Raw genomic sequence first — 114,320 nt, forward strand, 5'->3', positions numbered from 1 at the left:
AGTCAGCTCTGGGGATTCGTCGGGGCCGGCGTTCTCGCGGCACTTCTCATGGAGGCCATCGGGATTCGCCGTATCCAGGGTCGCGACGTGGCCACCGGGGTGATCCTCGGGTTCGGTCTGGGCCTGACCTCGCTGCTGTTGTATCTGGCGACCACCAACGGTTCCGGCGCGGCACACGACGCCACGGTGTCGGTGCTGTTCGGATCGCTGTTCGTCATCGATCGGGCACTGGTGCCGGTCGTCGTCGCCCTCGGCCTCGTTGCACTCGCCCTGGTGGCGGCCATGTACCGGTGGCTGCAACTCGGCCTCGTCGACCATGACCTCGCCACCGCCGCCGGCGTGCGAGTTCGACTGTCCGGCTGCGCCTTCCTGATCGCCTTGGCCCTGGCGGTGGAGTTGTCGTCACTGACGATCGGCGTCATCCTGTCCACCGCGTTGCTCATCGGGCCACCGGCGACCGCGCTGCTGGTGACCCGACGGTTCTCCACCGCGATCCTGCTCTCGGTCGCGCTCGGCGTGATCACCACCTGGCTGGGCTGTCTGCTCTCCTACGAGAGTCACTATTGGGCTGGTACGCACGGCAATTGGCCGGTCAGCTTCTGCATCGTGACACTGGTGTTCCTCGCCTACCTCCTCGCGCGTGTGGTGTCGGCCGGCCGCCGACGCCACGTCCCCGTCGCACTACCGGTGCCGAGCTGATGTTCGAGCCGTTTCTGATCAATGCCTGGATCGCCGGCACCCTCGTCGGGATCATCGCGGGAGTGGTGGGGTTCTTCGTCGTCCTGCGCGGGGATTCCTTTCTGGCGCATGCCGTTCCGCACGGCGCCTTCGCCGGTGCCGCGGCCGCTGTCCTGGTGGGCGCCAACCCGCTGCTCGGTCTGGGCGTCGCCGCCACCGCCGGTGCGATGACGATCTCCGCGCTGGGGGCGCGCGCCCGACGTGATGTGGCGACGGCGCTGGGCCTCGTGCTCATGTTGGGGCTCGGTGAGTTCTTCCTCAGCCGCGGCGACCAGTACTCCTCGCAGGTGTACGCGCTGCTGTTCGGGCAGATTCTCGGAGTGTCGACGATCGCCATCGTCCCGATGGTGGTTCTCGGTGCGCTGTGCGTGCTGACGGTGGCCGTCGTGTACCGGCCGCTGCTGCTCGGCTCGGTGCTGCCCGACATGGCGGCCGGTCACGGCGTCGACACCCGGTACACCTCGATGGCCTTCGCGCTGGTCCTGGCATGTGCCACCACGATGAGCGTGCCGATCGTCGGGGCCCTACTGATGTTCGCCCTGCTCGTGGGTCCGGCGGCGACGGCCCGATGCTTCACCCGCAGCCCGGGTCGGTCGATCGCGGCCTCGGTGGTGCTGTCGGTCGGTGCGGTGTGGGCCGCCATCGCCCTGTCGGTGCAGACCGATTGGCCGATCGGGTTCTTCGTCACCGCGATCTGTGCCGCGATGTACATCGTCGGACGGGCCGCCTCCGTCGTCTCGGCACGACGCGTCGGACGGGCCGTGCGAAAACCGGATCGGCCTCTGCGGACATCGCGCAGGTACTCCACAGCCACCCCGTGACGGTCCTCACGCTGTGAATAAAGTCGTCTATACGTCCGCGCATCGGTGGTTCGCTATCGTCTAGCCCATCCATCAGGCCGACGAGGAGACGGTGAGTTCCGCACTGCAGAGGATCACGCGCACGACGGTGGGTTTGTCGACGCTGAACTTCTCGCTGGTGGCGGCGGTGACGCTGTTCGATCCGACGCGCGGGCCCGTCGGCGACCTCGGGCGTCCGTGGGTCATCGCGTGCATCGTCGCCGATGTCGTCGTGGCGGTGGTCTGGTTGGTCAGCGACGTGATGACGCGCGGCGTGGCCGCACGAGCCTTCGGGATCTGGGCGGACGTCGGGACCGCGTCGGTGCTGATCACCTTCGCCGACCCGGGTGAGGCGCTGGTGGGGTGTGTTCTGTTCGCCGTGACCGGAGCGTTTTTCACGTTCTATCTGCCGCGGACGTGGATGCGTGTCCACGTCACCTTCGTCCTGTGTTTCATCGTGCTGATGGCGGTGTTGTCGGTGCGCGACGGCATGAACTGGCCGACCGTCATCGCTCGCACCGACGTGGTGATCGCCGGTGTGCTCGGCCTGCCGATGACCATCCAGATCGTGTGGGCTTCCCAGCGGCGTCGTGCCCGGCTGTCGGAGGTCGACGCACTCACGCGCATTGCCAACCGCCGTGGCCTCGACCGATACGTCGAATCGGTTTCCCGGATGCAGCACGACGGTGTCCTGGCCGCGATGGTCATCGACGTCGACTACTTCAAGTCGGTCAACGACGAGCACGGCCACGACACCGGCGATCGGGTGCTGGTGGCTGTGGCACAGGCCCTCGTCGAGGCCGTCGGTGATGCCGGGACCGTCGCCCGCAACGGCGGTGAGGAGTTCGCGGTGTTCCTCGCCCTCGACGCCGCATACGAACTCGATGCGACGACAGCACTCATGCCGGTGCGCGTCACGGTTCCGGGGATCGCGCCGGTCGGCCTCAGTATCGGGGTGGCGTCCCTGTCGCTTCGGGCACCGCAGGAGATGGAAGCCTCGACCGCCTGGCGTCTTCTGGCCGCCGCGGACGAGGCGATGTATCGGGCGAAGGCGCGGGGTGGGGCGCGCATCGAGAGTGTGGATCTCGCGGCACCCCGCCCTGACGCCGGCTTCTCAGACGTTGTCAGTCGTCGCCGAGGACTCGCACGACGGTGCGTCCGGTGAGCTTGCCGCCCTTGATCTGCTCGAGCGCCGCGGGCAGCTCGTCGAGTCCGATCTCGCTGATGACGCGGTCGAGATGCGTTGGGCGCAAATCGCTTTCGATGCGCGACCAGATCGACCGGCGCAACTCCGCGCCGATGAGCACCGAGTCGATTCCGAGTAGTGCGACCCCGCGGAGGATGAACGGCATCACCGTGGTCGGCAGATCCGCACCGCCGGTGAGGCCGCTCGCGGCGACCGCACCACTGTGGTTCATGGTGCTCAGGACATACGCCAGGGTCTTGCCGCCGACGCAGTCGACCGCACCTGCCCACACCGACTTGCCGAGCGGCCGGATCTTCGTCTCGTCGTCCACGAGCCGTCCGATGACCTCGGTCGCCCCGAGTTCGCGCAACAGGGGTTCGGCGTCGGGTTTACCGCTCGATGCGGTGACGGTGAAGCCGGCCCCGGCGAGAAGATCGACGCTCACCGCGCCGACACCGCCGGAGGCGCCGGTGACGAGCACCGGTCCGTCGTCCGGGCGCACGCCGTGATCGAGCAGCGCGGCGACGCTCATCGCCGCGGTGAAGCCGGCGGTTCCGATGGCGGCGGCCTCGCGGGTGCTCAGTGATCGCAGCGCGACCACCTGTGTAGCGGGTACGCGCGCATAGTCGGCGTAGCCGCCGTTGGCCTCGGTGCCGATCGGTCCGCCGTGCGCGACGACCCGATCACCGGGGGCGAAATCGGGGTGATCGGAGGCCACGACCTCCCCGGCGACGTCGATCCCCGGAACGATCGGATACGTGCGGACCACCCCGCCGCGCGGGGTGACCGCGAGCGCGTCCTTGTAGTTGACGCCCGAGTAGTGCACGGCGATCGTCACCTCGCCGTCGGGAAGATCGTTCGCGGACAACGTGGTTCGGTCGAGGGAGATCTGTCCGTCGGCCTCGGTGGCCAGCAGGGCGGTGAAGTTCTCTGGCGTGCTCGTCATCGTGGTCCTCCGTTGGGCGTTGATGGTCGCTTCTCCAGTGATGGTAGGCACCGGTGCGCACGAGGGCAGGGCCGGTACTCGCGCACCGGCCCTGTCAATCGCTCCCGCTGCCGATTGTGTCCGGGTACGGTCCGTACTTGAGGTCACTCACCCGCGTCCTGGTCGTCCTCGCCGCGTTGGCCATGCTCGGGGCCGTGATACCCGCAGCAGCGCAGGCCACGCCGTCGTCGGGTGTCACGGCGGTGACCCTGGCCGAAGGTGACATACCCGCCGGCCTGCTGCCGTTCGTGCCGCGCGGGGTGCATGTGGCGGTCCGGGAGATCACCATCGCGCCCGGCGGAAGCACCGGCTGGCATTATCACGACGGGGAATTGATCGGGTTGGTGCGGGCCGGCACGCTGACCCATCCGGGCGCCGATTGCACACCCGTCGTCTACCACACCGGGGACATCATCAAAGAGCCTGCAGGACAAGCAAATACTCACGTGGGCCGAAACCTCGGCACCGGGCCGGTGGTGCTCGACGTGCTCTACCTGATCCCCCTGGGCAAGCCGTTGTTCGAGGATGCGCCCGCACCGGCATGCGACGCACCTCGCTGACCACCTCCCGGATGGCGCCCACATCACCGAAAGTGACTGTCACACCATGAGTCCGCGCACAACCATCATGATCACCGGTGCCAGCGACGGGATCGGGGCGGTCACCGCCCGAACCCTCGCGGCACCCGATGTCGACCTGATCCTCGTCGGACGCTCCGCCGACAAACTCGACGCCGTCACCGCCGACACCGGTGCGGTGGGATTCACCGCCGACTATGCGCAACTCGACAACGTCCGCCGGCTCGCCGAGAAGATCCGCGAGCACACCGACCACATCGACGTACTACTCAACAACGCCGGCGGTACCTTCGATCCCCGGCACGCCACGCCCGACGGGCACGAGCCCAACTTCCAGATCAACCATCTCGCACCGTTTCTGCTCACCCATCTGCTCCGAGATCGGCTGGCGGCGCCGGACGCCTGCCTGGTGGTCAACACCGCCAGCGTCGGCAACCTCGCCGGCCACGTCGACCTCTCCGATCTCGACTACCGACGCCGGCGCCCCATCGGCCTGCGTTGTTACGGCACCGCGAAGCTGATGAACATCCTGTTCACCCGTGGCATCGCGCAACGGTGGAGCGACGATGGGATCGTCTCCGCCGCAGTACATCCCGGTCCCGCGGCGACGAGTTTCGGTCGTGACTCGGCGTTCGTCGGACTCCTGTATCGCACACCGCTGCGCCACATCGGGACCATCACACCCGACAAGGGCGCGCAACCGCTGATCGAGTTGGCCCGCCGCGGCCCCGACCCGGACATCAACGGGGTGTATTTTCATCGACACAAAGCCAAGGGACCCGAGAACCGCCAAGCTCACGATCAAACACTGATCGACGGATTGTGGTCGGCGTCGGCACAATTGGTGGGGGTCGATCCCGGCTGAGCTCTACCACCATGAACCCGAACACTCCGAGGAGAACAGATGTCCCGTCCACCGCTTCCCGAGCCCGCCCGCGAACTGTTGGCCAAGGCCAACCCCGCGGTCATGGCGACCGTCCGATCCGACGGCGCGCCCGTGTCGGCGGCCACGTGGTACCTCCTCGACGGCGACCACGTGCTGCTCAACATGGACGACGAACGTGTCCGGCTGCGGCATCTGCGCAACGACCCGCGGGTCACGCTGACGGTCCTCGCCGAGGACAGCTGGTACACGCACGTGACGTTGATCGGTGAGGTCGTCGACTTCCGCGCCGACGACGGGTTCGCCGACATCGACCGCATCTCCCGGCACTACGGCGGCCAGCCGTACCCCGACCACGAGCGGCCCCGGACCACCGCGGTGATGGCTGTGCACCGGTGGTACGGCTGGGGCGCCATGCAGGACAACGACCAGGCGTCACCGACCACCGACTGACCGCGGGACCCCGAGGCGGGGGAGGACAGCAAGCTGGAACGTCGCATTCAGCGGCCCTTCAGCAACGCTTCGCACAATGAGTGGACAACCGCCGGTGACCTGTCGATCACGGTGAACGACCCGGCGGTGCCAGGAGTTGCCCGTGCCCACCCCACCACCCCTTGTCCATGCCCGCTGGATCACCACCGGGGTGTGCGCCGGAGCAGTCGTCGCGACCGGCGCCATCGCCGGCGGACTGGCCTTGAGCGGCGATTCGCACGCCGCGACCACCTCGACCGTCACCACCGCCCCGACCGGCACCACCGCCCCGACCACGTCGTCGTCACCCGACACCGGTGACAACGACGGATCGGGCTGGACGCCGACCGCTCCCGCGCAGACCACCGAGAGCGCCCCGCACGCCCACACGGGTGCGTCATGACCACCACCACCGCCGCCGGACCGGCGGTGTATGCGACATCGCTGCGCGCGATCGGCACCGACGTACGGGTGGTCGTGACCGAGCCGGCGGCGCTACCGCAGGCACGCGAGTTGCTCGTCGTCGCGCTCGCAGAGCTCGACCTGGCCGCCTCGCGGTTTCGTCCCGATTCCGAACTGTCTCGCACCAACCGTCTGGCAGCGACGGCGGCAGGCGGTGGGCGCGAACAACTGACGGTGACCGTGTCACCCGAACTGGCCGAACTCCTCACCGTCGCACTGCGCGTGGAGAACCTGACCGACGGCCTGGTGACCCCCGCGACCGGTGCTGCCCTGGTGGCCGCTGGATATGACGCCGACCTCGACGTGGTGCGGCGCAGAGAGCCCACGACGGAACCCGGCCGCCCCCAGCCCATTCCGACACCCCGCATCGGGCTCACCGGATGTCGGGTGACCCTGCCGGCAGGCACGATGCTCGACCTCGGGTCCAGCGCGAAGGCCCATGCCGCGCAACGGTGTGCGAATCGGATCGCCGAGTGTGTCGGTGGCGGCGTGCTGGTCGACCTCGGCGGCGACATCGGCTGTGCGGGAACACCTCCGCGTGACGGATGGCGGATCGGCGTGCGTGACTGGACCGGCCGCACCCGACAGACGGTGTGTGTCCATGACAATCAGGCCTTCGCCACCTCGTCCACCCGCGTGCGGACCTGGCGGCGTGGCCGAACGATCGTGCACCACATCATCGATCCCCGCACCGGCACACCGGCGCGAACCCCGTGGGCGCAGGTCACCTGTATGGCCGCCGACACCGTCCTCGCCAACGCTGCCTCGACGGCAGCGGTGATCGTCGCCGACGATGCACCGGAGTGGTTGACGCGCAGGAGAATACCGGCACTTCTCGTCGACCACGACGGTCACGGGTATCGGGTCGCCGGATGGCCGCCGGAGACCTCGACCGGTGAGGCGATCTGATGGACAGCACCTGGTTGTGGTACTTCTCGCGAGCCGCCGGGGTGATCACCCTGCTGATGTTCACCGGAGTGCTCGTACTCGGCGTACTCACCGCGGGTGACGGCATCCGGTCGGCGCGCACGACGACGGTCGTGACCGCGGTGCATCGTGCACTTGCGATGGTGGCCATCGTGTTCCTCGGGGTGCACGTGCTCACCGCGGTCCTCGACACCTACGTGCATGTCGGCTGGTGGGCCACACTGGTGCCGCTGGCATCGGGTTATCAGCGGATGGAGGTGGCGTTCGGAACCGTCGCCGCCGACCTCGCACTCGCCGTGATCGTGAGTTCGGTTCTGCGGTACCGAATTCCCGAACGGTGGTGGCGTTCCATCCACTGGGCCACCTACGCGGTGGCGGTGTGCGCACTCACCCACGGACTCCTGATGGCGGCCTCCGATACCCCGGTGCTCACCGGGATCACCATCGGCGCCACGGTGCTCGCCGCGCTGGCCGTGGTGTGGCGCCTGTTGAAACCCGCGCTGACAGCGCACAGCCGACCGTCTCGATCGGCGATTCCGATGCGGGAGTGGACATGACCGATCTCATCGACCTGGTGACCCGCGCAGGGCTCGGCGGTCGCGGCGGCGCGGGATTCTCGACAGCGATCAAACTGCGTGCCGCACAGGAGCACAACGCGATGGTGGTGATCAATGCCTGTGACGGGGAGCCGGGGGCGGCCAAGGATGGCGCCGTGATCGCGCGACATCTCGACGAGGTGCGCGCGGCCGCGCACCGCATTGCCGAGGACAACACGTTGATCGCCGCCCACCGAGGATCGGACACACTCGCCCGGCTGCAGGCCGCCGGAGCGAGGTGGCTTGAGGTGCCGAATCGCTATGTGGCGTCCGAGGAATCGTCGTTGGCATCGCTCGCTGCCGGCGGCCCCGCGCAGCCCCTGATGCGATTCTCGCCGATCACCTCCGGCGCCCGCGACGCCGCCGGCCGTCCGATCGCCCCCACCGTGGTGTTCAACGCCGAAACGGTCTGGCGCATCGAGCAGATCGCGCGGCGTGGACCGGAGTGGTTCCGGTCGTACGGTACCGACGACGAACCGGGGCCTCGGCTGGTCACCGTCGGCGGCGTGGTCCGTCGCCCGGGTGTGTACGAGACGGCGGCCGGGGTGAGCCTCGCCCACCTCCTCGATCTGGCGGGCGGGCTGACGGGCCCTTCGGAGTTCCTGTGGCTCAACGGAGTCGGCGGTGGCCTGCTGCCGACTCGCGCGGCGCAGGCGGTGCGATGGTCACGTGCGGGTCTGCGTCCGCACGGTCTGGGAGTCGGTTCGGCGATCGTCCATGCGGTTCCCGCCCACACGAACATCTGGGAGCTGGTGACCGGTGTGGTGGAACGGGCGATCGGCGACTCCGCGGGACAATGCGGCCCCTGCGTGTTCGGTCTGCCCGCATTGGCCGAGGTCGTGCACCGGGTGATCGAGGGGCGTGCAACCGTCGCGGACCGCCGACTGCTCGCCCGGCGACTGTCGTTGCTGCACGGGCGTGGGGCGTGCCGTCATCCCGACGGTGTGGCCGGGTTCGTCGAATCCGCGTTGCGAGTGGCCGGTCACCGTCTACCCGCGCCCGCCGCGTTCTCGACCCCCACCGATGGCGAGGTCGCGTGATGTCGATCCGTGATCGTCTCGCCGGAGTCGCCGCTCCCGATACCGATGCCCGGCTCGCCGTGGACCGGATCGCCTGCGAGGGGCGCGGGATCTGTTCGGAGCTGCTGGCGCCGGCCTTCACCTCGGATGAGTGGGGATATCCCATCGTGCACGACGAGCACGTCGACGCCGACCTTGGTGCGACCGCGATCCGGCTGTGTCCGGTGCGGGCGTTGCGCTGGCGGTGAACCGCGGGGTGCTCAGTCCACCCATACCGACCGGGCGCCGGCGTCGCCCACCAGGACTACCATCACGAGCGTGCCGACGGCGACGACGAGCGTCGCCGCGGCCAGGATGACCGTCGTCATCCGGATGACCCGAGTCGACGGCCGCCACGGCACACGGGACAGGATGCGTTCGTCATGCGCCGCCCACCACAGCACGGTGAGCGCGAACAGTGTTGCCACCCAGGCGATCATCTGATCGCCGAGCTCGGCATGGCGGAGGAGGTCGGGGTTGGCGGCGACGTGTTTCTGCAAGGCCTCGCCTGCCGAGGTGGTCAATGGTGTGACGACGACGGCGATCGTGGCGACGAGTAGCGGCACGATACCGAGACGGCGTCGAGCGCTCGGCCAGGCAGCACTGGCGCCGGCGAGCAATGCGGCGAGCGGAATCGCCACGACCGCGAGGTGAACGAACAGGGGATGCGCAGGGATGCCGTTGATCGTGTCCATGGGCCAGAAGTGTTGCGCTCCTACGCTGAAGGATCGCTGAAAAGCCGACACCCACACCCGGTTTCGGTGATCCGGTGAATCCGTCCGGGCGTGACCGGCCCGTCAGGCTGAGGCGGGGGCGGACGCGTGGTCCGGCGAGGCGCCGGGGGTGGTGGGAGAACGGTGTTGCCTGACCAGGTAGACACTGGTGCTCAACACAGTCCAGACCGCGAGCACCACGAAGGGTGCCGCGTGCTGGTGATGGGGAAAGTAGATGGCGGTGTGCAAGGCACTGACCGTCGAACCCGGCGGAAGCCACCCACCGATGCTCGCCAGGATGCGCGGCAGCAGCGGCCACGCCACCGAACCGCCCGACGACGGGTTGCCGAGCAGGATCATCACCGCCCACGTCGGCAGGATTGCCCACCGGCCCATCAGCGAACTGAACATCGTGCAGATCATGCCGCACGTGAACATGGTGAACGCCACGATGAACCAGGCCTCGAAGAACGGCAGATCGAGCGTGGCCACCACCCGGTCGACGGTGAAGGTCACCAACAGCCCGCCCAGAAGTGAGTAGGCGCCCGTGAATCCGATACGCTCCCACGGTTTCAGCGCGGCCGCGTGTACACCGAGCTGGATGGCGCCGACGAACCCGACGACGACCGCCGCGATCGTCATGTAGAAGACCGTCAGGCCATGCGGGTCGCCGTCCTGCAACGGATGCAGGTCCCGAACCGTGACCGTGTAGCCGGCGCGCTGTGCGGCGGGCGGAAGGGTATCGGTCAGCAATGATGCCACTGCCTGACCCGACGCGTTCGAGATGTCAAGGGTCATCGCCTGATTCGGCGCCGAGATCTCCACGATCGCGAACACCCGTTGCTCGGCCAGCTGGTCGACGCCGCTCGCCCGGTCGGCGACGGAGGTGATGTCGAGCGAGCTGCCGATCGCGGCCTCGAGATCCCTCTCGAGCATTCGTGACTGTGCGCTGGGAAGGTTGTCGACGACGGCGATCGGGATGCTCTCCGGCCGGGGATTGGCCGTCGCGTACGTGTAGGAACCGACGAACAGGGCCACCGCCACACTGCACAGCAGGGTGACCACGGTCGCCGGGAGGAAGCGCGACCCGCGGAAACGACGCCACTTCTCAGCGGTCTGCTCCAGGGTGCGCACCGTCCCAGCGTAGGGGAGCCGGTGGTGTTGCCGCGCGAGTCAGACCAACCGGACACCAGTACGCACCTCAGGCCGAGGCCGCCACCGTCTCCAGTGTTCGGATCACGCGCTCGGTGTCGTGCCGATCGCCGACGGTGATCCGAAGACCGTGTGGCCGATACGGTGTGACCGAAATGCCGCATGTAATGAGGACATCGCCGAGAGCGATGCCCTCGGCGCCGGGCAGGAACAGGAAGTTGGCGTGACTGGGCCATATGTGGGCGCCCGCCGCTCGCAATCTGTCGGCAAGGTATGTGCGTTCGATCCGCATCCGCCGCACCCGTTCGGACAATTCGTCCGAGCAGTCCAGGGTCAGTGGAACCGCGAGTTCGGCGAGCGATCCGACGGCGAAAGGCACTTCGTGAGAGCGGAGTTCGTCGATCAATGGAATCTGACCCACCCCGTACCCGACGCGCAACCCGGCAAGCCCATGTGCCTTACTGAACGTTCGTACCGCCACGACACGCCGGTGAGCCGCGAGCATGCTCTCGAGATCCGGTGCGGTGTCCGCGAATTCGAGGTAGGCCTGATCGATGATCACGGTCACGTCGTCGGGTAGCGCGGCACAGAAGCCGAACAACTCGGTGGAGTCGAGTACCGCGCCGGTCGGGTTGTGCGGTGAACACACCGCGACCGCGACGGTGTCGGGGCCGACCCGCTCGTACAGTTTCTGCAGGTCCGGACGTCCCCGCACATCGAGAGGCAGGCCGCGAAAGCGTAGCCCGAGACTGCCGGTGAGGATCGGGTAGCCGCCGAACGTGGGTACCGGCGTCAGCAATTCGGGCACCGATACGCCGCGTCGAGCACCGTGGCGCACGGCGCAGTGCAGCGCGGCGGCGAGCACGCCGGTGGCCCCCGGCCCCACCGTCACCGCGTCGTCGTCGACGCCGAGATGTCCGGCGATGGTGTGCCGCGTCCGATGCGGCAGAAACTCGGGATAGCGGTTGAGTGAGGGCACCGCATCGGTCAAGACGCGCGCCAGGCTCGGTAGCGGGCCGTATGCGGACTCGTTGAGATCGAGCGGTACCCGTTGCGGTGCAACAGGTCTCTGCGGTGATATCCGCAGGGGCGGATCGGGTGCCGAGTGCAGGTGGCGGGTCACCGTCTGCCGGCCCAGCGGACGGCGGTGGCCGCGGCGAAGTCGCCGGCGTGGGCGAATGCCGACATCATCACCACGTCGCCAGGCCGGATACGCCCGTCGTCGATCGCGGTGTCGAGGGTCGCGGGAACACCGACGGCGAACAGGTTGCCGCACTCGTCGAAGGTGTCGGGGTGACGCTCTTCGGGGAGTTCGAGTGCTTCGCGCCAGTTGCGCAAGAAGATCCGGTTGGGCTGATTGGTGATGAACCAGTCCAGCGCCGACGGAGCGATGCCGATCGCATCGGCCACCTCGATCGCCACCTCGGGAACCATGCGGTTACCGCGCGCGAGCACCTTGGTGATGCGTGACTCGGTGAAACCGATGTGGATCTCTCCGGGCCCGGCCTCCCAGTATTTCCGAGGCGGAGACGACACCGACGCCATGTCCGCCGAGTACTCACCGAAGGAGTGGGCGGCCGACCCGAGAACCGGCGACCCGTCGTCGCCGAGAGTCAACAGTGCTGCGGCCGAACCGTCGCCGGGGATGGCGGCCTGGGCTTTGCCGCGTACCTGCTCCTGGGTGAAGATCTGCGCCGCACTGTTCTGTGCGAGCGCGATCAACGCCGTTCCACCACCCTCGGCGCGAAGCAACGAACCGGCGATGTCGATCATGTGCATGAACGCCGCACACCCCGCGTTGTGGACGTCGAGGACGGTACGGGGCCGCAATCCCAGCCGATGCGCGAGCTCGCCACCACAACCGCGCACCGGGACCTCGGGCAGCTGACTGTGGGTGAGGACGATGCTGACGTCGTCGAGGTACTCGGCCCCATGGCGATCGGTGAGAATGCCTGCCGCCGAGACCATCATGTCCGCCGAGGTCTCTCCGTCGGCGGCGTGATGGCGAAAGGCGGGCGCCGCGAACATCACGTTGTCGGCAAGGTCGTCGTCGGCGGCATACCGGGCGAAATAGTCGGCCGGGACCCGGTTGTCGGGGAGATAGGCTGCCAGATCACGCAGGACCACCGGTGGGCGGGTCGTATCGGGCATGGTCGAGGCGGTCATGACGTCATCCATTCCGGGGTGAGGGGCAGGTTGTTGTGATGGCGGAACTCGGCGATCGCCCTGAGATTGTCGAGCTCGAGTTGGTGTCCGGCAGAGAACATCTCCCAGAAGTCACCGACCCACACCGGACGATCGGGCGGCGCGGTGTCGGGGTAGGGATTCTCGTCGTAGAAGGGGTGCCGGCAGTTGTTCCAGAGCACCACCGAACCGGGGCGGTTCAACACCACCTGCGCATCGACGACTCGCATCAGGTAGATCATCCAGAGGTGATCACCTTGATCCCATGCGCAGTGATAGTCGACGGTCATCGCGTTCGGGTCGGCGATGGTGCGGGTGTAGATGTCGGTGTTGTCGCCGAGGCGGTCCTGGGCGACCCACAGGCCGGGCTCGTCGGTTTCGGTGAATCCGCGCAGACTGTAGGTCCACTCTTCCAGTGAGCGGGTGTCGGCGAGCCACTCGTAGAGTTCGCGGGGTGGCGCGTCCACGAATCCCTGTACCGGACAGAAGTCCCCGTAGATCTTGTCGTGCGGGTACACCGAGCGGAGCATGTCGACGATGATCGGGGTCGCCACCGTGCGGGGGTGGGTCTCGACGCGGATGAGCCCGTCGATGTCGGCGATGCGGTCCCCGAGATCGGCGAGCGGGGCGGGCTGACTGGTCATGCAGAGTCCTCTCGGGGAAGGAAGGGGGCAAACGGTGCGATCTCATCGCTGTGGCATTCGACGACGAGACAATTGGGTCCGGGCTCGGCGAACAATGCCGCACAGGCCAGGCCGGTGTCGGTGGCATCGCGGGGATGGCTGACGGTCACCCCCGCGAACATTGCCGCCAGGGCGCCGGCGATATCCGACGAGCGAAACCTGTTGACACTGGCTGTCTCCGGGAAGTAGAGACTCTCCCGGGTCACGCACATGCCGTGGGCGTTGTTGTTGAGGACGATCAGGGTGACCGGGGCGTCATACTCCACGGCGGTGTGAAACTCCATGCCGTGCATGAAGAACGCACCGTCGCCGGCGATCACCACGCTTCGTCGAGACGGATCGTCGATGGCGGCCCCGATCCCCGCTGCGATCGCGTATCCCATGCCGCCCATGCCGAGGGCGACGGTGAAGCGTCCGGAGCGCCGAGGGGTCAGATGGTGCACCGCAGCCGCTCCCACGTTGCCCGCATCGGCGAAGACGCGTGCATCGTGGGGTAGCTGTGCCGCTATCGCCGCCATGAGAGCCGGCAGCGTCGGCAAGGACGAGTGTGCGACGGGCGGCGTCACCAGGTGATCGATACTGATCTGCGATGTCCCGGGAGCCGGGCTCGACGTCGATTTGTGGGTCGCCAGCTGACGCGAGAGATGCTCGAGCGCGGTGTCGATCGAGGTAACGGCGATGGTCTTGCTCGGGAGGCGAGGGCCGTGTACGCCAATGTGATACAGCTCGGTGGTCTCCAGGAGGTCGTCGAGTCCTGCCCGATCGGTGACCGTCATCCGGGTACCCAGCGCCAGGCACACGTCCGCATCGGCGAGAGCGCGTCGCGCCGAGGGGTGGCCCATCACTCCGGTCACCCCGGCGTGTCCGGCGGGGTCGGCGATCGCATCGGCACCGCCGGGGGCTGCGACGATCGCCGCTCCGAGCATGCTCGCGATCGTGGTGACGCGGCCGCCCGCCTCTGCGCGTGAGACGTCGTCGCCGACCCAGACACAGATCCGGGCGCCGCTCGCGGAGCGCTCGGCGAGCACGACGGCCAGTGCGTCGAGCGATGCCACCACATCCTCGGAGCGGTCCTGTGGGGTGATGGGGCCATGGTCGTTGATGGGGTGACGGCCGTTGCAGGGCTGCGCGGCAACATCTTTCGGTACGATCAACGCTGCGGGAAGGCCTCGCTGTAGTGCGATGGACGCGCCACGGAGTGCGGCGTCGAGATCAGAGACCGACCGCACTCGACCCGTGTAACCGGTGACGCCTTCGAGGACGGTGACGAGATCGATCGTGTCGGGTGGGTCGAGCATGTCCTGGAAGGCGCCGCGCGCGGTCAGTGTTGTCGGCGGCGCACCGATCACCGCGAGTACTGGTACTCGGCTGTCATAGGACTCTGCCAGCGCGGCAACCACATTCAGTGCACCGCCGCCGGAGGTGGTGACCACCATGCCCGGAGCGCCGGTCATCCTGGCAACTCCATCGGCCATGGCGCCCGCCGCGAACTCGTGCTTGGCGATCACCATCGGCATGCCCATCGTCTGGCCGGCGGCATAGAGATCCTCGATGTTGGCGCCGTGCACCCCGAAGGCGGTGTGAATTCCGAGCGCTCGCGCCACCTCGAGAATGCGGTGGGCAGTGGTGTGCGCGGCAAGCATGACGTCCACTCTTCGCCGGGCAACCTGAAGGCTTGCTGAATTCGGACGCTGGTCGGTGCGGGTGGCGTCGAATAGACTGTGCCTCAGTGTCGCGCCGGACGCGGTCCTACCGCACCATCACGATGTCCCCGCTTTCGGCCGACGCGGAACGGACGCCACCGTGGGTAGATCCCTCAGCTCGTTACTCCCCATCGCCCGATGGGGAGTGCGGGCCCAGTCAGCGCTGATCGCGGCCGTCGTCGTCGCGGTGGCTCTCGGAGTCGGGGGCATCGTGACGTTGTTCATGCTCCATCAGGCGAACACCGACGCGATGTATCGATCCACAGCGCGGCAGGCCTACCAGATAGCCACCGCCATCAGCCATGGTGGACCGGCGGCCGTCGACTCCGACGATCTCGCGCCCGGCGCGGGCGTCGATGTGATGCAGGTACTCGACTCGCAGGGGCACGTCGTCACCGCCTCTCCCGGAGCGCCCTCGGGGGCGGTCCGACTCGCCGGATACCAGCCGGCGGACTCTGCGGTGCCGGCCGACGATTCGCCGGTGTACGCCGATGATGTCTACATCCCCGGATTCCGCGGCGAGTACTGCGCGACCGCGGTGAGCACGTCGTATGCGGGGCGACGCTACACGGTGGTCGCACTGGATCGCGCGACCGGCATTCGCAGCAGCGAGTGGACGATGGCCGCGATCATGGCGATCGAGTTGCCGCTCGTCGTTGCATTGGGCGCCGCAGCGGTCTACTTCCTCGTCGGGCGATCGTTGCGACCGGTGTCGCGGATCGCCCGGCGAGTCGACGAAATCAGCGCAACCCGTCTCGGACAACGGGTTCCGGTGCCCGACGCGCACGATGAGATCAGGTCGTTGGCGCTGACGATGAACGGGATGCTCAGCCGGCTGGAATCCAACCACGACGCACAGCTCCGCTTTGTCGGCGACGCCTCCCACGAACTGCGCAGCCCCCTGACCACTGTCGTGGGACTGCTCGATCTCGCCGACGACACGCGCAGTGCGATCGATGTGCAGACGGTCCGGGCGGTGCTGCTGCCCGAGGCGAGGCGGATGCAACACATCGTCGACGATCTGCTCCTGCTCGCCCGCGCTGACGAGAGCGGCTTGGCAGTGATTCGGACCGACATCGACCTCGACGACATCATCGGAGCGGAGATCACCAGGCTTCGATCCTCGAATCTGGTTGCGGTGCACCCGGACATGACACCGATACGGATGGTCGGTGACCGTGACATGATCACTCGCGCCGTCCGGAATCTCACCGATAATGCGGTGCGATACGCTCGCTCTACGGTGACCCTGTCGCTCACCGCCGACTCCGGTGAGGCGATGATCGTCGTCGGTGATGACGGCCCAGGAGTGCCCGCCTCCGAGCGCGAGCGGATCTTCAACCGATTCGCTCGCGTCGATGCCGACCGGCGCCACGGGTCGGGTGCCGGGCTGGGGCTGGCCATCGTGCGCGAGATCGCCAATGCTCACGGCGGCCGGGTCACGGTGCACGACGGTCCCGCCGGTGGCGCCGAATTCGTTCTGCGACTGCCATTGCCGGAAACACCGGCGTCGGGGGATTACGATATCGCCGACTCAGTCCGGCCTCAGCCGGTACCCGGCACCCCGGACGGTCTCGATCGACAGGAGTCCGAACGGCTGGTCGATCCGTCGTCGTAGGTAGCCGATATAGACCTCGACGATGTTGTCGTCGCCGGTGTAGTTCTCATCCCACACCGACTGCAGGATGGATTGCTTGGAGATGACTTCGCCCTTGTGCCGCATCAGGTGTTCGAGGACGGAATATTCGCGGGGGGTCAGGCTGATGATCTGCCCGGATCGCGTCACCACCCGCTGTGCCGGATCGAGACTCAGTGTGCCGGCGGTGAGCACGGCCGGGCGTTCCCGACCGCCACGCCGCACCACCGCGCGCAACCGGGCTTTGAGGACCACCACCGAGAACGGCTTGACCAGGTAGTCGTCGGCTCCGTAGTCGAGCGCTTCTGCCTGATCGTATTCGCCGTCCTTGGCCGAGAGCATCACCACCGGCGTCCACACCTCGCGGCGACGTAGCTCCCGGACCACCTCGAACCCGTTGAGCCCGGGAAGGATGATGTCGAGGACGATCGCGTCGAACTCCTCAGCGCTCGCCACGGCGAGGGCCTCGATCCCATCGGCGCGCACCGTGACGTTCCATCCGCTGGTGGCCAGTACCCGCCGGACCGTCTCGGCGACGTTTGCGTCATCGTCGACGACCAGCACGCGCACGTAGCCTCCACTCGGATGTTCTGGTCCCCGACCTGACCGACTCTACCTTCGACCGCCGGTGGGGCCGGTGCGCGAGGACCCGCGGCCCGTTCAGGCTTCTGCGACCCTCCAGGAGCGGAGCAGGTGGCGGCCGACATCGGCGTCGAAGAGGATTGCCGCGCGGAAACCGGTGAGCACCTCCACCGATTGCCCGGGCTCACTGCGCAACAGCGGAATCGCCATGTCGTGGAGTGCTATCTGTTCGTGTACCGCGTCGGCTTCGACGTGCTCATCGAAGAACGCGGTTGCCGCCGCGCCGAGTCCCAGGCGGCGCAAACCCTCGGCGTAGCGCTTGTTGGGCAACGACGAGGTGCACTCCAAGGCGAGGAGGTGCCCGACGATGGCACCCCTGAGCCGACGCCGCGAGGCGAACAACGTCAGGGAGTTGATCCAGGCCAGCGTGACCGCAGGGAGGGCGTTGAGGTACGCCGCGTACTCGGTGTCGAGTCCGAGCGCCGCCATGGACCGGGCGAAGAGTGCGGAGTGCATGCGCTCTATCCGCCCGCCGCCGTACTCGTCGTTCTGGATCTCCACCAAACCAGCTTTGGCCTGCCCGGTCAGGCGGGGGATGGCGGTGGTGTGCGGGTCGGCTTCGCGTAGATGATAGAGGGATCGGTGCCTCAAGAAGTCCCGGTACTGTTCGACGGTTCCGTGGCTGCGCAGATGGGCCGACAGCGGGGGTGAGTCCAGCTCGGACAGGTCCTGGCTGATCTTTGACGCGAGATCGTCTGCACTGCAATGCATCACCGGACCAACGCGCTCACGGATCGCCCGCTCCAGCGCGTCGCCGAGGCGGTGACGGACGGCGGCCACATCAGGATGCTCATTCCACCTGTCGGACACACCGACGACGCCGCGCCCGTCGAGCTCGGCAAGTACGAACCAGGTGCGCTGCGCGTCGAGGTCGGCCAGTAGGTCTGTGCCCGTGGGCAGGTCGTCGAGAGCTGTGTCGATGGAGGGCATCCACGAGCGCCGGGCGGGTGGGTCCCGGCGGAGCATCACGGCGACGGTCTCACCCAGTGCGCCAAGAGGTTCGAGCATCGGGCATCCCGAGGCTGGTGCCGGGCCTGACATCAGCTGCCTCCGTCGCGCACAATGGATGAATGGCCAACCTGAAGTCCGGTTCTCATCACGTCGATCGCCGCAACCCGGCCCGTATCACGGTCACCCCGGCCGGACCGCTGGTGGTGCGCGGCGACGTGGAGATCGTTGATACCGAAGGTAACCCGATTCCACGACGGCGCGCGACGGTGGCGTTGTGTCGTTGTGGCCGTTCGGGAATCCAACCGTACTGCGACGGCAGTCACGCGATCGGCCGCTCGCCGATCCGCGGCGAATGAGCCGGTGCCGCCGGTCACGATGCGCTTACTGCCTCGACGGTGGCTGTCAGAATGGCCTCGAGGCAGCGTGTACCGAGTGTGTCGGCTGCGCCCGTCACCAGAACACGCAGCTCGCCCGACGGCATGACCGCACCGTCGACCTGTAGGAGCCACCGGGTGTTCTCGGGTGGGAACACATGGATCGTTCCGATGCCGTCGGGGTGTGGTGGCGAGAGGTCCCAGCCGATGAGGACGGGGACAGGAAAGAGACGATCCGGGTCGACCGGGCGCCCGACGAGGGAGAGCACCTCCTCCATCGGGATCACGGCAGCATCGCGACACCGTCGGGTCTCTGCGGCGACGCTGTCCGGAGACCGGTCGGTGGCGAGCGGGACGATGGCCGTCACGACAAAATCGTCGACCACATCGGCATCGTCGAGGGTGCGTCGCGATACCGGGGTGGCGCTCAGGGTTCGGCGATCGCCGGTCACCTCGGCGAGTGCCGTGGCGACCGCCGCGTGGAAGGCCTCGAAGGCGGTGACCGAATTCTGCGCTGCTCGCCGGGTGAACGCAGCGGTCACCGCAGCCGGGATGGTCGCGGAGAACCGGATAGCGGCTGTGACGGCCACATCGGTGGGTGTGATGCCGCCCAGTGTCCAGGCTGACCCTTGCACGCCGGTCAGCAGATCACGCCAGAAGCGCTCCTGCTCATCGTCGAGAGCGCTCGCAGTGGTGACAGTGGTTGGCGGCGCCACTGATCGAACCAACGAAGTGGTGCTCGGCGCGAAGTCGCCCGGGGCGCCGGACACCCGCCGAGCCGCATCACCGGCGAGTAGGTGCAGCGACCGGCCATCGACGGCGATGTGATGGAGGACGGCAACCACGGCGACGATTCGCCCGGCCGGATCGGTCACTGCGGTCACCGCGATCGGAGCCTGCGCTCGCACGTCGAGTCCAGCGGTGGTGTCCTCCACGATGCGCTGCAGACCGTCGCGGTCCACGCCGTCGACGGTGGCCACACGTACCACCCTGGTCGTGGGCCACGAGCGGTGGACGTGTCGAACCGGCCCGGTCGCTGTGTCGGGGTGGGTCGAGCGCAGTGCGGGATGTGAGGCGGTGAGTTCGGTGATCAGTCGAACTACGTCGGCCTCCGACCGCAGTGACGTCCCCTGGGGGACGATCCACGCGAATCGGATCAACTGAGCGCACGGGTCGTCGGGATCGCGAATGACACTGCGCTGGGCAGCGCTCAGCGCGATCACGGAGTCGGCATCGGGTTCGGGCCGGGTCGGGCCGTCACCGGCGCATTGGACGGCGAGGTGAGATCGGGCGTCGGCTGCGAGGGACGCCGAGGGATCGCTCATGCGGGTGGCCACCTGGGCGAGCGTGTCGGCGAGGAGTAGATCATTGGCGGTGATCTCGGGGTGACCGGCCGCTCGCAGCAGCGCCGCGGCGGTCATCACGGCGAGGGAATCGCCGCCCTGATCGAGGAAGCCAGCATCGGGATCTGCCGACTCTACTCCGAGTGCCGCCGAGACCGCGGAGATCAGAATGCTCTCTCGGGCATCGAGTGCCGATCTGCCGCGTCGGGTGGGCAGGGGAATGGCCGCCAACGCCGCGCTGTCGAGTTTGTCGTTTGTGGTGTGCGGTAGCTCGGCGATGTCGACGAACAACGAGGGCACCATGTACGTCGGCAACACCGCACCGGCTGCGCGTCGGAGCTCGGCGACGTCCACCGAGGTTCTTCCATCGGCGGCAACGACATAGGTGACCAACGCTGGCCGCCCGGACGGCAGTGTTCGCAGTTGCGTGGCACAACGCGCAACGGTGTCGTGTCTGCCGATGACCGCATCGATCTCACCGAGTTCGATGCGCAACCCCCGAAGTTTCACCTGACCGTCACGCCGGCCCCGGAGCTGGATCTCGCCTTCGGCGGTCCACGTGGCGATATCTCCGGTGCAGTACATGACGTCGTCGTCGGAGATGGTGCTTGGCCGGAATACGGTCGCGGTGAGATCGGGTGCATCGAGATAGCCGTGCGCCACCTGCGGTCCGGAACAATGCAGTATTCCCCACGCGTCCGGCGGCTGGGGGCGTCCGAGTCGGTCGAGTACGGCCTCGGTCACTCCGGTCATCGGTGGACCGACGGTCACCGCGGATTGCGGTAGCAGGGGAGTGGAAAAGTTGATGCTGCATCGGGTTTCGGTGGGTCCGTATGCGTTTCGTAGTGGCACCAGAGGACCCCACCGGTCGACGAGATGCGCTGGTACAGGCTCGCCGCCGAGAACCACCTGATCGAGTTGGTCGGCGAGCGCCGGGTCCAATGTGTCGAGTACCGATGGGGTGACGATGATGTGGGTGACGCGGTACCGGCGAATCAATCGCGTCATCGCGTCCCCGCCCCGAACCCCCGTCGGTGCGACGACGAGGGCCGCGCCGGTTGCCGCCGCCGACAGTACTTCCACCAGCCCGGTGTCGAAGGTGGGTGCCGAAGCGTGGAGCATCCGCGAGTTGCGCTCCAACGCATACGAATTCCTGATCTCGGCAATCAGTGCCGGGAGTCCGCGGTGTGGCATGTCGACGCCCTTGGGTATCCCGGTCGAACCCGAGGTGAACAAGATGTATGCGCGGTGGTCGGGCCCGCGATCGAGGCCGGGAAGTCTTTCAGGACAGCCCGATTCGGTGCCGTCGGCCGTCTCTGCGGCGGACAGGTCCAGCCATCGCACGTCGTTGTCGGTGGACTCCGAGGAGTCGCCGACGACGCCAGGAGCACCGATGACCGCCGATACTCCTGCGCGGGTGATGATGTCGTTGGTTCTGGCGTCGGGGGAGAATGCATCGCCCACCGGCACCCACACGGCGCCGGCGCGGATCACCGACCAGAACGCGATCACCGACGACACCGAACGCTCGAGGCACACCGCAATCCGATCGCCCGGTGCGACGCCGGCATCGAGGAGTAGGCGCGCACCGCGGTCGGCCGCGGCACGCAGGTCCGACCAACTCAGGACGCTCGGCTCGGCGTCGTGTTGTGGTCCGATCAGTGCCGGCGCGTCCGGATCGGACCGGCACACCTCGTCGAGAAGGGCTGCGGTGGGCGTGAATTCCGGCGCGGGTGGCCCTGATCGATGGCGAAACCGTTCCCATTCGTCGCCGATGAAGATCGCCTCCGGTGCCATCGGAATCCGGGTGTCGAGTTCGTCGAGGAATGAGCCGAGAAACCCGTCGAAGCGAGCGGCCAGGGCGGACAGTCGCCTGGTATCGAACGCCGCCGCCGGCGCCTCCCAGGTGAGCGCGCGCAAGCCGTCGGTGGCGTCGGGATGAAGTGTCATCGCCACGTCACTGACCGGGCCGGTCCGCATCACCTCCACCGTCCACGAGAGCCCCGTCCCCGCCGGTGGCGCGAAAGCCGGCAGGATGTTTGCCACGGCGCCGAAGTCGGTGAGGTCCTCGCGGCGTCGCAGGATGTCCTCGCGGTGGTGCAATTGATGACGCAGTGTCCCCGCGATTGTCGTGGTCATGCAGGTACGGGCGTCGATTGCGGTGCGGTCGCCGATGCCCGGCAGAGTCAGAGGCACAACGGTCGACAACGGTGCCAGAGCACGTCGTCGCACGACGGTGGTGCGTGCGGCAACCGGCAACGACAAGCCGACGTCGGGTGTGTCGAGCAGTCGGGCGCACAGGCACGCGAAGGCGGCCAGGATCTCCGGTGTTTCGGGCGACCGCGGTACGCCGAGCCGGCGTGTCACCCGAACCACCTCGGAGGTCGGTCCGGTTGGTGTGGGACACAGCAGACTGGGACTGTGGTTCTCGAGGGTCTCCGCGAAATATGTCTCGTCGGCCACGAAACGCGGCGAGTTGCGGTATCGGTGATCGATTGCGGTGAGCTCGTCGGTCGTGGGTACCGATAGGTCGCCCGGCGCCGCCGATCCGGCGTACACCTCGCCGAGGTGGCGCATGACACGTAGTGCACCGGCTCCGTCGGTCAGGACGTGGTGCACACGCATGACCCACCGGTGCCGATCGGATGCCAGGACGTGCAGCCGACTGGCCCACAACGGCGAGGTGAGGTCGCGGGCATCGGCGCAATCGACGAAATGCTCGGCACGTCTTCGGCTTTCGTCGTCGGGGTGCGGATGATCGCGGAGGTCCTCGACCACCATCGAAGGCACAGATGCTCCCATGGGTCGCAGGGGATCGATGCACGAAGGGTCGGCCGGTGACAGATGTGCCGGTATGTGGACGTCGGCCCAGCCGACGTGGGTGAGAACGGAGTCGACAGTAGAGCGCAGACGATGCAAGTCCAGCGGTCCGTCGAGGTCGATGCCGAATGCGATGACATGGGAGGTGTTCGGCCGCAACAGCTGTGCGAGCCACAGCGCCCGCCGGGTGGTGGTCATTGTCCACGCTCCCATTCGCGAGCCGCTTTCGCTGATTCGTACAGATGTCCTCCCGGTGGTCGCACTACGTCGCCGACAGGCTATGGCTGGGGAGTTGAAAGAGACCTGAAAGTGCAGGACAGGACCGGTCCAAGGGGTCAGATGCCCAGTGCGCGAGCGAACACCGGCCAGGACTGGTGCAACTGATCCTGCCAATAGCCCCAGGAATGCGTGCCCGTGCCGGGAAAACGGACGTGCGCGGGGATCTTGAGTTCAGCGAGCCGGCGGACGAGTGTTGCGGTGCATGCGCGTGATGCGGCTTCGTCGAGTCCGCCGACCGCGATCTGGTCGGCCAGGGCGCCGACGTTGCCGGCGATCCGGCGATCGGCCGGTGTGTCGTGGGGTCCGGGCAGTCCCGAGGCAGCGCTGATCCACAGCGCAGGTGTGTACCTGGCCAGCTTGTTGGCGTTGATCACGGGGTCTTGCGCAGCCCATTCCGGGTCCCCGGGTGGTCCGTACATGTTGGATGCGTCGGCCCCACCGGGCAGGAAGGCTACGGAGCGTGCGATCGCGTTACCGGCTGGTGACGCGGTATCGGCGCAGCCCGAGTACGAACCGACCGCCCGATACAGCCCCGGGTGATTCTCGGCGAGTCGGATGACCGCGGTGCCCGACATGGAGATTCCCGCGATCGCGCGGGCCCGTGCGGCTCCGGTCCGACCGCCGTGTCTCGTTTCGAACATCCTCGGCAACTCGGAGGTTAGGAAGGTCTCCCACCGCAGTGGGCGATCACTTGTCACTCCGAATCGAAAGTTCGCGGCCGGGTCAACGTGCCGCCAATCGGCGTAGTAGCTCGCCGCTCCCCCGATCGGCGTCACCGTCCAGACGTTCTTACCCGCGAAGAAGGCATTCGCGTCGGTGGCATGAGTCCAGTCATCGCCTTGCTCGCCACCGGTCGAACCGTTGAGCAGGTAGACCACCGGTGCCGCGGGGTTGCCGTCGGCCGGCGACTGGACGAGTAGCGGAACCTGGGTGGCCATGGACCCCGACCACACCGAGACCACGGAGTTCCTCGGCGATGTGGCGGTTTCGCGGAACGGCTGGCCCGCCGTGGCCCGCGCGTAGCGCACACCGGTGAGCGTGTCGGCCGTCGCGTCGCCTGCGACCGTCAACGCGCAGGCGCCGAGGGCGCCGATCATGACGACGATAGTGGCTACGAGGGTGGATCTGAGGGCAGCGTAAGACATTACGGGCTCCATTGCGGTTGGCGACTGAGCCGGAGGGGCAACCGAGGTGGACCGGTTGCCGGGCTGGTGGACGGAGTCCGGCTGCCGCGAGTTCTGCCATAGTAAGCACATGTGTCGGTCGACGGTGTCGACCGGGACCCGACTCGGCGGGAGAAGGCGATGGCGCGGCGCTGGAGGGGACACCTGCTCGTCGCCGTCTCGATCCTGGCCTGTGTCCAATTCGTGATCGTCGTCGACGAGACCACGGTGGGGCTGGTGGCGCCGGTGATCGCGCGTGATCTGTCCCTGGGGTCCTCGGCCCGTCAGGTTCTCATCACGCCGTTCGCCTGCGCGTTCGTGTGCGGGCTCCCGGTGGCCGGACTCCTGCTGCGCCGGGTGGTCCCCGGGCGGACACTCGCGCCGACCGTGATGCTGTTCGCTGTGAGCGCGGTGGCCGGTGGATGTGCGGTCACGACGGCGCAACTCGTCGTGACTCGTGCAGTGCAGGGTTTCTCGGCCGCGATGGTGACCACCGGGGTGTTGGCCGCGTTGCACGCGGCAACCCGCGCGGACCCTCGCCGCATGCGGGCGTTTGCCGGGTTCTCACTGCTGTCGGGCTCGGGGGCGCTCGCGGCCCTGCTCGTGGTGGGGCCGATCGCCGACGTGTCGTGGCGCGGGTGTTTCTGGGGGATTGGCGCCGCGGCGGCGGTCTGCGCCCTGTGGTGGGTGCTCTTGGCGCGCACCGGGGCATCAACTCCGGGAGACGTCGGTGATCAGGTGCCGCGGGCGGGTATCGATCTGACAACGATGGTGGCGATGAGTGCTGTCGTGGCCACTAACGCGCTGCTTACGGCTGCGGTGATCACCGCGAGTTTCACGCTGCAGGCCGATCGGGGATGGTCGACGGCGATGACGGGTATGGGCTTCTTGCCGCTCAATGCCGCCGCCGCGATCGGCACGGTGATGGTGGCGCGGTCCTCTGATCGTGCCCGCGGCGGAGTGCCCGCCGTTGGCGCGATGGCACTGGCCATCGGCGGGGTGGTGATCACCTGGTGGGCCTGCGTACTCGGTTCCACGCAGTGGTTGTTGCTCGCAACCATTCCGCTCGGTCTGGGTGTCGGTGTGGTCTTCCCGCTGATGAATTCACGAAGCATGGATACGGCCGGGACGTTGTCGATGGGCCGCGCGGCGCAACTCGGAGCGGCTGCGCAGGTCGGCCTCGCGGTGGGAGCCCTGGTGGCATCAGCCCAGTGGTCGTTTGGACCAGCCGGATTGGCATCGATCGCTGCCGTCGCCGTGATCGTCGACACCGCTCTGCGCGGATAGTTCCTTCTCCGCCGAGGCGCTGCGGTCTGCTCCGCCGTCCGCCACGTGATCCTGATGGATTGCTGCACAACAAATTTTGGATACGGCTGGCCACCACGTGGGGTTGTCGATCGCCCTCCAGTGATTCCTCAGCGATACCCGGGCACGGTGGCGGCATGAGTGCTCACGTGCGGATGGTGGTGGCTCTGGGCCTGATGGCCGCGACTGCGACCGGTGGTGCCCGGAATGCGGCATTCGCTGCTGCCACGCTCGTGACCGCTGCCGTCGCTGCGTCACGACGCTATCTGGGCGCGTATTGGCTTACCGATGTCCTGGCCTCGGTCGCTATCGCCCTGGCGTCAGTCCTTGTCGTGCCGATGGTGGTTGACCCGGTCATCGCTTGGTTGGGCTTGTATCAGCCTATGTGGCTACAGCCGATGGCGGACGCTGAGGGCACGGAGGTGGCGGAGCAGGCGGCGGCTCGCTGAATTCCCACATCTTGTCCGCCTACACCACAACGACATCGGCAAACCGGCCCGTCTTGCGCGCTGCGAACGACTCCACGAGACTCATTCGGCACTCAGGCACTCCGCAGTGCCTCGCGGACGTGTTCTTCTTCGGTACTGCTGATCCGGGACATCGCGTATTTGAGCATCGGCGGTGCCATCACGGACGTGACGATGGCGATCAGCACGATCACCGTGTAGACGCCGGCCGAGAACACCCCGATGCGCAATCCGGTCATCGCGATGACGATCTCCACGGCACCTCGGGTGTTCAGTCCCGATCCCAATGCCACAGATTCCCAACGGGTTTGCCGCACCAGGCGGGCGCCGATGTAGGCGCCGGCGAACTTGGACGTGACGGCGAGTATCAGGAGTGCCGCCGCGGTGAGAGCGACCGTCGGGTCGCCCAGTAGGCGCAGGTCCACCCGCAGACCGGCGGTCGCGAGGAAGATCGGTGCGAGCACCGTCATCGTGACCAGGCGCAGCGGCTCGATGAGGGCGGGTCGGCGCGGACCGATCACCACGCCGGCGAGGAAGGCGCCCAGGATCGCCTCGAGGTTCAATGCCTGGGTGACGGCGGCGCATGCGACGACGAGGGTGGCGCAGATCGGGACGAGATATCCCGTTGCCGCCTCGGTGTTCTCAAGTTTGTCCAGCAGCGGCCGGATGAGGGGTTTGAGGACGAATACCGCAACCCCGATCGCGCCGACGGTCGCGATGAGTGCTGCCGCGACGTTGCCGCTGCGCAGCCCGACGGTCGCCATCGATGACGTCACCGACAGCAGGACCCAGGCGAGGGCGTCGTTGGTGCTGCCGACGACCAGGATCAACTGGCCGATGTTGCGGTGCAACAGCCCCATCTCGGTGAGAATCTTCGCGATCCCCGGGATGGCGCTGACCGACAACGCCGTCCCGAGCAGCAACGCCAGCACCGTCGGGGAGACGTCGTCGGTGCGCATACTCGCGGGGATGAGGAATCCGGCCCCGATGCCCGCGCCGAGTGGAACGACGAACGCGAACACCCCCACAGAGGTCACCACGCTGGTGCGGCGCCGCACGAACGCGAGGTCGAGTTCGGCGCCGGCCAAACCGACGAGCAGGATGACGCCGAGTTGACCGATGGCGTCGATCAGGTTCAGGCGGGCAGCATCGGTGGGAAAGAGAGTGTGCTGCAGCCACGGCCATGCCTGTCCGAGGATCGACGGGCCCAGGATGACGCCGGCGAGGATCTCGCCGACCACCGCGGGCAAGCCGATGCGCCGGGCGAGCCAACCCAGCGCGATCGCCGAGCCCAGCAGCACGGCGAGGGCGAGCAGCATCGTCATCAATGCGCCGGAGTCGATAAACGGCACCGGGGGTGCTGCGGCCTCGATCACGACCATGCCTTCCCTCAGAATTAGCTAAGGCTACCCTGTGTAGGAAGGTCGGAGGAACACGGGTGGGGACGATCTACTTCCGGTTGTGGGCCACCGCCGCGCGGATCAGTTCGACGAACGCGTCGGCGTCGAGTTGATCGTTCTCCTTGATGTCGACGGCCCGGCGGGTGCCGGCGGTCAGGCTTGCGTTGAAGACCTGTCCCGGGTCGGGCAGCGAAGCCCCCTGCGCAAAGGTGACCTTGATCTTGTCCTTGTAGGTCTCCAGGGTGCAGACCAGTCCGTCGAGCGAGAATGTCGGTACGCCATCGGGATTGGAGGGCTTGCGCCACTTGATCTCTTCGCCGATGTCGGGGTCGGCCTGCAGGATCAGGGTGCGCACCTCGTCGGCGCGGGCTGCTCGCCAGTCGGTCGTCATGAGGAAACAGTAACCAGCCCGTCAATGCTTGGTCCGCCGAGACCCGCCGTGCCAGTCCTCTTGTTCGCCGACGGCGTCGACGTCGACACCGAAACTCTTGAGCTGTGGCTTTTCTCGGAGGCTGCGCTTGAGCTCGGCGAAGCCCGGGAATCGAGCGAGGCCGACCACGTGATCCCACAACTCGAGGGCGTCGGCGTCGTCGGGCAGGCGGCTGATGACCGGACCGAAAAAGGCGACACCCGTGGGCGGTTCGACATGGATGATCGGCGTGCCGACGTCGCGTCCGGTCAATGCGAGGGCCTCGTCGGTCTCGGCCTGGATCTCGGCATCGAGTGAGGTGTCGTCGAGGGCCGCGACATAGTGTGCGGGAAGCCCGAGTTCGGTCAGGACGGGCCGCAGGAAGTCCTCGGTGCCCCGTACATCGCGGCCCTCGATGAGGTAGGTGCCGGTGTGCTCGTCGAAGATTCGTCTACCGAAGGCTTGATACAGCGGATTCATCAGCTCGCGCCCGTGTTCACGTCGGACGCTCGCGCACACGCGGAGCAGGCGCAGACCGGCGGTGTGCCCGGCCTCGTACTCCGGCGGGAAGTGGGCCGCATAGTCGATGTGCGCGTTGAGTTGGCGTAGAGAGATGAACCGCCAGTCCACCGAATAGCTCCGTTGCGCTTGCACTTGTCGCACCCAGTTACCGGTCATCCAGGCGAACGGGCACACGGGGTCGAAATAGAAGTGGAGGTCGGCGTCGGACATGTGCTCCATTGTCCATGGCCTGCATGTATCGTGGCGGGATCACCCCAAAATGTGGCGATCTCGCCACTGTCGTCGTGACCTGGTGATGACCGAGCATTGAGGACATGACCCCGACCTCCGCGACCGATGATCCGATGACCGATTTCACTGCTCGCCGCCTCGATCTCGACGGCGACGAACTGACGGTGTGGACCTCGGGCAGGGGCCCTGCGGTGGTGTTGATGCCGGAGATGCCGGGCATCAGCCCCGACGTGCTGCGGTTCGGTCGGTGGATACGCGACGCCGGACTGACCGTCTTCCTGCCGTCGTTGTTCGGGGTGGACGGAGCGTACCCGCGGACCGAGACGGGCACGGCGATCATGAAGCGGGCGTGCGTGAGCCGGGAGTTCCGTGCCTTCGCCGGTGGCGGTACGAGTCCGATCGCGACGACGCTGCGCGCGCTCGCGCGGGTGGCACATGCCGAATGCGGTGGGCCGGGTATAGGCGCTGTCGGGCTGTGTTTCACCGGCAACTTCGCCCTCACGATGATGCTCGACGAGTCGGTCGTCGCTGCCGTCGTCAATCACCCGTCACTGCCGCTCGACGACCCGGGTGGTCTCGAATTGTCCGAGGCCGACGGCCACGCCCTGCGTCGCCGGCTCGACGCCGACGACCTGCGGGTGATCGGGTATCGGTTCGACACCGATCGGTGGTGTACCGCAGCACGATTCGCCGCCTATACCGAGCTGCTCGGCGACCGCTTCGATGGGCGCGTGCTGCCGGGGTCGTCGGCGAATCCGAGTCCGCCGCCGTTCTTCGCCGACGTCGTCGGCACGCCGCACAGCGTGGTGACCGCCCACCTCGTCGACGAGGCCGGTCATCCGACGATCCGGGCGCGAGACGAGATCGTGGCACACCTGACCGCGGCCCTGGTCGGAGTCTCCGAAACCGTTGAGGGGGAACATGGTTGACGTGACGCGTGTCGGCATCCTCGCCTACCCGGGATGTTTTGCCTCGGAGATCTTCGGTATCACCGACGTGCTCACCATGGGTGGCCACGTCGCCCGGGCACACCATCATGAGCCGTCGCTGGTGACCTCGATCGTCTCGCCACGCAGGCGCGTGGTTGCCTCCGGTGACGTTCCGCTGCATGTGTCCCCAGCCCGCGACGACCTCGACGTGGTGGTGATCCCCGGATTCGAATTCGTTCCCGGGGAGAATGTTTCGGGCAGACTCGCCGATCTGGCGCCGGAGATCGAGATGATCGGCCGGTACGTCCGCGATGGCCGACCCGTTGTCTCGGTCTGTGTCGGCGCATTCCTCCTCGGGGCGGCCGGCGTACTCGATGGCCGCACGGTCACCACGGCGTGGTTGTTCGCGGATGCTCTGCAACAAGCCTTTCCGCGCTCGGTCGTCGATGCGGAAAGACTTGTCGTCACCGACGGCGGGGTCACCACGACCGCTGCGTTCAGTGCCATGTACGACTTCGTCATCGATCTCATTCAGAGTCGCCACGGCGTCGACGTGGCGCGGCGCACCGCGCGGATCGCGCTGCTCGATGACGCCCGCAGCAGCCAGACGCCCTACGTCGACACCGCGCTGTTGCCGCCCGCCGGGGCGTCGTTCGCCGCGCAGGTTCAACGCCACCTCGAGCGTCACCTCACCGAGCCCTACAGCCTCAAAGACCTTGCGGCGCAACTTTCGGTGAGTACCAGAACGCTGCTCCGGAACTACAAGCGCGAGACCGGCGAGTCGCCGCTGACTCACCTTCAGCGGGCCCGCACCCGGCGTGCGCAGCACCTTCTGGCGACCACGGACCGCACCCTCGGCGAGATCCACCGTGCCGTCGGCTACCAGGATGGCGGCGCGTTCTCGGACCTGTTCGCACGATACGCCGGCATGAGGCCGCGGGAGTATCGGGAGAAGTTCGGACGGGCGTAGAGATCCGTAGAGCGGTGTCGACACGTCCGCCACCGACGTCGGTGCCTACGATGGGGCGATGCATGCAGCCGAATCGGGGGCGCGGTAGTGCTCGCACAACTCAGTGACGCCCAGACCGTCGGACTGTCGCTGGCCATCCTTGGCGCGGTGCTCGTCGTCGGGTGGATCGTGCGCATGAAGGTCGGATTCCTGCACACCTTGTTCATCCCGGCGAGCGTGGTGTCGGGATTTCTGGTGTTGATCCTCGGGCCTCAGGTGCTCGGCCGGCTCACCGACAGCCACGGGTTGTTCCCCTCGGACGTCATCGAGGTCTGGCGGGTGATCCCCGGACTGATGATCAACGTGGTCTTCGCGGCCATCATGCTCGGCAAGACGCTGCCCAGCCCGCGGGCCCTGTGGGACGCCGCGGCACCGCACGCGTTGTTCGGTGCGTTCCTGTCGTTCGGACAGTTCGCTCTCGGCGGTCTCGCGGTGCTCCTGGTCCTCACTCCCATCTTCGGACTACCCGCCGAAGCTGGTTCGCTGCTGGAGATGTCGTTTGCCGGCGGTCACGGCACCATCGCGGGCATGGGTCAGGTCTTCGACGATGAAGGCGCTCCCGAACTCGTCGACATCGGGCTCGGCCTGGCGACGATCAGCATGGTGACCGGTGTGGTCGTCGGATCGATGCTGGTGCGCTGGGCGGTTCGTCATCCGCGAATACCGCTGCGCCGCAGCGAGCCCCTCCGGTCCGACGAGAACTACGACGTCGACGACATCCACGTGGTCCCGGCGGATGCCAAGCCCGCCAACGACACCGGTCTGCACCCCACCACCCTCGCCTTCGCCCTGATCGGGGTAACGATCCTGGTGTCGGTCGGAATCCTGTGGGGAGCGCGCGCCATCGTCTCCGCACTCGGCTCCGACATTCTCGACAAGATGCCGTTGTTCCCGGTGGCGGTCATCGGTGGGTTCATCGTGCAATGGGTGGTGACGAGAACCGGGCAGGCCCATCGGGTCGACAAGCGTGCGGTCGAAGGGATCTCGTCGATCGCGCTCGACGTCTTGCTGGTGTGTGCGATCGGCACGATGTCGCTGGCGACCATCGGCTCCAACGTCCCGGCGATCGTCGTGTTCACCGTCGTCGGTGTTGGGTGGAGTGTGGTCTGCCTGATCTGGCTGGGGCGTCGATTCCACGGCGAGGATTGGTTCGAGCACGCCATCGCCGACTTCGGGCAGTCGCAGGGCAATGTCGCGACCGGCTTCGTCCTCGCCGACATGGTCGATCCCCGACGCGAGACCTCGACCGCGAATGCCTATGGCTACAAACAGCTGCCGTACGAGCCGTTTCTCGGCGGCGGCTTGATCACCGCGCTGTCGGTGCCGCTGATCGTGGCGATCGGGTTGCCGTGGTTCACCGCGGTCAGCGTCGTCGCCATCGCGGTGATCAGGGTGTGGGGGATGCGTAGGCGTAAGTCCGGGGGCGGTGGCTGAATCGCCGCGAATGTGTGTCGACCCGGCGAACTTGTGTCCTGCAGGACACGCAGCGGTGAAGTCGGCACTCAAAAACCGCGAATGTGACCCAGATCACCAAATTGCATAAGTTGAGCGGAATGCGCTCAACCTTGCTCGCGTTGTAGGAGTCGAACGGCCATACTTGAGCCGTACCGACTTAAGAACGTAGAGAAAGGTGCACCCGAAGTGGACAGCTTCACCCCGACCACCAAGACACAGCAGGCGTTGAGCGCTGCGGTGCAGGCGGCGGCCGCCGCTGGTAACCCCGACGTGCGTCCCGCCCATATCCTGGTCGCTCTGCTCGACCAGTCCGACGGCATTGCCTCGCCGCTGCTCAAGGCGGTGGGGGTCGATCCGTCGACTGTTCGTACGCAGGCCCAGGGCATGGTCGATCGCGCGCCGACGGTGGCCAGCGCCAGCGCTCAGCCGCAACTGTCGCGCGAGTCGATCGCCGCGGTCAGTGCCGCCCAGCAGCTCGCGACCGAATTGAACGACGAATACGTCTCGACCGAACACCTCGTCGTCGGCCTCGCGACCGGCGACTCCGAGGTCGCCAAACTGCTGCACAACGCCGGTGCCACACCGCAGGCATTGCGTGAGGCCTTCGTCGCCGTGCGCGGCAACGCCCGCGTGACCTCCGAGGATCCGGAGTCGACCTACCAGGCGCTGGAGAAGTACTCGACCGACCTGACCAAGGCCGCCCGCGAGGGCAAACTCGACCCGGTCATCGGCCGCGACACCGAGATCCGTCGCGTCGTGCAGGTGCTCTCCCGCCGGACCAAGAACAACCCGGTCCTCATCGGTGAGCCCGGCGTCGGCAAGACCGCCATCGTCGAGGGGCTCGCCCAGCGCATCGTCGAGGGCGATGTGCCGGAGTCGTTGCGCAACAAGACCGTCATTTCGCTGGACCTCGGTTCGATGGTCGCCGGCGCGAAGTATCGCGGCGAGTTCGAGGAGCGGCTCAAGGCCGTGCTCGACGAGATCAAGGGTTCGGCCGGTCAGGTCATCACCTTCATCGATGAGCTGCACACCATCGTCGGTGCCGGTGCCACCGGCGAATCCGCGATGGACGCGGGCAACATGATCAAGCCGATGCTGGCCCGTGGCGAGCTGCGACTGGTCGGTGCGACCACGCTCGAGGAGTACCGCAAGTACATCGAGAAGGACGCCGCACTCGAGCGCCGCTTCCAGCAGGTCTACGTCGGGGAGCCGAGCGTCGAGGACGCCATCGGCATCCTGCGCGGCCTCAAGGAGCGTTACGAGGTGCACCACGGCGTGCGTATCACCGACTCCGCATTGGTCGCTGCGGCAACGCTTTCCGACCGCTACATCACCTCGCGATTCCTCCCCGACAAGGCCATCGACCTCGTCGACGAGGCCGCCTCGCGGTTGCGGATGGAGATCGACTCGCGCCCTGTCGAGATCGACGAGGTCGAGCGTGTCGTGCGACGCCTCGAGGTCGAAGAGGTCGCGCTGGAGAAGGAGCACGACGAGGCGAGCAAGGACCGGCTGGAGAAGTTGCGTCAGGAACTGGCCGATCAGCGCGAGAAGCTCAACGAGCTCTCGGCGCGCTGGCAGTCGGAGAAGACCGCCATCGACGCCGTCCGCGACGTCAAGGAACAGCTGGAAAACCTTCGTGGAGAAGCTGATCGCGCCGAGCGTGACGGTGATCTGGGACGCGCCGCCGAGCTGCGGTATGGCCGAATCCCGGGCCTGGAGAAGGAACTCGAGGCCGCGATCGAGAAGACCGGCACCGATCCCGACCAGGACGTGATGCTGCAAGAGGAGGTTGGTCCCGACGACGTCGCGCAGGTCGTGTCGGCGTGGACGGGTATCCCCGCGGGCAAGATGCTCGAGGGAGAAACCGCCAAACTGCTTCGCATGGAACAAGAACTCGGGCACCGGGTCGTCGGGCAGCAGGCCGCCGTGGTGGCGGTCTCGGATGCGGTGCGTCGTGCACGCGCCGGAGTTGCCGACCCCAACCGGCCGCTCGGATCGTTCCTGTTCCTCGGACCGACCGGCGTCGGCAAGACCGAGCTGGCCAAGGCGTTGGCGGAGTTCATGTTCGACGACGAGCGTGCGATGGTGCGCATCGACATGAGTGAGTACGGCGAAAAGCACGCCGTGGCACGACTTGTCGGTGCCCCTCCGGGCTACGTCGGGTACGAGCAGGGCGGACAGCTGACCGAGGCGGTGCGTCGTCGGCCGTACACGGTGGTGCTCTTCGATGAGGTCGAAAAGGCGCACCCGGACGTCTTCGACATCCTGCTGCAGGTTCTCGACGAAGGACGCCTGACCGACGGCCAGGGCCGCACAGTCGACTTCCGCAACACCATCCTGATCCTGACCTCCAATCTGGGGTCCGGCGGCGACGCCGATCACGTGATGGCGGCGGTGCGGGCGGCATTCAAGCCGGAGTTCATCAATCGTCTCGACGACGTGGTGATCTTCGATGCGCTGAGCCCCGAGGAACTGGTGTCCATCGTCGACATCCAACTGGGACAGCTGCAGAAGCGGCTGGCGCAGCGTCGACTGGAACTGCAGGTCACACCGAAGGCCAAGGAATGGCTGGCCGAGCGCGGATTCGACCCGCTCTACGGTGCCCGACCGCTACGGCGTCTGGTACAGCAGTCCATCGGCGACCAACTCGCCCGAGCCCTGCTGGCAGGTGACATCCGCGACGGCGACATCGTTCCGGTCAACGTCAGCGCTGACGGAGAGTCGTTGGTGCTCGGCTGATTTCGCCCAAGAGATGGGCTGTCCCACTGCGGTGGGGCAGCCCATCTCTCGTCTTCGGATACGCCTCTCCCGGTGGTCGAGGACCTTCCCCCGATGGCCGAGGTGCCCTTTCCCTCAGATGGTCGAGGCGCCCTTTCCTGGTGGTCGAGGACTTTCCCCCCCGATGGTCGAGGTGCGAGGCGCGTGCGCCGAGCCTCGAGACCCGTTGAGCCACAGCTGGTTCCACCCCACAGACATAGAGACCGTCACCGCGGGAATGTGACAATCACCTGCCCCGTCCGTCGTCTCCGCCACTGCACTCGCCGGTCCAGAAGGAGCGTCGGCACCCACTCCCCAAGGTGCTTGCGCTGGTGATCAGCCCGACACAGCGGGATCAGATCACCGAGCACCGTCCACCCTCCCGCCTCGGGGTCGGCATGGTTGAAGGGTCGCCAGTGGTTGAGGTCGCACAGGTGTGACGGCATGCCACAGTAGGGGTATCGGCACCAGGCGTCGTTGGCGAGCACCTCAGCGCGCAGTGTGGCGCTGGGTGCATAGGTCAATGCCCCAGGTGGTGGCATGGTGTGGCCGCCGTGTCCGGTGGGATCTGCTGGTGGGGTCTGTGCGCGGTCGGAGATATGCGGGATCAACGTTCCAGCAGCACGAGCGGATTCGGGGTAGTGGATGGTTTTCGCTATCTCGGCGAGGGTGATGGCGTAGTCGGGGTCGATGGGCCCGTATCCCTGCAACCGGGGCACCAGCACACCGTCGGGATCTTTCAGGACCGTCAGTACGGGTGCGCCTGGTACGACCAGGGCCCGCCCGAACGCCACCGGTACCTGATCCGGGGTGGGCTCATCCATCGGGTCCGGGATCTCGGGTTCGATGACCGGCTCCACCAGCTCAACCAACTCGACGTCGGGAGCGTCCGCGTCGATAGGTTCGGGGAACAGGTCGTCCCACGCTGCGGCGTCGTCGGCGTCGGCGGGTGTTTCGGCCGACCCGTTGCTGTCGGTGCCGCTACCTCGTTTCGGGCAATCATCTTGTCCGCATGCGCAGTCGAGGTGCGCTCCGGGCACGCCGGTGATCTCTCCGAGGGCGATCACCCGCAGCGATCCCACGCGGCGCGGGTCCTTACGGCAGGTCCGTTCACCGACCAGATCGGTGATGGTGTCGCGGTCCTCGATGACACTGTCGGGGTTCATCGAGATCAGTGCGGCGTCGAGTTGTTGCGAGAGCACGGGGTCGGTGGTGGCGCGGGACCCGTAGTCCAGGACGATCTCCTCGAACGACATCCCGGACTCGTCCCCGGCATCGACGCTGTCGCTGTCGCTGTCGGTGGTGTCGATGTCTCCGCCGCGTTGGGCGGCGCGCGCCATGATCGAGGCCTGGTTGGTGGAGAGTTCCCCGTTTAGGTAGGCGGCACGGATGAGCGGGAACTTCTCCAACAGATCCGCCAACGCCACCCAACTCCCGGCCTTGCTACGGGAAACCTTGAACTGCAACGACACCTCGGCCCGGCCGAGTCTCTCAGCATGCTCGACCACCGACCCCCACACACCGGTCTCAGGCCGCCCGGCCAGATGCTCACGAAACACCCGCTCCGCCAACGCGGCAGCAGCCAGCACCGTCCGGGCCTCGTACTTACGCGATTGACGCAACAACTCCGGGCCGGTCTCGGTGAGCTCATCCTGCGACATCGCTGCGATCGCGGCAGCATCGGCATCCGGATCGGTGAACGTCAACACACTCGACACCAGTACCTCCCCTCCCGCTATCGGACCTGATGAGAACAAGTGTACGAAGGGATACCGACAAAACCGGCGTGGCGATCGCTCGGCTCGAGAAATCTGTGGACAACTCTTTCTACTCGTCGAGTGGGCGTGGAATTTCGTCGACCGGGCGCTCTATCACGTCGAGTGGGTAGTGGATGTGGTTGCGATGCTTGTTATCTCGCCGGGTCTCGAGGCTCGCCGCACGCGGCTCGCACCTCGACGATCGGGGAAGGGGCATCTCGACGACCGATGGGAAGGACACCTCGACCGTCGGGGGGAGGGGCATCTCGACGACCGATGGGAAGGACACCTCGACCGTCGGGGGAAGGCGCATCTCGACCACCGATAGGAAGGACACCTCGACCATCGGGGGAAGGCGCATCTCGACGACCGATAAGAAGGACACCTCGACTGTCGGTCGAGCGGGCCTCGATCATCCTCGGCGTGTTCGAGCTGAGAGTGGCAGTGCCATACCGAAAAGTCGCAGGCCTCTCGGTGGCTACGATCGATTTGTCGGACCCGACAGGTACGTTCGCCGGGTGGAACGCGAGGAGAGCGGAATGTCGGATGTGATCGTCGGGGACGACGGGGTCTCCCGTTGTACCTGGGCGGCTCGGGAGCCCGAGACCACCTACCACGACACCGAATGGGGATTCCCGCTGTCGGGGGATACCGCCTTGTTCGAGCGGGTGTGTCTCGAGGGATTTCAGTCCGGGCTGAGCTGGCGGACCATCCTGACCAAACGGGAGAACTTTCGGAAAGCGTTCAGTGGCTTCGACATTCCGACGGTTGCCCGCTTCGGTGAGGCCGACGTGGCGCGGCTTCTTGGTGACGCGGGCATCGTCCGGCATCGCGGCAAGATCGAGGCGTCGATCAACAATGCACGCCACGCCGAGGACCTCATCGACGCCGAGGGTTCCCTCGAGGCGTTCTTCTGGCGGTACGCACCCGACCGCGACCATGTGCCGGGCTCGATGACGACCTCTCCCGAATCGCTGGCGCTGTCGAAGGATCTCAAGAAGCTCGGGTGGCGGTTCGTCGGGCCGACGACGATGTTCGCGCTGATGCAGGCCGCCGGATTCGTCAACGACCATGCGTTCGACTGTGCGATCCGGCCGGTCGTTGATGCCGCGATCTCCGCACACCCGCGACCGGCGTGAGGTGATCGTTGACCGACGGCGGGGTGGAGAGTAGCGTCACATTTGGTAACAGTTGTATCCAGATAGGGGCTGGGTCATGGTGAGCGCAACGACGACCCGAACGGCGCCGGTCGGCCGCCGACATCCGACGACGATGCTCGACCTGATCACCGTCGAGGGTCTCACCAGCGGCGTCGCGAACATCATCATGCAACTGTCGTTGCCGCCGGTCGGTGCGGGCGTCAACGAGAGTCGCGTCGTGTCCGGTAGCCCGCGGCGGTATCCGATGAAGCGCACGCGCACCACCGGTACCTATCTCGCGGTGGCGTTGCTCGGCACCGAGGATGAGAAGAATCAGCTGCGCGCAGAGGTCGCGCAGATGCACAAACCCGTCGTTTCCACCCCGGACAGTCCGGTGCGTTACAGCGGCAACAGTCCTGACCTCCAATTGTGGGTCGCCGCCTGCCTTTTCCATTTCTATCTCGACCAGTACACGATCCTCTACGGCGATCTGACCACCGCCGAGCTCGACGTCCTCGTCCGTGCCGGCGAGCCGCTGGCCACCGGCGTCAACGTGCGTCCGGCGTCCTGGCCGCAGACGTGGGCGGAGTTCACCCAGTACTGGGACGGCATGGAAGAGCATCTGTCCATCTCCGCAGAGGTGAGGCGGGACTTCGAGACGCTGTCGAACATGGAGTTCGTTCTCGAGGCGTGGGGCCCGCTCGGACGTCCGTTCCCACTGTTGCTGGGCAAGCACTACCAATACATGACCCGCGCGAACCTACCGCCGCGATTCCGGGAGCTGATGGGATGGGACTGGACCGATCGCGACCAACGCAACTTCGACCGAGCGCTGGCAAGGATGCGCGTGCTCGACCGGGTCGGCGGACGTCAACTCGCGCTGGGTTTGCTGTGGTCGTACATGATCGACTTCCGCCTTCGTCGGCGACTCGGCATCCCGGTGCTCGGCACACTTCGGGTGACGCAGATCCCGATCCGTGACGGCGGCGGTGTGCGCCGGCTGGCGCGACGCTGGTGGCGTCAGGTGCAGTAGGGCGACGTGCCACGACGGCTTGACTTCAATCGAGCTTGAGGTCTTACCGTCGTTGCCATGACGAACACGGTGATAGGCCGTACCTCGCGCCCGCCCATCCGGGGGCGCTCGACGTGGCGCATCAACTCGTCGCCGCGCTACAGCTGGGAATGGACCGCTCGGACGCGGATGCCTACGACGCGATGTTCGCCGCCGACATTCTCTGGGGATCACCCAAAGGTGCGGTACTGCAAGGTTTCTCCACCTTGAACGGGATTCATCAGCGGATGTTCGCTCAAGCCGTTGCGCCACCGTCGGACTTCTCGGTGGCGCAGGCCGCAATGATCGCGCCCGGAGTGGTGGTTGCCCAGATCGGACGCCACGCACGTGGGGGTGGATTCTCCGAGATGGCGATGTACGTGCTGGTCGAGCGGGACGGACGGTGGTGGGTGACCGCCGGCCAGAACACCCCGACTGCTGATAATTGAGCCGGCTGCTACGCCGCAACGCCCGACATCTGTGGGGCAAGTCGCTTGAGTCCCTGGCGGATTCGAGACTTGACGGTCGGTAGCGCGACGCCGAGACGATCGGCCACCTCCCGATAGGTCAGCCCCTCGAAGTAGGCGAGCTCGATCGACTCGCGCTGCAGTGGGGTGAGGACCGACAGACTCGATCGGATCTCGCGATTCGTATCGTGACGCTCGGCGAGTTCGCTGACCACGTCGCGCTCGACCCGCGAGCCGAGATCGGCTGTGCCGTAATCGATCGTGCGGCGTCGGCTAGCAGTCTCCGACCGCACCCGATCCACCGCGCGACGATGCGCGAGGGTCATCAGCCAGCTGATCGCCGAGCCGTTGCCGACCACGAATCCATCCGCCGAGCGCCACACCGCGAGGTACACCTCCTGGGTGGCTTCCTCGCTCATCCCGGCGTCGCGCAACACGCGTCGGGTCATGCCGTAGACGCGTGCCGAGGTGAGGTCGTAGAACCGCCCGAAGGCCACCTGATCGCCGGAGCCGACACGCGTCAGCAGCACGTCGAGATCATCGTCGTGTGTGCTCATCGGACTCCTTAGATGCCGGGTGGTCAGACATCCGATGTGGATTCGGTGGCGAATCACCGGTGTCTGACCTCTGCGTCTCGACGCTATGTATCGACTCGGGTTGCCACCACGGCCAGTGACCAAACGCGACGCATTAGCAACGCGGATAACGGTTTGATAACACCAAGCCGGCGACGGCGCTCGTCACGTCGCCGACGGCGCCCTCAGTGGAGCCGAGAGCGCTCCGGATGGCGCCGATTGAGCGCTGTGAGCGATATTTCGGGCGCTGTCGCGGGTGGGGAGGGCGCTGTCGCGGGTGGGGAGGGCGCTGTCGCGGGTGGTGTGGCGTCACCACCGGGAGGTCGGGTTGCGCATCGCGCAGGCCACGCACTGCCGCGCGGCCGGTAGTACGTCCAGGCGTTCTGCGCCGATCGGCGAGCCGCAAGTCTCGCACCGCCCGTACTCGCCGTGGCCGACGCGCTCGAGGGCTGCGTCGATCTCGACTAGACGCGCCCGGGATCGCTCGACCTGGGCCACCAATTGGCCACGTTCCACCGCGAGCGTCGAGCCCTCGGGGTCGTGCTCGTCGTCGGCGGCCTCGTCGGCGGTCGCCTCGATGACCGCCGAGAGTCGTTGTGACAGTGCGTCGATCAGTGCTGTGGTGCGTGCTCGCTCCGAGAGCAGCGCCTCTCGTGACGGGTTGGTCCCGTCTCGCATATCGCTGTCCCGGTGCATCATTTCTTTTTACGCCCACACGCCCTTCGTCCACATGACTTGCACCTTCTGCGAAGTTCGCGGCGAGCGCAGCTCTACGATGGACCCGTGACCAGCGACCCGCACGGCAACACCGGCGCGCCCTTCGACGCCGCCACCACCGCCAAGTTCGTCCTCCTGACGACCTACCGCAAGGATGGCACCCCGGTGTCCTCGCCGCTGTGGGGCGTCACCGAGGGCAACGAGATGTTCATGTGGACGCCTGCCGACTCGTGGAAGATCAAACGTCTCCGCCGCAATCAGAAGGTCGTCGTCCAGGCGTGTGATCGCATGGGAAAGACGTTGGAGGGCAATCCGGTTGAGGGCCGCGCCGAGCTGCTCGACGAGGCGGGCACCGATCGCGCCAAGAAGTTGTTGGTCGGAAAGTATGGGCTACTCGCCCGACTCGTGATCGTCGGCAGCAAACTGCGTCGCGGATCAGCGGGCACCATCGGGTTCGCGATCAGGCCTGTCGCCTGAGAGCCGAGCTGTGGCGCCGCTCCGGTGTCTGGGTGCTCGCCTTGCGGAACCGCGGCCGCTCGAACACCGGCTTGTCAGGGGTGGTCAGCCGCAGGATCTGCGCCATGTCGGTGTGACAGCTCGCCCAGATGACCTCGTACTTCACCTCGTCGATCCGACCGTCGCGCAGGTCGGAGTCGGCATCGCGTAGTCGCGCGGAGATGCGCCGGATCAGCGCGATGTTCGACAGCGACGTCAGGTCGGCGTCGGGACCCGTCCAGCCCTCGACGGACACCGATGCCGTACGGATGCTCCGGGTGCGTTCGGCGACCACGATCACCAACCCCACCGACACCGCGATCGCCACCGCAAACGCGACGACGAGCGCGGAATTGACGTATCCGCAGACGAACGCCGTGCCCAGGACAATGGCCGCGACGATCGCCGGAAGCCAGCGCCACGCCCGCATCCAGCGGCGCTGTTCGACCGAGGTCCCCGGCGGGTAGAGCACCATCCGGTCACGGACCCACTGGCGGGCATAACCGATCTGCACGTATCCCCATCGATAGTCGCCGGCGACGATGCGCCGCGGTGCTGTGCTGCTCATGACCTCAGGTCTAATCCGCGGCTCGATGCGCGGTAAGGGGTTCTCACACGTTCTCAACGCCGTGCGCTGGGATTTTGACGTGTCCTTGACGCGCGCCGTGAACTGTTCGGATCCCCTCGGCGTCATGGCGTGATGATCGACGAGTCGGGCCGTCGCGACCGCCGGCGAGAAGGTCGCGTCAACATTGCCTGCCCGCGCGTATTGATCGCGTTAAGGCGCTTCGTCCGATCGGCATCGGGAGCGCAGAGTTGTCCTGCGCACCGGCCGCCGGCCGGTGCATCGGCATGGCCGTCGGGTGACTCGACGGTTGCGGTGTGAGGAGTGAGAGTGGCTGACTTCCTGTACGTTCTCGCCGCACTGGTGGGCTTCGCGTTGTGCGTGCTCGCCGTGCGCGCCGTCGACGTGAGGATCAGGCGATGACCGCCGACGGCGTGATCAACGTCGTCCTGCTGGCCCTCGCGGTGGTGACGGCCGTCTACCTGATGGTCGCGCTGATCTTCCCGGAAAGGTTCTGAGCCCGATGAATCCCGCTCTGGCCGCCACCTTGCAGGTGGCGCTCCTCCTCGTGGTGCTGGGCCTGGCCTATGTGCCGCTGGGCGACTACATGGCCTCGGTCTATCGCAGCGAACGTGACCTCGGGGCCGAGCGAGTGCTGTATCGCCTCGCCCGGATCGATCCGAAGCGCCAGCAGACCTGGGTCGGCTATGCCCTTGCGGTGCTGGCCTTCTCGGTCGTCAGCGTCTTGTTCCTCTACCTGCTGCAGCGACTGCAGGGTGTATTGCCCTGGGCCGACGGCAAACCCGGGATCAACCCGGCGACCGCGTTCAACACGGCGGTCTCCTTCGTCTCGAACACCAACTGGCAGTCGTACTCACCCGAACAGGTGATGAGCAACCTCACCCAGATGATCGGGCTGGCGGTGCAGAACTTCGCGTCGGCGGCGGTGGGCCTCGCGGTGGCCGTCGCGCTCATCCGTGGACTGGTGAACCGGCGCGGCGATGGTCAGCTCGGCAACTTCTGGGTCGATCTCGTCCGTGGTGTCATCCGAATCCTGTTGCCGCTGAGCATCATCATGGCCGTCATCCTGATCACACAAGGTGCGGTCCAATCGTTCAAGACCGGCTTCGACTTCACCACGCTCAACGGTGGGTCGGCACACAGCGTCGTCGGACCGTTCGCCTCACAGGAGGCCATCAAAGAACTCGGAACCAACGGCGGCGGAACCCTCTCGGCCAACTCGGCGCACCCGTTCTCCAACCCGACGCCGCTGAGCAACATCGTGGAAATCATTGCACTGCTGATCATCCCGGTGTGCCTCACACGGACCTACGGCACGCTGGTCGGCGACCGGCGTCAGGGATACACCCTGCTCGGTGTGATGGCCTCACTGTGGGGCATCATGCTGGCCGTCTCCTGGTACTTCGAGTCGCGCACCAACGGTGTGGCCGCGCAGGTCGCGGGAGCGATGATGGAGGGCAAGGAACAACGATTCGGCATCCCGGCGTCGGTGTTGTTCGCGGTGTCGACGACGGGAACCTCGACCGGCGCGGTGAACTCCGCCCACGACAGCTTCTCCGCCGGTGGTGGCGGTGTGTTGCTGTGGAACATGCTGCTCGGCGAGGTCGCGCCGGGCGGCGTGGGCTCGGGACTCTACGGAATCCTGATGATGGCGGTGGTCACCGTCTTCGTCGGCGGACTGCTGGTCGGACGGTCACCGGAGTTCCTCGGAAAGAAGGTGGGGCAGAACGAGATCACCATGGCGGCCCTCTACGTGCTGGTGATGCCGGCACTCGTACTGATCGGTGCGGGCATCACGGTGGTCCTCTCCTCGACACTCGACGCGCAGGGCAACGGTGGGTCGCCCGGAACCGCGGGGTCGATCCACGGATTCAGTGAGGTGCTCTACGCGTTCGCGTCGGCGGCCAACAACAACGGCAGCGCATTCGGTGGGCTGACCGTGACCAGCGACTGGTTCCAGAGCTCGTTGGGCTTCGCGATGCTCCTCGGCCGGTTCCTGCCGATCGTGTTCGTGCTGGCTTTGGCCGGTCTGTTGGCGCGCCAGCGGCCGCGGGGTGCGAAGGCGGGCGGGATGGAACCAGCAGCGGGGCAGGAGGTCTCGAGGCTCGGCGCCGGGGCGCCTCGCACCTCGACCAGCGGTCAGGGGGCGGCCGATGGTGACGAGGCAGACGCCGACAGCCGTGGCGCGGTCGCGCTCGAGGCCCGCACCGACACCGCATCGACCCTGCCGACGCACGGACTCCTGTTCGGCGCGTTGTTGTTCGGAACCATCCTGCTCGTCGCGGGACTCACCTTCTTCCCGGCCATGGCGCTGGGACCGATCGCGGAGGCAGCTCTGTGAGTGTGGATACGATCGACCGGACCGACGGCGGGCACCAGCCCACCGACGAGTCCGCCGACTCCCCGGAACTGGTGTCGGGCGGTGCATTCGACGCCCGCAGCCTGATCACCTCGTTGCCGCAGGCGGCGCGCAAACTGAACCCCAAGGACCAAGCCCGCAATCCGGTGATGTTCGTGGTGTTCCTCGGCGCCATCGTCACCACGGTGCTCGCCATCTGGCGGCCGTCGTGGTTCTCTTGGCTGATCGCCGCATGGCTGTGGTTCACGGTGATCTTCGCCAACCTCGCCGAGGCCGTCGCCGAGGGACGCGGCCGCGCGCAGGCGGACAGCCTGCGAAAGGTCAAGCGTGACACCATGGCCCGACGAATCGGTGCCGACGGTTCGACGGTTTCGGTCTCGGGCAGCGATCTCGTGGTCGGCGACCGGATCATCGTCGAGGCCGGTGAGGTGATCGCCGGTGACGGCGACGTCATCGAGGGCATCGCTACCGTCGACGAGTCGGCGATCACCGGCGAATCCGCGCCGGTGGTCCGCGAATCCGGTGGTGACCGATGCGCGGTCACCGGCGGCACCGTCGTGCTGTCGGATCGCATCATCGTCAAGATCACCACGGCGCCGGGGGAGACCTTCGTCGATCGGATGATCGCGCTCGTCGAGGGCGCCGCCCGCAAGAAGACCCCCAACGAGATCGCGCTGGACATCCTGCTCGCCAGCCTGACGGTGATCTTCCTGCTCGCCGTCGTCGCGGTCGGCCCGATGCAGCAGTACGCCGGGCAGAGCCCCGATCCGATCAAGTTGATCGCGTTGCTGGTCTGCCTCATCCCGACGACGATCGGGGCGCTGCTGTCCTCGATCGGTATCGCCGGGATGGATCGACTGGTGCAACGCAATGTGCTGGCGATGTCGGGCCGGGCGGTCGAGGCTGCCGGCGACATCGACACCCTGCTAATGGACAAGACCGGCACCATCACCTTCGGTAACCGGCGGGCCACCGAGATCTTCCCCGGTCCCGACACCTCCACCGCCGACCTCGCGTCCGCGGCGTATCGGTGCAGTCTGGCCGACGACACCCCCGAGGGCCGCAGCATCGTCGATCTGTGCCTGCAGGAGCATCAGGTCACCCCGATGGCCGCCGACGACGCCGACGCGGCGCGCGGTGGTGTTCACCCGAACTACGACGTCGTCGCCTTCACCGCCGAAACCCGCATGAGCGGAATCGATCTGCACGACGGCCCGTCCGACGTCGAATACCGCAAGGGCGCCGCCGACGCGGTGACCCGCTGGATCGGCCGGCTCGGCGGCTCGGTACCGGAGGTCGTCACCGATCGCGTCGCCGAGATCTCGCAGGGTGGTGGCACGCCGCTGCTGGTCGCCGTCCACGACGCCGACGGCGCACGCATCCTCGGTACCATCCAGCTCTCCGACGTGGTCAAGCCCGGAATGCGTTCGCGCTTTGCGCAACTGCGGGCGATGGGCATCCGCACGGTGATGGTCACCGGTGACAATCCGTTGACCGCCAGGGCGATTGCCGACGAAGCGGGCGTCGACGACTTCGTCGCCGAGGCAACCCCGGAGGACAAACTCGCCCTGATCCGGTCCGAACAGGCAGGTGGGCGGCTGGTCGCGATGACCGGCGACGGCACCAACGACGCCCCCGCGCTCGCGCAGGCCGACGTCGGGCTGGCCATGAACACCGGGACGTCGGCGGCCAAGGAAGCCGGCAACATGGTCGACCTCGATTCGGATCCGACCAAGCTGATCGAGGTCGTCGCCATCGGCAAGCAACTGCTGATCACCCGCGGTGCGCTGACGACGTTCTCGCTGGCCAACGACCTCGCGAAGTACTTCGCGATCCTGCCGGCGATGTTCGCGGTCATCTACCCGCAACTGCACGTGCTCAACATCATGCACCTGCATTCGGCGCAGTCGGCGATCGTCTCGGCGATCGTGTTCAACGCCCTGATCATCGTCGCGCTCATCCCGCTGTCGTTGCGTGGCGTCAAATACCGGCCCAGCTCGGCCTCGCGCCTGCTCGGCCGCAATCTACTGATCTACGGCCTCGGTGGCGTCGTGTCACCGTTCGTCGGGATCTGGTTGATCGATCTCGTGGTCCGTTTCCTTCCGGGAATGGGGTGAGGAAGTCATGAACACCGTCATCTCCACCTTCGTGCGGCAGTGTGTCGCCGCGATCGGTGTCCTGCTCGCGCTGACCGTCGTCGTCGGCGTCGCCTATCCGGCGGTCGTGTGGGCGGCGTCCCGATTGGACACCCATGCCGCGGAGGGGTCCCAGGTCGTCGACGCCCGCGGTTGTGCCGCCGGCTCCTCGATCATCGGTATCGACCCGCAACCCGTTGCCGGACAACCGGACTCGTTCCTACATGCCCGTGTGCTCGGATCGGCCGACAACCCGATGGCGCCGGGTGACCCGTCGTCGTCGGCGGCGAGCAACCAGGGGCCCAACAGCCAGACGCTGGCCACCGAGATCGAGGCGCGCCGAAAGATCATCGCGAAGCGTGAAGGGGTGGCACCGACGGCGGTGCCGGTCGATGCGGTCACCGGCTCCGGGTCGGGTCTGGACCCCGACATCAGTCCGGCCTACGCGGCACTGCAGGTTCCCCGCATCGCCCGCAACAGCGGCCGCACCCCCGCACAGGTCCAGGCGATCATCGACGCGCACACCTCCGGCCGGCAGTGGGGGTTCCTGGGTCAGCCGACCGTGGATGTGCTCGAGGTGAATCTCGCCCTGGGACACACCGTGTGCCGGTCGTGACGGCACTTCGTCGATAGACTCGGACGCATGGTTTCCACTGCCGACGCCCGGGGCACCCTGCAGGTTTTCCTCGGCTGTGCCCCGGGCGTGGGCAAGACCTATGAGATGCTCGCGCACGCACACGATCTGATCGGTGAGGGCGCCGACGTGGTGATCGCCGTCGTGGAGTCCCACGGGCGGTCGGCGACGGCCGGTCTGATCGAGGGCATCGAGGTGATACCGCGACGCCGCATCGTCTACCGGGGTACCGAGCTGGAGGAGATGGATCTCGACGCGGTGCTGGCCCGCCACCCGCAGGTGGCCCTCGTCGACGAACTCGCCCACTCCAACGTCCCGGGATCGGCGAATGCCAAGCGCTGGCAAGACATCGACGTCCTCCGGGATGCCGGGATCGACGTGCTCACCACGGTCAACATCCAGCATCTCGAGAGCCTCAACGATGTGGTCGCCCAGATCACCGGCGTCACCCAGCGGGAGACCGTGCCCGACGCGGTGGTGCGCGCCGCCGACCAGATCGAACTCGTCGACATCGCCCCGCAGGCGCTGCGGCAACGACTCTCGGCGGGCAAGGTCTATCCCAGTGGCCGGATCGACGGCGCGCTCGCCAACTACTTTCGTCAGGGCAATCTGACCGCCCTGCGTGAGCTGGCGTTGCTGTGGCTGGCCGACCGCGTCGACGACAATCTGGCCGATTATCGTGCCGCGCATGCGATCACCGACACGTGGGAGGCGCGGGAACGGGTGGTGGTGGCGATCACCGGTGGGGCCGAATCGTCGACGCTGATCCGCCGCGCCAGCCGCATCGCCTCACGGTCGAGTGCCGAGCTGATCGTCGTACACGTGGTCCGCGGTGACGGGCTGGCCGGACGCTCCGGTGTGGAACTGTCCGAACTGACCGAACTGGCCGCCGGATTCGGTGCGCGCGTGCACTCCATCGTCGGCGACGACATCCCCACCACGCTGCTGGAATTCGCGCGCGGGGTCAACGCGACCCAGCTGGTACTCGGCACGTCTCGGCGGCCGCGGTGGAAGCGCATCTTCGACGAGGGTGTCGGCGCGACGGTCGTCGCCAGCAGTGGACGGATCGACGTCCACATGGTCACCCACGAGGAGACCGCGAAACGCAACCGCCTCGACATCCGCGAGACCCGGTTCCACCGGCCGCTGAGCTGGGTCCTGGCGGTGGTGGTACCGCTGGTGATGACGGGCATCCTGGCCATCCTCGACCGCTGGCTCGGATTCGCCAGTGAGACAGCGTTGTTCTTCGTCACCGTGCTGGCGATCTCGATGCTCGGCGGTGTTGCGCCGGCCGCGTTGTCGGCGGTGGTCTCCGGTGTTCTGCTCAACTACTTCTTCACCGCACCGCGGTTCACCCTGACCATCAACGAACCGGACAATCTGATCACCATCCTGGTGATGCTCGTCATCGCGATAGCGGTTGCCGCGCTGGTGGATTCGGCCACGGTCCGGCGGGTGCAGGCACAACGGGCGGCGCGTGAGGCGGAACTGCTGGCGGTGTTCAGTGACGCCGTCCTCGGCGGCGCGGATGTGGCGGGTCTGCTCGAACGCGTTCGGGAGACCTACGATCAGCGTGCGGTGTCGGTGGTACGCCGCCGGGCCGACGGGACCGTCGAGGTCAGTGCTGCGGTGGGAGAGGACCCACCACAACGTGATTCGGAAGCCGATACCGTTCTGCCCGCGCGGGGCGACGAGTACGAGTTGCTGCTGTGCGGGGCGTCGCCGGAGGCGCAGGATCGCCGGGTGCTCACGGCCGTCGCCACCCAGGCGGCCGCCGCACTCGAACGCGCCGATCTCGAGGCCGGGGCCGCCGCCGCGCGGGCCCTCGCGCAGACCGACGAACTCCGGCGGGCATTGCTGTCGGCGGTGAGCCACGATCTGCGTACCCCGCTGGCCGGTGCGAAGGCGGCCGTGTCGAGTCTGCGCAGCGAGGAGGTGACGTTCTCGCCGGAGGACACCGCCGAATTGTTGGCCACCATCGAGGAATCCGTCGATCAGCTCTCGGCTCTGGTTGCCAACCTGCTGGACTCGTCGCGGCTCGAGGCCGGTGCGATCCGTCCGAACATGGCGCGCACCTATCTCGTCGAGGTGGTGCACCGGGCGGCGAACCGCAGCGGACCGGCCGCCGCGGGCATCACCTTCCGGTTCGGTCATGTCTGGGCATGGACCGACGGCGGGTTGCTGGAACGGGTGCTGGCCAATCTCATCGACAACGCGGTGCGCCACGGCGGCGGGCAGGTCGAGGTGGCGACCTCGCTCGACGAGTCGGACCCGCAGTCGCCGCGCACGATCATCGAGGTCGTCGACCACGGGCCCGGGATTCCGGTCGAACGGCGTGAGCAGATCTTCGACGATTTCCGCCAGGGCTTCGATCGCAACGGCTCCGATGGCGGTGTGGGGCTGGGTCTTTCGGTGGCCCAGGGTTTCACCTCGACGATGGGTGGCAACCTCGCCGTCGTCGACACCCCCGGTGGTGGCACGACGATGGTGGTGGATCTGCCCGCCACCGAACAGTCGGAGCGATCCGCTCCCGCGGAGGGGGTGACGCATGGTTGACGGGGCACGCGTACTCGTCGTCGACGACGAGCCACAGTTGTTGCGGGCGTTGCGGATCAACCTGAAAGCACGCGGCTTCGACGTCACGACCGCGGCGACCGGTGCGGCCGCCCTGGCGGCGGCGGCCAAGACCAACCCGCAGGCGGTGGTGTTGGATCTCGGGCTCCCCGACATCGACGGATTCGAGGTGCTCGCCGGTCTGCGCGGGTGGACGAACGTGCCGGTGATCGTGTTGTCGGCCCGCGGTGAGGCCGTCGACAAGGTCGCCGCCCTCGATGCCGGTGCCGATGACTACGTGACCAAACCCTTTGGGATGGAAGAGTTCGTCGCACGTCTGCGTGCCGCGATCCGACGCGGGGCGGTTTCGTCGGGGGAGCCGAGCGCCGAGAACCCGGTGGTGTCGGCCGGGTCGTTCACGGTCGACCTCGGTGCCAAACAGGTCACGCGTAACGGTGAACGGGTACATCTGACTCCCACGGAGTGGGGAGTGCTGGAGATGCTGGTGCGCAACGAGGGCAAGTTGGTGGGTCAGCGCGAGATCCTGACCGGTGTGTGGGGGCCGACCTACACCGGCCAGTCGAACTATCTGCGCGTCTACCTCGCCAGCCTGCGCCGCAAACTCGAGGAGGACCCTGCTCACCCCAGGCATCTGCTCACCGAGGCGGGGATGGGCTACCGGTTCGTTCGGGAATGAGTCCGATGTTGTTGTCACCGGACCAGCCATCGGGGTAGATTGTCAACAATCTAACAATTGACGCTGCGGCATGCGACGGGTGGTCTTCGTGACAAATCTCCGCCTCGGACGCATCGTCGCAGCTCACCGGGTTGTATGCGGTGCGCGCTGGCCGAAATGCGCAGCGGAAAGCTGACATTGGGCCGTGCAGCGAGTAAGAAGGAAGAACAGAGATGGCGAATACGCGGTCTGCTGGGGATGATGGTTCGGCCTCGGCACGCAAACGTGTGCTGGCGCCGATCGTGCAGGAGTCCACACCTGCGATCATCGCCCGGAAGTTGCATGAGGCCATCGCCAACGGTAGTTTTCCGCCTGGTTCGCAGTTGACGGAATCGGGTCTGGCGGCCGACCTCGGGGTTAGTCGTGGTCCGTTGCGCGAGGCGATGCAGCGGCTCACCGCAGAGGGTCTGCTGGTGAGCCACCGCAACCGGGGTCTGTTCGTCGTCTCGATGGACGATGACGACATACGCGACATGTACATAGCACGCACCGCCGTCGAACGGGCCGCGATCGAACAGGTCATCTCCGCCGATGACCCGGAATCGGTTGCGGCCCTCCATGATGCGGTGGCCATGATGCGTGAGTGCATCGATGATCCGAACGGTGAAGCCATGGCCGAAGCGGATATGCGGTTCCATCAGCGATTGGTGGAAGCCGCAGGTAGTCAGCGTCTTTCGCGGCTGCACGGGACTATCCGCGTGGAGACGCGAATGTGTCTGCGGGCCATGCGAGGAACGTACGCCTCGGGAAAGGAACGAATCGACGAACACCAGGCATTGGTGGACGCCATCGCGGCAGGAGATCCGCAGGCGGCCGACGTGCTGATGATCGAACACATGAGGGATGGGCTGCACCGCTTGATCGGTGACGCCGTGGGCGGACAGGAGGGGTCCGGGTTCACTGCGGAGATCGCGCTGTAAGGCAACGCGATCGACATCGCCCTCGCGATCATCGCCCACCGATGTGAGTCAGCCCGACGACACTGGCCCCGACTCCACCAGGAAGGCACAGATGGCTACGGCAAACTCCTCGGCAACATATGAGGATCTCGCGCCCGATCCGGAATCGCGCGAAGGAAAAGCGCTACTGCGCAAAGCGATCGCGGCATCGGCAATCGGCAACGCCACCGAGTGGTACGACTACGGCGTCTACGCCGCGACCACCACCTATCTCACCCACGCGTTCTTTCCCGGTCATCTCGGCACGATCGGCACCATGCTCGGCTTCGCGATCTCGTTCGTGTTGCGTCCGCTCGGCGGCATGATCTGGGGACCGATCGGCGACCGGATCGGACGAAAGTCCGTGCTGGCGATGACGATCCTGCTCATCTCGGGGGCAACGGCACTGATCGGTGTGCTGCCCACGCATGCGGTGGCGGGGATCTGGGCGCCGGTTCTGCTCATCACACTGCGCGTGATCCAAGGGTTCTCGACGGGCGGCGAATACGGCGGTGCCGCAACGTTCATGGCAGAGTACGCCCCCGATCGCAAACGCGGCCGATTCGGCTCGTTCCTCGAATTCGGCACCCTCGCCGGCTTCTCGGCCGGCACCGCGATCGTGCTGCTGCTCGAACTGCTACTCAGTGACGATCAGATGCAGACGTGGGGCTGGCGCATCCCATTCCTGATCGCGCTGCCGATGGGTCTCATCGGTCTGTACCTGCGCTCGCAGATGGAGGACACCCCGGTCTTCCAGGAACTCGAGCAGGACAACGAGATCAAGGGCACGGCGTGGACCAGGTTCAAGGATCTCCTCTCGAACTACTGGCAGCCGATCCTGACCATGTTCGGCATGGTGATCGCGTTGAACGTCGTCAACTACACCCTGCTCGCCTACCAACCGACCTACCTCAAGAGCACGATCGGGTTGTCGGAGTCGTCGGGCTCGACCGTCGTGCTCATCGGTCAGCTCGCGATGATGCTCGCGATCCCGTTCTTCGGTGCGTGGTCGGATCGAACAGGCCGAAAACCGATGTGGTGGGGCTCGCTGATCGGCCTCTTCGTACTCGCGCTGCCGCTGTACTGGCTGATGGGTCAGGGATTCGCCTGGGCCATCATCGGATTCGTAGTCCTCGGATTGCTCTACATCCCGCAGCTCGCCACGATCTCGGCGACCTTCCCGGCGATGTTCCCGACCCAGGTGCGCTACGCGGGGTTCGCCATCTCCTACAACGTCGCCACCGCAGCCTTCGGTGGTACCGCTCCGCTGGTCAACGACGCCGTCGTCGGCGACACCGGCTGGCTGCTGTTCCCGGCCATCTACATGATGGGGGCGTGTGCCATCGGCATGATCGCGATGGTGTTCCTCAAGGAGACCGCGGGCTGCTCGATCCGCGGCACCGAGATCCCGGAGCGGACCGAGGATTTCGCGGTCGCCGACGAAAACGCGAGCGTGCGGAGCTGACGGTCGCGGTGTGATGTGGTGAACGCGGGTGGTGCACCACCCGCGTTCACCATTTCGGTGGGCGGGTTCAGGCCGAGTGGCGTGGGGCCATCAACGCCAGCGTGACCAGCCATTCCGTCAGCATCGCGGCGACGCGTCCTTGCTCGAGATCGTCCCACACCCAGCGGACCACCATGATGCCCATGCGTCGCAGAGTGTCCTCACGCTTCTTCTCCCGGATCACCGCGTCGGCGGGCTGTTCGCCCGGGCGAAGGTACTTCATGTACTTGACCTTGCCGTCGAACTCGCCGACCAGCTTCCCGGCCCAGTCGAAATCGGTGCGTGCCACGAATCGTCGGTCATCGTCGAAGTACTCGTGCTGCTGCCGGGGTGTGGGTAGTCCGGCCTCGATCATGACGGCGTGGCTCCAGGCCTCACCGGGATTCTCGGCCTCCCCGTTGGCGTGGTGCAGGGCCCGCCGTGCGACGGCGACGCCGCGCCGTTGGGTGCGCAGGATCTCGACCATGGTGGAGCGGTCGGCGCCGGCGCGGAGTGCAGAGTTGAAGATGGCGAAGGCACCGGCGAAACCCATCGACGACGTGCACGCGACGTCGACCGCCGTACGGTCGATGGTCGGGACGTCGATCCCGTCGACGGTAGTCATCTGTTCGTCGGGGATGGAGCCGACGTGGTCGTGTCGGGTGGACGTACGGGAGCCGTTGACCGCTTTTCCGGTGGTGGTGTGCAAGCGCTGAAGGTTGGGCTTGAGCATGGGAAGGCGATGGAGCGTGGCGGCGGACTGATGGCTGGGCACCGCCGTGCCGAACCGCCCGAGCTGGTGCGTCGCGATGACTGCCAGGCGGTGCGTCTCGGCGCGTGAGCGATCGGCGGTGGTCACAAAGGCGCCCCGCACCAGTGGCACGATGGCCCCGGACCGGCGAGCCTTACGGAGTTCGTCGTCGGTGAAGCCTGCGGCGACGCACGCGTGTCGATAGACGATGCCGTGCTCGTCTGTGGGAAGTGGTGTCATACATGGTTGGACGCACGAAGCGGCCGAATGGCTCCATCGAAATTTTCGCTGGTCGAGTTGGCGAACGCGGTTGGTGTACCAGCGGCGTTCGCCAACTGACCCCGCGTTCGCACATTGATGGGGCGTTCAGGCGCGCGGACCGAGAAGTATCAGGGCCATCTGGGTGTATGCCCTTGCGGCCGTGACCAAGTCGGCGATCCGGACAGTCTCGTCGGGCTGATGGGCCTGGGTGTTGATGTCGCCGGGACCGCAGACGACGGCCGGGATGCCGAGGTCGCGGCTGACGAAGCCACCGTCGCAGGCGGCGCTCCACCCGCCCACGGAGGTGGCGACGCCGAGGCTCTCGAGTGCGCCGACTGCCGTGGTGACGAGGCGGTGATCGGCGGGTGTCTCGAAGCCGGGCATCTCCATGGTGACCCGCACGTCGACGCCGATGCCGTCGGAATCGATGCCCGCCGTGGTGATTCGGGTGCGTAGCGCGTCGGCGACGCCGTCGGCGGTCTCGTCGGGCATCAGCCTGCGGTCGATGCCGAGCGCGGCCATCGGGGCGACGACGGAGATGCCCTGCCCGCCGGAGATGGTGCCGACATTCCATGTCCCAGAACCCAGTAGGCCGTCGGCGAGGGCGGTCATCGCCTCGTGGTCGGCGCGAATGAGGTCGACGATTGCGGCGGCGGCGTAGATGGCGCTGCGGCCGTCGTCGGGGCGTCCGGAGTGCGCGGCGCGACCGGTCACGTCGATCTCGATGTAGGACGCGCCGCGGCATCCGCGGACGACGGTGAGATCGGTCGGCTCGGCCACCACGCACCCCAGGAACTCGCCGGGATGATCGGTGACGAGATCACGCACGCCGCTGCCGTGTTCCTCCTCGTCGACCGTGCACACCAGCTGCACCGGGCCGGTGAGCTCGATGCCGGAGGACGCCAGGGCCGACATGGCGGTCACGATCGCTGCGAGCCCGCCCTTCATGTCGGTGGTGCCGCGACCGATGATCGATCCGTCGGCGACGCGCGCACGATAGGGGTCGCCGGTCCAGCCGGGGCCCGCGGGCACGACGTCGGAGTGCCCGAGGAACATCAGACCCGGGCCGTCGCCGCCGGGCAGGGTGGCGACGAGATTCGGCCGGCCGGGGGCGACTTCATGCGTGCCGACCACGAACCCGGCGTTCTGGCATGCCTTTTCGAGGACGGCGACGGCCTGTGCCTCGGTGCCGCCGGGGTTCTCGCTGGGCGCCTGCACCAGCGCGACCGTCAGATCGGTGATCTCGTCGGCGTCGATGGGCAGGGCGTCGATCGGCAGGGGTCGGGGTGCACCGTTCACCCGGCCATCTTCTCAAGACTGCCGGTCAGGCGTCGGATACCCTCCTCGATTCGTTCGGGAGTACTCGAGGCGAAGCACAGGCGCAGGGCGTTGCGGAAGCGCCCGCCCGGGGACAGCGCCGGGCCGGGAATGAAGGCGACGCCGTCGGCCAAGGCCACCTCGAACAGTTCGCGGGTGTCGATCTCGGCGAACTCTCCCTGCAGGGTCAGCCACAGGAAGAAGCCGCCCTCGGGGTTGGTGGTGGCGACACGTTCGCCCAGATGACGCCCGATGGAGTCGAGCATCGCGTCCTTGCGTGCCCGGTAGAGCGTGCGCAGTGAGGCGAGGTGATCGGTCAGGCCGCCGCGCGAGATGTATTCGGCGACGATGTGCTGATTGGGGACGTTGGTGCAGGTGTCCATGGCCTGTTTGCCGTTGATCAGCAGTTGCCGCAGCGACGGGTCGGCATCGACCCAGCCGACCCGCCAGCCCGGCGCCAGGATCTTGGAGAAGGTGCGCACCGAGAACACCAGCGGATCGGCGGGCGAGAGGGTCTGGAAGGTGGGGATGTCCTCGCCGGCGAAGCGCAGGAGCCCGTACGGGTCGTCGTCGATGATCACCGCACCCCAATGGTGGGCCAGCCGCAGAAGTTCTCTGCGGCGCTCCTCCGACAGCGTGACGCCCGACGGATTCTGGAACGTCGGGATCGTGTAGATCGCCTTGGGCGTGCGGCGCGTGCGGGCGACGAGGTCGACGAGCGTGTCGACCTGCATGCCGTCGTCGTCGACGGGCACCTCGAGCAGTTGCGCGCCGTAGGACAGCGCCGTGGCGCTGCCGTTGGTGTAGGTGGGCGACTCGACGACGACGAGGTCACCGGGATCGACGAACAGCTTGGAGGCCAAGTCGAGGCCCTGCATGCCGCCGGTGGTGATGACGAGCCGGTCGTGGCTCGAGGGGTCCGGGGTGGTGGCGAGGTAGTCGACGAGCAACTGCAGCAGTCGTGGTTCGCCCTCGGTGGCGCCGTAGGTGAACGAGGTGTTGTCGAGGATCGCTCCGGCGATCTCGCGGAACTCGTCGGCGGGCACGGCCTCGTCGGCGGGGGAGCCCATCGCGAATCGCACGATGTCGTGGCTCTGTGCCGCCAGCAGCGAGGTCGAGGAGTCGATCATCGACCCGACCAGATCCTTGGCGCGTCCGGCGAGTGGGATCGTGGGGGCAGTATGTGTGGCGGCGGGGTGGACGGTGGTCATGTCCTCACCTCATTTCTGGATCAGTTCGCGGGGGAAACTGGTGAAGGTCTCCACACCGGTCGGGCTGACGCGCACCGACTCGGACAGCTCGAAACCGTAGTTGTCCATCCACATTCCGCAGATGATGTGGAAGGTCATGTTGGTCTCCAGGATCGTCTCGTCCTCGGTGCGGATGCTGATGGTGCGTTCGCCCCAATCCGGTGGATAGCCGATACCGATGGAATAGCCAAGCCGGGACGGCTTTTCGAGGCCGTACTTGGCGAGGGTCCAGTTCCAGGTGGAGGCGAGCTCGCGGGTCGGCACCCCGGGACGGATCGCGTCGAGTACGTTGTTCAGGCCCTCGGCGGTGGCCTGGGCGACGTAATCCAGATCGTTGGACGGCTTGCCGAGCGCGACGGTCCGCGCGAGTGGGCAGTGATATCTGTTGTGCGCGCCGGTCAATTCGATGACGACGGCCTCGTTCTCGACGAATGTCCCCTGGTGCCAGGTGAGATGCGGGGTGTCGGCGGCCGCGCCGGTCGGCATCATCGGCACGATGGCCGGGTAGTCGCCGCCGAACTCCTCGGTGCCGGTGATCTGGGCCTGGGAGATCACCGCGGCCGCATCGCATTGCCGCACACCGACATCGATGGTGTCGATTGCCGCGCGCATCGCCTCCGAGCACACCATACCGGCCTGCCGCATCAGCTGGATCTCGGCATCGGACTTGACCGACCGGACCCAGTTGACCAGCTCGAAGCCGTCGACGAGTTTCCACTCCGGGATCGCGTTGTACAGGGCCCGATAGGCCTTCGGCGTGAAGTAGTGCGAATCCATCTCCAGGCCGACCGAACCGGCCTTGGACGCCGGGGCGATGAGGTGACGTTGCCGCAGTGCCCACGCGACCCAGTCGAACGGGTGGACGTGCGGCCGGTGGACGTAGCTCTCCGGGTAGCCGACGATCTGCTCTTCGGGAAGCCACGTGGTGCGGTGTGCGCCATGGGCATCCATCTCGCGGGCGAAGAAGACCATGTCGCCCTCGATGGGCACGAACAGCATCTGTGGCGTGTAGAACGACCACGCGTTGTAGCCGATGAGGTAGAAGAGATTCGCGGGCTCGGTGACGATGAGTGCCGAAAGACCTTGCAGATCCATCGCTTCGCGCACCCGGGTCAGCCTCCGCTCGTACTCGCTGTCGGTGAACAGCTGCGCGCCGAGGTACATTCATCGCCTCCTTCGTGGCGTCGTGGCTTCTCCTGGTTCGGCCGGTGGGTGTTAGCGCCGACGGATCGGGCTGGAGGTGTATTTGACGTCGAGGAACTCCTCGATGCCCAGCCGACCACCTTCGCGACCCAGGCCCGACTGTTTGATCCCGCCGAACGGTGCCGCCGGGTTGGAGACCAGCCCGGTGTTGAGACCGACCATCCCGACCTCGAGGGCATCGGCGAGATCGGACAGCCGGTCGGCGTTCTCACTGCAAACGTAACCGACAAGTCCCCACGGCGTGGAGTTGGCCAGGGAGAGGACCTTCTGATCTGCGTCGATACCGTTGCCGTCGAAGGGGATCAGGGCTGCGACCGGACCGAAGATCTCGGTGTGCACGAGGTCGGAGTCGGGATCGACCTCGGTCAGCACGGTCGGCAGGTAGAAGTGCCCGGCGCCGTCGACGCGGGCACCGCCGCAACGCACCTGCGCGCCGCGGTCGACGGCGTCGGCGACGAGACGTTCGACCTTGGCGACGGCCTTCTCCTCCACGAGCGGTCCGACGGTGGTGCCCTCGACTGCGCCGTCACCGACGGTCAGGGCGCTCATCCGGTCGGTGAGTGCGTCGGCGAACTCGTCGAACACGCTGCGGTGTACGAAGATCCGGTTCGCGGCGGTGCATGCCTGTCCCATGTTGCGCATCTTCGCGACCATCACGGCGTCGACGGCGCGGGTGACGTCGGCGTCGTCGCACACGATGAACGGGGCGTTGCCGCCCAACTCCATCGACGTGCGCAATACGTGCTCGGCGGCCTGGGCGATGAGCAGCTTGCCGACCTCGGTCGAGCCGGTGAAACTGACCTTGCGGGCCAGACCCGACGCCATCCACGCCCCGACGACGGCTCCGGGATCGGTGGTGGTGACGACGTTGAGGACGCCGTCGGGTAGGCCGGCCTCGCGCAGCACGTCGGCGAGCAACAGCGAGGTCAACGGGGTGAGCTCGGCGGGTTTGAACACCATCGTGCACCCGGCCGCGACGGCCGGGCCGATCTTGCGGGTTCCCATGGCCAGCGGGAAGTTCCACGGCGTGATCAGTACGCACGGACCGACCGGGCGGCGGGTGACGACGATCCGGTTACCGCCGTCGCCGGTGGTGGTGGCGTCACCGCCGATACGCACCGCCTCCTCGGCGAACCATCGGAAGAACTCGGCGCCGTAGGCGACCTCACCCCGCGCCTCGGCCAACGGCTTACCCATCTCCGCGGTCATCACCGCGGCGAACTCGTCTGCGCGGTCGATGATGAGTTGGTAAGCGCGATAGAGGATCTCGCTGCGCGCGCGGGGACTCGTCGCGGCCCACCGCGCCTGCGTGTCGGCGGCGACCCGCACCGCGGCCAGCGCGTCGTCGGCTCCGGCGTCGGCGACCGACGCCAGGATCTCCCCGGTGGCCGGGTTCTCCACATCGAACCGCCGGCCCGATGCCGCGGGCTGCCAGTGGCCGTCGATGAGGAGGTCGGTGTGGATGCCCAAGATGGCCGGGACGGTGCGGGATTCGGTGGTGGTCATGCGGAACCTCCGTGGGGGTTGGGCGCTGTCGGCGCGGGTGCGAGGAGTTCGGCGAGGTGGATACCGGTGGCGTTGATCAGTGGGTCGGTGGCGGTGAGGTGCTCGACGCTCATCGCGCAACTGAATCCGTCGGTCACGACCGGCGTGGTGGAGTCGGCGCGCAGGGCCGGTGCGAGGGCGTGTTCGGCGACGGCGACACTGACGTCGTAGTGGCCGCGTTCGAACCCGAAGTTGCCTGCCACACCGCAGCATCCGTCGGTGGTGCGAACCTGTACGCCGAGCCGGGACAGTACCTGTGCACCGGTGTGGGCGCCGAACGTCGCGTACTCGTGGCAGTGGGTTTGCAGCGTGACCGCCGCCGGGAGACCGGTGGGGGTGAAGCCGGCGTCGAGCAGGTGCCCGACGATCGAGGCGACGCTGTGCACCCGCGCGGACACCCGCCGGGCCGCGGCGGTGTCGACGAGGTCGGGAAGATCCTTGCGCAAGGCTGCGGCACAACTCGGTTCGGGGACCACGATCGGCCGGTTGGTGCCGTCGTCGAGGAGTTCGGCGGTGTGCGCGAGGGTCTTTCGGGCCCGGGACAGTTGCCCGGTTGAGATCCAGGTGAGTCCGCAGCAGGCGTCGCTGCGGCAGCCGACGTTCTCACCGGTGGCGCCGAGCAGCCGAGCGGTGGCGGTGGCGACGTGCGGCCGGAAGGCTCGGGTGAAGGTGTCGACCAGCAAGACCGTGTCGGTGGTGTCGGTGACCGCGGGCAGCGGGGCGAGGTGGGTGCGCATCTCGCGACGGGTGGCGAAGGCGGGCATCGCGCGGCGAGCGTCGAGGCCGCCGAGTCGAGCGGCCAAGCGGCGCAACGACGGTACCATCATCGACCGGTTGATCAGCGGTGCCGCCGCGGTCGCGAGCGGTAGCCACGCCGGCATCCAGCCCAGGGAGTAATGCGAGGCCGGGCGGAGTCGTCGGCGGTAGTGATGGTCGAGGAACTCCGACTTGTACGACGCCATGTCGACGCCCGTCGGGCAATCGGTGGAACACGCCTTGCACGACAGGCACAGATCCAGGGCGTCGGCGACGTCGGTGGACCGCCAACCGGATTCGACGGTCGGCGCGGTGCGGACCATCTCCTGAAGAACGCGTGCCCGACCACGGGTGGAGTCCTTCTCGTCGCGGGTGGCCCGATAACTCGGGCACATGACCCCGCCGGACGACGTACGGCACCGGCCCACCCCGATGCAGCCCTGCACGGAATGAATGAACGAATCCAGCGATCCCGTCGGGGTCGAGTCCCGTTGGGTGAGTGCACCGGCATCGATCCACACCCGATTCGGTACTTCGGCGAGAGCCAAACTGGCGGTGATCGGTGCAGGTTCGACGACGGCCGTCGGGTTGAGGAGCCCGGACGGATCCCAGACTCGCTTGAAATCGTTGAAGGCGCGCAACATCTCTGGTGAATACATGATCGGCAACAACTCCGAACGTGCTCGCCCGTCACCGTGCTCACCCGACAGCGATCCGCCGTGCGACACCACCAGATGCGCTGCATCCGTACAGAATCGGCGCATGACCGCACGGCCCTCGGTGGTGCGTAGATCGAAGGTGATGCGCACGTGCATACACCCGGCGCCGAAGTGGCCGTACATGACGCCGGTGAGGCCATGCTCGTCGAGAAGTCGCTCGAAGTCGACGAGGTAGTCGGCAAGACGATCGGGTGCAACGGCGGCATCCTCCCATCCGGGCCACGACTCGTGGGCGTGGTCCTCGGTGATCAGGCGGGCCGAGAGGCCCGCGCCGTCCTCACGGACCCGCCACAGCGATGACCGCACCGCGGGGTCGGAGACGACGGTCGCGTCCACCATGCGGCCGGTGGCACGCAACTCGGCGAGCAGGCGATCGATGGTGGCCGGTACGTCGACCGCCGATTGTGCTGCCGCGCTGGTGTCATCGAGATCGATGAACAGCCACGCGTCACCGTCGGGAAGTCCGGCGACCGTCTCGGGTCCGCGTCGGGCGGCCATGGTGGAGACGATCTTGCGGTCGATCCCCTCGATCGCCGACGGCTCGAACGGCAGGATGGCCGGCACGTCGCGTGCGGCGTCGGCGACAGAGCGATAGCCGACACAGAGCAGCAGCTGTGAGGTCGGCACGGGTACCAGACGAACGACGGCCGAGGTGACGATCGCGCAGCCGCCCTCGCTGCCGACGAGCGCCCGAGCGACGTCGAAACCGTGCTCCGGCAACAGGTGTGAGAGGTGATACCCCGACACCTGGCGCGGAATGGTGTCGAGGTCGGTGCGCAGGATCGCGAGGTTGCGGCCGACGAGATCGCGCAGTGCCGCGGTGAGTTCGGTTGCGCGGGAATCGGCCTCGGCGTCGTCGGGCTCGGTGGCCTGCACCCCGGTGCGGGTGGCGGTGAGGCGTAGACCGTCGGCGGTCACCAGATGCAGTGCCTCGACGTGATCGCTGATGCGTCCGTGGCGAACCGAGTGATTGCCGCAGGCGTCGTTGCCGATCGCACCGCCCAGGGTGGCCCGCGACGCTGACGACGGGTCGGGGGCGAAGGTCAGCCGACCGTCGGTGCGAGCACGCACCTGGGCAGCGAGTTCGGTGAGGATCACCCCGGAATCGGCGGTGACCGTGCGTGAGTCGGCGTCGACGACGCCGACCGTCCGCATGTGCCGCGACAGGTCGACAACGATACCGGCGCCGATCGCGTTGCCCGCCATGGAGGTTCCGCCGCCACGGGCGATGATCGGCACCTCGTGGCGGTGGCACAGCCGTGCGGTGAGTGCGACCTCGTCGGCATTGCGGGGGAACACCACCGCCAGCGGAGGTACCCGATAGTTGGACGCGTCGTAGGAGTATTCCGCGCGCCGGCGGGTCGAGGCGTCGACGAGTAGATCGTGGGCGGTCAGGTCGTCGAGGAGCGCGCCGGCCGCGTCGTCGGCATCGGGAACAGGCCCCACCGCCCGCTGCGCCACACCTGTCATGAGCTGATCATGCGCCGAGAACCGAATGCACCGCAGCGCCAAAGCGTTCGATCCCGAGCGCGATCTCGTCGGCGGTGACGACGAGCGCGGGGATCAGGCGCACCACATTGCCCGCAGGACCGCAGGTCAGGGTCAGCAACCCGTGGGCCGTCGTGGCGCGCTGAACCGCGAGTGCGGTCGCGGCGTCGGGCATGCAACGGTCACCGTCTCGGGTGACGAATTCGATGCCGATCATCAGGCCGAGTCCGCGGACGTCGCCGACGGCGTCGAGTCCGGCGGTCACCTCGCGGATACCGGTGAGGAGTTGCTCTCCGCGGATGGCGGCGTTGTCGACGAGGTTCTCCTCGGCGATCACCTCGAGGGTGGCGACCGCGGCTGCCGCGGCGACGGCGTTGCCGCCGTAGGTGCCGCCCTGCGAACCCGGCCAGGCCTTGGCCATCAGGTCGGTGGGTGCGGCGATCGCCGAGATCGGGAAGCCGGAGGCGAGTCCCTTGGCGGTGATCAGGATGTCGGGGCTGATCGGGGCATGCTGGTGGCCCCAGAACCGTCCGGTGCGACCGAAGCCGGCCTGGACCTCGTCGAGGATCAGTAGGATGCCGTGGCGATCGGCGCGCTCGCGTAATCCGGCGAGAAACCTTGGGGGAGTGGGGAGATAGCCGCCGTCGCCGAGGACGGGTTCGATGAGGAAGGCCGCGGTGTCGTCGGGTGCCACGCGTGAGGTGAGCAGGTAGTCGAGTTCGGTGAGGGCGAAATCGACGGCGGTCTCGGTGTCCCAGCCGTAGCGATAGGCGTAGGGGAACGGGGCCATGTGCACCCCGCCCATCAGTGGGGAGAAGCCTGCGGAGAACCGGGTGCCCGCGGTGGTGAGGCTGGCCGCGGCGACGGTGCGTCCGTGGAAACCACCCTGGAACACAACGATATTGGGCCGCGCGGTGGCCATCCGGGCCAGGCGGATTGCGGCCTCGACGGCCTCCGACCCGGAGTTCGCGTAGAACACCGAGTCGAGGCCGAGCGGGAGGACCCCGCCGAGTTTCGCCGTCAGTTCGAGCAACGGCGGATGCATGACCGTCGTGTACTGGGCGTGAATGACCTTGGCGCACTGCTCCTGAGCGGCGGCGACCACCCGCGGGTGGCAATGGCCGGTGCTGGTGACCCCGATGCCGGTGGTGAAGTCGAGGTAGGACTGGCCGTCGGTCCCGTACACCCACGAGCCCTGCGCGTGATCGACGATCACCGGCGTGACCTGTTTGAGGATGGGGGACAGGGTCGCGGTCTGGGTGAGGTGTTCGACGGCGGTCATGGGACCACGGTGACGGCCAATCGTCGGATTGTCAACAATTGGACAGCGACGCCGGAGGTGTGCTCGATGGTGACGTCAGGCGTTGCGCGTGTCGCGCCAGGCGACCAGGTCGCGGATGGGTCCGGGATCCCAGGTCGGGGCCTCGAGTCCGACGGTGAAGATCCGCGTACCGACGGCGTACAACTTCTCCGCCGACGCCGGGTAGTCGTCGAGATCCTCAGGGAAGCGTCCCGGCTTCGGGCTCACCCCGGCCGAGCGCACGATCTCGGCGGGATCGCGCCCGATCCGGGCGCACCAGTCGTCGAGCACGCGGTGCTTGTGGGCAATGGTCTCGGCGTCACCGAAGCCGTGCCAGATGTCGGCGTGCTGCGCGGCGATCCGCAGGGTCACCTTCTCGCCGCCACCGCCGATGAGGATCGGGATTCTGCGCGTGGGAACCGGATTCAGCCGGTCCCAGCGCTCTCGGATCACCGGTAGATCGTCGTCGAGGGTCCGCAAACGTTGTGCCACCGTGCCGAATTCGAAGCCGTAGGAGGTGTAGTCGCGCTCGAACCAGCCGGCGCCGATGCCGAGGATCAACCGGCCCGTACCGTTACGCGCACTGATGTGGTCGACGGTGCGTGCCATGTCGGCCAGCAGGTTCGGGTTCCGGTAACCCACGGACGAGACCAGGACCCCCAACTCCACGTGGTCGGTCGATTCGGCCCAGGCCGCCAGTGTGGTCCAGGCCTCGAAGTGTCGGCCGTCGGGATCGCCGGACAACGGAAAGAAGTGATCCCACGTGAGGAGCATGTCGGCGCCGAGTTCCTCGACCAGCGCCGCGGCACGACGCAGATCGGCGAACGAGGCGTGCTGGGGCTTGACCTGAACGGCGATGCGCGCCCGCTGTGTCATGGGACCAGCCTAGGGGCCTTGGCAGATTCTGGTGCCCAGGCCGAGATGCCCAGCCGCGTTGTGCAGACGGGTGGTGCTCAGACGGCGGTGTTCAGACCGGGGTGCCGGCGTCGACGGGAGCCGGCTCCGCCGGCGAGCGGACCGCCCGGAACGTCCAGAGCTTGTTGACGATGAAGTTGATCGGCATCGTGATGACGATCGTGATGATCTGCGCCCAGTACTCGCGGGAGTGCAGCCCGGCGGCCTCGTGGAAGAACGACGACGAGAGGTAGAGCGGCGAGGTGGGGTTGGTGAAGCCCACCTTCAGGAACAGTCCGACGATCGCGGCGACACTGCCCACCGCGAGGAACGGCCAGAATTCCGACCACCACGTCGCATGCCGGGAACTCTTGAAGGTCCACGACCGATTGAGCTGGAAGTTGACGAAGTTGGCCACGAGGAACCCGACGATCCACACCAGCACGGTGAAACGCACGTTGTAGGCCGAACCCGGAATATGCCAGATCACATTGAACGCGTTGGCGGTACCGCCATGCGCCTTGTTCATGAGGACCGCGACGATCATGTTGACGACGACCCCGGATGCGCCCACGATGCCGAAACGGGCGAATTGCCCGAGATTTCTCATATGGGTGGCATATTTGTCGTCCAGCGTCGCGATCACCTAGGGCAATATACGCCACGGAATTCCCGAACCCTGAATTGTGATCTGGGACACAGTGGATGTGGAAGTGGCTGGTACCCGCGGCGATGGATATTGCAGGTTGTGTCGAACTCACATTTCGCCGGGGTCATTATCGATCTCGGCAAGTGATGCGCTGAGCAATTCGAGGGCGGTAAGAGCGGCGTGCCATTGATCGGGTCCGAGGTGGGCAGCGATGCGGGCGGCCGTGGCGCGGTGCTGAGGGTTGATGTCGTTGATCGCAGCGAGCCCGGCGCCGGTGGGGGCCACCAGCTCTGCGCGCGCGTGTGCCGGATTCGTGCGATATTCGACGAGCCCCTCTGCGGCCAGGAGGTCGTCGGTGCGCTGCACGCTCTGGCGCGTGATGCCCATGGCGCGGGCGATGTCGGAGACGGTCAACGGGCTCGGCAGCACCGCCCCGAGGACCTGCCACCGTGTTGCGGTGAGCCCGGCCGGCCGGGCGAGTTGTTCGGCGAGAGCGAGGAACTGGCCATTGAGCCGGAATGCGGCGAGCGCACTTCGGCTCAGTAGTTCCTGGGACGTCGGATGATCGGTCACTGCTGTCCCAGGGCGAGAAATCCGGCCGGATCGTGATGCGCATAGAGCCGATACCACGCGTCAAGCACGGCGTCGTCGTAAACACCCAAGCGGGCGAACACCTCTCGTGCGAACTCGATCGGCGCCACCGCGCCCGCTGTGATGACCTCTCGGTCGGTGACCGCCGCGAGGTCGAGATACCGGTCGGCTCCGCAGTAGCCGGTGGCCGCGAGCTGTTGTGGTGCATTGCTGGTGTGCGCGCGGTTGTCGAGTAGCCCGCCCCTCGCGAGTCCGACTGTGGCACCACAGATTGCGGCGACCGGAATCCCGGCGTCGAGAAACCGTCGGGCGGTGTCGATGAATTCGTCGTTCCCGCTGTCCCACGTCTGTGCGCCCGGAAGTACGAGCATCGCGCTCGCGGCCGGATCGACATCGTCGAGTGCGATGTCGGGAGTGATCGTGACACCGCCGAGCGTGGTGATCGGATCGGCGGTCGCGCCCACAGTCTGGATCCGGAATTCGCCCGGCGTGCGCTGGAATTCGGGGTTGTTGACGCCGGCGGCGAGATAGCCGTACTCCCAGTCGGCGAGCGTGTCGTAGACAGCGAGGTGGACGGTCTGCATGGCTGCTCCCTGTCGATGAGGTCCGGGTCCTGCGGTCCACGCTCACTAGGACAGCATCATGTCAATATGACAACACGCTGTCATTACTGCGGTGCTCGCCGCTACGTTGGAGCCATGGCAACCGGAGACACCGAGGTCCGTCCCGTGATCGCCCTGTTGGGCTCGCCCGACGTTCCGTCGCCGACCGATCTCGCGGCGCTCGAGGACATTGCCGACATCCGGCACACGACCGCCGACGAACTCGGCTCGGTGCTGCCGGGCGCCGACGTGCTGGTGGTGTGGGACTTCTTCTCGCGCGCACTGCGGGACAACTGGGTCCACGCAGACGCGCTGCGGTGGGTGCACGTGTGCGCGGCCGGGGTGGATTCGCTGCTGTTCGACGAACTGACCGACTCCGATGTGGTGGTGACCAACGCCCACGGCGTCTTCGATCGCCCCATCGCGGAATTCGTCCTCGCCTCGATCCTGGCCCGCGACAAACTCCTGCACGAATCGATGCGCCTACAGGCGCGTCGTGAGTGGCGCTGGCGGGAGACGCGCTCGACCACCGGGACGTCGGCCCTGGTCATCGGTACCGGTGGCATCGGCCGCGAGATCGCTCGGCTGCTGCGCGCGGTCGGAATCGAGGTCACCGGCGCCGGACGACGCGCTCGGGACCACGACCCCGACTTCGGCGTGGTCCACGAGACCGCCCACCTGTCCGAGTACGTCGGCGAGTTCGACACGATCGTCGCGATCGCGCCGCTGACCGCGGCGACGCGCGCCATGATCAACGCCGAGGTGCTCGCGGCGATGCGCGACGACGCCCATCTGATCAACGTGGGGCGCGGCGACCTCGTCGACGAGCCGGCATTGATCGAGGCGCTGCAGACGGGCGAGATCGGGGCGGCATCGCTCGATGTGTTCGTCACCGAACCCCTGCCCGCCGACAACCCGCTGTGGGGGATGGACAACGTCGCGATCTCGGCGCATCTCAGCGGTGACGTCGTCGGATGGCGTGACGTGCTGAGCACGCAGATCCTCGATAACCTGCGCCGATACATCGACGCCGGTGATGACGACCTCGAAACGCACCTCGACAACGTCGTCGACAAGGCCCGGGGGTACGTCGTGCGGCGCGACCCGCACACACCCTGAAGTAGTCTGTAGCGCGATGACCATCGTCTACTTCGTGATCGCCGCCATTGCCTTGGCCGGGGCGGTGGCCCTGCTGTGGCTCGATCGCCGCCGTTCCTCGGTCACGAGGCACCAGCGAGCGATCTGGGGCGACGAGCACGACTTCAAGTTCCGCGAGACCGACACCAAGCTCCGTACGGTGTTCCGCCGCGCCACCATGAACGCCCCCGACACCGTCACTGTGGAGAACGTCGCCTACGGGCACTACGGCGGTGCCGAGGCCGTCGTCTTCGACCTCTCCGAGACCGCCACGGTGATCGCGGTCCGCCGGTCGACACCGTCCGCCGTCGTGGTCGACCTGCGGCACGAGGACGTCCTCGCCCCCGCCGAGGAGGACGTGGAACTGCTCGGCGCGATGGGCCCGCGCGTGATGTTCTCCAACAACCTCGACGCCGCCCGCCGCGTGTGCGATCGGCGTATGGTCGCCCTGGCCAACAAGGCCCCGGCCTACGTCGAGGTGCTGTGGAACGAGGGCAACTGGGCCCTGGGGTCGCTACCGCTGACCGACGACGCCACCGAACTCGACACCGGCCTGGAGGTCGTGCGGCGCTTTGCCGACCTCCTGCGGGTGCTGCCGCCGCTGCGTGAGCCGCAGGATGCCCCCGACCCGCGGGATCCGCACGGCCCGACCCGTGCCGAGCTGGCCGACGAGAAGACCGAGAACATGCGCGACAAGAACCGGCGCGCACGTATGGAGGCCGCAGCTCGTGACGGGGCGGAGCGTGACGGGGCGGGCTCCGACGCCGCCGTGCCGACCGCGCTGCGCAAGCCTGCCGAGGTGGCACCGCGGCCGCGACGTGCCGCCCCGCCTGCCGAAGGCCGCCCGGCTCCGGCCGATCCCCGGCCCGCCGGCCGTCCGATGGCGCCGATGCCGGTGCGCGGCAAGGCGACCCGTCCACCGGAGACCGACGAGGACGTCGATCTCGACGACGACGTCGCGCCGCCGACGCGACAGGCGCGGACCGGCCCGAGCGAGATGCCGTCACGGCGAAACCGCCACCGCCGCAACTGATCACACGACCGACCCGTTGGGGGTCGGTGTCCGATCCGCGAGAAGAGAGCGAGTTCTGTAGTGTCCGCACCGATTCCGTCCGTCGATACCGCCGATCGCGAGGTGCTCGCCGAACTGGTCAAAGAACTCTCGGTGGTGCACGGCAAGGTGACGCTCTCGTCGGGCAAGGAGGCCGACTACTACGTCGACCTGCGCCGGGCAACGCTGCACCATCAGGCCTCGCCGCTGATCGGCACGCTCATGCGTCAACTCACCGCCGACTGGGAATACGACGCCGTCGGCGGACTCACCCTGGGCGCCGACCCGGTGGCGACGTCGATCATGCACGCCGGTGGCCGTGCCATTGACGCATTCGTGGTGCGCAAGGCCGCCAAAACCCATGGGATGCAACGTCGGATCGAAGGACCCGACATCTCCGGGCGACGCGTGCTGGTCGTCGAGGACACCTCGACCACCGGGGCGTCACCGTCGACCGCGGTCGAGGCGGCACGTGAAGCCGGCGCGACAGTGATCGGTGTGGCGACCGTCGTCGATCGAGATACCGGCGCCGACAAGGTCATCGAGGCGCTCGGCGTGCCCTACCGGTCGCTGCTGACGCTGGCCGACCTCGGCCTCGCCTGAGGCGTGGCAGACGACGACCCGCAGCCGACCCCCGACGAGCCCGGTCCGACGGAGTGGCAGTTCGGGTCGGCGCCGGCGGTCGGGGTGGGGCCCTGGGCGGCCGAGCACGACGGTCCGCCGCCGGATGACGCGCGCTACGACGCGCACCTGCTGGCAGCAGGCGACACCCGCAATGTCGTTGACGCCTACCGGTATTGGACGCGCGAGGCGATCGTCGCCGACATCGACTCCCGGCGACATCCACTGCATGTGGCCATCGAGAACTTCGCCCACGACGCCAACATCGGCACCGTGGTGCGCACCGCCAACGCCTTTGCGGTGGCCGCGGTGCACATCGTCGGGCGTCGACGCTGGAATCGCCGCGGCGCCATGGTGACCGACCGCTATCAGCACCTCGAACATCACGACACCGTCGCCGACCTGATCGCGTGGGCGCGCGAGAAGGATCTGAAGGTCGTCGCCGTCGACAACACCCCCGGCGCGCAGCCGTTGGAGACCGCCCAACTGCCGCGCGAATGCGTGCTGCTGTTCGGTCAGGAGGGCCCGGGCGTCAGTGCGGATGCGCAGGCACAGGCCGATCTGACCGTCTCGATCGCACAGTTCGGCTCCACCCGCAGCATCAACGCCGGGGTGGCCGCCGGAATTGCCATGCACGCGTGGATTCGTCAGCACGCCGACCTCGGGCAGGCCTGGTAGCCGCACTCGGCTGCCCAGCCCGGGTGACGGGGCGGCGCCCGGATGACGGAGCGGCGAACGAGACATGAACACCCGCCCCCACCTTGCCCGAAGAGTCGGACATCAGTCAGAGTGATGGCCATGTCGTTGCGTGTGCGCTCGGTCCTGCTCTCGATGTTCGCTGTGCTTCTGATGGTCGGGGCACCCGTTGCGCACGCGGCGCCGGCACCGGCCACCGCGCCCGCGGGATTCTCCACCGCGCAGCTCGTCGGTCCCTTCGCCTCCGACGTACCGCCGGGCGGAACGTATCTCCCGGAACTCGACGGCTTCGCGGCGCTGCGCGCCCAGCGGCCCGACCTCATGAAGCAGAATCTCGCAAAGGTGGTGTCGGTCAACAACTCCGCGACACCGGCCCAGCAGGCCGACGCCGTCGCGATCAACTACGACGACCGGATCGTCTCCCTGTCACAGGCCTTGGGCACCAAGGTCGGTACCGCGTTCCGGCAGCTGCTGGCCGCGGGCAAACTGCCCAAGGTCGCGCAGTTGGTCAAGGGCGACACCGCGCGCGCCGGAATCCCGTTGCAGACCACGCTGATCGAGAAGCAGTACTACAACAATCCGCGGCCCTTCGTCGTCGCGCCCGCACAGATCAAGCGCTACAACCGGCCCGGCTCGGATCTCTACGGCGACCTCGCCGGCAACGGCTCGTACCCGTCCGGCCACTCCAGCCAGGCGTTCTGGCAGGGTGCGCTGCTGGCCTACTGGCTGCCCGAGGCCGGACCGCAGATCCTCGCCCAGTCCGGCCGCATCGGACTCAGTCGCATGGTGCTCGGCGTGCACTACCCGCTCGATGTGATGGGCGGCCGGATCATGGGCCTGACCGTCGCCTCCGAGCGGCTCTCCGATCCCGCATTCGCCCGGCTCGTCGACGCCGCCGGCGATCAGCTGCGCGAGCAGCTCCGGACCGCGCTCGGTGAGCCGGTGGCCCGGGCGCTCGCCGACGACCCGACCGTGGCGCCGACGTCGCAGGCGGTGTCGAATGCCCAGGAGCTGATGACATTCGGATTCCCGCGGATCTCCCCGAACCAGGTGAACGCCATCCCGACCCAGGCCGCGGCACTACTGCGCTCGCGATTCCCGCACCTCAGTGACGCTCAACGCCTCGACATCCTGCGACGCACCGCCATCCCCGCCGGCTATCCGCTGGATCAGGCCGGTGCCAACGGGGGATGGGTGCGCATCGACCTGGCCGCGGCGTACGCGGTGAGCGGATAGCGTCCGACCGGCCGGCGCCGTCGACTCAGACGGTGTCGGTCCGCCGGTCGTCGGCGGGCGATGCAGTGACGTCGGCGGCCGTGGCATCGGTGGACAGGGCGTCGGCGGCCGGGGCGCGCTTGGCGGCCCGGCGCCTGCGGTACCACTCGATGAGCATCGGTGCGATCGACAGGATGACGATCAGGATGAAGATCGGTTCGATGAGCTTCTGGATGACCTCGAACCGTCCGAGCCAGTAGCCGAGCAGCACGATGCCCGCACCCCAGACGATCGCGCCGACCACGTTGTAGACGGCGAACACCGCCCACTTCATCCGGGCGGCGCCGGCGACGATCGGAGCCAGTGTGCGCACGATCGGCACGAAGCGCGCCAAGAAGATGGTGATCGGCCCGTGCTTCTCGAAGAACTCGTTGGCCTCGACGAGGTAACGCTCCTTGAGGAACCGGGCGTCGGGCTTGAACATCTCGGTACCGATGAAGCGGCCGATCCAGTAGCCGATCTGACCGCCGATGATCGCCGCGATCGGAATGAAGACGAGTAGCTGCCACAGTGAGGCGAACTTGTCGATGCCCTCGGTGCCGCCCGCGCCCGCGGCGACGACCATGCCGGCCACGAACAGCAGCGAGTCGCCCGGTAACACCGGGAACAGGACGCCGGATTCGATGAGGATCACCAGGAGCAGACCCCAAAACGCCCAGGCTCCGAACCAGCTGAGCACGTTGATGGGGTCGAGGATGCCCGGCAACGCGACCACGGTGGTGGTGGTATGGGCAAGTGCGGAGTCGATCACGGGTCACCAGGCTACGCGGGCAGCCTGAGGGTTAGCCAGATGGATGCTGGCGGGTCGGTGTGTGGCGTTGGGGACCGGACGGGGGGCCGGCGTGCGGGTCAGGAGCGGTCGGCCGGCGTGGGTGAGGCCACCGGCTCCTCGGTGATCGCCCGACGCGACCGGAGCACCCGCTTGACGACCTCGGAGATGATCGGCAGCACCGAGACGAACACGATCAACAGGAAGATGTAGTCGACGTTGTCGCGGATGAACGCGATCTGGCCGAGGAAATACCCGAGCAGCGTCACCCCGGCACCCCACAGGATCGCGCCGACGACGTTGTAGGTGAGGAAGATCGAGTACCGCATCTTCGCCGCACCGGCCACGAGCGGGGCATAGGTCCGCACGATCGGGACGAAGCGCGCCAGCACGATGGTGATCGGACCGTGCTTCTCGAAGAACTCGTGCGCCTCGACGATGTACTTCTCCTTCAGCACCTTCGCGTTCGGCCGGAACAGGGAGTATCCGAGGCGATTACCGATGAGATAACCGACCTGGTCACCGAGGAAGGCGGCGATCGGGATGGTCACCAGCAGCACCCACAACGGTGCGAACGGCTCGATGTCGGCGGACTTCGCGGCGACGATCAGCCCCGCGGTGAACAACAGCGAGTCGCCCGGAAGTAGCGGGAACAGCAGGCCGGACTCGATGAAGATGACCAGCAGCAGGCCCGCGAGAATCCACGTGCCGAACGAGTTGAGCAGGTTGACCGGATCGAGGAACCCCGGAAGCAGGGCCAAATTTGTCGTTTTTGCGGCAAATGCGAATTCGGTCACGGGTCCCGAGGGTACCTGGCGGAGGCGAGCGTTCGCAGAACCTGCCGGTCGGCGACCCTCGGACGCCGCTGCGCGCGGTGTGAGCGACCTTGCCATACTGAACAGGAGTGACCCGACTCGAAGCGTGAAACCTTATCCGGTTGGAGGACGTGAAATGCCCATTGCAACCCCCGAGCAGTACGCCGAGATGTTCCAGAAGGCAAAGGAGGGTGGCTACGCGTTCCCGGCGATCAACTGCACGTCGTCGTCGACGATCAATGCGGCCATCAAGGGCTTCGCGGACGCCGGCAGCGACGGCATCATCCAGTTCTCGACCGGCGGTGCAGAATTCGGTTCGGGTCTCGGTGTCAAGGACATGGTGACCGGTGCGGTCGCGCTGGCCGAGTTCGCCCACGTCGTCGCCGCGAAGTACGACGTGACCATCGCGCTGCACACCGACCACTGCCCCAAGGACAAGCTCGACACCTACGTCCGGCCGCTGCTCGCGATCAGCCAGGAGCGCGTCGACGCGGGCAAGGACCCGCTGTTCCAGTCGCACATGTGGGACGGGTCGGCGGTCCCGATCGACGAGAACCTCGAGATCGCGCAGGAGCTTCTGGCCAAGGCCGCCGCAGCCAAGATCATCCTGGAGATCGAGATCGGCGTCGTCGGCGGTGAGGAGGACGGCGTCGAGGCCGCGATCGACGACAAGCTGTTCACCACCCCCGAGGACTTCGAGAAGACCGTCGCCGCGCTCGGCGTCGGCGAGAAGGGCAAGTACCTGCTGGCCGCCACGTTCGGCAACGTCCACGGTGTGTACAAGCCCGGCAACGTGAAGCTGCGTCCCGACGTGCTGAACACCGGCCAGGAAGTGGCGACCAAGAAGCTCGGCCTGGCCGACGGCTCCAAGCCGTTCGACTTCGTCTTCCACGGTGGCTCCGGCTCGCTGAAGAGCGAGATCGACGAGGCCCTGAGCTACGGCGTCGTCAAGATGAACGTCGACACCGACACCCAGTACGCCTACACGCGTCCGGTGGCCGGCCACATGTTCAGCAACTACGACGGTGTGCTGAAGGTCGACGGCGACGTGGGCAACAAGAAGACCTACGACCCGCGTGTGTGGAGCAAGAAGGCCGAGACCTCGATGAGCGAGCGCGTCGTCGAGGCCTGCACCGACCTCAAGTCGGTGGGTAAGTCGATCAGCGCCTGAAGTAATTGAGCGCTCTCCGGTGAGCATCCCCGGGGTGTCGGCGGCGGCGTCCGGTGAATCCGGGCGCCGCCGTTGTGCTTTCACACCCGCCGACGGCGCTCCGGATTTCGCCGACAGCGCCTCCAGTTCGCCGACAGCGCTCTGGATTTCGCCGACAGCGCCCAGGTGAGCGCTGTGGGCGTGGGGGAGAGCGCTGTGGGCGTGATGCTGGGCGCTGTCGGTGTGGGGGAGAGCGCTGTCGGCGCGGGCGGGCGGGACCTCAGAGAGTGAGGATGCCGACGAGGACGGCGACCGCGAGTAAGACCATCACGATCGCCGCACCGATGACCATCGGGTCGGGGCGACGGTGCCGGTGGGCTCGACTCTGTGCGTTGCGTGACGACGCGGAGCGCGAGGAGTCGGGCCGCGCTGAGCTGGGGCGTGACGTAGCACCCCGGGCCGCGTCGGGTGTCGGCGGCTGCGCGTAGGGCAGCGGGCCGGCCTGCGCCGCAGGTGCCTGCGGCGGGACGTGGCCCCGCAGTGGAGGAGCCTGCATCCGGCGCGGGTTCGGTTCACCCGACACCGGTGGCGCGGGAGTGACGAGGGGCTCGATGGCGCGGGTGAAGACGCTGTCCACCTCCGCCGGGGGCGGCCCCCAACCGGCTGCCGATGCAGCGGGGAGTACCGAATTCTGTTGTGGGACAGGTCGATCAGCGTGATGTGCGCCAGGCACGGGAGGTCGGCCGTTGGGTACCGCCGGGCGCACCCCCATCGGCAATGGCGGACGGTCGGGAGGCGGCGCCGGACGCTGGTGACGACCCTGACCGTCGAATGGTCGAGTGGGCACCGCGTCGGCGCCGGCGTCGTCCGCCGGCGGATCACCCGCGGTGCGCTCGTCGGTCACTGCTGGTCGCAGACCTTCCAGTTGTCGCCCTGCTTCTGCAGGTTGATCGCGACGCGTTGCGGCTGGTTGGGCGTACTCGTGTTGACGGCTGTCACCTCGACCAGCGCGGTGTTGCCGTCGACGCGGACGGCGTTGATGCTCTCCACCTTGACCAGTTCGTTGCGGGCTTTCTGTGACTGGTAGAGCTTGGTCCAGTCGCCGTCCTGCATGTTCTGGTAGTAGGCGAGCTTGTTGCCGCAGGTGACGTTGCGCAATGTCTGCAGGTCGCCGTCATAGACGGCATTGCCGTAGGTCTTCGCGGCGTCGGCGGCGGCGTCCTCGGGTGCCTGCGGGCGTAGCTGGAAGTACGCGAAGACGCCGATGACGATCGCGGCGATCACGACCACCGCGGCGACCGCCGAGACCAGAATGCCCGTGCGACGGCGGCCGCCGCCCGACTTTGCCGGCTTCGGCTGCTTCTCCTGATCACCGAGGATGACCTGCGGTTGGTGGGCCGTGGTCGACCAGCCCTGGGTGGCAGCGGTCCCGGTCGCGGCGGCTGCGCCTGCGGCGACAGCACCCGCTCCGGCCGCTGCGGCGGCGGGCTTGGTGAGGATCTGCGTCTTCGAGTCGTCCGCCGGAACCTGCTCGGCCCCGGTCTCGTCGGCCCCAGCCTCTTCGGCCCCGATCTCGTCGGCAGGCGTTTCGGTCGCGGCCGATGCTGCCGGCAGCTTGGCGGTCTCGGCCTCGCTGGACTCGGTGTCGGCGGACTCGGTGTCGGCGGACTCGGTGTCGGCGGAAGTCTCGTCCCACTCGTCGTCCGCCTCGACGGTCTCGGCTTCTTCGGCGTCGACCTTGTCGGCGATGTCCTCGTCGATGAGCGCCTCGTCCGCATCGGCCTCGGCGAGATGCTCCTCGGTCTGGTCGGAGTCGGCCTCGGTCTCCTCGTCCGACTCCGCAATCCCGGCGGCAGGCTCCTCGGCGTCGGGGGTCTCGGAAGCAGGGGTCTCGACGGTGGAGTCCTCGGAAACCGCAGACTCGGCCTCGCTCACCTCGGTATCCGGGCCGGCCGGTTCGTCGGAGTCCGACGCGACGGGCTCGGTTGCGGCCTGCTCGGCGGCTGGTTCTTCGGTGTCCGGGGCAGTCGTCGCAGCGTCATCCGTCCTAGCGTCGGCTTCGCTCGTGTCGGTGTCTTCGGTATCGGCGTCGTCGTTGTCCGAGGACGTTGCGGCGACCGCTGCGGCGGTACCGGCGGCAGCGGCACCTGCCGCGGCGACGGTTGCCGCAGCCCTGTGGTCGCCGTCGGTATCGGTCTCGTCGGAGTCGGTCTCTGGGCTGGTCTCGTCGGCGGGAGTCTCGTCGGTCCGCTCGGAGTCGGCCTTCTCCGGGTCCGTGCCTTCTGTTTCGGCTGCTTCGTCGGGTGCCGACGCGGTGTCGGAGTCCTCGTTGGGTCGAGTGTCAGCGGACTGCTCGGCGGCCGCCTCCGCAGGCACCGACTCCGCGGTGTTCTCCGCAACTGCGGCGCTCTGTTCGGTCGCGTCCTCGGCGCCGGAAGTCGCGGCGCTCTCGTCGCGCGCACCGCCGTAGGGATCGACGTTCTCGAGATCCTCGAGGTCGGCGGCGTCGGGAAGGTTGGATCGGCTGATGACCTTGGTCGCCGAGTCGATGCCACGTCCCCCGCGCGGCCTCGGGTGTTCGGTCACCTTGTCTCCTGTATCCGTGGTGTCGGCCGAATCCGGCGAGGTGGTGTCCGTGTCACTGCGGACGGCGTTGTCACTGCGGACGGAGTTGTCCTGGTCGTCCGGTCGCCCGGATGCTGCAGGTCGCGCGGATGGTGACGCGGTGCGAGGCGGTCCGGCGGGTGGCTGCGTGCGGAGCGGACGCGTCTGGGCATCCGGGCCGGAGGCAGGGGTGCCGGTGGATGTCGGGCGCGAGACACCGGGTGCGCCGGTCGGACGGGGTGGCACATTCGCTGCCGGCCGCGGCCCGGAAGCGGTGGGCCGCGGGGGCCGGCCGACGTCGGCGGGGTCGGACCCCCGTGATTCCCGCATCTTGCGCAGCTTCGAGAAAGCCCTGGTGACAGCTGACTTCCGGTCGTCAGACTGCGCCATCGGTCATCACCCAACCTTCCTCGAACACCACGCTCGAAGTTTGCCCACGAGAAATCCGTCCAACACCGAGAACGGCATCACACAACGTCACGCCACGAAGTGCGTCATTCACACTAGCGAACGGGCGCGCACATCATCACCTGGGGAGACTTGGTCATCCGATCGAACGGATGAATCCGACGTCGGCGTCTCGGGGTCGACCTCACGCGACGTGTCGTGGTCGCGCGCGTCGCGATGCTTGAATGGTGGGGTGACTTCCTTCGGAGACCTCCTGGGCCCTCAGCCCGTCCTGCTGACCGGCGACGACGAGGCCGAATCGGCGCTGCTCAATGGCGCCGAGCCGGCCGAGGTGGCCGCGCAGCACCCGACCGCGTCGATCGCCTGGGCGTACCTGGCCGAACGTGCGTTGAGCGGTACACCGGACACGCTCAAGGTGATCGAGGCCTACGCCTACGCCCGCACCGGTTATCACCGCGGCCTCGACCAATTGCGGCGGCACGGCTGGAAGGGGTTCGGCCCGGTGCCGTGGAGCCACGAACCCAACCAGGGTTTCCTGCGCTGTGTCGGCACGCTGGCACGCGCTGCCCAGGCGGTCGGTGAAGAGGACGAGTACCTGCGGTGCCTCGATCTGCTCAACGACAGCGACCCGAACGCCGCCGGGCAGCTCGGTTTGAACTGACCTCCGAGTCTTCTCACGACCCGGATTCGTGACGCCGATGACCACCTGGGCTCGCCGCCGCTACGAGGCACTGCCGCGGTTGTTGCGGGTGCGCATCCGCCGGCTCTGGTTGTCGGCGGTCCCGATTGCGCAGTGCGCCATCGCCGCCGGACTCGCATGGTGGTTCGCGTTGGAGGTGCTGGGTCACCAGCAGCCGTTCTTCGCCCCGATCGCCGCGGTCATCTCCCTCGGGCTCTCCCTGGGTCGCCGATGGCGCCGATCGGTCGAGCTCGTCGCCGGGGTCACCATCGGTATCCTCGTCGGCGATCTGTTGATCGTCGAAATCGGTAGTGGCGGTTGGCAGATCGTCGTAGTCGTGGCATTGGCGATGGCTGTGGCGGTCTTCCTCGACGACGGTCCGCTCATCCCGATGCAGGCGGCGTCGTCTGCAGTGCTGGTGGCGACCCTCTTGCCGCCGGGCGGGATCGGGGGGTTCCATCGGGCGATCGACGCCCTGACCGGCGGTTTGATCGGCATCCTGGTCGGGGCGTTACTGCCCGCGAATCCCGCGGCCCGCGCCCGCCGGGACGCCGCCACCGTCCTCGCGACGGTCCGCGATGCCGCGCGGCAACTGGCCGAGGGTATGCGTGCCGGTGACGAATCCATGGTGTTCGCCGCACTGGAGAAGGCGCGCGGAACCCAGGGAGCGATCAACACGATGCGGCAGGACATGAGCGGTGGCCGCGAGATCAGCACCCTCTCGCCCCTGTACTGGGGTTCGCGGCTTCGGCTGCAACGGATTTCGGCGACCGCGGACCCGATCGACAACGGGGTCCGCAACTTTCGGATTATCGCGCGACGGGCCCTGGGAATCACCCAGCGTGGTGAGGACGTGCGTCCCGAACTCATCGAGATCATCGGCGATCTCGGGGATGCGTTCGAGATCCTGCGCGAGATGATGCTCGCCGACCCGGGTCACTCGCCGGACCCGGCCGACGCCGCGCGCGTCCTGCGCACGATCGCCCGCAAGGCGCGAGCCGAACTCGTCGCCGAACGCGGGATGTCGGAGACCGCATTGCTCGCCGAGATCCGGTCGCTGCTCGTTGATCTGTTGATGGTCGCCGGATTGCGGCGGTCGTCTGCGGTGGCGACACTGCGTTGAACGTCGCGATGGTCACTCGTCGCTGTTGCTGTCGAGGGAGTACATGGTCAGTGCGGTGAAGACGGTGAGCCGGTTCTCGGGATCGGTGAGGATCGGTCCGACGACCTTCTCGATCCGCGACACCTTGGCGCGCAACGTGTTCGGGTGTACGAACAGCCGGCGTGCGGATTCGCTGACGTTGCAGTCGGTCGCCCGCAACACCCGTAGTGCCCGGCGTTGCTCCTGGGCATCGGCCGACGTGTCGGCGATCGGACCCAACGTGGTGGCCACGAACTCTCGGCGAGCGTGTTCGGGTAGCTGGTACAACAATGCGAGCACTCCGAGCTCCGAGTGCAGCGTCAAGCGGTTGATCGCTCCGGTGCGGCGTCCGACCGCCACCGCACGGCGGGCCTGCCGGAAAGAGCCCGGGATCCCACGAGGCGAGGACACCGCGTCGCCGACGCCCACGGCGATCGGAACGGTGATCGTCCGGCAGAGTTCCCGAAGGAAGACCGACAAGTCGACCCGATCGGAAATCAGTACGACGGCCAGACCGTCCTTGACCGCTGTCGATGAACTCGGATCGAAACGCGCTGCGACGGGCGCGATCTCGGATCGAAGCCGTCCGAGTCCCGGTAGGTCGACCGACACGTTGAACGGTTCGACCGCGATCGCCACCATGGCCTGATTGCCGAAGAGGTTGAGCCGAACACTGCGTCGAATGGCCTGCTCGCGTAAGGCCAGGTCATCGCCGAGGATGTCACGGAGTGCCCGTGAGGACTCGACGCCGCGTTCGTCGTCGGTCGCGTCGGAGATCCGGGCGTGCAATGTGAGGAGGGGACGTGCGGACTCGACCAATGCTCGCTGGGCATCCCCGAGCGCGTGGTCGGAATCGACGATCAGGTCTGCGTGGGTACCCAGGGGCATCACGATCGGTGAGCCGGCGGTGGTACGGCGGCTGCGAAAGCCCTTCCGGCGCAGCTCGACACGGGCACCGATGGCCTCCCCGAGAGCGTCACAGATCGCCGGCAGGTTGTCGGCGACCGAGAGGAGCCGAGCACTGAGCCCCTCGGGATCGGGCTCGGTGACATCGGCGTCGGATGGGCGCAACGCGTCGCGCAGGCGCTGTGCGAGGTGTGGGTCGCCCGACCGATCCCAGAGCAGCACACTGCCGAGTCGGCGTACGTGATCGATTACCAGGGGCGGCGGATTCACCGGTCGCGCAGGAGAGACGACGATCGCCGCCGGTCGGTACCTGCGGAACCAGCTCGTGAACAAGGGCAGCAGGTCGGGCAGCGGACCGTCCGGCCGGAGCGACGCCCAGCGCAGTACGACCACCGCGGTTGCGGCGTGGTCTTCGCCGGCGAAGACCGGTGCATCCTCGGCTCGAGGTTTCGCGGTCGAGCCGACATCGACGACATGCTCGAGAGGCGCCGTGGAGTCGGAATCCGGGGTCACGATGGGAGCCCCGGTGCGCGCGGAGAGGTCGGCCACGGTGAGTCCGATGTACCGAGGACGGCTGTGGTGACAACCGATTTCGGGCTCCGGTTCGATCGGGTGGGCGAGCATGCCGACCACTCCCTCGTCTGACTGCGAACTGCTACTGCATGTTGGACAGTAGTCGGATGACATATCTCCCGCCCGTCGACTTCTCCGCAGTGTGTGGTTCCTCCGCCGAAGATCGTCGTCGTCAGTTCGAGCTGCTCGACGTCGGGTTGTCCACGCTCGGCTATGTGCATCTGCGCTCGCACGGGATTCCGACATCGGAGGTGAGTGAGCTGTTCGACGTCACCCGCCGGTTCTTCGCGGCGCCCGAGTCGGTGCGCCGGGCGGTGGCCCAGCCTGCGCCTGAACAGGTACGCGGTTACTCGGGCATCGGTTCGGAGGGAATTGCCTACTCGCTGGGCGAGGAATCGCACGGAGACCTCAAAGAGAAGATGGACATCGGTCCGATCGACTCGCCGGTTGTCGGCGAACCCGGTGCCGACGACTTGGCCTTCCCGAATCTGTGGCCGTCCGAACCGGCAGGCTTTCGCGCCACGTGGGAGGCCTACTACCGGCATATGCAGCGCATCGGCGCCGGCTTGCTTGCTCTCACGGCCGAGGGCTTCGGGCTGCCGTCCGACTACTTCGTTCCGATGTTCGACCACGAGATGAGCATGTTGCGTGCATTACACTTTCCGCCGCAGGAGACCTCACCACTGCCATATCAGTACCGGGCGGGCACCCACACCGACGACGGGTCGTTCACCATCGTGTGCGCGGTGGCGACCGCCGGTGGTCTGCAGGTCTTCGATCGCGAGGGGGAGTGGCTCGACGTCACCACCACCCCTGATGACCTCGTGATCCTCGTCGGCGACCTCCTCGCCGAATGGATGGCCAACCACTGGTCGGCGACCGTACATCGCACCGCCAACCCGCCGCGGCCAGTGGGTTTCGACACCTCACGACTGTCTTTCGCCTATTACCAGCACCCCAACCACGACGTCGGTGTGACCGAACTCCCGCCGTTCGCCACGAGTGGGACTCCGGTGCAGCGCCGCCTCCTCGCCGGCGAGCACCTCGTGGAGAAGTACATGCGGCAGACCACCTTCGGCATGCGCGTCGGGCGCCCCTGAGTCGCGGGTTACGTCCGGTTGTCGAGATGTGTCGACGATGTGTACGGCTGTTTCGTCGGCATTTCGGCTGTGCCGTCTGCTCATCCGTCCGGCCGATAACCGGTGGTGCGCAACTCTTCTGACGGAAGACGTTGTCGGACAGACTTCTTGGGGTCAAGATGTTTCCCGGGAGGAGAATTTCCGTGTCTGTGGTCCCCATCATCGACGTCGCCGCACTCAAGGGCGGCGACGAAGACGCCAAGAACGAGGTCGGAAAGGCACTCGATCGCGCAGGGCGTGAGATCGGCTTCTTCCAGATCGTCGACCACGGTGTGCCCGAGGACGTCATCACCGAGATGTATCGGGTGTCCGACGAGTTCTTCGCCCTGCCCGACGACGAGAAGCAGCGGGTCCGGCAGCCCACCCCGGACGCCGTGCGAGGGTACTCGTCGGTGGGCCAGCAGGCGTTCTCCTACAGTGAGGACATCGCGCAACCGCGTGACCTGCACGAGAAATTCGACGTGGGCCCGGTCGACGTCGATCGCACCGACCCATACTTTTCCCCCGATCTCTCCGGACCGCACTTCCTGCCGAACTCCTGGCCGGAGCGACCGGAGGGCATGGAAGAGATCTGGACCCGGTATTTCCGCGAGATGAACGATCTGTCCCGCCGGCTGATGGGTGCCTTCGCGCGCGGTCTCGGCCTCGACCCGGAGTTCTTCGCGGCAACCATCGACCGCGACATCAGCATGCTCCGGGCGATCAACTACCCACATCTGGACCAACCCCCGCTTCCGGGTCAGATGCGGGCAGGCGCCCATACCGACTACGGCAGTCTGACCATCGTGCGTCAAGAGGATGCGCCCGGAGGCCTGGAGGTCTTCACCCAGGATGGGGACTGGGTGCCGGTGCCGGTGGTGCCCGGCGCGTTCGTGGTCAACATCGGTGACCTGATGGCGCAATGGACCAACGACCTGTGGATCTCCACCCGCCACCGGGTCCGGCCGCCGACGCCTGATGATTCGGGCGACACACGGCGGATGAGCCTGGTGTTCTTCCACCAACCCAACTACGACGCCGTGATCGAATGCCTACCGAGTTGCGTCGCCGCAGGCGAACAGCCACGCTACGCACCCATCACCTCTGGTGATCACCTGACCCAGAAGTTTGAGAAGACCATCTCGTTGGCGGGCTGATGACGATATCCACCGATGACACCTTCGAGATCGAATTACGTTCGAGCGGAGAGGTATTGACCGTGCCTGGCGAACGAACGGCATTGTCGGTGCTGTTCGAGGCGCGGGCAGGGCTCGACTCGAACTGTCTGCGCGGGGAGTGCGGAGCGTGCGTACAGACCGTGCTCGCGGGCACCCTGGACCATCGCGACACCGTCTTGTCGCCGCGGGCCAGAGCCGCCGGAAAGAGATTCATTCCCTGCGTCAGTCGGGCCGTCGGCAGGCTCGTACTCGACCTCTGACGCGACCCGACGTTGTGCGAACCGGAGGTTCGAATGCCCGATGTCCATCTGTCATTTGCGAGCATCATCACCGACGACATCGTCGGGCTCAGCAACTTCTATGCCGACCTCCTGGGCCTCGAGGAGGTGGTGTCGCTGCGATCAGAGCATTTCCGCGGGTTGGCCATGGGCGAGACCATCCTGGGTTTCAGTACCCCGAAAGCCTATGAGCTGCTCAATCTCCGAGCGCCCGCAGAGGTGTCGGGAACAGTGCAGTTCCTGACCTTCGAGGTCCCCACCGAATCCGAGGTCGACACACTCACCGCAGCCGCAACGGCCGCCGGAGCCCAGTGCGTCGCGGCTCCGCAGCGCACGTATTACGGTGCGTGGCAATCGGTTCTCCTCGATCCCAAGGGAAACGCCTTTCGCGTCAACCACCTCGGGGGCGACCATCTCGGGATTGCACCCCATGGAGTCGATGACGACTCGGTCTGAGTGCGCTGCACTCGTGCACATCATCACCGACAAGGGCGTCGGGCGGATTCACGCATCAACACCGTCCCGGCCCTTGCCGGACAAGGAGTGACAACAATGGACATGTTCACATGGCAGCGCACCGACGGGCGCGAGGTGGTGGCACCGAAACAGCGGCTACCGTGGCCCGGCACCATCGGCATCGGGCTGCAGCACGTGGTCGCGATGTTCGGTGCGACTTTCCTCGTTCCGGTACTCACCGGTTTCCCGCCGGCCACCACCCTGCTCTTCTCCGGCATCGGAACGATTCTGTTCCTGCTGATCACCCGCAACCAGTTGCCGAGTTACCTCGGATCGAGTTTCGCCGTCATCGCGCCGGTCACCGCGGCCGCCGGTTCCCACGGGCATGCCGGCGCCCTTGGCGGCATCGTGATGGTCGGAATCATGGTCATGATCGTCGGTGCCGTGGTGCATTTCGTGGGAATCGGCTGGATCGAGAAACTGATGCCGCCCATCTGCACCGGAGCGATCGTCGCGTTGGTCGGCTTCAACCTTGCGCCGACAGCCAAAGCGAATTTCGAGAAGGACCCGGTCACCGCGTTCGTCGTGCTTCTGCTGATGTTGTTGTCGCTGGTGCTGTTCCGCGGTTTGCTCGGTCGACTCGCGGTCTTCACCGCGGTGGTGGCCGGATACCTCATCGCATTGGCGCGCGGCGAGGTGGACACCTCGGCGATCGCCGGGGCAGGTTGGTTCGGGTTGCCGCACTTCACCAGTCCGTCGTTCCACTTCTCGCTGCTGCCCATGTTCATCCCGGTGGTCCTGGTGCTGGTCGTCGAGAACATCGGCCACGTCAAGTCGATCAGTGCGATGACCGGCACGAACAACAATCGCCACATGGGGCGTGCGCTCTTCGCCGACGGCCTGGCCACCACCATTGCGGGCAGTGGTGGCGGCACCGCCACCACCACCTACGCCGAGAACATCGGCGTCATGGCGGCGACCAAGGTGTACTCGACCGCCGCGTATTGGATCGCCGGCCTGGCGGCAGTGCTGTTGGGCCTGTGCCCGAAGGTCGGTGCCGCGGTCGCCTCGATCCCACCCGGTGTGCTCGGTGGGGCGACCGTCGCCCTCTACGGTCTCGTCGGCATCCTCGGTATCCATATCTGGGTCATCAACCGGGTCGACTTCTCACAACCCATCAATCAGTTCACCGCGGCGATCGCCCTCGTCATCGGGATCGCCGACTTCACTTGGACCATCGGTGATCTCAGCTTCGGTGGGATCGCGTTGGGAGCCATCGCCGCGGTTGTTGTCTACCACGCGATGCGAGTGATCGGGGGATGGCGCCGGACGGTCACCCCGCAGCCCGATCCGACTGCAGTGGACCTGGAGATCGAGGTGCCTCGCACGGACGAGTCGGCACGGTCGACGACCGATTTCGGGCCCGCCGAAGGGTCGGTGCATCGCCAACGGACGGGTTCGGTCGACCGATAAGCATGCGAATCCGTTTCGTCGACAGACAACAGGGTCGCGCTCGACGGTGGCCGCGCACGGTCATGCCGTGATACCGATGAAGCAACCGCACATCACCGTGCGGATGGTGACGAGAAAGGCCGGTGGGTCGATGGTGGACCGCGTTGACGTCGTGGAGATGAGCGTCGCAGAGATACTCGATGCGCTCGAATCCGGTGTCGTGACGAGTGTCGATCTGGTGTGCGCCTACCTCAACCGGATCGCGTACTACGACCGGACCGGTCAGTGTCTGCACGCCATCGCCGTCCTCAACCCGACTTGTCTCGACGAGGCCGCCGACTCCGATCGTCGCCGGAGGTCCGGAGCGGCCGGGCCGCTCGAAGGCGTCCCGTTCACCGTGAAGGACAGCTACAAGGTCAAGGGGATGACCGTGGCCTGCGGTTCGCCCGCGTTGGCCGACGTCGTCGCGGGAGAGGACGCCGCCACGGTCGCGCAATTGCGTGCTGCCGGTGCGGTGCTGCTCGGCAAAACCAACATGCCGCCGATGGCGGCCGGTGGTGTCCAGCCCGGCGTGTACGACTACGCGCGCAGCCCATACAACCCGGAGTTCCTCACCGCAGCATATGGTTCCGGGTCGTCCAACGGGTCCGGAACGGCGGTCGCGGCAAGTTTCTGCGGCTTCGGGATGGCCGAGGAGACGGTGTCGTCGGGGCGTTCGCCGGCCTCCAACAACGCGCTGGTCGCCTACACGCCATCCCGGGGTGTGCTGTCGATCCGAGGCAACTGGCCGTTGCGTCCCACCTGCGATGTGGTTGTGCCGCATACACGTTCGGTCGACGACCTGCTGATCCTGCTCGATGTGTTGGCGGTCGGCGACCCCATCCGTACCGGCGACTTCTGGCGAGAGCAGACCCGCGTCGCCTTGCCCGGCCCGGAGGAGGTCCTCCCGCAGCCGGTGCATCGTCCGCGACCGAGTCGACTCGACGGCGTGCGGCTCGGTGTACCGCGAATGTACATCGGCGAGGACCGTGTACCACTCGACCCCCCGGTGATCACACCGTCGGTTCGCGCGTTGTGGGACAGGGCATTCGGTGATCTGCGCGCGCTCGGCGCCGAAGTGGTGGAAGTCGACTTTCCCGTCGTGTCGAACTATGAGCAGGACCGTCCGAGTGCCGACGGGCTGGCCGAACGTGGCGTCGTCCCACCGAACTGGCGTGCGCTCGAGGGTGGCACGATCACCGCGATGGCACTTGATCAATTCCTGCGGGAGAACGGCGATCCCGCGTTGAACAGCTGGGCCGACGTCGACGGCGACACGGTGTTCCCCACCGACGATGCGCCGGTGGCGGTGTGGATCACCCGTGCGCGTGGCGGATTCGACTGGCAGCGGCTCGCCGAACTCGTCAAGCAGGGGCTTCCGGAGTCGTACGACGAGGTGGCCGGCATCGACCATCTGTTACGTGGACTCGAGCAGGCGCGCACCGCGGACTTCGAGGACTGGTTGACCGAAAATGGCTTGGACGCAGTGATATTCCCGGCAGCAGGGGGTGTCGGTCGCGCCGATCTGTTCTCCCGGGCCGAGAGTCGTGAGGAGGCCATGCGCAACGGCATCGTCTATTCCAACGGCAACCGGGTGCTGCGCCACCTGGGCATTCCGAGCGTGACGGTGCCGATGGGGGTCATGGGCGACATCCAGATGCCGGTCGGACTGACCTTCGCCGGAGCGGCCTACAGTGACGACAGGTTGCTGGATCTGGCGGGCGCCTACGAGGCCGCGACGACGCGCCGTGAACCCGCGTTCCTCACGCCGACGTTGCCCGCCAATCAGATCGAACCCGCCGCTGAAGTGGGCGACGGCGGATCGCCGGTGCCGACGTACTCGGTCGACATCGGGCGTACCGACCGCTCATGGGACGTGAAAGTTCTTGTGACCGAACCAGAGTCGGGGACCAAGCAGGCGGTCAGCGTATGGGCCGACGGGCACTTGCTGCGACCGGTCGAGGGCGAGTCCGGGCTCCATCGCGGGGTGGTGTCGCTGAGTCGCAGGCGACTCACCGACGAGATGTTGATCCTGGTGAAAGTCGGTGACACCGCCGCCATGAGCATCGAACCGCTCGATCAGGCTTTGCCGTCGATCCGTACCTGACCGATCGCGAAGACCCCGGCGGCGACCGCGAGACACCCGATCACGACACCGACGCCCAGTATCGGCAGGGAAGCGGCGGTGACCGCGCAGAGCATCGTCACGCCGACGGCCACGCGAGGTGCCACCCGAAGTCGCCGCGTAGCCTTCGGGGCCATCCAGCGACTCCAGCAGGCCCCGATGAGCAGCAAGGTGGCAACGGCCAGGCCGACCCCGCCGATCGGGCCCGCCGCCCGGGCGCCCCAGTGGTACCCGGCTGCCGCGCTGCCCGCCCAGAGAGCGACCTCGACGGCGAACACCCCGGCACCCCAGAGGTACTCGATGCCGTGGAGCGGCAATGGCGTGACGGCGCTCGAACGCGGAGAACGGGAGTTTTCGAGAGCGGTGCTCTTGGTCATGACCTGAGTATCCGTCCCGCGAACGTCCATTGCAAGAGCGGTGCTCTCGATTTCTGGGCGCCCGTACCCGATCGATGAAATGTGACGCACGGTCGACGGAAATGGGCGCACGATCGACGGAAATGGGCGCACGGTCGACGAGATTTGGCGCACGGTCGGCGGGGCCGCAGGGGGTTAGGTGCGCCTAAGCCTTGCCATATATGCGTAGTCATGCATATATTGGCGGGGTCATGGGACACTCACATTCACACTCCGCCGCGTCGTCGCACTCCCACAGCCATTCGCATGTGGACGTGGCCAATGCGTCGCAACGTCGTATCTGGCCGATGGCGGTGGCCGTCGGGCTGATCGGGTCGTACTTCGTCGTCGAACTCCTGGTCGGCATCGCGGTCAACTCGCTGGCGCTGATCGCCGACGCCGGACACATGCTCACCGACGTCGTCGCCCTGGTCATGGGCCTGATCGCGCTGCTGCTCGCCCGCCACGGAAAGCCCACCGACACCCGGACCTTCGGCTGGCACCGCGCCGAGGTGTTCACCGCGGTCGCCAATGCGGTCCTGCTGATCGGCGTCGCGGGTTTCGTCCTGTACGAGGCGATCGAGCGCATCGGCTCCGACCCCCAGGTCCCCGGTCTCACCCTGATCGTCGTGGCGTTGGTCGGCCTGGCCGTGAACGTGCTGGTGATGTTCTTGTTGCGGGCCGATTCTCAGGAGTCCATCGCTGTTCGTGGCGCCTACCTCGAGGTGCTGGCCGATGCGGTCGGCAGTGTCGGGGTACTCGTCGCCGGTGTCGTGGCGCTGACCACCGGATGGGGTTACGCCGACATCATCGTGGCGGTCGGCATCGCGCTGTGGGTCGTGCCGCGCGCGCTGCGGCTGGCCATCGACGCCCTCCGCATCCTCAATCAGCAGGCACCCACCCACGTCGACGTCGACCAGGTGCGTCGCGAGCTGTCCGAGATCCCGTCGGTCACCGATGTGCACGACCTGCACGTCTGGTCGCTGACCACGGGAATGGACGTCGCCACGGTGCATCTCGGCAGTGACCGTCCCAACGCCGAAGTGCTCCCGGCCGCGCAGGCGGTGCTCTCACGCCATGGGCTCGGTCACGCGACCGTCCAGATCGATCCCGCTGACGATCAGCACCGGTGCTCGGAAGACCTCAACTGGTGAGCGCGGTCATGGCGTGGCGACGGTTCGTTCGGCGTAACACTTGCCCGGTATGTGACGAATGTCCTTGTGACGTGGCCCCCACAGGAGAGCAGGTATTCGCATGAGCATCGCCGCACGTATCGCCACGGCCGTCGCCGTGTCGGGAATCGCCTTGGGCGCCGCCGTCGTTGCGCCGGGTGACGCGCAGGCCGCAACGCCGCGCGACTGCCGCATCTACAACTACTGGGCCGGGGCGTCGGTGAATTGCCCGGCCGGTGTCAAGGTGGTCCTCGAACTCGACTGCGTCGGGGCGGGCCGCAATTCCGGTGAGACACAGGGTGTCCGGATCTTCTATCACCGCACCAGCGCCGTGACCGATCGCAGTGGTTTCGCCGCCACCGACTGCGGTCAGGGCAGCTACATCGGCACGGGCGTCAACACCCGCAGCTGGGTCCGGGCGACAGGCGCCTTCTGGGAACGGGTGAGCTGACCCGGCGTCGCAACCAACGGAGCCCGACCAGCCGCTGCCTAGCGCCGCCAGAACAGGAAGGTGTCCCATCCCCACCCGGCCAGACCGGATGGGACGCCGGACAATTCGAACAGCCAGAAGATCAGGTCGAAGAACGCCTTGTTGAGCTGCGGGATGAACAGCAGGGCGAAGATGATCAGGAAGCCGTACGGTGCGACGGCGGCAGCGCTCTGCCGGGTCTGCGGCGAGAGATACGGCTCGATCGCGTTGTAGCCGTCGAAGCCGGGCATCGGGATCAGGTTCAGCACGGCGGCGGTGATCTGCAGGAACGCCAGCATCGCCAGTCCGTCCCACAGATTGATGCTGTCGGGGTTGGTGACGAACAAGCCGATGGGGCTGTCGACGAACGGACCGAACCCGCGGATCACCCCGAGCAGGACGACGGCGAGCATGATGTTCATGGCCGGACCGGCCAGCGACACGATGGTGCGCTGCGCCTTGGTGAAGCCGCGCTCGTTGAGGTACACCGCCCCGCCGGGAAAACCGATGCCGCCCAACAGGATGAAGAGCAATGGCAACCCCAGCGACAGGCCCGGATGGGTGTAACGCAACGGATTCAGGGTCAGGTATCCGCGCAACTCGGCGTCGCGGTCGCCGAATCGGTAGGCGGTGACCGCGTGGCCGAACTCATGCAAACACAACGAGATCACCCAGCCCGCGAGCACGAGCAGGACCACACCCAGGGTCGCCTTGCCCGACGAGCGATCGGAGCCGGCGGTCGCCGCGAGCCAGCCGCCGAGCACCGCCACCGCGATCAGGGCGAAGAACACGACGCCCGGCTGGATGGCGCGGGCCATCTCGGTCAGCGTCGGGTTGCGGCGTCTGCCGAAGGCGGGGCCGGTCATCGGGGGCACACCAGGTTGAGATCCACGTGATGACGGTAATAGGTGGACCGTTTGACCACCCGATCGGTGAGCACGCCCTCCCGCTCGACGACGATGTTGGTGCCGCCGGTCTGGATCGCCCGACCGTCGTGCCATCGGCCTCGCCGGGTCCAGAGGCCCAGCGTGCCGGTCTCCAGCCGTGCCCGCAGACCCGGCTCGTGCGGTGTGGGCTCGATCCGGATGCCGCGGACCTCGCCGGTGAACAGCCGGACACTGTCGACATAGCTCTCGCCGTGCAGTTGCGCACCCTCGGCGCCGAGATGCCGGGCCTCGCCCACCAGCACCGTCGCCGCGTCGTCGCGGATCAGCGGCAGCGCCACGGCGTCGCCGTGTTCGGCGAGATCGCGGGCCGCCGACCCGTGCGGCAACCCGTAGGCGCGGGTCGCGGCGGTGGGTCGATCAGCCACGTAGGCGACCTCGACGTCAAGGCGTTCGGAGAGCATCAAAGCGGCGATGACCTGCGCGAGGTGCGCGTCCGGGTGGGTCGACGACCCCCCATCGGCACCCGGCGGCTCGGCCGCGGGTTCCACGATCAGCCGGGTGACGGCGGGGTCGGCGATCCGCTGCGCCACCGCGTCCCGGATCGCACGGCGAGAAGTGGTCGACGCCGACACCTGCGACGACGTGATGACCGCGAAAGACATGGGAATAGGGTATCGAGCTGCCCGAACCAGTAGGGTTGTCCCGGTTGCGAAGGCAAGCGGAAGGGCGGAAAGAGAACATGGCCGCGATCGTGCTGATCGGCGCTCAGTGGGGCGACGAGGGCAAGGGAAAGGCCACCGATCTCCTCGGCGGCAAGCTGCAGTGGGTGGTTCGCTACCAGGGCGGCAACAACGCCGGACACACGGTGGTGTTGCCGAACGGCGAGACCTTCGCGCTCCACCTCATCCCGTCGGGCATCCTCACACCCGGCGTCAACAACGTCATCGGCAACGGTGTCGTCGTCGACCCCGGCGTGCTGCTGACCGAACTCGGCGGTCTCGAGGACCGCGACGTCGACACCACCGGGCTCCTGCTCTCCGCCGACGCCCACCTGCTGATGCCGTACCACGTGGCCATCGACAAGGTCACCGAACGCTTCTTGGGCAACAAGAAGATCGGTACCACCGGCCGCGGGATCGGCCCCTGCTATCAGGACAAGATCGCCCGCGTCGGAGTACGCGTGGCCGACGTCCTCGACGAGAAGATCTTGGCCCAAAAGGTCGAGGCCGCACTGGAACTCAAGAACCAGATCCTGGTCAAGATCTACAATCGGCGCGCTCTCGAGCCCGAGCAGGTCGTCGAAGAGGTACTCGCCCAGGCCGAGGGTTTCAAGCACCGCATCGCCGACACCCGGCTGCTGCTCAACCAGGCCCTCGAACGCGGCGAGACCGTGTTGCTCGAGGGCTCGCAGGGCACCCTGCTCGACGTCGACCACGGCACGTATCCCTATGTGACGTCCTCGAATCCGACCGCGGGCGGCGCGGCGGTCGGCGCCGGGATCGGACCCAACCGCATCACCACCGTGCTCGGCATCCTCAAGGCCTACACCACCCGTGTCGGGTCGGGGCCGTTCCCGACCGAACTCTTCGACGAGTGGGGCGCCTACCTCGCCAAGACCGGCGGCGAGGTCGGCGTCACCACCGGACGTGCCCGCCGCTGCGGATGGTTCGACGCGGTGATCGCTCGCTATGCGACACGCGTCAACGGCATCACCGACTACTTCCTGACCAAACTCGACGTCCTCTCCAGCCTGGAAACGGTGCCGATCTGCGTCGCCTACGAGGTCGACGGCGGGCGCGTGGAGGACATGCCGATGACCCAGACCGGCTTCCACCACGCCAAGCCGATCTACGAGGAGATGCCGGGCTGGTGGGAGGACATCAGCAACTGCAAGACCTTCGACGAGCTACCGCGCAACGCCCAGGACTACATCCTGCGGCTCGAGGAACTCTCCGGGGCCTTCATCTCCTGCATCGGCGTCGGCCCGGGCCGCGATCAGACGATTGTTCGCAGGGCCATCGTTTGAGCGCGGTGGCGTTGGCGGCTGGTGGGTTCGCGTCGTTCGCAGGGCCATCGTTTGAGCGCGGTGGCGTTGGCGGCTGGTGGGTTCGCGTCGTTCGCCGGGCCATCGTCTGACTGCTGGAGCGTTGGCGGCTTGCGGTTTTCTGACGGATTCCGTCGTGTAAACCGAGAACTGTTGCGAATAACTCCGTAATCAGTCTCAGAATCTGCGGTTTCCCGAGCAAGGTGTTGCGTCGGAGGCTACCCTCATGAGCAGTGGGCGCCATCCGGGCTGCCCTGCGAACGAGGAGAGTGTTCCGATGGCCCTGTACGCCGTCACCGATCCCGCGACCGGTGAGGTCGTCAAGGAATATCCGACCGCCACCGACGAGCAGGTGGGCGCCGCGATCGACGCCGCCGCCGACGCCTTCGCCACATGGTCGAAGAACTCGACGGTCGCCGAGCGTGCCGGCCTCATCGGCAAGGTCGCGCAGTTGCACACCGAGCGCAAGGACGAGCTGGCCGCGATCATCCAGCGCGAGATGGGCAAGCCGCTCGACCAGTCGGTCGGCGAGGTCGAGTTCAGTGCCGCGATCTACGAGTACTACGCCGACAACGCCGAGAAGTTCCTCGCCGACGAGCCGATCACGCTTCTCGAGGGCGAGGGGTCGGCGTTCATCCGCCGCAGCGCCGTCGGCGTGCTGCTCGGCATCATGCCGTGGAACTACCCCTACTATCAGGTCGCCCGCTTCGCCGGCCCGAACCTGGTGCTGGGCAACACGATTGTGCTCAAGCACGCCCCGCAGTGCCCCGAGTCGGCCGCGGCGCTGCAGCAGATCTTCCTCGACGCCGGATATCCGGCCGGCGCGTATGTGAACGTCTACGCCACCAACGAGCAGATCGCCGACGCCATCGCCGACCCGCGGGTGCAGGGTGTGTCGCTGACCGGGTCGGAGCGCGCAGGTGCCGCCGTCGCCGAGATCGCCGGTCGCAACCTGAAGAAGGTGGTCCTCGAACTCGGTGGGTCGGACCCGTTCATCCTGCTCTCCACCGACGATCTCGACGCGACCGTTTCCGCGGCCGTCGACGGCCGGTTCGAGAACACCGGGCAGGCCTGCAACGCAGCCAAGCGGTTCATCGTCGACGAGAGCATCTATGACGAGTTCCTCGGCAAGTTCACCGAGAAGGTCAAGGCAGCCGCACAGGGTCTTGCGCCGCTGTCGTCGCTGGCTGCCGCCGAACGTCTGGAACAGCAGGTCGAGAACGCTGTGAAGGCCGGTGCGACACTGGATTCCGCGGGCGAACGCTCCGGTGCGCATTTCCCGCCGGCGGTGCTCACCGGTATCGATCCGGAGTCGCCGGTGGCCAAGGAAGAACTGTTTGGTCCGGTCGCCACGGTCTACAAGGTCGCCGGTGAGGACGAGGCCGTCGCGGTCGCCAACGACATTCCCTTCGGCCTGGGCTCGTATGTGTTCACCACCGACCCCGAGCAGGCGCTGCGCGTGGCCGACAGGATCGAGGCCGGCATGGTGTTCGTCAACGCTGTGGGCGCCGAGGGCGCCGAGTTGCCGTTCGGCGGTGTGAAGCGTTCGGGCTTCGGACGCGAACTCGGCCGTTTCGGCATCGACGAGTTCGTCAACAAGAAGATGATCCGCGTGAGCTGACGAACGCTCACCTCAGACACGCTGAACCGATCGGACACGCTGACCCATCAAAGACGCTGCGGCGCCGGACGCGAGAAACGTCCGGCGCCGCAGCGTGTGATGGTCAGTAGGCCGGGGTGGTCGTCGTCAGCGTCGACTGCGAGTCGGCCGACGGGGCAACCGGAGCGGGCGACGCGGGATCGCTCGTGGAGGTGGGGTTGTCACTCGACGGATCGTCGCTCGACGGAACCTCCGATGTGGTGCTGCTCGCCGAAGAGCTCGCGCTCTCCGCCGCGGACGAGCCGACGCTCGACGACGCCCCACTCGACGCATTCGGCGCCGCCGTGTCGGACGAACTGCTCGCCACCACGGACGGCAACGCCACCGTGGTGTCCGCCGCCTTGCGGATGTTGGCCGCGGCCGCGGTGACACCGCTGGTGTTGGTGGCACCGTTGGCACTGACGACCTGAGCCTTGTCGGTCACCGGCGGATTCTGGCGCAGAGCGTTCAGCAGATCGTCCTTGCCGTCGGTCAGGCTCCGGCCCCAGTTGTCCCAGTCGTGGCCGCCGTAGTTGGGCAGCGAGATCACCGATGCCCCGGACTGGCCGAGCTGCAACTGCATGAGCACCGTCGAGACCGCCGAGAGCATCTCCAACGCCATCGCACTGATCTGATCCTGTGGTGCGAGCTTGGCGGCCTCGGCCGGCGTCAGGAAGCCGTTGCCCGAGGAGATGATCAGGACCTGCCCGTTCTGCTTGAGCTTGTCGACGTTGCGCGAGGGATCGTTGGCCGCCCACTGCGCACTACCCGGCGCACCCCACATGTTGAGGATGCCGTTGGTGTAGTTCGACACGATGGTCTGGGAGGCGAGGACACCAAGCGCTCCGATCGGATTGTCGAGCTGGTAATAGCCCGACATGGCCTGCACGACCTTGAACTGTTCGGGGTGCTTCTCGGCCAGGGTGACCGCCGGTCCTGCCGACATCGACAGGCCCACGATCGCGTTACCTGTTTTGCTCACCCCGAAGTTCTGCGACAGATAGTCGGGCAGCTCCGAGGTCAGGAAGGTCTCCTGTTTGATCGTGGTGTTCGCGCCCGCCGGACCGTTCCAGTCGGTGTAGAACGACGACGCGCCGCCGGCGGGCATCACCAGCGTGGTGTTGGAGCTGGAGTCGTAGACCTTCGCGGCCTGCACATCGGTGGTCCACGCCGACCGCGAATCCACCGCGCGCATCCCGTCGAGCAGGTAGATGCCCTGCGTGCTGTTGTTGGAGGCGCGGATCTGGACGACGATGTACTTGTTCATCGACGCCGACCACACCTTGCAGTTCTGCACGTAGTTGCCCGACGAATCCCACGTGCAGCCGGGCCGCAGGACCTCCGGGTGCCCGACCAGCGCCGAAGCCCGATTGCCGCCCGACATCAGCGAGCTCAGCACGTACAGGCTGATCGTCAACGTCGCGATGAGGGCCACCACGATCAACCGGCGTCGCCGACGGCGGGGCGCCGGGGTCGGCGCCTGCGGTGGGTGAATCATCCAGTTCGCCGCGATCGACGAGTCGTGGTCGCCGCCCGCGGTGCGGGTGTCGTCGTCGGAACCGGACATGAACACTCCTGCCATCAGCCGGCGTCGAGAGGGATGACGCCGATACCGTGAGGATCGCTCACGACCTGGCGCGGCGTTACATCACCCGGCGCGCCTCACGCCGACAGGTGTTCGTGAACGACCAGCGGGCCGGGGTCGGCGTCGAGGTCGAAGGCCACCGTCTCGCGTTCGGACAGCGTGGTGCCGTCGGCCAGCGTGGTCGACACCCGATGGGTCACGATCGCGACGGCGCCGACGACGAGTATGCGCCGATCGCTGCTCACACACGTGGCGACACCCCAGCCCTCAGCACGCCAGGAACGCCACAGCGCCCGGTAGTCGGCGACGCCGATCGCGGTCCGGTCCTGATCGGGGAAGACCAGCTGGGCGTCGGGGGCGAATGCGCCGAAGTAGGCGTCCTCGTCATTCGCGGCGAACGCGGCCACCAGGGCGTCGAGGGCATCGAGTGCGCGTGCGGTGAGCGTGTCGGTTGTCATGGGGGAATCCGTTCAGGTGGGAAAGGGCAGGGACGGTGGGCCGGCCGCTTCAGCGGCGGGGCCCGAGGATCGACAGCATCTCGTAGGCGACATGTGCGGCGGCGATACCGGTGATCTCGGCGTGGTCGTAGGCGGGCGAGACCTCGACGATGTCGGTGCCGACGATGTCGAGGCCGCGTAGGCCACGCAGGGTGTTCAACAGCTCGCGGGAGGTCAGGCCGCCGGCCTCGGGGGTTCCGGTGCCCGGTGCATGCGCTGGGTCGAGGACGTCGATGTCGATGGAGACGTACACCGGACCACCGGCCAGGCGCGTGCGTAACCGTTCGACAATGCTTGTCACACCGTCGAATTCGTAGTCATCGGCGCGTACCACGGCGAATCCGAGCGCCGAGTCGTCGTCGAGGTCGGCGGCACTGTAGAGCGGTCCGCGGATGCCGACGTGCATCGAGCGTTCCATGTCGATCAGTCCTTCCTCGCTGGCCCGGCGGAAGGGTGTGCCGTGGGTATAGGGCGCACCGAAGTAGGAGTTCCAGGTGTCGAGGTGGGCGTCGAAGTGTAGTACCGCAACGGGTTTCGCGTGTAGGTCGTGCAGCGCGCGCAGCATGGGCAGTGCGACGGTGTGGTCGCCGCCGAGGATCAGCGGGGTGGCGCCGTCGGCGCCGAGGGTTCTCGCCGCGGCGCTGATGGTGTCGATGGCCTCGGTGATGGCGAACGGATTGACCGACAGGTCACCGCAATCGACGACCTGCTGCTGTGCGAATGGTGCCACGCCGAGAGCGGGATTGAAGGGCCGCAACAACTTCGACGATGCGCGAATGTGTCCGGGGCCGAATCGTGCGCCCGGCCGATAGCTGACCCCGGTGTCGAAAGGGATGCCGAGGATGTGCACGTCGGCATCGGCGACCTGGTCCCGACGCGGCAGGCGGGCAAAGGTGGCCGGTGCGCCGTAGCGGGGGAAGCGTGCGGCATCAACCTGCCCCACCACCCCGTCGATGACCGGGAACTCGGTGTCGAGACCCGCAATCACGCTGTCGCTCACGAGTTCTCCTCCATGCTGTGCTCTTCTGCGGCGATCTCGGTGCGGATCTCGCCGGTACTTGCCGGGTCGGACAGTTCGGGGTGGTCGGTGAGGAGTTGGCGTTCGACGGAGAGATCCTGGTTGCGGGTGAACAGCACGTAGGCTCCGCCCGAGACCAGCAAACCGATGACGAAGGCGATGTCCACCTCGCCCATCGCCGACGCGGCGGGCCCGACGAAGAACGGTAGGTCCATGAACGGGATCTCGGCGGCGATACCGATCAGGAAAGCGCCGATACCGCGCCAGGGCCACCGGCCGTATACGCCTGCGGGCGTGAACAGGTCGGCGATGACGTAGTGGCCGCGGCGGACGAAGAAGTAGTCGGTGAGGTTCACCGCCGTCCACGGCACCAGCAGGTAGAGCATGATCAGCAGCGCGGTGTTCAGTGATTCGGTGGCATCGGTCAACGCCAGCGACAGCGCCAGCCACACGACGGTCAGGACCAGGATCGTGATCACGCGGAGCCGGCGCGTCGGGGAGATCTGGCGGACCGAGTCGATCGCGGTGACCACGGTCAGCATGCCGCTGTAGGCGTTGAGGCCCATCGTCGCCACCAGCACCAGGGTCGCGACCACCGCCAGGACGCTGCCCAGGCCCGAGATGACCTGATTGCCACCGTCATTGATGCCGCTCAACGCGTCGGACGCGCCGAGGTAGGTCGCCAGGAACGCGCCCACCGGGATCAGCCACGCCGGCGAGGCGGCAGCGCCGACGAACACCGAGGCGATGATCGAGGACGGGCGCGTGTCCCGGGGCAGGTACCGCGAGTAGTCCGACACGTACGGGGCGTAGGTGATGTTGTAGGACGCCGCGACCGAGAACTGCACCAGGAACGCCACGAGGGTGAAGCCGCCCGGACCGGCCGGTCCCAGGGACCCGTGCACCGAGCCGGCCAGGATGCCGATCGTGAGAATCAGCCACAGCGGCAACGAGATCCAGAAGAGGATCTTGAACGCCCGGTGCAGTAGGTCGTGGCCGAAGATGGCCAGCGCGGCGGCGATCACCGACATCGCGACGGCGACCACCACCGGGTTCCAGCCGAAGATGGACTGCAGCCCGGACTTGATGATCACGATGTCGACGACGTTGAAACCGACGAAGGTGAACAGCGTGCCGATCAGCGGCAACAGCACTCCGCGATAACCGAATTGGGCTCGGGACTGGATCATCTGCGGCAGTCCGAGGACCGGGCCCTGCGTGGCGTGGAACGCCATGAACAATGTGCCGAAGGCGATACCGGCGAGGCCGGCGACGATGCTCCAGAGCAACGACAACCCCATCGCCGGACCGACGAAGCCCAGCGCGAGGGTGAACGGCTGGAAGTTGCCGACGAACCAGAACGGTCCCTGCGCGGAGACCTTGCCGTGGCGTTCGTCGTCGGGCACGTAGTCGATGGAGCGGGTCTCGATGGCGGGGCGGGTGGTGGCGCGGGCGGTCGGGCCGTCGGCGGGGAGATCGAGGGTCATGACGGGCTTTCGGGTCGATCGGAACACTCGGTGGGTGGCGTCGTCGCCGGTGCATCAAGAGTGCAGCGCACTGACCTGCACCGACAGTGCGAAAATGTCCAATCCGGTCATTACGATTGGGCAATATGTACAACAGTGGGCCCAGGGGACTCCAATGATCACCGTCGGCGACGTCGCCGCAGCGGACGAACTCCACCTGGAGGTGGCGGCCGGAGGGGAGGCGCTCGACGCCGAGGTCACGATGGTGCACGTTTCCGAGCTGACCGACCCACACGAGTGGCTGCGCGGTGGGGAGCTGCTCATGACCATCGGGTTGCTGGTGGAGATGACCGAGCAGGGGTGTCGCGAGTATGTGCGCAACTGCCGGGCCGGTGGTGTGGCGGGCCTGGTGTTGGGTCTGGGCCCGCGCTACGACGCCTGCCCCGAGCCGCTGCGCGCGGCGGCCGCCGAGATAGGTGTTCCGCTCCTCGTGGTCCCCGTCGAGGTGCCTTTCATCGCCATCACCAAGTGGGTGTTCGAAAAGCGGGCCGCCCAGCAGCGACACGATCTCGAGGAGGCGATGGAGCTCAATCGCCGACTGACCGCGGTGGCCACGTCGAGTGCGCCGTTACCCGCGTTGCTGGAGACCTGGGCCGAGGCGTCGAGCGCGCACTGTGTGGTTTGCGACGGTGTGGGTCGGCTAATCGCGGCCTCTCCCGGAGCCTCGGAGCAGGCGCGTACGGAGGCCGTGGAATTGGCGGTCGCCGCCTCGCACGAACCGCCCGGACAGTCGTGGGTGTTACGTGCCGGGCGAGAGATCCACACCGTCGGCTCCGGTGTCGCGCTGGCGTTCATCGTGTTGGACGCCCAACTCAATCCGGTGGCGCGGCATTCGTCGACGGTGCTCGTCTCGCTGCTCGCGCTGGAGGTGCAACGTCGCCATGTCGCCGGCCAACCCGAACGTCAGCGCCGAGGTGCGGTGTTCGCCCAACTGGTTCGTCCGGGACTGAAACCGGCACGCGCACAACAGCTTGCGGACTCCTTGGGCTGGCGGACGACGCTCGTCGTCGCGGCGGTGATCGCGCCCGCACCCCACGATGCGGACGCGTTGCTGTTCCGCCTGCAGTCCTCCTTGACGGCCGGGCTCGTCCGGTCGCACGGGCGGCTCGTGGAGATCGCCCACCCCGAATCCGACGGGCTGCTCGCGACGCTCACCGCGATCGCTCCCGGCACGCCGATCGGGTTGGGCGCCCCGGTCGCGGTGGCGTCGTTGCCGGTGTCGCTGACCCAGGCGCGCTCGCTGGTGGGCGCCAGCGAGCGCCTTGGTCGGCCGGTCGATGCGCGCGAGGGCCGTACCGTCGAGCTGCTCATCGGGCTCGGCGAGCCACGGCTGCTCCGCGGATTCGCCGACGCCGTGCTCGCCCCGATCGATCAACTCGAGGAGCGCGAGCGCGTCGAACTGATGCGGACCCTCGAGGAGTGGCTGCGCGTCAACGGCGCATGGGACCCGGCGGCAGCCCGGTTGTCGGTGCACCGCAACACCGTTCGCAATCGGATCGATCGCATCGCGACGCTATCGGGGCGCCGGCTCGACGACGGCGAGGACCGCATGGAACTCTGGTTGGCGCTCAAGGCCCGCTCGGCGCTGCCCCGCGTATGACAACAGCCCGGTGACGGACTCGGGTATGGCAGGGTAACCCCATGGCACCGAAGCGGGGGAGGCGCGACTACGGCTCGATCCTGCTCGGGTCGGCCAGTGAGAGCGGGTTCAAACAGCGGCTACGCATCCAGACGCTGCTGACCGCGTCGATCGTCGTCGCGAACCTGGTGGGCGCGATCATCGCCATCGCGTTGTCGTCGGTGGGGATTCCGGAGCCGTCGGTGTTCCAGCCCGATCTCTGGTGGGTCAACTTCCTCGCGTTGCCGCTCTACGTCGCCGGGGCGTTCGTGATCGGAATCGGTTGGGGCACGATCGTTGTCGTCCGCGATCTGCGTTGGGCGATCCGGGATCGGCCGCCGACCGAACGCGATGCGCGGCGTGCCCGTCGGGCCCCGTGGCGCCTGGTGAGCATCCAGGCGATCCTGTGGATCGGCGCGGTCATCTTCTTCACCCTCTGTTACGGCATCCCGCATCCCGAACTGATCCCGAAGACGATCTTCGTCGTCGGTCTCAGCGGGGTGGTGGTCGTCGCGATCTCCTATCTGCTGATCGAGTTCTCGCTGCGGCCGGTGGCCGCCGAACTCATCAGCGCCGGATACCGCAGACGCAAACGCAGCGGCGTGCGCAGTCGGGCGATCGTGTCGTGGCTCGTCGGCTCGGCGATCCCGGTGACCGGCATTCTGCTGGTCGTGCTGTTCGGCGCGTTCCGGCCCGAGACGTCCAAGGTCGACATGTTCGTCGGTGTCGCGGTGTTGGCGGTGACGGCGCTGGCCACCGGGCTGATCCTGACGCTGTTGTCGTCACTGAGCATCATCGGCCCCATCCGCAGCGTGCGTACCGCGCTGCACCGGGTGGAGGCGGGGGAACTCGACGACGTCGAGGTGGTGGTCTACGACGGCACAGAACTCGGTGATCTGCAGGCCGGTTTCAACCTGATGGTCGGCGGGCTGCGCGAACGAGAACACATGCGCGACCTGTTCGGGCGGCACGTCGGACGCGAGGTCGCCGAGGCCGCGCTTGCCTCCGACCCCGAACTCGGGGGCACCGAGAAGGTCGTGGCCGCGGTCTTCGTCGACGTGATCGGTTCGACGACGCTGGCCGCCGAACGTTCACCGGTCGAGGTGGTGGAGATCCTGAATCGTTTCTTCGGGGTGATCGTCGCCGCCGTCGAGGAGAACAAGGGGCTGGTCAACAAGTTCGAGGGCGACGCGGTGCTCGCGATCTTCGGTGCGCCGATCGCGTTGTCGGACTGTGCCGGTGCGGCCCTGGCGGCGGCCCGAACGATCGCCACGCGACTCGGTGAGGAGGTGCCGGAATTGTCGGCGGGCATCGGCGTCAGCCATGGGCCGGTTGTGGCGGGCAACGTCGGTGCGATCCAGCGTTTCGAATACACCGTGATCGGTGACCCGGTCAACGAGAGTGCGCGCCTGTCCGAACTCGCCAAACGAAATCCGCGACACCCGTTGGCATCCGGGCGTGCCGTGGAGGCGGCGCGGCCGGCCGAGCGCGAGAAGTGGCGCGAGGCCGAACATGCCACACTCCGCGGCCGTACCGAGCAGACCGTTGTCTACGAGGCGGCCGGGGCGGGCGAACCGGTGTCCGACGCGTCCTGACCGCCCGCGATCCGGAGCTGCCGGCGCGCCCGAATGCTCGGGTGCGCCCGTGTGCTCAGTGCGTCAAGCCCGGCAGCGCTGGAGCGTTGCCGCAGGTCGGGGCGCTCGATTGGGTGCACGCCCACAACCACTTCATCCAGCTGCTCGCCGAGTTCAGCACGCCGTCGGTGTCGGTGTGGCCCGGTGCGGACGGGGCCGACGGCCCGGGCGCGGTGGGAGAGGGAGCGGCGGGCGCCGAGGCGGAGACAGGGAAGGCCGTGTAGTCCTCGTCGCTGGATTGCCCGGCGGTGGAGCTGCACACGACGTATCCGGCGTACTGGGCGGCGTTGCCCTGGTAGGTGAGCAGGGTGGTGGGGGCGGAGCCGACGGCGACGGTGTCGGCGACGGCCAGCGGGGTGCCCACCCCCGACATGTCCTGGTCGTACTGGTTGTTGAGTGAATCGACTTGCGGCCCTTGGTTTTGCACGCGTGCCGCTGCCCGTTGCGTGCCGACCTGGGCGGCTTGTTCGAGTGCTCCGAGGGCCGAGATCGGATACACGAAGGCGCTGCACTGCCCCTGGCCGCCGGCCAGCGGTGAGTTGTTGACGCCGAAGAGCGTGACCGTGGTGCCGCTCATCGTCCCGGATCCGGCATGGGCGGTGCCGGTGGTCCAGGCGTGGGCCGGCGCCGCGAGGCCCAACCAGGTTGCGCTCGCACAGGTGAGTACTGCCGCCCCCGCGGCCATCCGGCGTCTCATATCGGCAACCTACTGCCGTTCGGCCGGTGATTCGGTTGTGGTCCCATCACGGTTCGGCACAACTTCAGTCACAGGCGCCCCGTTTGAACCAGTTGTCCCACTTGGGATTATCGCGATGATGCCGACCAAGCGGGCCAACCGGTCATATCGGCACCCGAGGGATCAGGTGTCGTCGCGGTCGGTCAGACCCTCGGCGAAGTCGAGCCGGCGCAATGCCTTGCGCAACACCTCGTCGTCGATCCGGCCGGCGTCGCGCTCCTCGATGAACACCTTGCGCTGCACCCGCACCAGCTTCAGTCGGATGCGATTGCCTGCGGCGTTCGGGCTCTCACCGATCGCCTCGGGCCCTCGACCCAGGTCCTCCCAGGCCGTATTGCGTTGTGTCGTGACCCATTTGCGTAAGAATCCGATCTGATGGCGACGGACATCGTCGGGTGCCATCTCGGCCTCGATCCGGTCGAGCAGATTCTCGGCCTCACGGGTCGCGCGGTCCTGCGCGCCGGCGTAGGCGAGCAACTCCTCGGTCGGATCGTCACCGGTCACCCCGAGGCGCCGGATCACCCACGGCAGGGTGGTGCCCTGGATCAGCAGGGTGCCGACCACCACCACGAAGGTCAGGAACAGGATCTCCGCGCGCGCCGGGAACGGCTCACCGGAATCGGTGTACAGCGGGATCGAGAACGCCGCGGCGAGCGAGACCACACCCCGCATCCCGGCCCATCCGACGACGAACACCGCGCTCGGCGCGGGTGCCGGTTCGGCGTCGCGCACCTTGCGGGAGAACACCCGCGGCAGGTAGGTGGCCGGGAACACCCAGAGGAAGCGGACCGCGATGACGACCGCGAGGACGATGACCGCATCGATGGTGATCTGCGTCCACGACTGACCGGAGAGCCCGCGGATCAGTTCGGGCAGTTGCAAACCGATGAGCAGGAAGACGAACGCCTCGAGGATGGCGTCGATGGATCGGCGCACGGCGTCGTCCTGCATACGGGTGGCGTAGCCGAGTCGGACGGAGCGTTGTCCGAGGAACAGGCCGGCGGTGACCACCGCGATCACCCCGGAGGAATGCAACTCCTCGGCGATGAAGTAGGTGCCGAAAGGGACCATGATCCCGATCGCCGTTTCCATCGTCGGGTCGGTCAGCCAGTCGCGGACGCGGGCGGTCAGGTAACCGATCGCCAGACCCACCGCGACGCCGCCGACCGCGGCGAGCAGGAACATCGAGACGCCGTTGACCACCGTCGTGGTGGCGCCGATGGCCGCGGCCAGGGCGACCCGAAGGGCGGTGAGGGCGGTCGCATCGTTGAGCAGGCTCTCCCCGCCCAGCAACGTCATGATGCGACGGGGCAATCCGACGCGGCGTCCGATGGCCTGCGCGGAGACCGCGTCCGGCGGAGCGACGACCGCCCCCAGAACCAGCGCGGCGGCAAGCGGGACGTGGGGGATGCGAGCCCATGCGACGAGTCCCACCAGGATCGTCGAGAACAGTGGCAGCCCCACCGCGAGCAGGCCGATGGCACGTCGGTTGGCCCGGATCTCCTGATACGAGCTGTCCTGCGCGGCCGAATACAGCAGCGGCGGCAGGATGACGAACAGCACGAACTCGGGGTCGAGTCCGACGTCGGGGAGACCGGGGATCCAACAGATCCCGAGACCGACCGCCACCAACACCAGAGGGGCCGACAAACCGAAGTGGCGGCACAGGGCGGCGATCGCGAGCGATACCGCGGCCACCAGCAGGAGTGATGCACTCACCCGCCTGAACCTACCGGGCGACGATAATGGGCACATGGCACTGTTAGGACGTCGTTCCCGCACCACCGAGACCCGGGCGCAGCCGCCGACCCCGGCGGGTCGGTGTCCCGAACTCGCCGAGATCGGTCTCGACCCCGCCACCGATCCGGCCGCGGCCGCCGGTCACACCGACGAGTGCGAGGACTGCATGGCCATCGGGGAGAACCACTGGTCGCATCTGCGCAAGTGCCTGGAGTGCGGGCATGTGGCGTGTTGTGACTCCTCGCCGCGCCGGCACGCGACCGCGCACTTCCACTCGTCGGGGCATCCTGTCATGCGTTCGGCGGAACCCGGTGAACTCTGGCGGTGGTGCTACATCCATCAGGTGGTTGGCTGAACCGCGAGTCGGTGGGTGTCGGCGCAGGTCACAGCCGTGTATCGAGTAGTGCCACCCGTGCGCGGTGTGGATGACCCACCGATCGGGTGCCACGTAGAATCCACGGAATGACCTCGAACACCGAGAGCAGCGCCGCCTCTGAGGAGCCCTCGCGTCCCGGCGCGCCGTCCCCGCAGGAGTCGCGATCGTCGTCCGCGCCGTCGTCGGCTGCGCAGTCGTCGTCCGCGCAGGCGCCGGTGGTCGCGGTGCCGGTGCCGGGGGACGCGCCGGCGGGTGAGCCCGCCGTTGCCCTGCAGAAGCCGGACGCGGTCGCCCAGGCGCCCACGCAGGTGCAGGCGGTTCGTCGGCCCGCGTCCACACCGGTCGGCCCGCCCGACATCCTCGGGACGCCGTTGTCGCCGACCTCGACCCGGGTGATGGTGCTCGGTGCCGGTGAACTCGGCAAGGAACTCGTGATCGCCTTTCAGCGACTCGGCGTCGAGGTCGTCGCCGTGGATCGCTACGAGAACGCTCCCGGACACCAGGTGGCCCATCACGCCGAGGTCATCGACATGACCGACGGCGACGCGGTACTCGCCCTGGTGGAGAAGTATCGGCCGCACTATGTGGTGCCCGAGATCGAGGCCATCGCGACCGAGGCGCTCGGAACGGTCGAGAAGAAGGGGCTGGCCGAGGTCATCCCGACGGCGTCGGCGGTGATCGCGACGATGAACCGTGAGGGCATCCGCCGGCTGGCCGACGAGGACCTCGGGTTGCCGACGTCGCCGTATCTGTTCGCCGGGTCACTCGAGGAGATGACCGTGGCGGTCGGGCAGATCGGCTACCCGTGCGTGGTGAAGCCGGTCATGTCGTCGTCGGGCAAGGGGCAGACCGTCCTCAAGAGCGCCGCCGACATCGAGTCCGCCTGGCAGCGCGCGACCACGGGTGGGCGCGTCGCCGGTGAACGCGTGATCATCGAGGGTTGGGTCGATTTCGACTTCGAGATCACCTTGCTCACGGTGCGTGCCATCGATCCGGCCACCGGACGACTGACCTCCCACTTCTGCGCGCCGATCGGGCACAAGCAGGTCAACGGCGACTACGTGGAGAGCTGGCAGCCGCACGAGATGACCACCGATGCACTGGGTGCCGCCACCTCGATCGCCGCGCGGATCGCCACCGCGCTCGGTGACGGAAAGATCGGTGGCCGAGGCATTTTCGGCGTCGAACTGTTCGTCAAGGGCGACGACGTCTATTTCTCCGAGGTCAGTCCGCGCCCGCACGACACCGGACTGGTCACCCTGGCCACCCAGCGCCTCAGTGAGTTCGAGATGCACGCACGCGCCATCCTCGGGCTGCCGGTCGACGTGACGCTGGCCTCGCCGGGGGCGTCGGCGGTCATCTACGGCCAGCTCGATGAGAAGGCGATCGGCTTCGAGAACGTCGCACGCGCACTCGCCGTGCCGGAGACCGACATTCGGCTGTTCGGCAAACCCGAGAGCTTCCATCGACGACGCGTCGGGGTGGTCACCGCGACCGCCGACGACGTCACGACGGCCCGCGAACGCGCGGTGCAGGCCGCCTCGATCGTCTCGCCGGTGCCCGGGCGTGAGGCGCGTCGCGGTGCGCCCGCGCCGGTACCGCCGCCTGTGCCTGCGCGCCCGGCCGGACCTCCGCCGCGAGGACCGGTGGGACCGCCGCCAGGTGGGCCGCAGGGTGGACCGCCGCCGGGTATGCCGCCGCGCCCGCAGCCGGGGCAGATGCCTCCCCGTGGGCCGGGGCGCCTCCCGGGCCGTCCGCCGATGGGACCGCCACCGGTCGCACCACCGCCGGGTGGCCCGCGTCCGGGTGGGCCTCAGGGTGGTCCGCCACCGGGATCGCGTGGGCCCGGACCAGCGGGAGCGCCGGGCCCGGGACAGCGCCCCCCGGCCGGGCCGGGAGCTCCGCGTCCGGAGGCGGCCGGGTCGGATTCCCCGGCCAAGGTCGAGTAGGGCAGCCGATTCATGCCCCTGTACGGCGAGGTGATCGTCGGTGTCTGTATTGCCGTGGGGCTGTTGGGGATCGTCGTCCCGGTGCTGCCCGGCACCCTAGTGGTTGCGGTGTCGATCCTGGTGTGGGCGATCATCGTCGGGGGCTGGTCCTGGGCGGTGTTCGCGCTCGCCGCGATGCTGATCGGTGTCGGTGAGATCGTCAAATATGTTGTCGCCGGCCGTGTTCTGCGTCGGCACGAGATCCCCAACCGCACCATCGTGGTCGGCGGGGTGGTGGGAATCGTCGGCTTCTTCGTGGTGCCCGTCGTCGGGTTGTTCCTCGGATTCATTGCCGGTGCACTGGTTTCCGAGCTCGTGCGAACCCGCACGGCCGGTGCGGCGTGGCGCGGTACGCTGGCGGCGACCAAGGCGGCGGCGGTGACGATCGGTATCGAGTTGTTCGGCGCGTTGCTCGCGTCGGGGACCTGGCTGGCCGGGGCGATCGCCCTGTGAGCACACAGGGCAGCCGCCCTGTGACCGAACGGCCTACGGCTCGCTGAGTACCCCGCGCGCACGGCCCATCCCACGCGCACTGCCCATCCCACGCGCACTGTGCGCGCCGATCGGCACGATCATCGGGCCGCCGAAGACCGGGTCGGCGACCACCTGTGCGCGCAGGCCGAAGGCGTCGTCGAGGAGTTCGGCGGTGATCACCTCGTCGGGTGCACCATGCCGGACCAGTTGGCCGTCATTCATGACGAACAGCGAATCACTGTAGCGCACAGCGAGATTCAGGTCGTGTAGCACCATGACGACGGTCTTGCCGTGCTCAGTCTTGAGGGAGTGCACGAGGTCGAGGACCTCGAGGGAATGCGCGAGGTCGAGGTAGGTGGTCGGCTCGTCGAGCAGCAGCAGGTCGGTGCCCTGTGCCAGTGCGAGCGCGATCCAGACCCGTTGGCGCTGACCGCCGGAGAGGGCGTCGAGGGTCCGATCGGCGAGGTCGGTCGTCGAGGTCAGTTCCAGGGCCAGCGCGACGGCGGCCTCGTCCTCGGCGGAGGCCTGCTGATACCACTTCTGGTAGGGGTGGCGGCCCCGGCTGACCAGATCCTCGACGGTGAGTCCTTCGGGCGCAACGGGATTCTGCGGCAGGATGCCCAAGGTGCGGGCGACGGTCTTCGGCTTGATCCGGGTGATGTCGGTGCCGTCGAGGCGTACGACGCCCGAGCGGGCCGGCAGCAGCCGCGCCAGACACCGCAGCAGCGTCGATTTGCCGCAGCCGTTGGGGCCGATGATCGTGGTGATCGCCGCGTCGGGGATGTCGACGTCGAGGCCGTCGATGACGATGCGGTCGTCGTAGCCGACGACGAGGTCGCGTGCGGAAAGTCGGCTCATACGGTGGCCTTTCGGGAGATCGAGACCATGAGATAGATCAGGAAGGGGCCGCCGAGCGCCGCGGTGACGATGCCCACCGGCAGGCCCGACGGCAGTACCGTGCGACACAGGATGTCACCGCCGACCACGAGAATCGCGCCGATCGCCCCGGAAGCGACCGGGGTGGGGATGGCACTGCCGGTCAGGCGCATGGCGATCTGCGGGGCGAGCAGTGCGGCGAAGGCGATCGGCCCGGCGGCCGAGACCGCCAGGGCCGCAACGATCACCGCGATCAGCAGGATCGCGCTCGAGACGGCCATCGTCCGCACGCCCAGCGAGCGCGCCAGATCGGTGCCGAGGCTCATCGCGTCGATCTGCCGGGCGAGCACCCCGACGGCGACGACGGCCAGCACCACCGCGATCGCGACCGGCCACACACTCGACCACGAGGTGTTGGCCACCGACCCCACCAGCCACGTCTGGGCACGGCCGACATCGCGGATCTCGGCGCGGGTGAGCAGATAGGAGGTGGCGGCCTGCAGCACCCAGGTGATGCCGACGCCGATGAGCACCAGGCGCAGCGGATTGATGGCGTGGTTGGCTTTCCGTCCGGGCCAGGCGAGCAGATACATCACCACGGCGGTGGCCAGTCCGCCGATGAGGGCCGACGCGGGCACGCCGAGCTGGGCGAGTCCGGCGCCCCACCCGGTTCCGAAGGCGATCGCCGAGACGGCTGCGACGCTGGCTCCGGCGGTGATGCCGAGCATGTCGGGGGTCGCCAAGGGGTTGTGGGCGATCAACTGCGTCAACGATCCCGACATGCCGAGCGCGAAGCCGACCAGCACCGACACCAACGCGCGCGGCACGGCGTCGTCGAGGATGACGACGTTCTCGATGCGGGTACCGCCACCGAGCAGGATGCGTATCACGTCGATCGGTGTCACCGGGTAGTCGCTGATGGTGACGCTCATCAGGAACAAGACGAAGGCGATCAGCAGGGAGGTGGTCACCGCGATCACCATGCGCGGACGCCACACCCACGATGTCGGTCCGACGCGCACGATGCGGCGCGAGTCGCGACCCGGGCGGTCGTCGGCGGCCGTCGCGGCCTCGGTGTCGGTGCTCAAACGCTCGTCAACTTCGTTCGGCGGACCATGGCGATCAGGAACGGCGCCCCGACGAAGGCCAGCACGACGCCGACCTGGATCTCGCCGGGCCGGGCGACGACGCGACCGATGATGTCGCACACCAGTAGCAGTGCGGCGCCGATGAGCGCCGAGTACGGGATGATCCAGCGATAGTCCGCGCCGCACATCGCGCGCGCGATGTGCGGCACCACCAGACCGAGGAAGACGATGGGTCCGCAGGCAGCGGTCGCCGCCCCGATCAGCAGGGTGATCCCGAGGATGCCGACGCCGCGGATCACCAACACGCGGCTGCCGAGCGCCTTGGTCATGTCGTCGCCGAGGCTCAGGATGTTGAGGAAGAACCCCGACGCCAGCGCCAGCACGAGACCGATCCCGATGAACGGCAATGCGGCCCAGAAGATGTCGATGCTACGGCCGGCCGTCGAACCGACGCTCCAGAAGCGCCACGCGTCGAGCGATTGGGTATCGCTGAGCACGATCGCCGAGGTGATCGCCACGAGCATCGCCGACAGCCCGGTGCCTGCGAGCACGAGGGTGATCGGACCCGTCCCGGTCAGTGCCGCGATCCCGAAGACGAGGGCCGAGGCGATGATTGCCCCGCCGAGCCCGAAAGCCATGTAGGCCAGCGGAGAGGTGATGCCGAAGAGGTAGACACCGCCGACGACCGCGCAGGCGGCCCCGGCGTTGACGCCGAGCAGCCCGGGGTCGGCGATGGGGTTGCGGGTGTGGCCCTGGGTGATCGCGCCGGCCGCCCCGATGGCCAGGCCCACGATGAGACCGAGCACGGTACGCGGTACGCGCAGGTCCCATACGATGCCCGCGGTGTCGGAGGACTTGTCGATCCGTGGCATGTGCAGGTGGATCAGGGCCTGCCAGATCTGCGAGCAGCCTGCGGTGAAGGAATTCCAGGTGGCGGCCAGCGGCATCTCTCTTGTGCCGATCAACACCGAGCCGATGGTGGCGACCACGAGCACCGCGAGGATCAGCAGTAGTCCGGTGAGGCGTCGCACGAAGGGCAACCTTACCTCAGTCGGGGTTGCCGGATTCGATGACGATCCGGCTGCCGTGTGGCAACGATTCTGAGACCTACGTAACGGTTACCTGTGAGAGTGCGATACAAGGGGACGTACGCATTTCGGCGCGGGGGCGTCGTAGGAGTTCGCAGCCTCGGGGTCGTTCTCGGTTTCGGGGCCCGCTCGACGAAGAAGGAGTCGACATGAAGAAGACGATGAAGCGAGCCGTCGCGGCGACGGCGGTTGCGGCCGGTATCGCCGGCGGCACCTTGGCCGCAGCGGGTGAGGCGCAGGCCGCAGGGCCGGGCGATCTGGCCATGCTGGGCGGCGTGAGCTGCGAGTTCAAGCGGTGGGGCCCGAACTGGGACTCCGGACCGCTCTGGCAGATGACCCGGTGGATGGGCGTGAAGAACGTCGGCGGCTCCAACATGACCAACGTCAACGTCACCGAGATCGGCGGGGCCACCAAGCAGGTCCGGATCGCCGGCCAGCCCGCCGGTCTGCTCAAGCCCGGCCAGTTCTACCGCTACGTCGAGACCAAGTGGGCCGGTTGCTGGCCGTCGTCGATCTCCGGCTACACCATCGGCGCGCAGGTGGAGAATCTCGCCAACAACTTCGGCTTCTGGGCCAACGTGCGTCAGATCCCGGCACCGCAGAACTCGCCGGGCCCGCAGAACCTCGCACCGACAATTCAGCAGGGCTGAGCGACAACCACTCTCACGGTCAATGAGGGGCGAGGCGGATCTCCGTCTCGCCCCTCGCTGTGTGTGCGGCTTCTTCCCAAGGCTTTTCGATCGTCCCCTGGAAATTGCTCGGGGGCGAACGAAAAAGTGGGGGAAGAAGACTCTTCCCCCACTTTCGTCAGCCGTGTGTCTCTGGAGTGAGTGTCAGGCCTCCTGAACCCCTGACGGAGTCAGGCCTTCTGAACCCCTGACGGAGTCAGGCCTTCTGAACCTTGTGCGGCTCGGAGGCGGCGAGCATGTCCTCACGCTCGACGACTTTGACGCGTTCGCGGCCCTGTTCGGCGCCCAGGGAACGCTCGTGCTCGTCGAGTCGGTACCAGCCGTCCCAGGTGGTGAACGGGATGCTCTTGGACTCGAGCAGCTCGATGACGGCGTCCTCGGCGGGGTGGGCGGGATCGAGCAGCGCGCCGTTGGTCATGTCCTCGATGATGCAGTCGACGGTCTCGTTGGCGTCACCCTTGGTGTGGCCGATGAGTCCGACGGGTCCACGTTTGACCCACCCGGTGGTGTAGAGCCCGGTCAGGTGAGCGCCTTCGTCGAAGACGCGTCCGGCCTCGTTCGGGATGACGCCGGCCTGGCTGTCGAACGGGATCTGCGGCAGGTTGTCCGAGAGGTAGCCGACGGCCCGGTAGACCGCGGTGACATCCCAGTCGGTGAACTTGCCGGTCGGCTTGACGTTGCCGGTGCCGTCGAGCTGGGTGCGCTCGGTGCGCAGGCCGACGACCTTGCCGTCCTCGCCGAGGATCTCGGTGGGGCTTTCGAAGAAGTGCAGGAACAGCTTGTGGATGGCGCCCTGCTTGGGGTCGCGGATCGCGTAGTTCTCGATGATCGTGGCGACCTGGTCGGTGATCTTCGATCCGCGGCGCGCGACGGCGGAGCCCTCGTCGTAGTCGATATCCTCGGGGCTTACGACGACCTCAATGTTCGGCGAGTGGTCGAGTTCCTTGAGCTCGAGCGGGGTGAACTTCGCCTGGGCGGGTCCGCGACGACCGAAGACGTGGACCTCGAGGGCCTTGTTGTTCTTGAGGCCCTGGTAGACATTGTCGGGGATCTCGGTGGGCAGTAGTTCGTCGCCGGTCTTGGCGAGTACGCGTGCCACGTCGAGCGCGACGTTGCCGACGCCGATGACGGCGACTTTCTCCTCTTCGAGCGGCCATTCGCGCGGGAAGTCGGGGTGTCCGTCGTACCAGGCGACGAATTGTGCTGCGCCGTAGGAGCGTTCGAGGTCGACGCCGGGGATCTGCAGAGCGCGGTCGTCGGTGGCGCCGGTGGAGAAGATCACCGCGTCGTAGTGCGACTTGAGTTCGTCGAGGGTGATGTCGGTGCCGTAGTCGATGTTGCCGAGCAGGCGGACCTGCGGCTTGTCGAGGACCTTGTGCAGGGCGGTGATGATGCCCTTGATGCGGGGATGGTCGGGTGCGACGCCGTACCGGATGAGGCCGAAGGGCGCGGGCATGCGCTCGTAGAGGTCGATGGACACGCCGCGGTCCTTGGCGGTGTCGGACTTCATCAGGGCGTCGGCGGCGTAGATCCCGGCGGGACCCGCGCCGACGATGGCAACGCGCAGCGGGCGAGCTTGATCGGTCATAGAGTGTCAGTACCTCGGTTCTCGACGGAGATCAGACGCCCGCGGTACGAGGCGGTACGTCGACGCTTATCCCTTCTACGGTAGGCCCTGGCAGCCCGTACCCAAAATCTGCGGTAAGGGTGACCTCACACTGCCCGCACCCGCGTCGGTGCCGACCTCAGCTCGCGTGGCCCGCCGCGTCGGCGATCTGTGCGATCGATTGGTCGGCGATCCAGGGGATGGAGAGCACGGTCGGGACGCCCATCGCGGTCCCGACCTCCTGGTTGATGTAGGTGGTGCGACCACCGGTGACGAACGGCTGGCCGGTCCAGTTGGCGTTCTTGCGGAGTTGGTCGTTGGCACCCTGCCAGTCGAGGACGACGACGACGTCGGCCTGGTTCAGCATGCCGATGTTCTCTGCCGAGATCGAACCGTAGAACCCGCTGGTCACCGCGGACTTCAAGCCCTCGGGGAAGGTCAGCCCGTAGCTTTCCAGGATCTGCTCGCGGCCGTCGCCGGGCCCGAAGATCGAGATGGTGCCGTCCGGCGAGGCGGTCACCGCGACCGCGGTTTTGCCCGTGAGCTGCGGATGCGCTGCGGCCAGGTCGGCGACGTGCTTCTTGGTCGCGTTGATCGTTTCGGTGGCTTTTTGTGGGAGGCCGACGGCCCGCCCGATCTCGGTGGCCTGCACGTCCCACGGCACCTGCCAATCCGGGTAGTTCGTGGGCCGGGTGATGGTCGGGACTGCGGCGGCGAGTTTGTCGTACTGCTCCTTGGTGGGCGCGGCGCCGACGGCGGTGATCAGGTCGGGATTCGTGGACAGCGCCTTGGCGATCTCGTTGCCGAATTGCTGCGAGGCCTCGGGCAGCGACACCGGCTCGTTGGAGCCGAGCAGCTTCTCCGTCCACGGGGTCCGGACCTTCGCCGGCGTACCGAATGGGGCCATGGCGACCGGCTGGAAGCCGAGCGCGAGCAGGGTGTCGCCGTCGCCCACCCCCATCGCGGCGATGCGGGTCACCGGCGTGGAGATGGTGGTCGAGCCGTAGTTGTGCTCGATGGTGACCGGCAGCGCTCCGGTCTCGGGCGCAGGTGCACTCGACGCCGCGGAATCCTCGGCGGGAGCGCTACAGCCCGCCAGTGCCACCGCCGCGCTGAGTGCCAGCCCGGCGATCGCGACGCCGGAGCGTCGGCCTCGATGTCGGCGAGCGAATCGGGCCGGTCGGGTGGGCACCATGATGTCTCCTTCGTCGGATTCTGCATCCTTGGATAGCCTCACTTAACCACGTGTGACCGGCGGCACGGCCGGCCGAGGGCGCCCACTTCGTGTCCCGATTCCGTCGATACACTCGCCGACATGGCAAAACGCGCAGCCAAGCGGGCCGGGCCGGACGTCGTCCCCGATGAGCCGGTCACCCCGTCGTGGCGCAACGCGTGGCCGTTCTGGGTGGCCCTGGTGGTCGTAGTTCTCGCGGCCGGCGGTATCGCGCTCTCGTACGTGTTCCGTCCGGCGGAGGACCGGGCGAGTGACTCGGCGAAGGTGCAGTACGCGATCAACGATCTCTACACCGCGCGCAACAACGTCGACTACACGGCTTTTCGTGAGCACACCTGTGGCGCCGACCTGAACTCGGCAGGGTTTCCGTCGCAGCCGGAGTTCGCGACGCAGAACCGGCAATCACTGGAGACCAACGGGCGGATCGTGATTCCGACGATCAGCGATGTGACGGTGTCCGGTGACCGGGCGACCGCGACGGTACATTGGCACTTCGACAAGAAATCCGACCAGACGCAGACGACCAAGGTTGCCGCGATTCGGGAAGACGGGAACTGGAAGGTGTGCAAGCCATGACGTATGCCGGAGATCTGACTCCTACGCAGGCGTGGGAGAAGCTCGAGCAGAACCCGAAGGCCAAACTCGTCGACTGTCGCACTCGCGCCGAATGGTCGTTCGTCGGCGTTCCTGACCTCGAAATCCTTGGCAAGCAACCGCTTTTCATCGAGTGGAACACCTTTCCCCACGGCAGCCCGAACGAGGGATTCATCGCCGAGTTGCGTGACGCGGGAATCGCCGACGACGACGAGGTGATCTTCCTCTGCCGCTCCGGGCATCGCTCGATCGGTGCCGCCGAGGCGGCCACCGCCGACGGTGTCGCCAAGGCGTACAACGTTGTCGACGGCTTCGAGGGGCCGCTCGACGAATTCGATCACCGTGGTTCCAAGGGTTGGCGTGCCCTCGACCTTCCGTGGAGGCAGTCGTGAGCCGAGGTCTGCCGGAGGGCGTTTCGGCCGAGACGCTCTCGGTCCGGGGCGGGCTCGATCGGTCGGGTTTCTTCGAGACTTCCGAGGCGCTGTATCTGACGAGTGGTTATGTCTACGACTCGGCCGAGGCTGCCGAGCGTGCGTTCACCGGTGAGGACGAGCGCTTCGTCTACTCGCGGTACGGCAATCCGACCGTCGAGATGTTCCAGGAGCGGCTGCGGCTGGTCGAGGGTGCCGAGGCGTGTTTCGCCACCGCCAGCGGGATGGCCGCAGTCTTCGTGTCGTTGGGTGCGCTGCTGAAGGCCGGCGACCGATTGGTCGCCGCACGCAGTCTGTTCGGTTCGTGCTTCGTCGTCGCCAACGAGATCTTGCCCCGGTGGGGAGTGCACACCGACTTCGTCGACGGTGAAGACCTCGAGCAGTGGGAGCAGGCGTTGTCGACGCCTGCCGATGCGGTGTTCTTCGAGACCCCGTCGAATCCGATGCAGAGCCTCGTCGACGTTGCGAAGGTCTCCGAGCTCGCGCACGCTGCAGGAGCAAAGGTTGTGCTGGACAACGTGTTCGCCACCCCGCTACTGCAGCAGGGGCTGGACCTGGGGGCCGATGTCATCGTCTACTCCGGCACCAAGCACATCGACGGCCAGGGCCGGGTGATGGGCGGCGCTGTGCTCGGTACCAAGGAG

At 67.2% G+C, this 114,320-nt stretch carries 106 protein-coding genes (2 of these 106 cut by a window edge); 58 read left to right on the forward strand and 48 right to left on the reverse strand.

All coding sequences use genetic code 11. The annotated features are described in order from the left end of the window. The 3 genes from QNM97_RS00285 to QNM97_RS00295 form a co-directional block, all read left to right on the forward strand. On the forward strand, positions 1-699 hold the 3' portion of the coding sequence (locus tag QNM97_RS00285; protein WP_283821076.1) for a metal ABC transporter permease. It extends 195 nt beyond the left edge of the window; only the last 699 of its 894 coding nucleotides appear in the window; the start codon falls outside the window, past its left edge; the stop codon is at positions 697-699. Continuing rightward, positions 699-1,559: a metal ABC transporter permease gene (locus tag QNM97_RS00290; RefSeq protein ID WP_283821077.1), complete on the forward strand. Its 861-nt coding sequence runs from the start codon at positions 699-701 to the stop codon at positions 1,557-1,559. The genes QNM97_RS00285 and QNM97_RS00290 overlap by 1 nt, the downstream gene beginning before the upstream one ends. Positions 1,560-1,650: 91 nt before the next feature. Next, on the forward strand, positions 1,651-2,742 hold the full coding sequence (locus QNM97_RS00295) for a GGDEF domain-containing protein (protein ID WP_283821079.1): 1,092 nt from the start codon (positions 1,651-1,653) through the stop codon (positions 2,740-2,742). Here QNM97_RS00295 and QNM97_RS00300 read toward each other — a convergent pair. Further along, on the reverse strand, positions 2,702-3,709 hold the full coding sequence (locus QNM97_RS00300) for an acrylyl-CoA reductase family protein (protein ID WP_283821080.1): 1,008 nt from the start codon (positions 3,707-3,709) through the stop codon (positions 2,702-2,704). The genes QNM97_RS00295 and QNM97_RS00300 overlap by 41 nt on opposite strands. A gap of 182 nt (positions 3,710-3,891) precedes the next feature. Here QNM97_RS00300 and QNM97_RS00305 point away from each other — a divergent pair, with 182 nt between their 5' ends. The 8 genes from QNM97_RS00305 to QNM97_RS00340 all read left to right on the forward strand — a co-directional run bounded on the left by QNM97_RS00305 (position 3,892) and on the right by QNM97_RS00340 (position 8,932). Beyond that, positions 3,892-4,308 carry a cupin domain-containing protein gene (locus QNM97_RS00305; RefSeq protein WP_283823340.1) on the forward strand — a complete coding sequence of 139 codons (417 nt, stop codon included), beginning with the start codon at positions 3,892-3,894 and terminating at the stop codon, positions 4,306-4,308. 46 nt (positions 4,309-4,354) lie between these two features. Further along, positions 4,355-5,191, forward strand: coding sequence for an SDR family NAD(P)-dependent oxidoreductase (locus QNM97_RS00310; RefSeq protein WP_283821081.1), 837 nt, complete (start codon positions 4,355-4,357; stop codon positions 5,189-5,191). Between the two features lie 39 nt (positions 5,192-5,230). Further along, positions 5,231-5,662, forward strand: coding sequence for a PPOX class F420-dependent oxidoreductase (locus QNM97_RS00315; protein WP_283821082.1), 432 nt, complete (start codon positions 5,231-5,233; stop codon positions 5,660-5,662). A gap of 142 nt (positions 5,663-5,804) precedes the next feature. After that, positions 5,805-6,083: a hypothetical protein gene (locus QNM97_RS00320; RefSeq protein WP_283821083.1), complete on the forward strand. Its 279-nt coding sequence runs from the start codon at positions 5,805-5,807 to the stop codon at positions 6,081-6,083. Next, positions 6,080-7,051 carry an FAD:protein FMN transferase gene (locus QNM97_RS00325; protein ID WP_283821084.1) on the forward strand — a complete coding sequence of 324 codons (972 nt, stop codon included), beginning with the start codon at positions 6,080-6,082 and terminating at the stop codon, positions 7,049-7,051. The genes QNM97_RS00320 and QNM97_RS00325 overlap by 4 nt, the downstream gene beginning before the upstream one ends. Next, positions 7,051-7,626, forward strand: a complete 576-nt coding sequence (locus QNM97_RS00330; protein WP_283821085.1) for an iron reductase — start codon at positions 7,051-7,053, stop codon at positions 7,624-7,626. The genes QNM97_RS00325 and QNM97_RS00330 overlap by 1 nt, the downstream gene beginning before the upstream one ends. Next, complete coding sequence (locus tag QNM97_RS00335) at positions 7,623-8,705, forward strand: NADH-ubiquinone oxidoreductase-F iron-sulfur binding region domain-containing protein (RefSeq protein ID WP_283821086.1); 1,083 nt, start codon at positions 7,623-7,625, stop codon at positions 8,703-8,705. Before QNM97_RS00330 ends, QNM97_RS00335 begins: the two co-directional genes overlap by 4 nt. Next, positions 8,705-8,932, forward strand: coding sequence for a ferredoxin (locus tag QNM97_RS00340; RefSeq protein WP_079932312.1), 228 nt, complete (start codon positions 8,705-8,707; stop codon positions 8,930-8,932). The genes QNM97_RS00335 and QNM97_RS00340 overlap by 1 nt, the downstream gene beginning before the upstream one ends. 12 nt (positions 8,933-8,944) lie before the next feature. On the opposite strand, the gene QNM97_RS00345 is transcribed toward QNM97_RS00340, so the two are convergent. The 6 genes from QNM97_RS00345 to QNM97_RS00370 form a co-directional block, all read right to left on the reverse strand. Then, the gene (locus QNM97_RS00345) at positions 8,945-9,418 is read right to left on the reverse strand and encodes a DUF2231 domain-containing protein (RefSeq protein WP_283821087.1); all 474 of its coding nucleotides are present in this window, start codon (positions 9,416-9,418) and stop codon (positions 8,945-8,947) included. A gap of 102 nt (positions 9,419-9,520) precedes the next feature. Next, positions 9,521-10,570 carry an ABC transporter permease gene (locus QNM97_RS00350; RefSeq protein WP_283821088.1) on the reverse strand — a complete coding sequence of 350 codons (1,050 nt, stop codon included), beginning with the start codon at positions 10,568-10,570 and terminating at the stop codon, positions 9,521-9,523. Between the two features lie 67 nt (positions 10,571-10,637). Further along, positions 10,638-11,711, reverse strand: coding sequence for a pyridoxal phosphate-dependent aminotransferase (locus tag QNM97_RS00355; RefSeq protein ID WP_283821089.1), 1,074 nt, complete (start codon positions 11,709-11,711; stop codon positions 10,638-10,640). Then, positions 11,708-12,754 carry a 3-oxoacyl-ACP synthase III family protein gene (locus tag QNM97_RS00360; RefSeq protein WP_283821090.1) on the reverse strand — a complete coding sequence of 349 codons (1,047 nt, stop codon included), beginning with the start codon at positions 12,752-12,754 and terminating at the stop codon, positions 11,708-11,710. The genes QNM97_RS00355 and QNM97_RS00360 overlap by 4 nt, the downstream gene beginning before the upstream one ends. Next, positions 12,751-13,416: an SRPBCC family protein gene (locus tag QNM97_RS00365; RefSeq protein ID WP_283821091.1), complete on the reverse strand. Its 666-nt coding sequence runs from the start codon at positions 13,414-13,416 to the stop codon at positions 12,751-12,753. Before QNM97_RS00365 ends, QNM97_RS00360 begins: the two co-directional genes overlap by 4 nt. After that, positions 13,413-15,098, reverse strand: coding sequence for a thiamine pyrophosphate-binding protein (locus QNM97_RS00370; RefSeq protein ID WP_283821092.1), 1,686 nt, complete (start codon positions 15,096-15,098; stop codon positions 13,413-13,415). The genes QNM97_RS00365 and QNM97_RS00370 overlap by 4 nt, the downstream gene beginning before the upstream one ends. Before the next feature lie 160 nt (positions 15,099-15,258). Here QNM97_RS00370 and QNM97_RS00375 point away from each other — a divergent pair, with 160 nt between their 5' ends. Continuing rightward, positions 15,259-16,776, forward strand: a complete 1,518-nt coding sequence (locus QNM97_RS00375; RefSeq protein WP_283821093.1) for a sensor histidine kinase — start codon at positions 15,259-15,261, stop codon at positions 16,774-16,776. On the opposite strand, the gene QNM97_RS00380 is transcribed toward QNM97_RS00375, so the two are convergent. Continuing rightward, positions 16,693-17,364 (reverse strand): response regulator transcription factor, encoded by a 672-nt coding sequence (locus QNM97_RS00380; protein WP_283821094.1) that lies wholly within the window; start codon positions 17,362-17,364, stop codon positions 16,693-16,695. The two genes, QNM97_RS00375 and QNM97_RS00380, sit on opposite strands and share 84 nt — an antisense overlap. Before the next feature lie 90 nt (positions 17,365-17,454). After that, positions 17,455-18,444: an iron-containing redox enzyme family protein gene (locus QNM97_RS00385; protein WP_283821095.1), complete on the reverse strand. Its 990-nt coding sequence runs from the start codon at positions 18,442-18,444 to the stop codon at positions 17,455-17,457. A gap of 62 nt (positions 18,445-18,506) precedes the next feature. Here QNM97_RS00385 and QNM97_RS00390 point away from each other — a divergent pair, with 62 nt between their 5' ends. Then, complete coding sequence (locus QNM97_RS00390) at positions 18,507-18,743, forward strand: CDGSH iron-sulfur domain-containing protein (RefSeq protein ID WP_283821096.1); 237 nt, start codon at positions 18,507-18,509, stop codon at positions 18,741-18,743. A gap of 14 nt (positions 18,744-18,757) precedes the next feature. Here QNM97_RS00390 and QNM97_RS00395 read toward each other — a convergent pair whose 3' ends face one another. Together QNM97_RS00395 and QNM97_RS00400 are read right to left on the reverse strand one after the other, a co-directional pair. Next, on the reverse strand, positions 18,758-23,122 hold the full coding sequence (locus QNM97_RS00395; RefSeq protein ID WP_283821097.1) for a non-ribosomal peptide synthetase: 4,365 nt from the start codon (positions 23,120-23,122) through the stop codon (positions 18,758-18,760). A gap of 137 nt (positions 23,123-23,259) precedes the next feature. After that, positions 23,260-24,300 (reverse strand): alpha/beta hydrolase, encoded by a 1,041-nt coding sequence (locus QNM97_RS00400; protein WP_283821098.1) that lies wholly within the window; start codon positions 24,298-24,300, stop codon positions 23,260-23,262. Positions 24,301-24,459: 159 nt separating this feature from the next. On the opposite strand from QNM97_RS00400, the gene QNM97_RS00405 reads away from it, so the two are divergent. Both QNM97_RS00405 and QNM97_RS00410 read left to right on the forward strand, forming a co-directional pair. Next, a complete protein-coding gene (locus tag QNM97_RS00405) occupies positions 24,460-25,653 on the forward strand; it encodes an MFS transporter (protein ID WP_283821099.1) in 1,194 nt (397 codons plus the stop codon). Between the two features lie 155 nt (positions 25,654-25,808). Then, positions 25,809-26,120, forward strand: coding sequence for a hypothetical protein (locus QNM97_RS00410; protein WP_283821100.1), 312 nt, complete (start codon positions 25,809-25,811; stop codon positions 26,118-26,120). A gap of 92 nt (positions 26,121-26,212) precedes the next feature. On the opposite strand, the gene QNM97_RS00415 is transcribed toward QNM97_RS00410, so the two are convergent. The 3 genes from QNM97_RS00415 to QNM97_RS00425 form a co-directional block, all read right to left on the reverse strand. After that, positions 26,213-27,520, reverse strand: a complete 1,308-nt coding sequence (locus QNM97_RS00415; protein WP_283821101.1) for a cation:proton antiporter — start codon at positions 27,518-27,520, stop codon at positions 26,213-26,215. Between the two features lie 67 nt (positions 27,521-27,587). Next, positions 27,588-27,929: a DUF1801 domain-containing protein gene (locus QNM97_RS00420; protein ID WP_283821102.1), complete on the reverse strand. Its 342-nt coding sequence runs from the start codon at positions 27,927-27,929 to the stop codon at positions 27,588-27,590. Between the two features lie 21 nt (positions 27,930-27,950). Continuing rightward, positions 27,951-28,679, reverse strand: a complete 729-nt coding sequence (locus QNM97_RS00425) for a mycothiol-dependent nitroreductase Rv2466c family protein (protein WP_283821103.1) — start codon at positions 28,677-28,679, stop codon at positions 27,951-27,953. A gap of 104 nt (positions 28,680-28,783) precedes the next feature. Here QNM97_RS00425 and QNM97_RS00430 point away from each other — a divergent pair, with 104 nt between their 5' ends. The 4 genes from QNM97_RS00430 (at position 28,784) to clpB (ending at position 34,832) form a co-directional block, all read left to right on the forward strand. Then, a complete protein-coding gene (locus QNM97_RS00430; RefSeq protein WP_283821104.1) occupies positions 28,784-29,629 on the forward strand; it encodes a dienelactone hydrolase family protein in 846 nt (281 codons plus the stop codon). Beyond that, positions 29,622-30,599 (forward strand): GlxA family transcriptional regulator, encoded by a 978-nt coding sequence (locus QNM97_RS00435; protein WP_283821105.1) that lies wholly within the window; start codon positions 29,622-29,624, stop codon positions 30,597-30,599. The genes QNM97_RS00430 and QNM97_RS00435 overlap by 8 nt, the downstream gene beginning before the upstream one ends. Positions 30,600-30,686: 87 nt before the next feature. Continuing rightward, a complete protein-coding gene (locus QNM97_RS00440) occupies positions 30,687-32,072 on the forward strand; it encodes a sodium/glutamate symporter (RefSeq protein WP_283821106.1) in 1,386 nt (461 codons plus the stop codon). 207 nt (positions 32,073-32,279) lie between these two features. Then, positions 32,280-34,832 carry an ATP-dependent chaperone ClpB gene (gene clpB, locus QNM97_RS00445; RefSeq protein WP_208792829.1) on the forward strand — a complete coding sequence of 851 codons (2,553 nt, stop codon included), beginning with the start codon at positions 32,280-32,282 and terminating at the stop codon, positions 34,830-34,832. A 245-nt stretch (positions 34,833-35,077) separates the two neighbouring features. Here the strand turns inward: clpB and QNM97_RS00450 are convergent, their stop codons facing one another. Beyond that, complete coding sequence (locus QNM97_RS00450) at positions 35,078-36,568, reverse strand: HNH endonuclease signature motif containing protein (RefSeq protein WP_283821107.1); 1,491 nt, start codon at positions 36,566-36,568, stop codon at positions 35,078-35,080. Between the two features lie 578 nt (positions 36,569-37,146). On the opposite strand from QNM97_RS00450, the gene QNM97_RS00455 reads away from it, so the two are divergent. The 3 genes from QNM97_RS00455 to QNM97_RS00465 all read left to right on the forward strand — a co-directional run bounded on the left by QNM97_RS00455 (position 37,147) and on the right by QNM97_RS00465 (position 39,246). After that, positions 37,147-37,746 (forward strand): DNA-3-methyladenine glycosylase I, encoded by a 600-nt coding sequence (locus QNM97_RS00455; RefSeq protein ID WP_283821108.1) that lies wholly within the window; start codon positions 37,147-37,149, stop codon positions 37,744-37,746. Positions 37,747-37,822: 76 nt separating this feature from the next. Continuing rightward, a complete protein-coding gene (locus QNM97_RS00460) occupies positions 37,823-38,779 on the forward strand; it encodes an oxygenase MpaB family protein (protein ID WP_283821109.1) in 957 nt (318 codons plus the stop codon). 113 nt (positions 38,780-38,892) lie between these two features. After that, a complete protein-coding gene (locus QNM97_RS00465) occupies positions 38,893-39,246 on the forward strand; it encodes a nuclear transport factor 2 family protein (protein ID WP_283821110.1) in 354 nt (117 codons plus the stop codon). 8 nt (positions 39,247-39,254) lie between these two features. On the opposite strand, the gene sigK is transcribed toward QNM97_RS00465, so the two are convergent. Continuing rightward, positions 39,255-39,821, reverse strand: a complete 567-nt coding sequence (sigK, locus tag QNM97_RS00470) for an ECF RNA polymerase sigma factor SigK (RefSeq protein ID WP_283821111.1) — start codon at positions 39,819-39,821, stop codon at positions 39,255-39,257. 327 nt (positions 39,822-40,148) lie between these two features. Then, a complete protein-coding gene (locus QNM97_RS00475) occupies positions 40,149-40,535 on the reverse strand; it encodes a TraR/DksA family transcriptional regulator (protein ID WP_283821112.1) in 387 nt (128 codons plus the stop codon). 87 nt (positions 40,536-40,622) lie between these two features. On the opposite strand from QNM97_RS00475, the gene QNM97_RS00480 reads away from it, so the two are divergent. Continuing rightward, positions 40,623-41,033 (forward strand): PPOX class F420-dependent oxidoreductase, encoded by a 411-nt coding sequence (locus QNM97_RS00480; RefSeq protein WP_208792822.1) that lies wholly within the window; start codon positions 40,623-40,625, stop codon positions 41,031-41,033. Here the strand turns inward: QNM97_RS00480 and QNM97_RS00485 are convergent. Continuing rightward, a complete protein-coding gene (locus QNM97_RS00485) occupies positions 41,017-41,619 on the reverse strand; it encodes a DUF6611 family protein (RefSeq protein WP_283821113.1) in 603 nt (200 codons plus the stop codon). The genes QNM97_RS00480 and QNM97_RS00485 overlap by 17 nt on opposite strands. 416 nt (positions 41,620-42,035) lie before the next feature. Between QNM97_RS00485 and QNM97_RS00490 the strand changes: the two genes are divergently transcribed. From QNM97_RS00490 to QNM97_RS00525, 8 genes are all read left to right on the forward strand, one after another. After that, complete coding sequence (locus QNM97_RS00490) at positions 42,036-42,134, forward strand: potassium-transporting ATPase subunit F (RefSeq protein ID WP_020169933.1); 99 nt, start codon at positions 42,036-42,038, stop codon at positions 42,132-42,134. Positions 42,135-42,139: 5 nt separating this feature from the next. Beyond that, a complete protein-coding gene (gene kdpA / locus QNM97_RS00495) occupies positions 42,140-43,978 on the forward strand; it encodes a potassium-transporting ATPase subunit KdpA (RefSeq protein ID WP_283821114.1) in 1,839 nt (612 codons plus the stop codon). Next, complete coding sequence (kdpB, locus tag QNM97_RS00500) at positions 43,975-46,113, forward strand: potassium-transporting ATPase subunit KdpB (RefSeq protein WP_283821115.1); 2,139 nt, start codon at positions 43,975-43,977, stop codon at positions 46,111-46,113. Before kdpA ends, kdpB begins: the two co-directional genes overlap by 4 nt. Before the next feature lie 7 nt (positions 46,114-46,120). After that, on the forward strand, positions 46,121-46,747 hold the full coding sequence (locus QNM97_RS00505) for a potassium-transporting ATPase subunit C (protein ID WP_283821116.1): 627 nt from the start codon (positions 46,121-46,123) through the stop codon (positions 46,745-46,747). A gap of 27 nt (positions 46,748-46,774) precedes the next feature. After that, the gene (locus QNM97_RS00510; protein ID WP_283821117.1) at positions 46,775-49,321 is read left to right on the forward strand and encodes a DUF4118 domain-containing protein; all 2,547 of its coding nucleotides are present in this window, start codon (positions 46,775-46,777) and stop codon (positions 49,319-49,321) included. Continuing rightward, the gene (locus tag QNM97_RS00515; protein ID WP_283821118.1) at positions 49,314-50,015 is read left to right on the forward strand and encodes a response regulator; all 702 of its coding nucleotides are present in this window, start codon (positions 49,314-49,316) and stop codon (positions 50,013-50,015) included. The genes QNM97_RS00510 and QNM97_RS00515 overlap by 8 nt, the downstream gene beginning before the upstream one ends. A gap of 212 nt (positions 50,016-50,227) precedes the next feature. Then, complete coding sequence (locus tag QNM97_RS00520) at positions 50,228-50,974, forward strand: GntR family transcriptional regulator (protein WP_283821119.1); 747 nt, start codon at positions 50,228-50,230, stop codon at positions 50,972-50,974. Positions 50,975-51,065: 91 nt separating this feature from the next. Then, positions 51,066-52,457, forward strand: a complete 1,392-nt coding sequence (locus QNM97_RS00525; protein WP_079930947.1) for an MFS transporter — start codon at positions 51,066-51,068, stop codon at positions 52,455-52,457. 67 nt (positions 52,458-52,524) lie between these two features. On the opposite strand, the gene QNM97_RS00530 is transcribed toward QNM97_RS00525, so the two are convergent. The 11 genes from QNM97_RS00530 to QNM97_RS00580 form a co-directional block, all read right to left on the reverse strand. After that, positions 52,525-53,466, reverse strand: coding sequence for a hypothetical protein (locus QNM97_RS00530; protein WP_283821120.1), 942 nt, complete (start codon positions 53,464-53,466; stop codon positions 52,525-52,527). Positions 53,467-53,592: 126 nt separating this feature from the next. Further along, a complete protein-coding gene (locus tag QNM97_RS00535) occupies positions 53,593-54,786 on the reverse strand; it encodes a M20 family metallopeptidase (RefSeq protein WP_283821121.1) in 1,194 nt (397 codons plus the stop codon). Continuing rightward, positions 54,783-56,015 (reverse strand): aminotransferase-like domain-containing protein, encoded by a 1,233-nt coding sequence (locus QNM97_RS00540; protein ID WP_283821122.1) that lies wholly within the window; start codon positions 56,013-56,015, stop codon positions 54,783-54,785. The genes QNM97_RS00535 and QNM97_RS00540 overlap by 4 nt, the downstream gene beginning before the upstream one ends. A 9-nt stretch (positions 56,016-56,024) precedes the next feature. Continuing rightward, entirely contained in the window at positions 56,025-57,218 is a 1,194-nt protein-coding gene (locus QNM97_RS00545; RefSeq protein WP_208792811.1) for a M24 family metallopeptidase, read from the reverse strand. 51 nt (positions 57,219-57,269) lie between these two features. Continuing rightward, complete coding sequence (locus tag QNM97_RS00550) at positions 57,270-58,763, reverse strand: NAD-dependent succinate-semialdehyde dehydrogenase (RefSeq protein ID WP_283821123.1); 1,494 nt, start codon at positions 58,761-58,763, stop codon at positions 57,270-57,272. Beyond that, positions 58,760-61,747, reverse strand: a complete 2,988-nt coding sequence (locus QNM97_RS00555; protein ID WP_283821124.1) for an FAD-binding and (Fe-S)-binding domain-containing protein — start codon at positions 61,745-61,747, stop codon at positions 58,760-58,762. Before QNM97_RS00555 ends, QNM97_RS00550 begins: the two co-directional genes overlap by 4 nt. A 7-nt stretch (positions 61,748-61,754) precedes the next feature. Continuing rightward, positions 61,755-63,047, reverse strand: coding sequence for an aspartate aminotransferase family protein (locus QNM97_RS00560; protein WP_283821125.1), 1,293 nt, complete (start codon positions 63,045-63,047; stop codon positions 61,755-61,757). 75 nt (positions 63,048-63,122) lie between these two features. Further along, positions 63,123-63,941, reverse strand: coding sequence for an LLM class F420-dependent oxidoreductase (locus tag QNM97_RS00565; RefSeq protein ID WP_283821126.1), 819 nt, complete (start codon positions 63,939-63,941; stop codon positions 63,123-63,125). Positions 63,942-64,032: 91 nt separating this feature from the next. Next, a complete protein-coding gene (locus tag QNM97_RS00570) occupies positions 64,033-64,605 on the reverse strand; it encodes a GtrA family protein (RefSeq protein WP_283821127.1) in 573 nt (190 codons plus the stop codon). A 111-nt stretch (positions 64,606-64,716) separates the two neighbouring features. Next, positions 64,717-65,181 carry a MarR family winged helix-turn-helix transcriptional regulator gene (locus QNM97_RS00575; RefSeq protein ID WP_283821128.1) on the reverse strand — a complete coding sequence of 155 codons (465 nt, stop codon included), beginning with the start codon at positions 65,179-65,181 and terminating at the stop codon, positions 64,717-64,719. Continuing rightward, positions 65,178-65,783 (reverse strand): DJ-1/PfpI family protein, encoded by a 606-nt coding sequence (locus QNM97_RS00580; RefSeq protein WP_283821129.1) that lies wholly within the window; start codon positions 65,781-65,783, stop codon positions 65,178-65,180. Before QNM97_RS00580 ends, QNM97_RS00575 begins: the two co-directional genes overlap by 4 nt. 114 nt (positions 65,784-65,897) lie before the next feature. On the opposite strand from QNM97_RS00580, the gene QNM97_RS00585 reads away from it, so the two are divergent. The 5 genes from QNM97_RS00585 to QNM97_RS00605 all read left to right on the forward strand — a co-directional run bounded on the left by QNM97_RS00585 (position 65,898) and on the right by QNM97_RS00605 (position 70,542). Beyond that, positions 65,898-66,920, forward strand: coding sequence for a D-2-hydroxyacid dehydrogenase (locus QNM97_RS00585; RefSeq protein ID WP_283821130.1), 1,023 nt, complete (start codon positions 65,898-65,900; stop codon positions 66,918-66,920). A 16-nt stretch (positions 66,921-66,936) separates the two neighbouring features. Beyond that, positions 66,937-67,971 (forward strand): TtfA family protein, encoded by a 1,035-nt coding sequence (locus QNM97_RS00590; RefSeq protein WP_283821131.1) that lies wholly within the window; start codon positions 66,937-66,939, stop codon positions 67,969-67,971. Positions 67,972-68,031: 60 nt separating this feature from the next. Next, positions 68,032-68,592: an orotate phosphoribosyltransferase gene (gene pyrE / locus QNM97_RS00595; protein WP_208792801.1), complete on the forward strand. Its 561-nt coding sequence runs from the start codon at positions 68,032-68,034 to the stop codon at positions 68,590-68,592. Positions 68,593-68,595: 3 nt separating this feature from the next. Further along, positions 68,596-69,288, forward strand: coding sequence for a TrmH family RNA methyltransferase (locus QNM97_RS00600; RefSeq protein WP_283821132.1), 693 nt, complete (start codon positions 68,596-68,598; stop codon positions 69,286-69,288). Positions 69,289-69,399: 111 nt separating this feature from the next. Beyond that, positions 69,400-70,542, forward strand: coding sequence for a phosphatase PAP2 family protein (locus QNM97_RS00605; RefSeq protein ID WP_502874969.1), 1,143 nt, complete (start codon positions 69,400-69,402; stop codon positions 70,540-70,542). Between the two features lie 25 nt (positions 70,543-70,567). Here the strand turns inward: QNM97_RS00605 and QNM97_RS00610 are convergent, their stop codons facing one another. After that, positions 70,568-71,332: a DedA family protein gene (locus QNM97_RS00610; RefSeq protein WP_283821134.1), complete on the reverse strand. Its 765-nt coding sequence runs from the start codon at positions 71,330-71,332 to the stop codon at positions 70,568-70,570. A gap of 98 nt (positions 71,333-71,430) precedes the next feature. Beyond that, entirely contained in the window at positions 71,431-72,147 is a 717-nt protein-coding gene (locus tag QNM97_RS00615) for a VTT domain-containing protein (protein ID WP_283821136.1), read from the reverse strand. A 154-nt stretch (positions 72,148-72,301) separates the two neighbouring features. Here QNM97_RS00615 and fbaA point away from each other — a divergent pair, with 154 nt between their 5' ends. Beyond that, entirely contained in the window at positions 72,302-73,336 is a 1,035-nt protein-coding gene (gene fbaA / locus QNM97_RS00620; protein ID WP_020169950.1) for a class II fructose-bisphosphate aldolase, read from the forward strand. A gap of 259 nt (positions 73,337-73,595) precedes the next feature. Here the strand turns inward: fbaA and QNM97_RS00625 are convergent, their stop codons facing one another. Both QNM97_RS00625 and QNM97_RS00630 read right to left on the reverse strand, forming a co-directional pair. Then, on the reverse strand, positions 73,596-74,219 hold the full coding sequence (locus QNM97_RS00625; protein ID WP_283821137.1) for a hypothetical protein: 624 nt from the start codon (positions 74,217-74,219) through the stop codon (positions 73,596-73,598). Further along, on the reverse strand, positions 74,216-75,901 hold the full coding sequence (locus QNM97_RS00630; RefSeq protein ID WP_283821138.1) for an Rv0361 family membrane protein: 1,686 nt from the start codon (positions 75,899-75,901) through the stop codon (positions 74,216-74,218). The genes QNM97_RS00625 and QNM97_RS00630 overlap by 4 nt, the downstream gene beginning before the upstream one ends. Before the next feature lie 658 nt (positions 75,902-76,559). On the opposite strand from QNM97_RS00630, the gene QNM97_RS00635 reads away from it, so the two are divergent. Next, on the forward strand, positions 76,560-76,988 hold the full coding sequence (locus QNM97_RS00635; RefSeq protein ID WP_283821139.1) for a DUF3151 domain-containing protein: 429 nt from the start codon (positions 76,560-76,562) through the stop codon (positions 76,986-76,988). 37 nt (positions 76,989-77,025) lie between these two features. Continuing rightward, positions 77,026-78,129, forward strand: a complete 1,104-nt coding sequence (locus tag QNM97_RS00640) for an FUSC family protein (RefSeq protein ID WP_283821140.1) — start codon at positions 77,026-77,028, stop codon at positions 78,127-78,129. A 12-nt stretch (positions 78,130-78,141) separates the two neighbouring features. Here the strand turns inward: QNM97_RS00640 and QNM97_RS00645 are convergent, their stop codons facing one another. Beyond that, positions 78,142-79,677, reverse strand: coding sequence for a helix-turn-helix domain-containing protein (locus tag QNM97_RS00645; RefSeq protein WP_283821141.1), 1,536 nt, complete (start codon positions 79,675-79,677; stop codon positions 78,142-78,144). 56 nt (positions 79,678-79,733) lie between these two features. Here QNM97_RS00645 and QNM97_RS00650 point away from each other — a divergent pair, with 56 nt between their 5' ends. The 6 genes from QNM97_RS00650 (at position 79,734) to QNM97_RS00675 (ending at position 86,254) form a co-directional block, all read left to right on the forward strand. After that, positions 79,734-80,726: an isopenicillin N synthase family dioxygenase gene (locus QNM97_RS00650; RefSeq protein WP_283821142.1), complete on the forward strand. Its 993-nt coding sequence runs from the start codon at positions 79,734-79,736 to the stop codon at positions 80,724-80,726. A gap of 182 nt (positions 80,727-80,908) precedes the next feature. Then, entirely contained in the window at positions 80,909-81,901 is a 993-nt protein-coding gene (locus tag QNM97_RS00655) for an isopenicillin N synthase family dioxygenase (RefSeq protein WP_283821143.1), read from the forward strand. A gap of 62 nt (positions 81,902-81,963) precedes the next feature. Further along, a complete protein-coding gene (locus QNM97_RS00660) occupies positions 81,964-82,182 on the forward strand; it encodes a 2Fe-2S iron-sulfur cluster-binding protein (protein ID WP_283821144.1) in 219 nt (72 codons plus the stop codon). 33 nt (positions 82,183-82,215) lie between these two features. Next, positions 82,216-82,656 carry a VOC family protein gene (locus tag QNM97_RS00665; protein WP_283821145.1) on the forward strand — a complete coding sequence of 147 codons (441 nt, stop codon included), beginning with the start codon at positions 82,216-82,218 and terminating at the stop codon, positions 82,654-82,656. Between the two features lie 96 nt (positions 82,657-82,752). Then, entirely contained in the window at positions 82,753-84,129 is a 1,377-nt protein-coding gene (locus QNM97_RS00670; RefSeq protein ID WP_283821146.1) for a uracil-xanthine permease family protein, read from the forward strand. 130 nt (positions 84,130-84,259) lie between these two features. Beyond that, entirely contained in the window at positions 84,260-86,254 is a 1,995-nt protein-coding gene (locus QNM97_RS00675; protein WP_502875069.1) for an amidase, read from the forward strand. Here QNM97_RS00675 and QNM97_RS00680 read toward each other — a convergent pair. Further along, on the reverse strand, positions 86,227-86,649 hold the full coding sequence (locus QNM97_RS00680) for a YrdB family protein (RefSeq protein ID WP_283821148.1): 423 nt from the start codon (positions 86,647-86,649) through the stop codon (positions 86,227-86,229). The two genes, QNM97_RS00675 and QNM97_RS00680, sit on opposite strands and share 28 nt — an antisense overlap. 230 nt (positions 86,650-86,879) lie before the next feature. On the opposite strand from QNM97_RS00680, the gene QNM97_RS00685 reads away from it, so the two are divergent. Beyond that, on the forward strand, positions 86,880-87,821 hold the full coding sequence (locus tag QNM97_RS00685; RefSeq protein ID WP_283821149.1) for a cation diffusion facilitator family transporter: 942 nt from the start codon (positions 86,880-86,882) through the stop codon (positions 87,819-87,821). A 100-nt stretch (positions 87,822-87,921) separates the two neighbouring features. Beyond that, a complete protein-coding gene (locus QNM97_RS00690) occupies positions 87,922-88,290 on the forward strand; it encodes a hypothetical protein (protein ID WP_283821150.1) in 369 nt (122 codons plus the stop codon). Positions 88,291-88,328: 38 nt separating this feature from the next. Here the strand turns inward: QNM97_RS00690 and QNM97_RS00695 are convergent, their stop codons facing one another. Both QNM97_RS00695 and QNM97_RS00700 read right to left on the reverse strand, forming a co-directional pair. After that, positions 88,329-89,174, reverse strand: coding sequence for a site-2 protease family protein (locus tag QNM97_RS00695; RefSeq protein WP_283821151.1), 846 nt, complete (start codon positions 89,172-89,174; stop codon positions 88,329-88,331). Continuing rightward, complete coding sequence (locus tag QNM97_RS00700) at positions 89,171-89,857, reverse strand: hypothetical protein (protein WP_283821152.1); 687 nt, start codon at positions 89,855-89,857, stop codon at positions 89,171-89,173. Before QNM97_RS00700 ends, QNM97_RS00695 begins: the two co-directional genes overlap by 4 nt. 77 nt (positions 89,858-89,934) lie before the next feature. Between QNM97_RS00700 and QNM97_RS00705 the strand changes: the two genes are divergently transcribed. After that, complete coding sequence (locus tag QNM97_RS00705) at positions 89,935-91,221, forward strand: adenylosuccinate synthase (protein WP_283821153.1); 1,287 nt, start codon at positions 89,935-89,937, stop codon at positions 91,219-91,221. A 295-nt stretch (positions 91,222-91,516) separates the two neighbouring features. Then, positions 91,517-92,860, forward strand: a complete 1,344-nt coding sequence (locus QNM97_RS00710) for an NAD-dependent succinate-semialdehyde dehydrogenase (RefSeq protein WP_283821154.1) — start codon at positions 91,517-91,519, stop codon at positions 92,858-92,860. A gap of 103 nt (positions 92,861-92,963) precedes the next feature. On the opposite strand, the gene QNM97_RS00715 is transcribed toward QNM97_RS00710, so the two are convergent. From QNM97_RS00715 to QNM97_RS00730, 4 genes are all read right to left on the reverse strand, one after another. Further along, positions 92,964-94,445: an alpha/beta hydrolase gene (locus QNM97_RS00715; protein WP_283821155.1), complete on the reverse strand. Its 1,482-nt coding sequence runs from the start codon at positions 94,443-94,445 to the stop codon at positions 92,964-92,966. A 95-nt stretch (positions 94,446-94,540) separates the two neighbouring features. Then, on the reverse strand, positions 94,541-94,921 hold the full coding sequence (locus QNM97_RS00720) for a YybH family protein (protein WP_283821156.1): 381 nt from the start codon (positions 94,919-94,921) through the stop codon (positions 94,541-94,543). A 49-nt stretch (positions 94,922-94,970) separates the two neighbouring features. After that, positions 94,971-95,960: an agmatinase gene (gene speB / locus QNM97_RS00725; RefSeq protein WP_283821157.1), complete on the reverse strand. Its 990-nt coding sequence runs from the start codon at positions 95,958-95,960 to the stop codon at positions 94,971-94,973. Then, positions 95,957-97,465 (reverse strand): purine-cytosine permease family protein, encoded by a 1,509-nt coding sequence (locus QNM97_RS00730; protein ID WP_283821158.1) that lies wholly within the window; start codon positions 97,463-97,465, stop codon positions 95,957-95,959. Before QNM97_RS00730 ends, speB begins: the two co-directional genes overlap by 4 nt. 154 nt (positions 97,466-97,619) lie before the next feature. Here QNM97_RS00730 and QNM97_RS00735 point away from each other — a divergent pair, with 154 nt between their 5' ends. Next, positions 97,620-99,104, forward strand: coding sequence for a PucR family transcriptional regulator (locus tag QNM97_RS00735; protein WP_283821159.1), 1,485 nt, complete (start codon positions 97,620-97,622; stop codon positions 99,102-99,104). A 41-nt stretch (positions 99,105-99,145) separates the two neighbouring features. Beyond that, positions 99,146-100,717: an adenylate/guanylate cyclase domain-containing protein gene (locus tag QNM97_RS00740; protein WP_208792773.1), complete on the forward strand. Its 1,572-nt coding sequence runs from the start codon at positions 99,146-99,148 to the stop codon at positions 100,715-100,717. 55 nt (positions 100,718-100,772) lie between these two features. Here QNM97_RS00740 and QNM97_RS00745 read toward each other — a convergent pair whose 3' ends face one another. Both QNM97_RS00745 and QNM97_RS00750 read right to left on the reverse strand, forming a co-directional pair. Further along, positions 100,773-101,453 carry a hypothetical protein gene (locus tag QNM97_RS00745; protein WP_283821160.1) on the reverse strand — a complete coding sequence of 227 codons (681 nt, stop codon included), beginning with the start codon at positions 101,451-101,453 and terminating at the stop codon, positions 100,773-100,775. A 162-nt stretch (positions 101,454-101,615) separates the two neighbouring features. After that, the gene (locus QNM97_RS00750) at positions 101,616-103,211 is read right to left on the reverse strand and encodes a Na+/H+ antiporter (protein ID WP_283821161.1); all 1,596 of its coding nucleotides are present in this window, start codon (positions 103,209-103,211) and stop codon (positions 101,616-101,618) included. 34 nt (positions 103,212-103,245) lie between these two features. Between QNM97_RS00750 and QNM97_RS00755 the strand changes: the two genes are divergently transcribed. The 3 genes from QNM97_RS00755 (at position 103,246) to QNM97_RS00765 (ending at position 106,049) form a co-directional block, all read left to right on the forward strand. Further along, complete coding sequence (locus tag QNM97_RS00755; RefSeq protein ID WP_208792771.1) at positions 103,246-103,587, forward strand: UBP-type zinc finger domain-containing protein; 342 nt, start codon at positions 103,246-103,248, stop codon at positions 103,585-103,587. Between the two features lie 107 nt (positions 103,588-103,694). After that, positions 103,695-105,557, forward strand: a complete 1,863-nt coding sequence (gene purT / locus QNM97_RS00760; protein WP_283821162.1) for a formate-dependent phosphoribosylglycinamide formyltransferase — start codon at positions 103,695-103,697, stop codon at positions 105,555-105,557. Positions 105,558-105,569: 12 nt separating this feature from the next. Beyond that, entirely contained in the window at positions 105,570-106,049 is a 480-nt protein-coding gene (locus QNM97_RS00765; protein ID WP_283821163.1) for a DUF456 domain-containing protein, read from the forward strand. 33 nt (positions 106,050-106,082) lie between these two features. Here the strand turns inward: QNM97_RS00765 and QNM97_RS00770 are convergent, their stop codons facing one another. Genes QNM97_RS00770 through QNM97_RS00780 form a run of 3 tightly spaced genes read right to left on the reverse strand, consistent with a single transcriptional unit; the run spans position 106,083 to position 109,065 of the window. After that, positions 106,083-106,928 carry an ABC transporter ATP-binding protein gene (locus QNM97_RS00770; protein ID WP_283821164.1) on the reverse strand — a complete coding sequence of 282 codons (846 nt, stop codon included), beginning with the start codon at positions 106,926-106,928 and terminating at the stop codon, positions 106,083-106,085. Then, the gene (locus tag QNM97_RS00775) at positions 106,925-108,034 is read right to left on the reverse strand and encodes a FecCD family ABC transporter permease (RefSeq protein WP_283821165.1); all 1,110 of its coding nucleotides are present in this window, start codon (positions 108,032-108,034) and stop codon (positions 106,925-106,927) included. Before QNM97_RS00775 ends, QNM97_RS00770 begins: the two co-directional genes overlap by 4 nt. Beyond that, a complete protein-coding gene (locus tag QNM97_RS00780) occupies positions 108,031-109,065 on the reverse strand; it encodes a FecCD family ABC transporter permease (protein ID WP_283821166.1) in 1,035 nt (344 codons plus the stop codon). The genes QNM97_RS00775 and QNM97_RS00780 overlap by 4 nt, the downstream gene beginning before the upstream one ends. A gap of 206 nt (positions 109,066-109,271) precedes the next feature. Here QNM97_RS00780 and QNM97_RS00785 point away from each other — a divergent pair, with 206 nt between their 5' ends. After that, positions 109,272-109,772, forward strand: coding sequence for a hypothetical protein (locus QNM97_RS00785; protein ID WP_079930862.1), 501 nt, complete (start codon positions 109,272-109,274; stop codon positions 109,770-109,772). A 235-nt stretch (positions 109,773-110,007) separates the two neighbouring features. Here the strand turns inward: QNM97_RS00785 and QNM97_RS00790 are convergent, their stop codons facing one another. Both QNM97_RS00790 and QNM97_RS00795 read right to left on the reverse strand, forming a co-directional pair. Then, positions 110,008-111,399 (reverse strand): FAD-dependent oxidoreductase, encoded by a 1,392-nt coding sequence (locus tag QNM97_RS00790; protein ID WP_283821167.1) that lies wholly within the window; start codon positions 111,397-111,399, stop codon positions 110,008-110,010. A gap of 157 nt (positions 111,400-111,556) precedes the next feature. After that, positions 111,557-112,612, reverse strand: a complete 1,056-nt coding sequence (locus QNM97_RS00795) for an ABC transporter substrate-binding protein (protein WP_283821168.1) — start codon at positions 112,610-112,612, stop codon at positions 111,557-111,559. Positions 112,613-112,732: 120 nt separating this feature from the next. On the opposite strand from QNM97_RS00795, the gene QNM97_RS00800 reads away from it, so the two are divergent. The 3 genes in view from QNM97_RS00800 to QNM97_RS00810 are tightly spaced (each overlapping or abutting the next) and all read left to right on the forward strand, a layout consistent with a single transcriptional unit that may run on beyond the window. After that, the gene (locus tag QNM97_RS00800; protein ID WP_283821169.1) at positions 112,733-113,227 is read left to right on the forward strand and encodes an Rv0361 family membrane protein; all 495 of its coding nucleotides are present in this window, start codon (positions 112,733-112,735) and stop codon (positions 113,225-113,227) included. Next, positions 113,224-113,637 (forward strand): rhodanese-like domain-containing protein, encoded by a 414-nt coding sequence (locus tag QNM97_RS00805; protein WP_208792763.1) that lies wholly within the window; start codon positions 113,224-113,226, stop codon positions 113,635-113,637. The genes QNM97_RS00800 and QNM97_RS00805 overlap by 4 nt, the downstream gene beginning before the upstream one ends. Next, a protein-coding gene (locus QNM97_RS00810) for an O-succinylhomoserine sulfhydrylase (RefSeq protein ID WP_283821170.1) crosses the window boundary here: on the forward strand, positions 113,634-114,320 show its 5' portion. The gene runs 513 nt beyond the window's last position; the window shows 687 of its 1,200 coding nt (coding positions 1-687); its start codon is at positions 113,634-113,636; the stop codon falls past the right edge of the window. Before QNM97_RS00805 ends, QNM97_RS00810 begins: the two co-directional genes overlap by 4 nt.

Origin of the sequence: Gordonia sp. L191, assembly GCF_030077625.1 — a bacterium.
GTDB lineage: Bacteria > Actinomycetota > Actinomycetes > Mycobacteriales > Mycobacteriaceae > Gordonia > Gordonia polyisoprenivorans_A.

What these genes read in the sequence shown, in the direction of transcription:
- QNM97_RS00290 (WP_283821077.1), top strand. Translation starts at nt 699, where the DNA reads ATGTTCGAGCCGTTTCTGATCAATGCCTGGATCGCCGGCACCCTCGTC.
- QNM97_RS00300 (WP_283821080.1), bottom strand. Translation starts at nt 3,709, where the DNA reads ATGACGAGCACGCCAGAGAACTTCACCGCCCTGCTGGCCACCGAGGCC.
- QNM97_RS00305 (WP_283823340.1), top strand. Translation starts at nt 3,892, where the DNA reads ATGCTCGGGGCCGTGATACCCGCAGCAGCGCAGGCCACGCCGTCGTCG.
- QNM97_RS00310 (WP_283821081.1), top strand. Translation starts at nt 4,355, where the DNA reads ATGAGTCCGCGCACAACCATCATGATCACCGGTGCCAGCGACGGGATC.
- QNM97_RS00315 (WP_283821082.1), top strand. Translation starts at nt 5,231, where the DNA reads ATGTCCCGTCCACCGCTTCCCGAGCCCGCCCGCGAACTGTTGGCCAAG.
- QNM97_RS00325 (WP_283821084.1), top strand. Translation starts at nt 6,080, where the DNA reads ATGACCACCACCACCGCCGCCGGACCGGCGGTGTATGCGACATCGCTG.
- QNM97_RS00330 (WP_283821085.1), top strand. Translation starts at nt 7,051, where the DNA reads ATGGACAGCACCTGGTTGTGGTACTTCTCGCGAGCCGCCGGGGTGATC.
- QNM97_RS00335 (WP_283821086.1), top strand. Translation starts at nt 7,623, where the DNA reads ATGACCGATCTCATCGACCTGGTGACCCGCGCAGGGCTCGGCGGTCGC.
- QNM97_RS00340 (WP_079932312.1), top strand. Translation starts at nt 8,705, where the DNA reads ATGTCGATCCGTGATCGTCTCGCCGGAGTCGCCGCTCCCGATACCGAT.
- QNM97_RS00345 (WP_283821087.1), bottom strand. Translation starts at nt 9,418, where the DNA reads ATGGACACGATCAACGGCATCCCTGCGCATCCCCTGTTCGTTCACCTC.
- QNM97_RS00360 (WP_283821090.1), bottom strand. Translation starts at nt 12,754, where the DNA reads ATGACCGCCTCGACCATGCCCGATACGACCCGCCCACCGGTGGTCCTG.
- QNM97_RS00365 (WP_283821091.1), bottom strand. Translation starts at nt 13,416, where the DNA reads ATGACCAGTCAGCCCGCCCCGCTCGCCGATCTCGGGGACCGCATCGCC.
- QNM97_RS00370 (WP_283821092.1), bottom strand. Translation starts at nt 15,098, where the DNA reads ATGCTTGCCGCGCACACCACTGCCCACCGCATTCTCGAGGTGGCGCGA.
- QNM97_RS00385 (WP_283821095.1), bottom strand. Translation starts at nt 18,444, where the DNA reads ATGCTCGAACCTCTTGGCGCACTGGGTGAGACCGTCGCCGTGATGCTC.
- QNM97_RS00390 (WP_283821096.1), top strand. Translation starts at nt 18,507, where the DNA reads ATGGCCAACCTGAAGTCCGGTTCTCATCACGTCGATCGCCGCAACCCG.
- QNM97_RS00395 (WP_283821097.1), bottom strand. Translation starts at nt 23,122, where the DNA reads ATGACCACCACCCGGCGGGCGCTGTGGCTCGCACAGCTGTTGCGGCCG.
- QNM97_RS00400 (WP_283821098.1), bottom strand. Translation starts at nt 24,300, where the DNA reads ATGATCGGCGCCCTCGGCGCCTGCGCGTTGACGGTCGCAGGCGACGCG.
- QNM97_RS00410 (WP_283821100.1), top strand. Translation starts at nt 25,809, where the DNA reads ATGAGTGCTCACGTGCGGATGGTGGTGGCTCTGGGCCTGATGGCCGCG.
- QNM97_RS00415 (WP_283821101.1), bottom strand. Translation starts at nt 27,520, where the DNA reads ATGGTCGTGATCGAGGCCGCAGCACCCCCGGTGCCGTTTATCGACTCC.
- QNM97_RS00420 (WP_283821102.1), bottom strand. Translation starts at nt 27,929, where the DNA reads ATGACGACCGACTGGCGAGCAGCCCGCGCCGACGAGGTGCGCACCCTG.
- QNM97_RS00425 (WP_283821103.1), bottom strand. Translation starts at nt 28,679, where the DNA reads ATGTCCGACGCCGACCTCCACTTCTATTTCGACCCCGTGTGCCCGTTC.
- QNM97_RS00430 (WP_283821104.1), top strand. Translation starts at nt 28,784, where the DNA reads ATGACCCCGACCTCCGCGACCGATGATCCGATGACCGATTTCACTGCT.
- QNM97_RS00435 (WP_283821105.1), top strand. Translation starts at nt 29,622, where the DNA reads ATGGTTGACGTGACGCGTGTCGGCATCCTCGCCTACCCGGGATGTTTT.
- QNM97_RS00455 (WP_283821108.1), top strand. Translation starts at nt 37,147, where the DNA reads ATGTCGGATGTGATCGTCGGGGACGACGGGGTCTCCCGTTGTACCTGG.
- QNM97_RS00460 (WP_283821109.1), top strand. Translation starts at nt 37,823, where the DNA reads ATGGTGAGCGCAACGACGACCCGAACGGCGCCGGTCGGCCGCCGACAT.
- sigK (WP_283821111.1), bottom strand. Translation starts at nt 39,821, where the DNA reads ATGAGCACACACGACGATGATCTCGACGTGCTGCTGACGCGTGTCGGC.
- QNM97_RS00475 (WP_283821112.1), bottom strand. Translation starts at nt 40,535, where the DNA reads ATGCACCGGGACAGCGATATGCGAGACGGGACCAACCCGTCACGAGAG.
- QNM97_RS00485 (WP_283821113.1), bottom strand. Translation starts at nt 41,619, where the DNA reads ATGAGCAGCACAGCACCGCGGCGCATCGTCGCCGGCGACTATCGATGG.
- QNM97_RS00490 (WP_020169933.1), top strand. Translation starts at nt 42,036, where the DNA reads ATGACCGCCGACGGCGTGATCAACGTCGTCCTGCTGGCCCTCGCGGTG.
- kdpA (WP_283821114.1), top strand. Translation starts at nt 42,140, where the DNA reads ATGAATCCCGCTCTGGCCGCCACCTTGCAGGTGGCGCTCCTCCTCGTG.
- QNM97_RS00505 (WP_283821116.1), top strand. Translation starts at nt 46,121, where the DNA reads ATGAACACCGTCATCTCCACCTTCGTGCGGCAGTGTGTCGCCGCGATC.
- QNM97_RS00510 (WP_283821117.1), top strand. Translation starts at nt 46,775, where the DNA reads ATGGTTTCCACTGCCGACGCCCGGGGCACCCTGCAGGTTTTCCTCGGC.
- QNM97_RS00515 (WP_283821118.1), top strand. Translation starts at nt 49,314, where the DNA reads ATGGTTGACGGGGCACGCGTACTCGTCGTCGACGACGAGCCACAGTTG.
- QNM97_RS00520 (WP_283821119.1), top strand. Translation starts at nt 50,228, where the DNA reads ATGGCGAATACGCGGTCTGCTGGGGATGATGGTTCGGCCTCGGCACGC.
- QNM97_RS00525 (WP_079930947.1), top strand. Translation starts at nt 51,066, where the DNA reads ATGGCTACGGCAAACTCCTCGGCAACATATGAGGATCTCGCGCCCGAT.
- QNM97_RS00530 (WP_283821120.1), bottom strand. Translation starts at nt 53,466, where the DNA reads ATGACACCACTTCCCACAGACGAGCACGGCATCGTCTATCGACACGCG.
- QNM97_RS00540 (WP_283821122.1), bottom strand. Translation starts at nt 56,015, where the DNA reads ATGACCACCGTCCACCCCGCCGCCACACATACTGCCCCCACGATCCCA.
- QNM97_RS00545 (WP_208792811.1), bottom strand. Translation starts at nt 57,218, where the DNA reads ATGTACCTCGGCGCGCAGCTGTTCACCGACAGCGAGTACGAGCGGAGG.
- QNM97_RS00550 (WP_283821123.1), bottom strand. Translation starts at nt 58,763, where the DNA reads ATGACCACCACCGAATCCCGCACCGTCCCGGCCATCTTGGGCATCCAC.
- QNM97_RS00555 (WP_283821124.1), bottom strand. Translation starts at nt 61,747, where the DNA reads ATGACAGGTGTGGCGCAGCGGGCGGTGGGGCCTGTTCCCGATGCCGAC.
- QNM97_RS00560 (WP_283821125.1), bottom strand. Translation starts at nt 63,047, where the DNA reads ATGACCGCCGTCGAACACCTCACCCAGACCGCGACCCTGTCCCCCATC.
- QNM97_RS00565 (WP_283821126.1), bottom strand. Translation starts at nt 63,941, where the DNA reads ATGACACAGCGGGCGCGCATCGCCGTTCAGGTCAAGCCCCAGCACGCC.
- QNM97_RS00580 (WP_283821129.1), bottom strand. Translation starts at nt 65,783, where the DNA reads ATGCAGACCGTCCACCTCGCTGTCTACGACACGCTCGCCGACTGGGAG.
- QNM97_RS00585 (WP_283821130.1), top strand. Translation starts at nt 65,898, where the DNA reads ATGGCAACCGGAGACACCGAGGTCCGTCCCGTGATCGCCCTGTTGGGC.
- QNM97_RS00590 (WP_283821131.1), top strand. Translation starts at nt 66,937, where the DNA reads ATGACCATCGTCTACTTCGTGATCGCCGCCATTGCCTTGGCCGGGGCG.
- fbaA (WP_020169950.1), top strand. Translation starts at nt 72,302, where the DNA reads ATGCCCATTGCAACCCCCGAGCAGTACGCCGAGATGTTCCAGAAGGCA.
- QNM97_RS00640 (WP_283821140.1), top strand. Translation starts at nt 77,026, where the DNA reads ATGACCACCTGGGCTCGCCGCCGCTACGAGGCACTGCCGCGGTTGTTG.
- QNM97_RS00645 (WP_283821141.1), bottom strand. Translation starts at nt 79,677, where the DNA reads ATGCTCGCCCACCCGATCGAACCGGAGCCCGAAATCGGTTGTCACCAC.
- QNM97_RS00650 (WP_283821142.1), top strand. Translation starts at nt 79,734, where the DNA reads ATGACATATCTCCCGCCCGTCGACTTCTCCGCAGTGTGTGGTTCCTCC.
- QNM97_RS00665 (WP_283821145.1), top strand. Translation starts at nt 82,216, where the DNA reads ATGCCCGATGTCCATCTGTCATTTGCGAGCATCATCACCGACGACATC.
- QNM97_RS00670 (WP_283821146.1), top strand. Translation starts at nt 82,753, where the DNA reads ATGGACATGTTCACATGGCAGCGCACCGACGGGCGCGAGGTGGTGGCA.
- QNM97_RS00675 (WP_502875069.1), top strand. Translation starts at nt 84,260, where the DNA reads ATGGTGGACCGCGTTGACGTCGTGGAGATGAGCGTCGCAGAGATACTC.
- QNM97_RS00680 (WP_283821148.1), bottom strand. Translation starts at nt 86,649, where the DNA reads ATGACCAAGAGCACCGCTCTCGAAAACTCCCGTTCTCCGCGTTCGAGC.
- QNM97_RS00685 (WP_283821149.1), top strand. Translation starts at nt 86,880, where the DNA reads ATGGGACACTCACATTCACACTCCGCCGCGTCGTCGCACTCCCACAGC.
- QNM97_RS00690 (WP_283821150.1), top strand. Translation starts at nt 87,922, where the DNA reads ATGAGCATCGCCGCACGTATCGCCACGGCCGTCGCCGTGTCGGGAATC.
- QNM97_RS00695 (WP_283821151.1), bottom strand. Translation starts at nt 89,174, where the DNA reads ATGACCGGCCCCGCCTTCGGCAGACGCCGCAACCCGACGCTGACCGAG.
- QNM97_RS00700 (WP_283821152.1), bottom strand. Translation starts at nt 89,857, where the DNA reads ATGTCTTTCGCGGTCATCACGTCGTCGCAGGTGTCGGCGTCGACCACT.
- QNM97_RS00705 (WP_283821153.1), top strand. Translation starts at nt 89,935, where the DNA reads ATGGCCGCGATCGTGCTGATCGGCGCTCAGTGGGGCGACGAGGGCAAG.
- QNM97_RS00710 (WP_283821154.1), top strand. Translation starts at nt 91,517, where the DNA reads ATGGCCCTGTACGCCGTCACCGATCCCGCGACCGGTGAGGTCGTCAAG.
- QNM97_RS00715 (WP_283821155.1), bottom strand. Translation starts at nt 94,445, where the DNA reads ATGTCCGGTTCCGACGACGACACCCGCACCGCGGGCGGCGACCACGAC.
- QNM97_RS00720 (WP_283821156.1), bottom strand. Translation starts at nt 94,921, where the DNA reads ATGACAACCGACACGCTCACCGCACGCGCACTCGATGCCCTCGACGCC.
- QNM97_RS00730 (WP_283821158.1), bottom strand. Translation starts at nt 97,465, where the DNA reads ATGACCCTCGATCTCCCCGCCGACGGCCCGACCGCCCGCGCCACCACC.
- QNM97_RS00735 (WP_283821159.1), top strand. Translation starts at nt 97,620, where the DNA reads ATGATCACCGTCGGCGACGTCGCCGCAGCGGACGAACTCCACCTGGAG.
- QNM97_RS00740 (WP_208792773.1), top strand. Translation starts at nt 99,146, where the DNA reads ATGGCACCGAAGCGGGGGAGGCGCGACTACGGCTCGATCCTGCTCGGG.
- QNM97_RS00745 (WP_283821160.1), bottom strand. Translation starts at nt 101,453, where the DNA reads ATGAGACGCCGGATGGCCGCGGGGGCGGCAGTACTCACCTGTGCGAGC.
- QNM97_RS00755 (WP_208792771.1), top strand. Translation starts at nt 103,246, where the DNA reads ATGGCACTGTTAGGACGTCGTTCCCGCACCACCGAGACCCGGGCGCAG.
- purT (WP_283821162.1), top strand. Translation starts at nt 103,695, where the DNA reads ATGACCTCGAACACCGAGAGCAGCGCCGCCTCTGAGGAGCCCTCGCGT.
- QNM97_RS00765 (WP_283821163.1), top strand. Translation starts at nt 105,570, where the DNA reads ATGCCCCTGTACGGCGAGGTGATCGTCGGTGTCTGTATTGCCGTGGGG.
- QNM97_RS00770 (WP_283821164.1), bottom strand. Translation starts at nt 106,928, where the DNA reads ATGAGCCGACTTTCCGCACGCGACCTCGTCGTCGGCTACGACGACCGC.
- QNM97_RS00785 (WP_079930862.1), top strand. Translation starts at nt 109,272, where the DNA reads ATGAAGAAGACGATGAAGCGAGCCGTCGCGGCGACGGCGGTTGCGGCC.
- QNM97_RS00790 (WP_283821167.1), bottom strand. Translation starts at nt 111,399, where the DNA reads ATGACCGATCAAGCTCGCCCGCTGCGCGTTGCCATCGTCGGCGCGGGT.
- QNM97_RS00795 (WP_283821168.1), bottom strand. Translation starts at nt 112,612, where the DNA reads ATGGTGCCCACCCGACCGGCCCGATTCGCTCGCCGACATCGAGGCCGA.
- QNM97_RS00800 (WP_283821169.1), top strand. Translation starts at nt 112,733, where the DNA reads ATGGCAAAACGCGCAGCCAAGCGGGCCGGGCCGGACGTCGTCCCCGAT.
- QNM97_RS00805 (WP_208792763.1), top strand. Translation starts at nt 113,224, where the DNA reads ATGACGTATGCCGGAGATCTGACTCCTACGCAGGCGTGGGAGAAGCTC.